This is a genomic window from Marivivens niveibacter, from assembly GCF_002150005.2.
In the GTDB taxonomy this organism is placed as follows: Bacteria; Pseudomonadota; Alphaproteobacteria; order Rhodobacterales; family Rhodobacteraceae; genus Marivivens; species Marivivens niveibacter.
This window is the reverse complement of the sequence record NZ_MSPP01000005.1, coordinates 57,672-171,060: the sequence shown is the minus strand read 5'-3', so window position 1 is coordinate 171,060 and position 113,389 is coordinate 57,672. Positions and strand designations below refer to the sequence as shown.

Sequence of the window (113,389 nt, the reverse complement as noted above, 5' to 3'; positions counted from 1 at the left end):
AATCGAGTGCTGGATACAAACGGGTTTGAACGCATCCGTGAAAACATGCGCCATGTTCAATCGCCGGATAGTGTGGTGCGTTTGTTCGATGTCCCGCTGCGCACCAATAACCAAAAGTTTGATGTGTCGTTCCACCAATCGGGCATGCACCTGATCATCGAATTTGAACCCAAAACAGAGCAGGCTGGTCGGGACGTTTCAGCCGAAGTTTTTGCCCAAATTGCAAAGCTACGTCACCCCAAAAATCTGAATGATCTAACCCAAAGGGCGGCCACTGCGATGGCCGAACTGTGCGGGTTTGATAGCGTTATGGTTTATCAGTTCCAGCCTGACCATTCGGGCGAAGTGTTAGCTGAGGTTCGATCCGATAAGGCTCAGCGTTACAACGGAATGCGCTTTCCAGCCTCTGACATTCCGGTGCAGGCGCGTGCCTTGTATAAACGGTCGTTGCTGCGGTTGATTGCCGACGTAAAAGACGAAGGCAGTCCCATCATACCCCAAACAACTATGTCCGGCGTGCCCATCGACCTTTCACTTTCTGTCACGCGGTCAGTATCGCCTATCCATATTGAATACCTGAAAAACATGGGCGTGCAGGCGTCGATGTCAGTATCTATCATGAAAGATGGCGAACTGTGGGGCTTGTTTGCCTGTCATCACGATAGTCCCCGCTACATTGACTATGAACGTCGTACAGCCATTGAATTATTTGCCCATTTGTTTTCGTACGAAATCAGCAACTTTGAAGATGCCGCTAGAAAATCCGTCGAAGTTGAAAGCAGCAAGGTCCAAAACCTGTTGATGTCCCACATGGCAGCAGGCGAGCCTTTGGCGAATGCGCTGCGGTCTATCCACGAAGATATCAAAAGTGTGATAGATCATGATGGGCTTGTTCTGATCGAGGACGAAGAAATCTACACTGCGGGTGCGACACCCAGCAAAGAACAATTGTCGCGCATCGCCCGTCATCTGAACCGCACAATCAATTCGCGGGTTTTCCATACCGACAAACTGCTTAAGTTCGATGAATTCGGCCACGAATATGAAAAAGTCAGTGTGGGGATGTTGGCAATCCCGATTTCAAAGCGTCCACGCGACTACATGCTGTTATTCCGTAAACCAGTGACCGCGCATGTCAATTGGGCTGGTGACCCCAATAAACCTGTGACAGTTGGGCCAAATGGAGTGCGTTTGACACCAAGGCAAAGCTTTGATGTCTGGCAGCAAACCGTTGAAGGACAATCTGCGCCTTGGACGGATGCCCAATTACACGCGGCAGAACTGCTGCGTGTAACGTTGTTAGAAGTATATTTAAAAATCACTGATGCCGCGAACCTTGAACGCAAGCGCGCTCAGGAAAACCAGCAACTCTTGATTTCCGAGCTGAACCACCGCGTCCGAAATATCTTGAACCTCATGGGTGGTCTGGTCGCGCAGTCCCGCAGCTCCGCACGTACGCTCGAAGAATTTACTCAGAACCTTGACGGCCGCATTCAATCGCTTGCGCGCGCCCACGATCAATTGACCGAAAAACAATGGGAACCAACGTCTCTTAAACAACTGATCAAATGCGAATTTGACGCCTATTCATTGCAGCAAACGGATCGCGTCGAGGTCACTGGCCCAGATGCGATGATAACGCCGAATGCGTTTACGACCATGGCATTGGTCCTGCATGAAATGGCAACCAATTCGGTAAAATACGGTGCATTGTTTGAAAACCGTGGCCAAGTTCAAATCGATCTGTCTGCCGATGCGAACGGCGGGATCGTTTTGAATTGGGTTGAACGCGGTGGTCCCGCAGTTACGCCCCCAAAACGTCGAGGTTTTGGCACGATGATCATCGAAAATTCGGTCCCCCACGAATTAGGTGGGGATGCCGATATCGACTATAAAATGATGGGCGTTGAAGCGCGCTTTCGTCTGCCGTCAACGGCGATTTCGCAGATTGTGCAGTCCGAGCAAACTGAAGCGCCAACCACGGATGTCAGCACATCGACGAACTTTGGCATTTCTGGCACTGCCTTAGTCGTCGAAGATACATTGATTATCGCAATGGATCTTGCCGAAATGCTCAAGGATTTTGGCGCGTCCAAAGTCGAAGTCGCAGCAACCGTATCGGCGGCAATGGAATGGTTGTCGGAAAACCATGTTGATTTTGCATTGCTTGACGTCAATTTAGGGTCAGAACAGTCCTTACCTATCGCAGTCGAACTGGCAAAACGCGATGTGCCATTCATTTTGGCGACTGGCTACGGTGCTTCTGGCGATCTTATAAAAGCCTATCCACCCTGTGAGATCATCCAAAAACCAATTTCCGACAGCAGTTTGCAGGCTGCGTTGGAAAAGCTCGATCAAAATGATTAGCGGATAAGGATCCAACGCATTCTAAAACGCACCTTTTGCGTTTAAGCTAGCCAGCACTGACTGATTAACAGAGCGAATAATGCTGTACACGCTGGACATGTTTGCGACGGTCGTTTTTGCGATCACTGGCGCCTTAACCGCATCGCGCAAGGAAATGGATATCCTCGGGTTCCTATGGTTGGGGGCAGCCGCTGGCGTGGGCGGCGGCACTATTCGTGACCTTATTTTAGATCAGCCCGTATTTTGGACCGTGTCCCCCACACCCTTGATCGTGAGCCTGTGCGCCGCTGCTGCGATGCATTTTATTGCGCCAATTTTTCAATCACGTCTCACAGCGATCACATGGCTAGATGCATTCGGAATGGCTTTTGCTGCGACAGCAGGGACGATCAAATGCATCGGGCTTGAAACTACGGGAATTGTTGCTGTGGTTTTAGGTGTATTTTCTGCATCCGCTGGCGGTATAATCCGCGACCTATTGGGCCAAGAACCCAGTATCGTTTTGCGCAAAGACATCTACGTATCAGCCGCTGCAGCGGGTGCAACAACGCTCGTTTTGTTGAATGCGGCAGGTGTGTCGATTGAAATCGCATCTGTTTGCGGTTTTTGTACCGCATTAGGTTTAAGAGGCGCAGCAATCGCGTTTGGGTGGACGTTGCCTGTCTACAAAAGCCGCCCTGCACGCAACATGAATGAATAGTCAGCTTCTGCATCCAGCGGTCTACAGTATTGACTAAACCTGCTTGCAAATCATCTACGCTGTATGATGCAGGACAATTCAGTATTTATGCCAGCCACCCGCACCGCAGGATTGCAGCGGCTTAGGAATTTCCAGTCAAATATGGGCTTGGCCTATGCCAAAAGGCGCAACCAAGATCGCGGACCGGGGAATCATAGCGCTGTATCTCAGCTGTCACCCTATATCCGCCGCCGGCTAGTAACAGAAACCGAGGTGATTGCCGCGGCACTGGCTGCGCACGGCCCTGAAAATGCGGAAAAATTTGTCCAAGAAGTGTTGTGGCGAGGCTATTTTAAGGGCTGGCTTGAAAGGCGACCACAAGTTTGGGCAAACTATGTGACAGGGCTTAACAGGGACTTGGATACCTTGAAGTCTGATGCCGCCCTTCAATCCAAAATCATTGCCGCAGAAGCGGGTGAAACCGGTATCGATTGTTTCGACGCTTGGGCAAAGGAACTGACCAGCACTGGATATTTGCACAATCACGCGCGGATGTGGTTTGCCTCGATCTGGATATTCACGCTAGGACTTCCGTGGCGACTAGGCAGCGACTTTTTCTTTCGACATCTGCTAGATGGTGATCCTGCATCGAACACGTGCTCGTGGCGTTGGGTGGCAGGGTTGCACACCCGCGGGAAACCGTATGAGGCACGCGCTTGGAATATATCGCGCTTTACGGGCGGTCGTTTTTCGCCGCGCGAAGAGGAGTTTGCCTCTGATATCATCGGATTGATGGACGAAGAGCCTGAAGGGTTGCCAGAAGTGCAACCGCTACGCTCAGTTATCGCGCCTCAGCCTAATGTCCCGACGGCCGTGATCCTGACCGAAGAGGACTGTTCTATTACGACAAGCGACCTTGCGTTACTGGATACCCGTGCAGTTGCGCGATTGCACGCAAGCCATCTTCGTTCGCCTCGCGCAGTTTATGCGGGCGTTATTGATTTTGAAACCGAAGCCCTTGCCGACACTGCTGCCCGCGCGGGTTTAGAGACAGAAACGCTAACCGCCATAGAACCTATAAACCTCGCAAACTGGGCCGAAGCTGCCGGTGCGCGCCAGATTGCCATGCCTTATGTGCCAGTTGGTCCGCTGGCCGATTGGATGGCGCAAGCCCAGCCAATTTTAGAGGAACGCGGGATCACCGTCACTGAATGGCGCCGCGACTGGGACGCGCTTATATGGCCTCATGCCACCGCTGGTTTCTTCAAAGTAAAGAAACAAATGCCAGAAATTTTGAGCGCGGCTGGCTTAACGTAAGCGCCGCTTTGGTTTTGCCTTGCTCCGGACGTGGATTGATAAACGGTTCGGTGTGAGTTGTACCGCGAAGATGAAAGGGAACTTCGTATTGCCATGAAGGCGGCCGCCAAGGAGCGTCGCAAGCTCATCTATGAATTATCATTGGTATCACCTGGTGGCTCTGGTTGGCTGAACCCGGTCCAATTGATGCTGTCGATTATAAGACCCTGTTTGGCGCGATGGAGATGAAGAAAAGAGTGAAGATCGTCATCAGGGCTAGGACTCCGCATACTGTCAGGAGGTGCTTTCGGTCGCGTTTCAGTTTTTCCGCTTCGTGTTTCAACTCGCCGATTTCGTCTTTGTTTGTCTGGATTTTCTCCTTTGCGGCCCTGATGATTTTGTTTTGCTGGACTATTGCCGCCCGCTGATTTTCGGCTTGCTTTAACATCGACTGCCGAAGCTGAATGTCCTGCTGGATCAACTTGCTGAGCCTCGCAATTTGCTGAGACAACGGCCTTTTCTTGGCTGAGAGCGTTTGCCTGCTTAAGTTTTTCAAGTTCTTTATCTTTGTCATATGTAATTCCTTTTTGAATGAAAGATTGCTGAGTAAATGCGTGACCGAGGGAGGATCCGCGAAAGACGTACCCCGCATACCTGAACGAAAAACCGAGGATCTTGCCGGCTTTCCCAAATCGGGTCCGAGTTTTGACCCCCAGTTCAGCCAAAGCTTCGACAACATCTGAAATTGCCATCGGGAGCGAGGTCAGTTCAGTCAGTGCGGTTTGGATGTAGCGCTTTGCGGACAACTGCCCGTCCTCGGCCAGCGCGAGTTCGGCGTGACAGGGCGCTGTGACATGCGACGCTTTTGCACTCGAATCCAAGAGGTGCGAGGACGCGGTTCGTTTGAGGCCGAACCGCTTTTCGAGAGCTCTAATAACGGCCTCGCTGCGGCGATAATCAAATCGATCAGACACTAAGCGGCGCGTGACTAAAACACGGCTGGCAACAATATGGACATGGGTCCCATGGCAGAAAGCAGCAAAGCTTTCGTAGCCCATCTTTTTGCACCACGTGCGAACGATCTTTCTCCAGATCGGATCGGGGATCGCGCGATCATTAGGTGCTGCGGCTAAAACGATATGTGATAGCGGCTTTCGAATGTCAGGCCGCAATTGGGTGAGGGCGCGCAGGTGTCGGGCAATCTGTCGGGGGTCTGTTCCAACGTTGCTCATGACGAGATCAGCTCGTGGACGAGGGCTGCCAGCCTTGTCGGAGTCCGCACTGAGATAGCTTACCAGCCTTTCAGGCGAGGTTGTTTTGTGAAGCGTGCCGATCATGGCGCCGCCTGTTTGATGAGGTCTATCCGAGTCTCTTCAAGCGCTGTCAAAACGCGATTTAAAATTGCTAGGGTAAGGGCCCAACGCGGGTCATTGTGTTTTGTGATCGTACGAATGAGTACCGAGAGGCTTTCGCTCAAGCTCCCCAATTCCTGCCAGCGCTCCTGATTGGCCACGTTATTATTCGGGCGTTGATGCTTCTGTGCTGCAAAAGCGAGCGTCCTCAATGTCGTCGAAACGGGCCTGCCAGCAGCGCTTTGCGCAAGCGCCTCGTATTCACGTTCAGTAAGCCGAACTGCAACCGTGCGGGTTTTGTTGTGTAACTGTCTTGGCCTGCCGCCTTTTGATTTTCTCATACCTTTCATTGCTCCGTTAGGGGGCAAGTTGGTTGCAGAAGTTAAGGAAGTGTTAAGCCTAAACAAAAAATTATCGTCCTGTTTTTGTTGAACAAAAACATTGCTTGCGGGGAGCTAATCTAAACTAAGATTTCAGAGGCAGCGCGAAGGCATGTATCTTCAACAGGCCACCATAAAAGCGCCGATCAGGGACCCGCCAACTTGAACTCGAGCAATCTTTCACAGACGGCATTAACTGTGGGCCAGGATGTTTTGAGATATCCAAATTTACTTAGTTTGATGTGCCTGCGGTGATAAGTGCGCTCCAGCAGACCGTGGAAAGTATAATTCGCTTCGCTACAGCAGCAACGTAGCTATGAATTCAAATCTAATAGCAGCTATGGAGGTCGATAGCACTGTGTAGTAAAGGCGGTTTTCGGACTTCCGCTGCTGGGTGGATGAATGGCACCTGTACCCACGCAGTGCGCGCGAATGATTCATATGTCGCCGCTGCGGGGGGCTCGGTCATCTTTCGCGAAATGCGTCCGAGGCGCGGTTCAGCGGTTTCAGCAAATATTGCAGAACCGTTCTTTCGCCGGTCAGGATTTCGGTCGTTGCGACCATACCGAGAATGATGGGGAGCTGACGGCCATTTCCCGCGTCGAAATAGTTTTGCTCTGACTCGAGCGTCACTGCGAAATAGTATTCGCCATTGCGCAAGAAGCAGGCGAGATCGACTTGGTACGCTCAGGGCTGGAAGAGATCATGACCCGCGCTTTCGCGGATATCATTGGGTATTAGGTGCAAGGCAAACAGGTGTCTCTGCGCACAATAGCTTACGCGGTGACGATCGAACGCATTGCAGGCTATTATCGCGCTATTGGGCTTTGAGATTTGTGGACACCTGCCTTGTTCAGTTGATCAGCCTGTTTTCGAAATCAACGGGCGTCGGTACGCCTTCACGAGTGCGTACTTCATTTGATGAAATACCGCTTCGGCAAAGCCACAGCGCAGTGACCAATTCCGGTTTGAACGGCAACTAGGGGTCTTGCGCGAACGCATAATCTACATCTGAGGTAGTTTGCGATTGTCTCGCGTTGCCTCGACCACTTTCGCGATGCGCGTGGCCCTTGTCTGGGGCGTTTTCGCGATCTTGATCCAGCGTAGCACATTACGTTTATAAGAGGGAGCGAAAGCCTCCCAAAGCTCTTGATCCAACGTCTCTGCAAGATCTTTTGGAACTATGAGCGCGTCAACATCGTCAAAGAAAGACCAAAGTCCAGACTCCTTGCCTTTTGCAACCATTGCCTCGCCAGCTGGATGCATAAGGTTGTCGCTACGTAAGCGCTCTACTCTGTCCTTATATGACTTTGACCAAGCTTGTTGCTTGCGAACGGTGATTAGTTGAGCTGTTCGGTCATCATCCACGACAAACCGCCGCCCATCAATCCAACCATGGGCAATGAGTGCATCTAGCACATCTTCGCGACTAACGTATTTATCGGGATGTGCTGCCTTCCACGTGATCAGCTGAATGCTGTCTTCGAGTGCGTGGTTTTCGGCGAGCCACCCCCAAAGCTGGTCAGTTGATGTAACTTCTAGGTCCTTCATGTTCCTGAAGGTAGATGTGGCTTATCGACAGTCAAACCTGCCCGACGAACAAAGCCTTGGTGCTTGAACTCTTCCTTCGGCAAAGGCCCGCTATGCGCGCTGTGAGCGCAGCAACTAATTGGCGCGATCAAAGGCGGCTCTGGGTCGATAGTGAGTGCCCTAAGATTAGGGCGGAAAGAAATCTTTCGCTGCGCAAGTAACGAGCAGAGGTAAAGCGCAGTAAGCAGCTTCTAATTCTATTCCTGGAAATGCATTGCTTTATGACGCAACAAATGAAGTAGCATCATGAAAGTAATCCACTACCTGTGATAGAATTGTTATAATAGATGGTAGCTAAATGGTGGAGCAAGGCGCCCACCAAGAGTTAATGGCCCTCAACGGGATCCACTGAGATTTGAATAAAAATTAATAGGCATATGCGTTTCAGATTATACACTTTTCTCGTTTTTTCACTTTTGTCTACTAACGTGCTTTTGGCGAAAGAAACGACGCAGACGGGGGTAGTCTCCCAAAATTTGGTGGTCATTTCTCCATTTAGAGAGAGGGAGGCATCTTTGATGATCTCCAAGTCGATTGCCCACGAACTTTCAAAAACAACGGACTATCGCTTTGTTCTTGAAGGTTTCACTTTGGATCAAACCAACGTTGCAATCTATCTTTTGAATAATTGGTCAGAAATAAATCTTGTTCCTCAGGTCACAGATCATCCGGGTTATAATCTGGATCTAAATGCAGATAAACTAAGGTATTTTTATAGCGAGCGTGAAAACGGACAATCGTTGCGTCTGTATTTCTTTATTCTGCAAGGGGCACCGATCCCTACTGTTCAGTGTTTGTCAGAAATTGTTGCCTTCACGATGCAAACGGAATTTGTTGATGGGCCGAACGCCATTCCGAATAATTGCGATTAACTGAGGCACTAAAGTCAGAGCTTTATGAGCCCAAGGTTCCGCCGCGCTGCCACAGGACCGCGTCGAGCCCATCTTGCAGAAGTTCTGCACTGCTGCGAATATCTGTTGTTATAAAAATTGGAAAGCCTGTCGCTGATGAAATGCACCGCGGTTGGAAACGTAAAACCAGTACTCGCTATGAAGTATCTGATGCTCGCGTTCTTGTTGGCTTTCAGCACGCCTGCAAAATCCCAAACCACTTTAGATGGGCTGCAGATTGGTACTGGCTCCGAATTGTCGATTGTTCTGTTGCATGGCGACGAAGGCAATGGCGGTGATCCATTGAGCTATTTCGCTTTTGGTGCCGATATCGCGCGCCGCATTCCTGAAGCAACTGTCCATATGTTACTTCGTCCTGGATACCAAGATCCGTGGGGACGGCAAAGTCCCGGCGAAAATTTCGGACGCAGAGACCAGTACACTATTGAGAACGCGAAAATTATTGCAGAAAATCTCGACCGTATTGGCCAAGATGCGCCTATCGTGGCTGTCGGACATTCGGGAGGCGCGGCGCAGCTAGCGCTCGCGCTTTCTTTCGGAAACGCCGTTGTTGACGAAGTAATTTTGGTGGCTTGCCCTTGTGACCTTGCCATGTGGCGAGAACTGAACCCTCAGTGGCCAGAGGATACGATTGTTCGCTCTGTTTCACCGATGGATTTCAACCCATCTAATGCAACTCATGTCACTATAATTTCTGGCAGCCAAGATTCGACCACGCCATCTGCACTTAGTCAAAACTATGCCAAGCATCTGGACAGTTTGGGTATATCCAACAAACTGATAATTGTGCCAGACGGAGATCATTCCGGTAATCGCGCCCTATCGACAGCATGGCTGACCGCAATTTTCGCAGCCCGCGAAAGGCTCGCAAATTGAGATCGCTGCGTACGAATTCCCACAATAAGCAGACGTTGGAATTAGCACTTAGTCCGCACTGCTGACCTTAGACAATTACCGGTTTCCTGAAGGGATAATCAGTTGCGAAAGAGGAGGCCAAGTTTCAAAGGCTGATATCATTGCGCCCCTAAAACCAGCTAGCCAACATGTAATAGAGTGGCATTCCAAGGGTGAGGTTGAACGGGAAGGTCACGCCAAGCGCTAGGGTCAGATAGATACCTGATTTCGCATCGGGCAGCGCCAAACGCATGGCAGCAGGTACCGCAATGTAGGATGCCGATGCACTTAGAACCATCAATAGGAACGTTCCGCCGGTCGATAGGCCAACCAATTCCGCACAGATCAGTCCGAAAAGGCTCCCTACAATTGGCATCACGCATCCGAAGGCGAGCAGCCCTCCAGAGATATCCTTGCGGTTTTTCATCAGACTACGTCCGGCCGACAATCCCATGTCCAAAAGGAAAACGGCCAACACGCCGGTGAAAGGCACGACGATAAAGGGGTGTAAATCGTTGAGGCCGGATTCGCCTGTGATTGCACCGATTGCAAAGGATCCAACCAACAGCACAATCGAGCCGTTGCCAAGGATGTGCCGATAAAGCGTGGAATCAACCGTCGCCACCCCGCCTTTGCGCGCCGCAATCCACAGGGCGGACATGATGGCGGGCACTTCCATAACAGCCGCTACAGCCACGAGGTAGCCTTCGGACTGAATGCCACGTGCGTCTAGCAGGCTGACCGCTGTGACGAAGGTAACGATAGAAATCGAACCGTAATGTCCAGCAACTGCGGCGGCGTTCAACCCATCCAGCCGTGTCATTAGGCGCAAAAGCCCATAGGCCGCGAAGGGCAGGACAAAGGACAGAACAATCCCGGCCCCCAACGATGCGACAAGCTGGGCATCAACCCCGCTTTTGGCGACGGCCGCGCCACCTTTGAACCCGATGGCGAGCAGTAGATAGATCGACATAACCTTGGCTGCGCCTTCGGGGATGGACAGATCGCTGCGAGCCAACGCAGCGATGAGGCCGAGGACAAAAAAGAGGATCGTTGGCGCGAGCAGATTGCTCGCGAGAGCCGCGATTGAAAGTTCCATGACTGTCCCTTTGTTTTTTGTTTATTCAGCAGCGGTGGAAACGGATGCCGATCTTGGACTCGCGGTACGTAGCACCGCAAAACCCAAGGTACCCGACAGGATAGATCCAGAGATCACACCAAGGCGAACAGCGTTCATCGTTTCATCCGCACCAAAGGCCAGTGACCCGATAAATAGGCTCATGGTGAAACCAACACCGGTCAGACAGGCCACGCCGTAAACATGGCGCCATTCGACCCCCATGGGCAGTTTGGCCAAGCCGCTTTTCACGCCGATCCAAGTAAAGCCCAGAACACCCAATTGTTTACCAATGAAAAGGCCTGCGGCAATTCCCAAAGGCAGCGGTTGCAGAAGGTCCGCGAGGGCGACGTTTTGCAGGCTTACGCCAGCATTGGCGAAGGCGAATATTGGCAAAATCAGAAATGCGACCCAGTAGTGAAGACCTTTTTCCATGCGATGCAGCAGGGTCTTTTCGTGATCGGGCGCCTTCATCGGGATGGTCAGTGCAATCAGCACACCGGCCAGCGTTGCATGAACACCAGATTTCAACACACAGACCCACATAAAGATGCCGATCAGCACATAGGGTGCTGCCTTTCTGACGCCCATACGGTTCAGCGCGGCTGCCAGCGCAAATCCCAGCATCGACAATGTAAGAGCGTTGGTAGATAGCTCTGACGTGTAGAAAACAGCAATGATGATAATTGCACCAAGGTCATCAATGATCGCAATGGCCAGCAGGAAGATTTTCAGCGTCACGGGAACCCTACTACCCAATAGCGCAAGGATACCCAGAGCAAAAGCAATGTCAGTTGCCGTGGGAATAGCCCAGCCGTTCAGGTTCTCTGGTGTGCCCGCGTTGATCGCGAAAAACACCAATCCCGGCACCAGCATACCGCCGATTGCAGCCAGAACCGGCAGCAGTGCCTTGTCAAAGCTGGATAATTCACCGGCAAGCACCTCTCGTTTGATCTCAAGGCCGACGAGGAAGAAGAAGATAGCCATCAACCCGTCATTGATCCACAGCAGTGCCGGTTTTGCGATTTCAAAACTCCCGACACCCACCGTGATGTAAGTGCTTAGGAAACCTTCGTAGATGGGAGAAAGCGCCGTATTGGCGGCGATTACGGCGAAAACGGCAACCCCCATCAGCACAAGGCCTGCGCTGGCCTCCATCTTCATGAATGCTTGAACATGGTTGAGGGTTTTTTTCATTGTGGTCTCCGGGTTTGAGCAGGGTCCGCCATGTTATCGTTTGAATTTAATATTAAGTAAAATATATGCTAACTATCTTTTAAATAGGTAAAAGCTATATGAGACCTACCCTCCGCCAACTCGAATATATCGTTGCCGTGGCCGACACGGGCCAAGTGGGGCTGGCCGCTGCACAATTGAACGTCAGTCAGCCCAGTCTGTCTGCTCAGTTGGCCGATGTCGAAGCCGACCTTGGCATCACCTTGTTTCAACGCGGCCGTGCAGGCGCCAAAATCACCCCAGTCGGAAAAGAGATCGTCCGGCGTGCGCGCCAGATTTTGCACGAGCTCGAGGATCTACGCGCAGCGGCGCAGGGGGGCGGTATCTTCCAAGGACGCCTGCGCCTTGGGGTTCTGCCCTCAATTGGCCCCTACCTGCTACCCGAGGTCGTCCGCCGCCTGCATGCAGAGCACCCAAGTTTTCGCCTGATCGTGCGGGAAGAAAGCACCCGAGACCTAAGCGAAGGGCTACGCAGCGGTCGATTAGACATGATCATCTCGACGCCCGAAGACCACCCGGGCGCGCGCAAAGCACATCTATTCAAAGAACACCTCTGGGCTGCAATGGCACTCGACCACCCTTTGGCGCAAAGCAATTCGGCTTTAAGAATTGGTGACTTGCGAGGGCAGACACTTCTTACGTTGGGTTCAATGCACAGACTCTCTCATATCGTTGCGGGTCTGGCTGCGCGTGCTGGCGGCCGGGTCTCTGATGAATATGAAGGCACCAGCCTCGATGCGATCCGCCTAATGGCTGCTACCGGCGCGGGCATTGCCATACTGCCCAGTATCTATGCCGCGACGGAGGCACGGCGGGGCACCGATGTCAGCCTTTTAGCTATCAGCGACACAGCCGCAAACCGAGACCTCGCGCTGATACAACCCCAGTTGCCCGAACCACGGCCCGGTAGCGAAGTCTTAGCCGACATTCTTCGTCACGAAGCGGAGACGCTAATGAATAGGCCAACGGAATAATTCCACCATTTTCAAGGCCTGCATGTTCAGCACGACCCTACGCGATTACTTTGTCTGTCCTCTGACTTTGTCTATTGCACAATTCGCGTTGCTGCAGCGAATTTGATCCGTCACGATTGATCGGACCCGCCGTCCGTTAATGCTCGGGCTTCTAGGATCAGCTCTTCTGTTTCGCGTACGGCCTTTGCAGATCGGGCTGCTAGGTTCTGCACAGCGGTTGCAACAACGGCAAAACCTTTGCCTGCTTGACCAGCATGGGCCGCTTCGATCGCAGCGTTAATTGCAAGCATATCGGTTTGCATCGAAATGTCGTCCATCACTTTGATGACGCCATCAACGCGGTTAAACAGCTCGCTTGATTGCGCGCGCGCTTCGTACAGTTCTGTCTCATCCTGCCATTCGACAAAAACATGAGCCAGAGCGCCATCAGCGGTGAATTCGGGGGTGGCTCTGAACCGCAGGTGGCAGTCACCAATCGTTAACGCTGCTGTGTGCGGTTCTACCATTTTTGCAATTAGGCGTCGCTGAATGCCCGGGTGCTGGTGGAAACTGTCTATGTTTTTACCAACAACAGAGTCTGCGCTGAACCCTTTGATGTACTGCGAAATTGGTTCTTCGATCCGACGAAACATTTCAATCGCGGATTTGTTGGCGAAAACAATAATCAGGTTCGCATCAGCGACCATTATCGGATTTCCTAAACGATCAAGATCTTCGAAGCGTTTGGTGGAGTGAATGGGGGAAAGATCGTTCATCGTTTGGCCAATCGTTTTTAGTATGGTTAACCTAACGGCACTTTGTGACCTCGTTTTAGTTTTTCCCTTATGGGGCAATAGTTAAGGGGTCATTTCTATTTTTTGAGACAAAATGAATTAAAGTTCCAAAACGATCAAATTTTAGGGAACTGAGGTGGCGGATGGCGGTTGGTTAACTGTCCGCATCACTTTACGGGCTGATTTTTATAACCAACCGAGACCTTATGAGTTTTACAAACGCGCCGCAGGCGACCCCGATTTCGGCCCATGCAAAAGGGACAACACGTCATTTAAAAAACGCGATACCGCCAGCTGCGCGGCACGTCCGAGGTTGGCGGTATTTTGCGGGGCTATTCGGCGGTGAACACATTGCCGCGACCGAATTTGTGATCGGGATTACGTTCGTCACGATGGGTGTTGGCGCGCGCGAACTATTACTGGGTCTGCTGTTGGGTAACCTAATGGCCGTGATCAGTTGGACATTGGTAACAACGCCGATTGCAGTTGAAACGCGCCGGTCATTGTTTGCCTACCTCGAACAGATAACGGGTTCGTATTTCAGTAAAATCTATAACACTGCCATCCTTCTGTTCTACGGCGCCTTGGCGGCAGCAATGATCACTGTATCGGCCTATGCTGTTCGTTTTGCACTTGGATTGCCCGTGCAATTAGCTCCTTATCCGACATCATTCGCGTTCATTCTGGTGACGCTTGCGTTAGGAGCTGTGGTGATTGTGGTCGCGGCTCGTGGGTTTGAAGCGATGGCGAACTTTGCAACGATCTGTGCGCCATGGATGCTGGCCTGTTTCATATGCGGCGGTGCGATTGCGCTGCCGATGCTGGCGTTGCATGTGACGGGTGACACTGGTTTTGACGGTTTGTCCGGTTTTCTTAATATCGCTGATACGTCGATCTGGCAGGGCACAACACCCGAAGGCGAACCAGGTATTACAGTTTGGGAAGTCGCCGCATTTGCGTGGGCGAATGGAGCGATGGTGCACCTAGGCCTGATCGATATGGCAACCTTCCGCTTTGCCCACCGCAAATGGTATGGCGTTTTCTCTGGCGTCGGCATGTTTCTGGGCCACTACATCGGTTGGATCGCAGCTGGACTGATGGGTGCCGGTGCGGCCGTTGCGCTGGCGACCCCGCTGATGGCGCTGGATTCGGCTGATGTTGCCTATTCGGTACTCGGTTTAGTTGGCATACTTGCTGTGATTTGTGCCGGTTGGACCACGGCAAATGCCTGTCTATACCGCGCGGGTTTGGCTGCTGCGACCCTAATGCCATCCTATTCGCGTGGTAAAGTCACTGCGATCGTGGGCGTGTTCATCGTCATTGCAGCGTGTTTCCCCTTTGTTGCGCAGTCGGTGATGCCGTTGACAGTCTACGGTGCAATTCTGCTGTCGCCTGTCGGAGCAATCGTTATTGCCGAACATTACCTGCTGCCGAAGCTCGGCATGACACGCTATTGGTCCCGCTATCTGGGTCAACCTTTGAACCCAGCGGCGCTGCTGACGTGGGGTGTCGCGCTGGCTTTTGCTGTTTTGATGATAACGACTGGCGCCATGAGCTTCTACTTCATCTTCCTTCCTGAATATGTCATCGCCCTGATCCTTTACCCCTTCGCCGCAAGCCTGATGGGCGCGCGTGACACGTGGCCGTCGGACGAGGCACATCAGGCAGAGCGAGAGGCCATCTTGACCCGCTTCGAAGAAAAGCGTTTGGCCGAGCATTCAGAGGATTTGGAAGAAGATCCATCGAATGAGCACACTGCGCGTCTGGCAAAATGGTTGCTAGCCGGAGCAGGCGCGGTTCTAATTTTCATGATCGCGTTTGCCCTGCGCATCGCGTTCACCGCACCAGATCCAATGGTCTTGGGCACAATGCTCGAGGACTTCTTTCTGATCGCCGCGGCATTGACTGCAATTTACTTTCTTTTGGCAATGGCAGCAATGAGCGCAACTGACGGACCGGATGGCGACGCGCAGTGAACCTTGCCAAAACGAGTGGGTAGCCCAACCTGGCTACCCACCTTACTGGCTTTGGTCTACGCACCGAGATGCGGCGAAACAAAGTGCAGCCATTGATATCTAACTCTCGTCCAACAGGTGCTTTTCAGATCAAAATTCATGACTAGCAAATAACGAGATTAGCTCTTGGGCGAGGGTTACCAGTCGGTCGGGCGTTGACGATGTTCTTGAACAGTTAAGGCGAGCGTCCTCAACGTCGTCGAAACTGGCCTGCCGCGTTTTGATCGGTTCACATTTTTTCTTAGTTCCATTGGAGACCAAATTGGTTGCTGAATTTAAGAAAACTTAAAGCCCAAAAACTTATCAACCTGTTTTTGTTGAACAAAAACATTGGTTGCAGGGAGTTGATCTAAGCCAGAATTACAGACAAATCGGGAAGACGTGTATCTTCAATGGGCCTACAAAAAGCACCGATTAATGCCCCATCAAATTGAGTAATTTTTTGGGCACGCTATTAATTTTGGGTCTGCGTTTTTAATACATCGCAATTTGTTTTGTTCAATTTGTCTCCCGTAGCGAGCGGGCGCAAACGCGCCCACGTGAGTATCATGATCATGGAATGAACCACCGCTCCTAGGTAGCAGCACCATCGTTAGTTATTCAAAAAACGTTAGTCTTGGGAGCTAAAAACCTAGTCTGCATTAAAGGGCGTGTGGCTGCCATTTGCTGCGGGCGTAATAATGAATTTGGTTTACGCAAGTAGCAGTCCCTAGGGGCTCGAGGCCCAATGTAAGCAAGTTGGCTAGTATCCGAAAAGATTGACTCGTTCGTGCTGCCATGCGTATCGTGTCCGGCAACTACCAAGTTATGGTGCGAAGCAGTCTTTTAAACTCTTTCGTGTTCCTTTTATGATCAGTAAATCTTTTTCGCTATTTTTTTGAATTCATTTTTAAAAGGAATTCCACGTGGCACGAAAAGCAAAATTCGACAAAGTCTTACCCGGTGGTTCTGCAAATGACATGCTGGATCAACGCGATCCAATAAATAGCGTCAAAATTAACGGTGGCGACGGCAATGATTTTATCTGGTCCGGCCTTGGGGATGATCGCATCAATGGCGGCGACGGCGATGATACGATCGACGCGGGATCTGGCGATGATATTATTTTTGGAAATGACGGCTGGGACACTGTAATTTTTGCGGGGTCGATACTCGATTACACTTGGGCGGACGGCAAGGGTAACCGGCTATTCGTGTCAGGCGAAGATGGGAACGACGAGCTCAAGCATATCGAAGTTCTACAATTTGGTGATTTCACTTACCTGACAAACGGTAACAATGGGCCAGTTTCTGTGTTGCGGACGCAGACCATGTCCACTCTCGAAAATGACGATCTGGTTGTCGACGTTGATCTGTACGATTTTGACGGGGACGTTATCATGCTCGACAGTTTCGATGTCACAGGCGATGGTTTGGTTACCGCTGCTGTAGGCGCGCCGGTGCAAGATGCGCTGATGGGCACCAGCACAGGGGTGTCATTCACGTTCGCGCCCGGTGATCTTTATGACTATCTCGCGGTCGGCGAAAGCACGACCGAAACCATCACACTGACGTATTCGGACAGCAATGGTGCCCAAGAAACCGTATCCCACAGTTTCAATATTGAGGGTGTGAATGACGCTGTTGTTGTCACATCGGCGGCCCAGGCCGGCGTGATCACAGAGGTGTTTGATAACGGCCAAGATGAAAATAACTTGGTACATTTAGCAGGGGACACGATCGTTTTCGCGGACCTGGATTTGTCGGACACACATACGGTGTCATTTGCCCCCGTTGACGACCAAGGAGACTATCGCGGAGATTTCAGCGTTACGCTTGTCGACGACACAAATGGTGGCGGTTTGGGGACTGTTGATTGGGCTTTTGCGATTGACGACAGCGCCCTCGAGGATCTTGCACAAGATCAGATTCTGACTCAGGAATACTCCGTTACAATTGATGATGGAAACGGCGGAGCCACGACCCAGAGTGTCACAGTGACGCTGGTTGGTGAGAATGATGGCCCAACGGCGAATTCAGACACAGCGACGACGCTCGAAGATCAGGCCGTCACCATCGACGTCTTAGCGAATGATACGGATCCTGACACTCTGGATAATTTGCAAATCGTGTCAGCGACCGCTGCTTCTGGGGCACAGGTTACCATTTCCAATGGGCAGCTTGTTTATCAAGGAAACGCGAATTTTAGCGGGACTGACGTTATCACCTATACAATCAGTGATGGCCTTGCCCAATCCACAGCAATTGCGACAGTTAACGTAGAGGCAGTCGCGGATACGCCTGAGCTCACGGTCACAACGCGGTCTGGCACTTCGCCCGCGCAAACCATCATACAAGTGAGCGCAACGGTCGGTGATTTAGACGGTTCAGAGATCCTTGATCGTATCGAATTCTCGGCGACTGATGAAAATGGGCAGCTGGTGGATTTGTCCGCATATGGCATCGAGCCGATGTTTGATCCTGTCATGGACGGCGACACCATCACGCAGGAATTCGTGCTGAGTCTGTCCCCTACGGAATCCCATAATTTCGATTTGCAGGTTACTGCAGTCGCCCGAGAAACCTCGAACGGGGATGAAGCCACAGCAAGTGAAACGCTCGAATTTGAAACGGTTTATTCTTCGGTCAGCGTTAACCCTTATTTCAATTTGACCAATGGGTCGATCTGGTCAACAGGTAACGCCTTTAGCGCGTCGGGAACCTATGATTTATCCGCATCCCTGGATGAGCACGGGCAGGTCGTCGTCCCAGTATTGGGACCTCTGAACTGGACGGTGGCTGGGGTTGGCCTGACGTCGCATTTCTCGGCTGACATTTCCGCCATCACTGAAATCGACGTTGATCTGAGCAACTCTTTTTCGATCTCTGGTGGGGCTGTGGACGCAGGCCTTCAGTACCACGGAAATATCGAAAGCTGGTACAATGCGACCAACGACGTTTTGAGCATTCAAACGTCTGGCGTAGCAGACCCAGCCGCCAGCTATTTCAATGCATCAATCCCATCTTTGGGGTTTGATCAGTCGCTGACGGGATTTGAATTGGACGCCGTAATGCGGTTCGTCTTCTGGGGCTATATCCATTTCCATACAGGGTTCGCCTCCCCGGGCTTGACCATCGACTACGGCAATGTCGGTGCGGGTGTTGATCTGGATTTCAACCTGGATAGTATTTTGGGAGCGGACCCATTTTCGCTGGTAAATTTTGACGGAACGACGTTCTCGTTGCTTGAAGGGCTCTATTCCACGAACTTCTTGTCTTATGCGAACGATTATCTATCCGCATGGGGAACGGCTCCCAATTTTGAAGTGAGAAGTTCGAACTTTTTCGGAGATACACTCACCGGATCCAACTGGCAGACCTTTGCTGGGATCACCTTTGATCTAGACGCAATTGGTGCGTTGATTGCCGGCTATCCAAACGATCCTTTGACGCAAGACTTTTCTATTGGCGTGGCGGGCGTTTCGATTGGCGCGGAAGCGACTGCAATCGACTATTCTCTCGTGAATAACTTGTCATACAGTCAGTCCTTGCAGCTGGATATGGGCGATCTTCTTGGCACTGTTACGATGGAAGACGGCACAGAATTTGATTTTGTATTCGGTGAGGATTTCTTCGTCTTTGACGCATCGCAATATGACGCCAATGGAGACGGCGAGATCAGCTACGACCTTAGCTTGAACAACAACGCTGCACTTTATACCCAAGGGACACTTGGCGTGCACCTTTATGATTTTCTGACGGCGGTCTATGCCAACGTCTATGGCGGTATTAATGCGGGGCCGATCAATGAGAACATCAATATAGAGGCGGGGCCAGCGGTTGAGCTTTCAGGTACGGTCTTGGACGAATGGCTTGCGCACTCAATCTACACTGGGTTTGCTCTGAGTATGGGTCAGGTTGCTGTAGACGACTTCGTATTCGTATAAATCACGTCGCCGCGAAGGTCTGGTTTGAATAAGCTATAATGCGGCGCATGGCGGCATCAGCAATGTCGGCTTTGGGCCTCTCTCAACCTCAGTCCGACTGAATAGCCCCGCGTATTGTGGACGCATTCTTCGCTAACTTTAAGTCAAGGAGGCCATGCTGGACACAGGGAATTTCACATACGATTTCAAGCGCGATGCGGTCGCGCAGTTTGCAGCATCGAGTAAAATGGGCTCGAAGCGGTCCTGCGGCGGCGCGGCGGGACCCGCGCTCTGACGCAACAGAAAGGCGGACGCTGGCGGGCCAAAGCTGACGGTCGGGCGTGCATCCTCGCCGTGGTACGGCTTCCCCGAAGCGGCCGCTTATGGCGTGCTGCAGCGAAATCTTGGGGTAAATATCCTAAGTGCGGACGAGGCTGCCGTCCAGGTCACGGGTCTAATCAATCTTCGTTCAGGACGTCAGAACCTCGGCCATCTTCGCAAACGAAAACAGGATCGCGCTCATCCGTTCGCTGGGTCTCGAGAATAGCTTTCGCTATAGCCGCTTGTCGCTCGAGCATTTCAGCCAAAATATCGACTCTCGGAGCTGTCATACGCTCGTTTATTTCATGGATTGCAACACCGCGAGTACTCGCGCCATTTGATCCATAATTTGATTTCAGTGTTATGGCTTGTTCAATGATTTCCTGCGCAACACTCAATGGGGAACGAACATTTCTACTCATTCAATATGAGGCGATGTGGACCTGAGAAAAGTCGCACGCATCCAGTCCACAACATTCTATCTCACACATTGTGGCGCAGTATTTGGCCAGCGCTTCATGATGTTTCTGCGGGGGTGCCGCGGATAGCACTGGCATACGTTTCATGGCAACTCCAACCTAGCAAAAGTCAAAACCTTTGCATTCAGAATACACGCGGCCTTCGCTTTTGCATTGCAGAAAATCTTTAGCTTTGGGCGGAATGCGGACATTCGCTGCAGTTGCGCAGCCAGTTTCAATTTGCAATTAAAACAGACATGGGTCTGGCGTAAATCTCAGCCCAGTCTACCCGTTCACGCCAGATCACACCCGATGTGAAAATGACGCCGAAGGAATTTATACTTTTTCGTCGCCTCGGCCTAACCACCAATAACGATGATCTATTGTCAGCCGACCTGAATCCCTTGGCTCCACACGCTGCGCGCAACCGGACCTTTGGTTGTGCTTCGCACGCGCAACAAGTCTCCGCGCAAGCCGACCTCCAAACTTCCGCGGTCTGTCAGTCCAGCCGCTTTTGCAGGGTTTTTGGTGACCGTTGCGATGGCGCGCGGGGTGTCGCCCCATAGCTTTGCCAGATGAAATGCGGACAAAAGCAGCCCAGCAGGAACATAGTCCGATGAGACGATATCCAAGAGGTTTGCCTTTGCGAGCTCTTCTGCGGCAACATTACCTGAGTGTGATCCTCCGCGCACAAGGTTGGGGGCGCCCATCATGACAGCGATCCCGTGCGCGCGGCAGGCTTCCGCTGCCTCGACGGTCGTCGGGAACTCTGCAAATCCAACCCCATTGGCGGCAGATGTCGCGACATGATCAGCCGTGGTATCATCATGACTGGCAAGTACCGCACCCAGTCTTTTGGCTTCTTGGACGGCACCGGTTTCATGCGCTTCTCCAAAGCGTTTTTGCAGATCCAACAGGTGCTTCACATGCTCTTCGAAATCTGCATCGGTCATGCCGCGTTTTTTGGAAACATACGTCTTGAGCGCCGTCAGGTCGCGGAATTGTCGCTGTCCGGGGGTGTGATCCATAAGGCTGACGATACCAACGCGGTCATCTGGAACAAAAACAGCGAGTTCTTGGAGCAAGGTTTCCGAACAAATTTCAGCACGCAGGTGTAGGAAATGGCTGATCTTGAACAACCCTTCAGCGCGTGCCGCCAACAGTTCGTTTGCCAGATTGCGGGCATAATCTGCGTAGTTGCCTTTTTTGCCGGAATGGATAGACCCCACGCGCATCGCGTCAAACACCGTGGTAATGCCGGTTGATGCAAGTTCTGCATCATGGGCCAGCAAGGCTGGCAGATGGGGCCAATCTACTTCTGGGCGCGGCTCGATGTGTCGTTCGACATTATCAGTATGTAATTCCACAAGTCCCGGAATGACCAAGTCGCCGCCACAGTCGATCGCATCATTCGGCACAAAGTCACCTTCGGTGATTTCGGTGATCATCCCTTGTTCTACCGTGATTGAGCCAGACAGCACCCGGTCCGGCAAAACAAGCTGAGCATTGGCAAGGATCAAATCGCCTGACATTTTATTGTCATGACATGGTGTTAGGGATGATGCCGAAAAAGGGGAATTCATGTCATACGCTCGCTTTGCAATTTATTACGTTCCGCCCGACGGCCCGCTCGCGGCGTTTGGCGCGGCCTGGCTCGGTTGGGACGTTGTCAGTGGCACAAAAGTGCCGCAATTTGATCTTACGGGTTTGCATGACATTACCATGACACCCCGCAAGTATGGTTTTCACGGTACGCTCAAACCGCCCTTCCGGCTGGCTGAGGGGCAGACGGTTGCTGCGCTGAAAGACGCTGTAGCCGCGCTGGCTGCTGGTCAAAAACCTGCCGTTTGCGATGGTTTGGAACTTTCGAAATTGGGCCGATTTCTTGCGCTGACCCCGCGCGGTGGTGTGGGCGGCCTGCAGCGGGTTGCGGCAGCTTGCGTGCAAGACCTCGACGCGTTTCGCGCCCCTGCGAGCGAGGCGGAGCTGGCGCGCCGTCGTAAGGCCGGTTTGAGCGATCGGCAAGACGCGCTGTTGACGGCTTGGGGCTACCCATATGTCTTGGAAGAGTTCAGGTTTCACCTGACCCTGTCGGGACAGCTGCCCACAGAAGACGTGGCAGGTTGGGCGGACCGCGTCCAAGCGCATCTTCCTGATCTGCCTACCCCTTTTGTTGTCGATCAAATCGCCCTGTGCGGCGAACGCGAAGATGGCCGGTTCGAACTGATTCATCGCTATATGCTCACTGGCTGAATCAGCTTTGCCACGCGCGCGATTGTTTGGTCTAGCGGGCCGTCATTTGAAACCGTTTGGATATTTAGGCCAATCGGTAGTGATTTCTCGGCCTCGGCCAAACGTCGTGCAATGTCGGATGCCGTTTCGCGGCCTCGCGCACCCAAACGCGCAGCCAGCGTTTCGGGCTGAGCGGTCAAGTTCAGAACCATGAAATTCGGGAAGGTATCAGCCCCAGCCCTCAGCGCCTTGCGAGAGAAATTTGCAAGACAAAGCCCACCCTTACCGATTTGATGCCGAACGGTTTGCGGAATGCCGTAATACAATCCATGCGCGCCCCAATGGACGGCAAATTCCCCGTTTTTTGCCATCTTTTGAAACTGGGTTTCTGTTACGGCGTCATAGTCTTCGCCGCCCAGATCGGGCGCGCGTGTGATCACGCGACGCACCAGTAGGACTTCTGGCAACACTTGCGCCACGCCTTGCATGACACTGTCTTTGCCCACACCAGATGGACCAACAACAGCAATAAGGCGCCCCTTGATCATGCGGCGGCTCCGGGTGTGAACGCACTCACGTCAATTTCGCGGTTGCAGACACGGTCGCGAGCAGATTCGTCATGGAATATGCCTATGATCGCACAACCGCGCGCTTTGGCCTCTTCGATCAGGGATAACACAACCTCGCGATTGGTCGCATCAAGGCTCGCTGTGGGTTCGTCCAAAAGCATCGCGGGATAGGCATGGGCGAACCCGCGTGCGATGTTGACCCGTTGCTGTTCGCCCCCAGAAAAGGTTGTCGGTGACAAAGACCAAAGCCGCTGTGGGATGTTAAGCTGCGTCAGCAGGTCCTGCGCCCTTGCTTGGGCGTCGTCGGAAGGAACGCCCAACGCGCGTAACGGGTCCGCCACAACGTCCAGCGTTGGCACACGGGGTACGACCCGGAGGAACTGGCTGACATAGCCCAGCACCTCTCGGCGCAGCGCGATTACCTCGCGCGGTTCAGCTTGGACAACGTTTACATCGCCAATGCAGATCGAACCCGCTTGCGTTAGGTAGTTGCCATAAATCATACGCATCAACGTGGATTTCCCCGCACCGGACGCGCCAGTAAGAGCAACACATTCGCCGGCTGCTACGCTGAAAGAGACATCGTTGATGACTTCGATCACAGCGCTGGATTGATTGTGCAGCGTGAAAGTTTTTGAGACGTTTTTGAGTTCAATCATCGCTCATACCTGCAAAACGGAAGAGACAAGTAGCTGGGAATAGGCGTGCTGCGGGTCGTCCAGTACTTGATCTGTCAGGCCTGCCTCGACCACACGGCCGGATTTCATCACCATCAGGCGGTCAGCAAGCAAACGCACCACGGCAAGGTCATGCGTGACCATGATCGCCGACAGCCCCATGTCGCGCACCAGCCCGCGTATCAGGTCCAGTAGCCGTGCCTGCACCGACACATCAAGCCCGCCAGTTGGTTCGTCCATAAAGACCAGACGCGGTCCGGTCACCAAATTACGGGCAATTTGCAGGCGTTGCTGCATGCCGCCGGAAAAGGTAATGGGACGGTCATCGACCCGCGAGGCATCAATCTCGACACGCTCCAGCCAATCTGTGGCCTTACCACGAATATCGCCATAGTTGCGTTCGCCTACCGCCATAAGTCGCTCTCCGACATTGCCGCCCGCGCTTACGCCCATACGCAGTCCGTCGCGGGCGTGCTGGTGGACAAAAGCCCAATCCGTGCGGCCCAGCATCCGGCGTTCGGGTTCTGACATGGTGACTGTGTCACGCGGCCCATCGGTGCGGGTGTCAAATACAACCTGTCCTTCGTCAGGGGGCAGATGTCCGGCCAAACAATTCAGCAGCGTCGATTTGCCCGAACCGGATTCCCCGACAATCCCCATCACCTCACCAGGGTAGAGGTCGAAAGACACATCTTTGCAGCCGATATGGGCGCCGTAATATTTGGAAATACCCTGAACAGAGAGCAACGGGATCATGCCGCGTCCTTTCCTTTGTGGCCAGCGTTGCGGCGGTTTTCGCAATAGTCTGTGTCGGAGCAGACGAACAGCCGCCCGCCTTGATCGTCGGTGATGACCTCATCCAGATAGCTGTCGATCGCGCCACACAATCCGCAAGGGTGATCTGCCTTGCTGGCCTCAAACGGGTGGTCCTCAAAATCGAGGCTGATGACAGATGTATAGGGTGGCAGCGCATAAATGCGCTGTTCGCGGCCTGCACCAAAAAGCTGAATTGCGGGCATGTTGCCCAGTTTGGGATTGTCGAATTTCGGGATGGGCGATGGGTCCATCACATAACGCTCTTCCACCTTCACCGGATAGGCATAGGAGGTGGCGATATGGCCGTGGCGGCTGATGTCTTCATAGAGTTTCACATGCATGAGCCCGTATTCTTCGAGGCTGTGCATTTTGCGGGTCTCGCTCTCGCGCGGCTCCAAAAATCGCAAAGGTTCTGGGATGGGAACCTGATATACTAGGATCTGATCCTCGGTCAGACGTTCCTCGGGAATCCGGTGGCGGGTTTGAATGACACTTGCATCAGACGTGGCCGTAGTGGTCCTGACCCCAGCTGTACGCTGAAAAAACGACCGGATGGACACTGCATTTGTCGTGTCATCGGCGCCTTGGTCGATCACCTTAAAGGTATCCTGAGGCATAAGCACAGCGGCCGAGACCTGCACGCCGCCTGTCCCCCATCCATAGGGCATCGGCATTTCGCGGCTGGCAAAAGGCACTTGATATCCCGGAACAGCAAGTCCTTTGAGAATGGCTCGGCGGATCATCCGCTTGGTTTGCTCATCAAGATAAGCAAAGTTGTATTCTGTATCGTGAGTCATGACACTGACGCTCTTTCTTGATGAGGATGGTTCGCGGACAAAAGCGCAGGTATGGATCGACGATAGTCGTTGAGCCGCATAAGCGGAGGCCAATCAAAAGCGAGGCTCATAATAGACCTCGCTCTTTCAATGCGCCGCTTAGAGCGTCCGAGCCGGTAAAGTGGATTGCATCCATACCCGCCGCCTTTGCGCCCAGGCAATTGTGTAGACCATCGTCGATGAAGACACAGTGCTCGGGCATGACTTCGGCCAGGTCACACAGAAGTCGATAGATTTCGACGCTGGGTTTGACGACGCCGACCTGACCCGACACAACAGTGGTGCCAAAGACTTCGGCCAATTCGGGATGCACCGAGAGCCCCCGCGGCCACGTCTCGGCCGACCAGTTGGTGATGGCATGCACTGCATATCCGCGCGCCTTGAGGTCGAACAAAATATCCCATGTCCCTGTGATTTTGTTCGCAACGGTGAGGGGATACCGATCCACGTATTGCGCTAGTCGTGCCGCATCTTCGGGATCGGCGATCTGTCGGCTTGCATCGGCAAAACTGGCTCCTGCATCGCAAGCAAAATTAAGTTTCTCAAATCCGATGCGATCCAGAAAGGCGCGTGCACCTTCTAGCCCCAAATCATCGGCCCAAGCCAGCTCGGGACGCCAATCCACCAGAACGGCGCCGATATCAAAAACAACCGTATCAGGTGTCATTCCGCAGCCTCTTGAACTTGGGCAGAAACTGCCTCTCGGCGTAGCTTGCGAACCAGTTCCAGTTCGGATTGGAAATCAACGTAATGGGGCAGTTTTATATGCTCCAAAAAGCCTGTCGCCTGGATATTGTCCGCGTGGTACAGCACGAATTCCGCGTCCTGCGCAGGTGCGTTTTCAAAATCTTCGCCCAGCTCTTTCCAACGCAGGGCACGGTCGACCAGAGCCATAGAAATCGCTTTGCGCTCTGACTGGCCAAAAACCAGCCCATAGCCGCGCGTGAATTGCGGTGGCTCGGTTTTGGAGCCTTTGAATTGGTTGACCGTCTCGCATTCCGTCAGTGTGACCTCGCCGATCTCGACAGCGAAACCTAATTCGGGAATGTCCATTTCGACAGGGACCGCGCCGATGCGAAGCTCGCCCACAAAGGCGTGGTTGCGGCCATAGCCGCGCTGTGTGGAATAGGCGAGGCCAAGTGTGAACCCCTCGTCCGCACGGGCCAGCGCTTGCAGGCGCGACGCGCGGTTTGCGGGCATTTCCAATGGCTCGCGTGTCAGGTCCGGAGGGGCTGTGTCGTCCTGCGGTGACTCTTCTATCAGTCCTTCTTGATTAAGGAATTTGGTCACATGGGGCACGTGGCCCGCGTCCGCTTTGCGCATCGCGGTTTCTGGAACTTCGCCATCGGCGGCCAGTTTAAAATCCAGCAAACGGTGCGTGTAGTCAAAAGTCGGCCCCAAAACTTGCCCACCTGGCAGGTCCTTGAACGTGGCCGAGATGCGTCGGTCGCATGCCATAGCGCCCGTGTCCACTGGTTTCGAACTACCAAACCGAGGCATTGTCGTGCGGTAGGCGCGAATGAGGAAAATCGCCTCAATCAAGTCCCCTCGAGACTGCTTTATCGCAAGCGCTGCAAGATCGGGGTCATAGAGCGAACCTTCCGCCATGACGCGATCAACCGACAGCTTCAGTTGTTCTTTGATTTGCGCAAGGCCAAGTTCTGCGACAGCAGTATCCCCCCGCCGTTCTTCGGCCAGCCACGCGTGGGCGTTTTCAATGGCGCGCTCTCCGCCTTTGACTGCAACGTACATCAGACGACCTCCGTGCTACGTGGCAAGGCCGCCAGCCGATCGCCGCAGGTGAAAATGAAATCAAGTCCCAGTGGGAACATGGCCCGATTGACCTGAAATGCTGCGGTCTCGGGGAGGCTCAGGCTATGTGTGTCCTGAATGCCCGGACCGCGAAGCGTCATGCCGTCGCCTAGTTCGCTGCTCTCGACAATCAGTGTCGCGGAGCGATCAGGATATTCAGAGGAGCCTACTGGATAAGCGTTGAGGGGCATCAAAGCGTCCCAGCTGCCAACCGCAAACATGCAATGGCCTGGGCCAACAAGTGGCGCGCCGGTATGAAAGGCTAGCCAAGCGCGCACCGCGTCGCAATCCACATCGCCCGCAAGGTACAGTGGCGTATCCGTATCGCATAGCGTCAGCAGCAAAGTGCCCGCGGCCTTGGACAAAGGCGCTGGCGGCTCTGCGCTGTCGAGTTGTTCGATTGTGCCCGGGCGCGCCATAGCGTTCATGATGCTGCGAAAGGCATGTGCGGATTGGATCGCAGGCTCGGTAAAGCCGCCAGAAAGCGTTTCGGACTGCATTAATCTTCCCCTCGCGCCATCGTAAAGAATTCAACCTTGGTCGCCGCGGCTTTCGCCGCGCGGGTGGCCTTGGCTTGCTCTAACTCTTTGCGCAGCGGCTCCAGAACGTTGGTACGGAGCATCTCTGCCGCATCCGTCTGCATCAAGGCATCGACCAAAGCTGCGGCCTCTGCATCCGCTTTGCTGCGGCCTTGAATGTAGGCATGACCGACGGCGCCGCTTTCAATGGTCAACGCGCAACGTGTGACAGTGATTTCGCCAAGGTTAAACGGCGCACCCGTTGCACCTGCACGTCCCCGAACCATCGCACTGCCAATCTCTGGCGCTCTGAGCCATGTAAACGCCGGACGTTCGATCGCCCCGTCCAAAAGCGCGCTAACGCGGCCATTGGGAGCTTTGGCCAATAGACTCATCCACGCTTTGCGATCGGCGTGTTCATCGAAAAAGTCTTTCATCTCGACAACTTTTCCATTTGCTATACAACTATACAAATAATATCGGATTCGTACTCTGAAGACAGAAAAGTTTTGTGAATTTTCGATGACAGGTCCCTGATGAAAACGCCCATTTGGAAAGACATCTCTAATGCTCTAAGAGCGGACATCGCCGATGGGCGATATCGCCCCGGAGATAAGCTGCCGACCGAAGCCGCACTTGCGGAACGGTTTGGTGTCAATCGGCACACGGTGCGCCATGGGCTGTCGAGTTTGGTCGAGGAAGGCCTTGTGCGGACTCGGCGCGGCGCGGGGGCATTTGTTGCGGCAACCCCGGCCGATTATCCAATTGGTAAGCGGGTCAGGTTCCATGAAAATCTGGCCGCTGCGGGACGCAGGCCGGAAAAACGAGTCCTCCATGTAACCGAACGTCCTGCAACCGCAGGCGAGGCTGAAGCTCTTGCTCTTTTTGAAGGAGACGGAATTTGCGCCTATCACGGCCTATCGCTCGCAGACGGACAGCCCATCGCTCTTTTCGAAAGTTTGTTCCCTTTGAAACGCTTTCCAAACATGGCCACGGTGGTCGTAGACAAAAGCAGTGTGACAGAGGCCCTGAAAGCTCAGGGGGTCGTTGACTACACCCGCGCATCTACGCGGCTGACCGCCGTTCGAGCCACCGCAACGCAAGCCTTGCATTTGCAAATCTCCGAGGGTGATCCGGTTCTGCGGTCAACGAGCGTTAACGTGGATCTGAACGGCACGCCCATTGAATACGGGCGAACATGGTTTGCGGGTGACAGGGTTACTCTTACTTTTTAACAAAATTTTGTCGTTTAGCAGTGGGGTCTAGAGCAGGTCAGCCTTCATACTTCTCCAAGAACGCCTCAGCCTTAAGCGACCGAAAATCTTGCAATGCCGAACGCAACGCGTCATGCGGCCAATCCCACCAAGCCAATGCGATCAGGCGATCGGCTATGTCACGAGGCTGGCGCAGTCGCAGAACCTTTGCTGGAGTGCCCGCGACAATTGTATAAGGTTCGACGTCTTTTGTGACCACGGCACCAGAGGCAACGACAGCGCCGTGGCCCAAAGTCACTTCTGGCTTGATCATCGCACCAGCCCCGATCCAAGTGTCATGCCCGATGTAGGCGGTGCGGGATCGGCGGTGTTCGAAAAATGCCTTATCAGATCCGGCATCGTCCCAGTAATCGCCTGATCGATACAGGAAGTGGTGGCATGCAGCTGTATGAAGCGGGTGGTCTGTTGCCCCGATCCGGCTAAAGGCCGCGATATTGGCGAATTTGCCGATCTGTGCGTTGGCAATGTCGGCATAGCGGTCACAATAGCTATAGTCACCGAAATGCGAATTGTTCACGCGGCTGCCCTTGCCGATCTCAACAAAGGTTCCGAACGTGCTGTCGGTAATTTCGCAATCAGGATGGAAAAAGGGCGATTTCGCTGTCAGTCGTGCCATAAAAATGCAAATTCCTTGTCGGTGAAGCGAAAGAACATTGAGATGCTTGCAATTGTTTGCGGCGACATAATCGCAAGGATACCGCAGGCCACAACGCTTGGGTTTTGTTCGGCTCTAATCCTTACGATACCCGTGATCAGGGTTGTCGCCATTAGTCTTTGGTTCCGATCAGCTTTGCTCGCAGCCAGCCAGACAGCCAGTCCATAAACATCACCATCAGGATAATCAGAACGATGTAATAGGCCACCTCTTCCCAGTTCTGTTGGGTCTGGATCGCTTGTGTCAGCATCAGGCCGATACCGCCGCCGGTGATCGCACCGATGATGGTGGCGGAACGCGTGTTGGATTCAAGGAAATACAGGACCTGCGAAAGCAAGACCGGAACAACTTGCGGGATCACACCAAAGCGGTAGCGCTGAAGCGGCTTTGCGCCGGTCGAAGACACGCCTTCGATCTGCTTTTGGTCAACATTTTCCAACGCCTCTGAGAAGGTTTTGCCAAACGTGCCGGTGTCCGTGATCAGGATTGCAAGCGCCCCAGTGAGCGGGCCCGGACCAAAAGCACGGGCAAGAACGACCGTCCAGATGAGCGCATCGACCCCGCGCACAAAATCGAACAACCGCCGCGTGGCTCCGCGCAAAAGCATGATCGGTGAAAACCGTTTCGCCGCAAGGAACGCTAAAGGCAGCGCAATCATTGCGGCTCCCATGGTGCCCAAGAAGGCCATCAAGATGGTCTCGCAAATGGCCCAAGCGACATCCTTGTGGCGCCACATTTTATTGTTCCACCAATCAAATACGGCACCCGCGATATTAGAACGCGTTGGGTCAATCTGTTCGCCAAACAGGATCTGGCCAAGGCCGACCCCATGATACGGACTATCAAGGGTAAACCAAAACAGTTCCCACCCAGGGAAGTAGTTGAACACTTCGGTGCGCGCACCGGTCAGGGTGATGCGACCCTCTGGCGTAGTGATACCAATGCGGCGGCTGGAAGCGGAGATCCAGTCCGGCAAATCCGCGGGCAGGTTACTTGTTACAGTGCGGCCCTCGGCCTGCACTTCGATCAGCGGATAGCCAGGAATTTCGACTTCGGTACGGTTCTCGGGTAGGTAGCGGACGATGTGGCCCGCGCCCAGATCAATGGTGATAATCTCTTCGCCGCTTACCCAATCAGGGCGCTCTCCTTGCGGGTATTCGCCTTTGCGTTCCCCTTCGACGGCGTAGCTTATTTCGCCCGAACGATTGTCGCGGGTCACGTGAATTTTATGGGACCAGCTGTCAGAAGCCAGCGTCACCGCATTTTGCCAATTAGCGCGAGCTGCAAGGCCCGAAACATCGAAAGCAAAGAAAATGTAAGTCAGATAGACAAGGATAACGGTCGGAATTGCGAACGCAATCAGTCGCTTGCGCTTGAACAGATCGTCCGCGTACTGTTTGGTCATGTTGATATCGACAGCGCTCATTGGCCTTGTCCTTCAGTCAGACGGTTACGGTAGCGACTAGACACTTGGTCAAAGAAGACGATGGTGCCGAAAAGCAGGATGAAAATCGCAGCGGCTTCGTCGAAACGACCAGGGCCCCAAGCCATGGCATTGCGCAGTTCGTAACCCAGACCACCTGCGCCCACAAAACCAAGGATAGCTGAAGCTCGAATATTGATTTCGAAACGGAGCAGTGTGTAGCTGAGGTAGTTGGGGGCAACCTGCGGGAGCACGCCGAGCAACATCCGTTGCGACCAAGTTGCGCCGGTTGAGGCAAGCCCCTCGACTGATTTCAAATCAGCGTTTTCTGCGACTTCAGAGAACATTTTGGCCAAAGCGCCGGCGGTATGGATGGCAATCGCGATCATCGCGGGCACGGGTCCGCCTCCCAATACAAAGATCAGCACCAAAGCGATCACGATTTCAGGGACGGCGCGCATCACATCAGAGATACGGCGAAACAAAGGGATCAGGCGTGGCCATTTTGCCAGACCACGGGTGCCCAATAGGGATAAGAACAGGCCGCCGACCGCACCGATCAGCGTGGCTACGGCTGCGATATTGATGGTTTCGATCAAGGCGGGGTAATATTTGCCGATCAATCCGGGCAGCTCGGTGCGTTTTTCCCACGCCTCCGACAGGACATCCGCAGGATAATCACCGATCTGGTGCAGACCGTCCCAAAATCCGCCAGCGTTGCGATCATCGGCGATGTGAAAGCCCGACGCCATCAGAACCACGAAAACCAGCAGGGCAAGCCCGCTATATAGCCTGCGGCGCTGAACCTGCGCCAAATAGCTGGACTGAATGGTTTCAACCGACTGTGCAGGTCCGGTCATCGTCGCGTCTGACATGCTGCCCCCAGAAAAATTAAATGCCGGCAGGCCCCAAAAGGCCTACCGGACATGTTATCAAAGACGATTAGTTGCCGATCACGGACTGACGTGCCGCTACGATGCTTTCGTAAGTTGCGTGCGTTACGGGCTGGAAACCCAGTGTATCGCCAGCAGCAACGCCATAGGCGCACTCGGGGTCGTTTTCGTACAGCTCGTCAACCAGCTGGGTCATGGTTGCCTTTACGTCTGCAGGCAGAGCGGAACGCAGAACAACAGGGCCTTCTGGGATCACGTTTGAGATCCAGATCTGCTGCAGTTCGTTCATATCAACTAGGCCCGCATCAACCGCACGACGCAGCGCGCCGGAGTTGTAGCCGTCTTCCCAGTTGCCCTGACCGTCGGCCCAGGTTACGCCGCCGTCGATGTCGCCATTGTACACAGCTACGATGGTCTGCTCGTGACCGCCGGTGAATTTGACTTCGCCAAAGTAGTCGCCGCTGTCCATGGTGATGCCATCTTTGTACTGAGGAATCTCAATGGATGGGATCAGATAGCCCGAGGTGGAGTTTGGATCGCCAAAGCCAAAGACCTTGCCTTCCATGTCGTCTAGGCTTTGGATGCCGCTGTCGACGCGGGCAAAGCCGATCGAGTGGTAGCCGATGGAACCATCTAGGTTTACCTTGACCAACACAGGCTCAACGGCCTCAGGGTCCTGAAGGTAGGTGGCTGCGTAGGAAGATGCACCCAGCCATGCCATGTCGATAGTGCCGCCCAGCAGACCTTGGATCACGCCGTTGTAGTCGGCAGGAGCGAATAGCTTGGTTTCAACACCCAAAGCTTCGGTTGTGTATTTGACCATGCATTCGTAGTTGTTCATGCGGTCTTGCGCGTTTTCACCACCCAGAATGCCGATGCGGAATTCAGTGATTTCTTGGGCGAAAGCGCCAGTGGTCAGTGCAGTTGTGGCGGCTAGCGCCAGTGCGAGGGTCTTTTTCATCGGTCTCTCCGTTAGGTTTGATGAAGGTGGCCCGCGTCTGGCGCGGGTGGAAACTGGCTCAGGCGTAGGCTTTCTCGGCCGCGGATCTGTCCAGTGTTTCGATTTCGGTGGATGTGGCGGCTTCGGAGAAATCCGAGCCTGCACCATAAATGTCGCGAGCAACGCCAGTGGTTAGCTGCTCTGGCGTCCCATCAAAGACGATCCGTCCGTCACGCATCCCGATCACACGGTCACAATAGCGGCGCGCTGTGTCCAGCGTGTGCAGGTTGGCAATGACCATGCGGCCGTCTTGTTCGTGGATGTCGCGCAGGGACTGCATCACGACTTGTGCGTTCATCGGATCAAGCGATGCGATGGGTTCATCCGCCAGAATAATTTTTGGGTCCTGCATCAAAGCACGGGCGATTGCGACCCGTTGTTGCTGCCCGCCTGACAAGGCCTCGGCGCGCTTTGGCGCCTGCTCCGCAATACCCAACCGATCAAGGATTTCGATAGCTTTGTGGATGTCGGCCTGCGGGTACAGGTTGAACAATGTTGCCAGCGTCGAGCGTTTGTTCAAGGTGCCGTGTAGTACGTTCGACACAACGTCCATACGCGGCACAAGGTTAAACTGCTGAAAGATCATCGCGCAGCGAGATTGCCAATCGCGACGCGCAGCACCGCGCAGGCTGGTAATCTCTTCACCTTCAAAGGTGATCGACCCTTCGGTCGCATCACTTAGCCGGTTTACCATGCGCAGCAGAGTAGACTTGCCAGCGCCGGACCGCCCGATAATGCCGATCATCGTGGGCTGGTCGACAGTAATGTTGGCCGCATCGACAGCCGTTTTATCTCCGAACCGTTTGGTCAGCGCGTCAATCTTTAGCATGTCGTCCCCATTGTTTCCCGAGGGGCTTCTAGGTTGCTCGGACGACAATTCCGCGACAGTTTTGATTCAGCTTATTTTCATTTTCGCAAAGTTTCTGTGACACAGATCTCAAGAATTTTTGGGTTTTCTGCTGTTTTGCGACCGCCCCAAGAGGATATATCCACAGGCCGTCATAAATGTGTTACAAAGCCGTTAGGTTTTGTTTAGGCTCGTGACATGTCAAAGCTATCGCTGGTAACACTCGCTACTCTTTTGACTCTGCCATCGCTTGCATTCGCGAATATGAAGGATGTCAGTTGCGACGACAGCGCACGGTTGCGCTCCATGCTTTCCGAAACAATTGGCGCAGAACGGCAGGGCGTGGGCCTACGGGACCCTGAAACAATCCTTGAAATCTGGGTGACCGAAAGAAACGGCGAATGGCTCATCGTCCAAAATTACGCGAACGGCACGTCGTGTATCGTCGCAATGGGGGGATACTGGGAAAACACTCAGGCAGGTCCTGTATAAATAGGTTGTAACAAACAACCCGTCGTCAGTACGTGATCTAAGGACTGCGCCTTGATCTGGAGTTGGAGTGCATCCGACGGCAATATACCGGTTGTCATTTGGCGACCGCCCGATTCCGGCTGGACTTATTTACTCGTCAAAATTCCTCTGATCGGTGGAGTGGACGTGTTGTGGTTTGAAGCCGCCAATTTGATGGCATTTACTGCAATAAAGAAGACTGACTGTAGGCGTGAAGCCAACGAATTCGGCCTGCTACCAGTTGCCGCAATTGACTATTCGCAACCCCTGCGGATAGCCGTTTCGACGTGCCGCGTCATAGCACGTACGTGAGGCGCATGGTTGTCGACAATAGGTCGCAGGGCTATCCTCTATCTGCGAGGCCATGCTGACGGATGCCTTGAATTACTGCTCTGGGGAAGCTGCACTGCGGCGATGACTATCCCAATGAATGGCAGCTATGGGCCGTTCGTGCCGCGTTTACACTCTTGGCTCGGCCCAAGAAATGCGACCGGGCTGCTTAGAGTCCAGAACTACGGGCAGACTTTCGGAAGAGACGGATTGCGTTTTTGGTCCAAAATGTCGAACCGCAATCGCGTCTTCGACCAGTTGTAGATCTCGGAAGTTTCAGCGGTTTGCGCCACGAGAATGGCGTGATAATCCAATAAAACTGTCCCAGTCGGGCCAGTTCTGGAAGCTACAATTTGTGGCAACCGCATTTGCCAAACTGAATCCAGTTCAGTGTCATAACCTTTAGAAGTTGGCACAAGAATACAAGGTGATGTGGCTTCTTCGGACATTCCAAGATGAGCGCGCATCGCGAGTGCCGATGCCCACGACCAGCTTCCAAGAACAAAGACCAGCAAGAGACCTTTACCAGCGAAAAATTTGGCGTTCGTGTTTTCCATCAAAATCTCGGAAAGCATCGACAGATAACCTGCGAAACCCAAGACGAAAAAGAGTACAATGGCGGCTTCTGCTGCGGTCCCAAAGATCCCGGCCACAAGAACTGTGACCAACCCAAGAATGAGGAAGGCGATTGCCAAAACTCTAAACAGCTTTGCAGGCCAACGTCGCCATTTTGTTTTTTCGCGAACCAAAATCGCCAAACCCAACCCTATGACGCAGCCGGTCGCGATTAGAATGGCCCATTTCATAGAGAAAGTTGGAAACCAACTGGTTATCCATAAGGCTAGTGCGAAAAAAGAAAATACCGCCCTCACTTGGCGTTGCTCCCTTGCTTGACCTGGTCACTACTTGGGTGTTCCCGACTTGCTAGCTCAAATGGGGATAATGTCCAAGGTTCGCTTATACCGCACTGTTGGCTTTGGTCTAATTGGCTGTCCGACGCAAAGCCGCCAAGGGCCGGTTTGTGGGAAGCTGCAAGGCGTCATCGCGTGACCTAATGAACGGCAGGGCTGGGCCGCCAGCGTCCGCCTTCCTATTGCGTCAGAGCGCGGATCCCACCGCGCCGCCGCAGGACCGCTTCGAGCCCGAACCGTCACTTTCGGAACGCGCGGCTCGACACCTGGATTGAGTTCTTGGATGGGTCTTTTGCATTGGCAAACTCATACCCGTCAGCCTTGTGGATCTTGCCGAAATCAAGCCCGTCAGCCCTTGTTGCTTCGCAAAAGGCTGACACGTCCTCAACGTCGAACACAAGTTTCACCAAGACTTGCCCTTCCTTCTGCTTTGCCGCTGCCGGATGCAAAAGCAGCGACATGCCGGACGTTTGCGGATGAAGCTCAATGATGCGGTCACCCTCAGCACGCACTACCGAGAAGCCAAAAAACTTGGCGTAAAAGTCTGCCATTTGATCGATCTTGCTTGTGTAAATGACCAGTCGGCCGAGTGATGCTGACATTCTGCTTCTTATGGCTTTGTCTAAATCTGACAACGTTATCACGGAATGGGACGACACGGCAGCTTTGTCCGCATTGCCGACTACGGCTCGTTGGAAGTGCTGCGCCTAGGCTCGAATGGTCGGTTCGGGGAAGCTGCGCTGAGGCGGGGCCCAACTTGACCAGTGCAGATTTGTCGTTAGGGTCCGTTCGCCAGAGTTGTAAGTGTAAATATGATGAAATTTTTTGTTCCCCCAAAGCGCCATATTGCATTTTTGGTGGCGATATTATCTTGGGTCACTGCAGCCTTGGCTGTGTCCGTGACTTTCTTCAGCGCAGACAGTTCACAAGGCCTTCTGCGTGACTTTGACAACCTTTTTGAGCGCTGCCGGTTGTCGATCGAAACGAATGCGGAGTTTGATCACGAAGGTCTGGAAGAAACGGAAGTCGCGGCGCGCGATGAGGAGTGGGGCCGATCTTACAAACAGCGGGCTTGGGTCCCCGCGGGATCTGAACTGTATGCTGTGCTAACGGCGTGGACAACTGCCAACGGCACCACACGGCATGTGTGTCGTGTTAAATTTACGGATGCAAGCCGTGTCCTAGATGAAGTAGAGCAGGCACTTCTGCTGCGCCACTTTTTTATCATACAGACTAAGTTTATCGGACAGGGCACTCATGAGCTTGACGGAAAGCTGTCTCCGACTCCGCCTACGGTGAATGCCGCCTTCCTTCTTTCAGCCAAGAACCCGAATGGTTGTCGGGTGACCAACGTTATCACCTTCAATCCTGATGGGACCTATTTCGGCGCGACAACCGGCGAGCAGACAGTCCATCCGTGTAGACCCGAATAGACGCGGTGATCGTGAAAACGCTCTCGTGGAGGGTTCAATGCAGTCTTTCAGTTTAAGAACCGAATGTCAGCATCGTGTGAGATCAGAGTTTGTGGCTCGACACACCCTGATACAGGGTACGCAGATGTCTGGTTCGGGGCTACTGTGCTGCAGCGTTTAGTCAATTGGAAAATACCAGGTCAGGGCCGTCCATGCCCCGCGGACCCGGCTTACTTGTGCGAGGCGCCTGCCGCGTTGCCACATGGTCGCTCAGAGCCCAACTTGACAGATCCAGCGCACACGGCGAGTGTCCGCTCACAGAATTTTCCAGATCAAGTAGAGTGGTTGACCAATGATTTTTTCCACCATTCCGTTATTAGTCGGCGTCTTCGGTTTCAGCTACCTGATCTTAGCATGGCAAGTCAGTAGCAGTTTTCCGCCCTTCTATAAGAAGGGTAACATCGAGGAAGACATGAAGCTTGTTTTACCTCTCATGTTTGGAGTCCTAGCGCTCTTAGCCACATCCGTAATTTTTCATAATCTATTTATTCTCTTTGGACTCTTGTCGGCATTCACTGGCATTCGAGTGCGGAGAAGAGTTCTGGAGCGGACAAATGGGCCGCTTCCATGGCTTCTTTCTCCACTAACTATTGGCTCATTCAACCGTTGGCCAATGCTTCTTTTTGATGTTTGGACAATCGGATTTTCAGCGCTGATGGTACTTTTGATGTTCGCATGGTAGCCGCTGATTGCTCGACATTTCCCCCTCCAAGCCGGTCTGCCTAGTCGCAGCGAACAGCAGCCTCGTCCCGCACTGCCGCCATTATGGCGACCGAGGGCCTGCCGCAGCTCCCCAAGTCTGCTTCGAGCCCAACTTGCTCATTCAAAATCCCTGCCCTATTGACGATTTAGATACTGATTGGAGCTGATGCATTATGTCCAAAATTTGGGTGGGCTATTCTGAAAGCCTGGGCTTCCGAGATTTGATCATTACGTACATCGATCCGTATTTTGCACCAGTTGAAGGGGATGATGACGAACCCGTCGGTCTGTTGGAGCTTGAGTTTGGGGCCTCACGAAATGGTCCAGGTTCTTTTGAAGTCTATGAAAAGACGCCAGAAAATGAAAACCAGTTTTGTTTTGACCACGTTCTGGATTGGTTCCCATTTGAAGAAGTGCCCCTTGGCTTGCGCACCATCAATTGGAGTAAAACAAAAACTGTCTTCTTCATCATGAACGACAAAGAACCAAAACTAGCAACAGATGGGCGCGTTTGGATCACAGATGTTATGAACGTCAAATTCGAGTGGGAGTAAACGGCAGCTTTGTCCCGCACTGCCGACCTTCATCCTCCGAAAATGGTGTGCGATGGACGAATGACTGGTCTGGTGAAGCTGCACCGCAGCGATCGGCCAAGGACTGAACGGCAGGTTTGGGCCGATCGCATCAATAGGGTGGCGCGGCCCTCGTGATAGGGCCGCCGCATGTCCGCTCCGAGCCCATTTTGCGTGATGCTGCGCTCTGTGCGAACGTCTGCTCTGGATCACAGTGCCACGCACCGGTGGACCCCAATACGGTTCAGAAAAGCCTGATCGTGGCTGACAACGACAATTGCACCGTCATACGCTCTTAGCGCCGTTTCAAGTGTTTCGACGGCTGCAATATCGAGGTGGTTGCTCGGCTCATCTAACAAGAGCAGCTGGCGCGGTTCGCTGTGTCCCAGACTACAGGCCAATCCGGCCCGCATTTTTTGTCCGCCGCTGAGCGAAGCGACCTGTTGGTCCGCATCATTGCCACGAAAAAGGAAACGCGCGAGAGTGGCGCGGCGTTCATTTTCTGTCGCCGTTGGGTCAAGCCGCGCGAAAGCCTCACGGACGGTTTCCTCGGGATCAAGAAAACTCATCTCTTGGTCGATAAGGGTGATTGGAACGTGGACCGCGATTTTCCCGAACTGGGGCTGCAATTTGCCTTCTATGCAGGACAGTAATGTTGATTTACCCGTGCCGTTTGCACCTCCGATTGCCAGACGCTCCGGGCCTTGTATCGCAAAGGACACATTGGTGAAGATCGGTACGCTTGCATCGTGTCCGAACGTAATGCGATCTACGTCCAAAACTTGTCGGGTGCTCGCTAGGCCGGAAGGTGGAATTTCTATATTGAGCGGCTCCAGCACCTCAATCGCCTCCTCCGCCGCGTTCAAATCTGCCGCGGCTTCTTTTGCCCGCCGGTCCCGCAAACGCGCGGCAGACCCGCCTGACACTTCGCTGCGTTCCTTTGCTACATCAAGAAGCAGCTTGGATTGGCTGCCTGATGCTCGAAGCTGTTTGCCCTGACGATCAGTTCGGGCCTTTCGCTCAGCTGCCCGCTGTGCGCGGGCCACAGTTGCAGCCTTGTTGCGCTGCGCTAGTGCCAGGTTGTCCTTGGCTTTTCTTAGTTCTGCTTGTTTCGCCGCGCGGTAGGCGCTGTATGGCCCCCCATAAGTCTTCGCACCGAGGCTGGTTAGTTCAACAATCGCATCCATGCATTCGAGCAGGGTACGGTCGTGACTCGCAACGATGACGCAGCCAGTCCAGCCGCGCAACACGTTCATCATATACTCACGACCCGCACGATCAAGATGGTTCGTTGGCTCATCCAAAAGCAGCACGTCCGGGTCTGCAAACAAAAGGGCCGCAAGGGCGGCGCGGGTTCTTTGGCCACATGACAGAGAGGACATCTTCGTGTTTGGCGATAAGTCCAGGCCAAGGCTGGTCAAAGCCGCCTCAAGACGCGCTTCCAGCGTCCAGTCCGCCACAGCCAGGTCGTCGGCAGTTGCCTCTCCGTGTTCAGCACGGCTGAGTATGCGAAGTTGATCCGTCACGCCAAATAGGTCGGCAACGCTTGTTGCAGACGCTTCATCCGCGCTTTGTCTTAAATGACCGATTGAGCTTGAGCCGGTTATAGACCCGCCAACGGGCGCAAGCTCACCTGCGATGAGGCGCAACAGCGTAGATTTGCCGGTCCCATTGCGCCCGACAAGCCCAGTGCGACCCGGGCCAAATGTCAGGGTAAGATCATCAAAAAAAGTATTGTTTGAAGGGGTCTGCCAAGTCAGGTTGGCGATAGAAACAGACGTCATGGGAGCGCTTGCGGAAAGAGAAACCAGGTTGGTGTTCAGCTTGCGAGTGCGTGATCCATGTTTGTCATCTCCATTCTTGTCACTTCAGCGTAGTATGCGACGGAGGGAATTGCAATGCTGTAGCTTGAGCGGACGTTGGAGCACGCGTAGCGAAAGGATGGTTTGTCCGCGGAGCTGAACTGGGCGAATGTCAGGTAGGGGCCGTTCTCGCCGACAGCGTATCGCGCCTTCGTATCGGGCTGCCGCACCGCCGCATGACCGATTTGAGCCCATGTCGTCCAACTTGCCGTGGTGCCGCGAATGTCGGATACCAGCGACCCACCAGCGACTACAACCACCAAACCCCTACTTGCCGCAAAAGGCTCCGAGAAGCATGCCTTCCCCAACGCCAAATTTCAGGCAAGGGCGGGCCGCCCAAATAACGAGCGTCGGTTGCCAAGTTGCGGTTTCGTCCGAAGACAACGTGCTGTTTCCGTCCTTGTCGTGGACGTTGAAGTCATAAAGGGAAAGCGCCCGAAACTCAGGGAGCGAAATGGCTTTGTCGTTGTCGTGGTCTGCGCTCTGCATCAAGCGCTCCGAGCCTAACTTCAGGAGCGTGCCCAACTGGTCTTCGCCGCTACGGACTTCAACCGTGTTTCGCCAGTTTCTCAATTCGTCGATGTTGATCCTTTTGTCGGCGTCTGCGTCCATCGACGCGAACGCGCTCTTGGCAGCTTCACTCACAATGTTGAAGGAAATAGGCGCGCTTCCCGGATCTAAGAGCGTCAGTCCAATCGGAAGCCGGATGTCTCTGGCGCTCTGCTGCGCCAGAGCGGAGGTAACTGCGAGCTTCAGAATCAGGATCGTTTTCAGTATCAGTGCTCTCAACATGACATTTGTCCCTCTTGCGCAACTTGCCGACGCAGGAGGATGCAACCTATCAGGAAGAATGCTGACCGACCATGGATTGGGCCGCGCTAGCCAAGGAATTGATCACGCTGATCGTCGTCATCGACCCGGTCGGGTCCATTCCTGTATTTCTGTTTGCCGTTCAAGGGGTGCCGCGAACGCTGCACCGACGCTTCGCACTTCGCGCGGTTGTCATCGCAGCGCTCGTTTTGTTGGCGTTCCTTGTTGGAGGGCAGTTGCTTCTTGAATCGCTTGGCCTTCGCTTCGGCTCATTTCAGATCGCTGGCGGTGTTATTCTGTTTCTGTTTGCAATGACCATGGTTTTCGGCGAATCCAAACCCGCGCGCGAGATCGAAGAGGCCGAGCGCGATCACCTCGCCGGGGCGGTGTTCCCGCTCGCGATGCCATCCATTGCCTCACCCGGTGCAATGTTGGCCATCGTGATCCTGACGGACAATCACACAGAGTCGATTGCAGAACAGGCCATCACAGCGGGCCTTCTGTTGATCGTTCTGCTTCTGACTTTGGTCCTCCTGCTTGTGGCTAGCGTCGTCCACAAGGTTATTGGTAACACCGGTGCGAGCGTTATCAGTCGGGTCATGGGGATCGTTCTAGCGACAATCGCTGTGGATTCGATTCTGGGTGGCTTGGATGCACTAGGTGTCTTAGATGTTGCTCCGCCCCCGGTTGAAAGCCCTCTGAATCAAGTGGAAACAGAGTGAATGCGGACATTCGAAGTTGTTTCGCCAAAGGCAGCTCCGTCCCGCGCAGCGAACCTTGGACACGGCTGAAATAGAGCAACCGCAGCGAATGGCCGATCTGGAGAGGCTGCGCTGCGGCGTGCTGGCCTGTACCCAATGCCGGCTCAGGGCCGCGACCAACCACATCCCAAGACAAAATACACTTCAAGCGATGGGAAAGTTCCGAGAGACATATCAATGCTCTCGACAAAGTCCAAAATTGATCGATTTTGATCGGATCTCATCCTCGCGGAATTTATCAGCAAGATGCCCATAGTATTGGAACGTTGTGAGGATGCTGCGATGTCCGAGCTGCTGGGAGATGACCTCCAATGGCACCCGCTGCATAATCATGTGACTGGCATAGGTGTGCCTGAGACCATGAAATGTAAATTCAGGTGGGATTCCCACGTTCGCGCAGGCGATGTTAAAGGGCCGGTTGTGCTGCCTTCGCCACGGCTTTCCCAATGGCGACATGAATAACAGGTCATCTGAATTTCGATTTTCCGAAAGGGTCTCGAAGAACCGCATGCCCTCATCGGAAAGGAAAACAAAGCGGCCTTTGCCATATTTGAAAGGACCGATCTGAACGCCATGTCCACCGGCACCAACGTCAGCAGCTGTAATCTTCGCCAGCTCCCCGACTCGGCAGCCTGTGTAAAGTGCCGCTTTAACAAGATTCCGTAGGCAGCCTTCGCATTGGGAAATCAAAGCGGCGCATTGATCGACGCTAATAAATTTAGGTATCTTGGGCTGACTTAAGCTCAAACGGCGTGCAAGTCGCACCTTACGATCGTTCTCTAGAACTCCATCGTCGTATGCATATTGCAGCGCTTGCTTAATGTAACCAACGAGGACGTTATAGGTACGCTTCCGCTTTCGCAGATCATCGGGGGTGAGATCGGACATGTCTTGAGGCGCTTTGTGTGCTTCGAAGCCTGAACGTGGCTTTGTAGACAATACCAAATTGGCCAGCGTTCTCATGTTTTCATTCGAAAACTCTGAAACTGTTACATTCCCCATTACTGGGATGATGAAGTAGTTGATGCTAACCAGCGCGTTATAAAAACCTTTTGGGGTCGCAGATATCTTTCGCCATTCCATGTAAGTCCTGAGGATTGATCCTATGGTCGGTTCTGAATGATCGATTGGACAATATGCGACCTCAGTGGTCTTGCCACGGACGCGCGCTTTTGAAGCTTGAATATTCACTTGTGGATCAGAGAACCATTTCAGCGCCCGCCTCACGGCTTCATCCAGAGACAACGCTGGTGCGTTGAAAGACAGAGCGGGGCCCAATGCATGCTGTCGATACTTCTTCTCAGGATTCAAATACCGAGCGATCCACGTGCAGGTGACTGCGTCCGGCCGATAGATGCCTATATGAAACCCCTGCATAATCCCGAAAAAATATGGATTTTCTCTATATTTTAGACTGCGGATGTCATTAGGCGTGGCGAACGGGCATTCAGCCAGTCGAGACTTTAACGCGAGCATAAGAGAATGAAGCACAGTATCGTCGCAATTGGGATCTCGCAATCGAACGCCAAGCTTCGGCCCCCGTCGTTTCACGCGCGCTTGATTAGTTGATGAACCCGCTTGGGGCTGCGATGTGTCAATGTTCATGTGGGGTGGTCCAGAGCTTGAAGGACGTCGTTAGAGCTGACTACTAGTAAGTGATACTGAAGTATGCTCGTTAAGAATAAATTAACGGCTTTGGGAAATCATAAACTACATGAACGATAAGAACCGACCTCTCTTCAATTCCGACTGTTCTAAACGCGTACGTGAGTTGGAAAACGCACTCCTTCTAGTTGCCGCTGATGAAGGACTAACTCCCGCTGTCAGAAGCGCGCTTCGCTATCGCTTTGAGCATTGTCGACAGTCAAATTGCTATAGCTGCAATCTCATTTTCGGCCCAATCGACTTTGATCAAGTTGCAGCGGGCGCGTCGACTGCTGCTCGGGCAGAAAGTTCTAGAGCAGCGTCGAAAAAAAGAGCCACTCTTTTAATTTCGCAAGGCTTTTCGATGTATCTGGCCAACCCTGCCAATACCTGAATGCCGACCAGATTATGTGACAACCAAACAAAAACGTTCCGTTGATCGTGCTCCGCACCCTACCAGATACTTACTTTAACTCATTTTTCCGAAGGTCGGCCTTCATGTTCAAAATCTTTCTTACCATCTTTCTACTCGCATCCACTCAAGTCATTGCCCGGGATGTCACTGGAACTGCAAGAGTACGTGACGCTGATACGATCGTCGTCGCTGGCGTACCTGTTAGGCTAAATGGCATTGATGCTCCGGAATTGGGTACGCGATATGGTCGAGATGGAAAGTACTTCATGGAGCGTCTATTAAGAGGTCGCAATGTTACTTGCGAACTCAACGGTGAGCGAACGTACGACCGTTGGGTTGGTACATGTTTTATCGATCTCGACGGGCAATGGACTGACATAGGTGCTGTCGTCATTTCAAATGGCTATGCGCTAGATTGTAGGCGTTATTCCGGTGGCCGGTATAGATCTTTCGAACCTGCTGGGGCTCGGACACGGCTATCTCAAGCGGGCTATTGTTGAGAGCATGTGATGAAAAGTTAGAAGGTAATCAATGACCTGCCGCTGAAAAGTACGGGTAGAGGTCTTTTGTTGTGAAAAGCAGAAAAGGCATCATCGGTCCGGAAGGATACATCTCGCGTGCTTGCCTACTGATCCTGTTGGATGACTTGCATCAGACCGCCTCAAACCAAGGGTAGCGAGCTTCCGGCACCACAAGTTCTATGTCGTCCTCAACGTCCACATAGAGATCGACTGCCCATATGCGATTATGCCCCATAGCCGCACACCACGCCGCCACGATAGCATCCCCCTCATGGTCGGCTCCCGTGGCGGACACTGCGTTTTTATAGATCTCGTAGATCGCATGCTCGCCGGACACGCGGAGCAACAGCTTGGGGTGGCTTTCGTAGACGGGCAATCCGAGCCGCTTTGCCACAATCGCACCATTTGGGGTCATAGAGCTGTATAAGGAGTTCTGAGCAACAACCGAATTGCCGCCATATTTCCGTCGTAGTGCATCATCGCAGGCCCGCCCTCCCTTTGGTGACCAGGCCAATAGGGTATCAATGCCGAGTGCAACTGCTGTTCTTGCATGGTCCTCAAACCAAGACAGTGCCTCGGCAGCATCGCGAACGGTATCTTTGGCTACCACCTCAGGTTCGCCAGAGATTACCTGAATGGCTGCTACACCGTTTTTGCCTTTTCCGCCCGGATCGTAACCAAGAAACAACGTCATAACAAAGCCTTATAATTGAAGCAATTTGATCGTTTGCATAATCTTCTACCTTCCCTTGAGCGAAGTCGATGTGCGAGCGGCTGAACGTCAGGTTTTTGATGCGGTGCCGGAGCTCGATTCCTATCATTGACAGGCTGCTTAGGGCCGTCAGTCACGACGGCCCAACGGGTCAGATTTCTATGGTCTCGGCGAGTGTCAACGCATCTTCGAGCTCGACTCCAAGATATCTCACGGTGCTATCCATCTTGGTGTGGCCGAGCAGGAGCTGGACTGCACGCAGGTTGCCGGTCTTCTTGTAGATCTGCGTCACTTTTGTGCGCCGCATTGAGTGTGTGCCATAAGCGCTAGCTTCCAGTCCAATCGACGTCACCCAGTTGCGGACGATCCGCGCGTATTGGCGGGTCGAGATATGTAGCCGTTCGTGAAAGCGGCCAGGCCACAGGTGCTCGGAGCCAATCATCAGAGGCTCTCGCATCCATCGTTCGAGAGAGCTACGCGTGCCCTCCGACATCTCGAACCGCACCGGCTTCTTCGTCTTGCTTTGAAGCACGGAAGCCCGTTCCTTGATCTGGCCCGCTGTCATGATGTCGATGACCTTCATCTTGACCAGGTCGCAGCCGCGCAACTTACTATCTATCGCTAGATTGAACAGCGCCAGATCCCGATGGTTTTCCGCTAGTTCAAGCCTGACCCGGATCGCCCAAACGTGTTTCGGCTTAAGCGGTCTCTTCTGGCCGACGATGCGGCCCTTATTCCAAGCGGGACGACGTGCGCGAATGGCGGGTAAGTTTGGTATTTCCATGACGGATCCTCCGATCCGCCACGCCCTCCCCATCGACAACACGATGCTGACATCGCATCATACCATAAAATGCCGCGCGGCAGCTGATGGTGGGTTTGAGCCCAAAGTCGCGAATACTGCGCTGTGTTTTAATGTCGTCGATGCGCAGTAAAGCGGACCTTGCCATTGAGAAAAGCGTCTGTCGCTTGCCTTTTCGGGTCAGGGCTTGGAAATCGTGAGCGACAACGGCCCGATCCGCTCCCCGTCAACCAACAGAAATACTCGATAGAGTGGACCTATTTCAGTATGGCCTTTGCAATCGAGGCATCAGCGCGACTTGATTGGGCGATAGTGCTCTCGCGTTATTGGGCTGTGACCGAACATAACCCGCTGTTCTTCTTAAAAATGACACAAAGCCATTGAAGCTGAACCAAATATGCAGCCGATAGCATTGGGGACTTTTGTGCTTTCACTGGCAGTAATTGGATTTCAGGCAATGATCGCCGCATCTCTGGTCGTGGCACGGATTTTTGGGGCCGCGTACAACAAGCCCGATTGGCTTTTCTGGGCCGCATTCGGCTGGACCGCCTTCACCTTTGCCTACGTGTTCGCGTCCCCACTCATCCTCTTGCAACTCGTGGTGATTTGGGGCGTCACCGCATGGATCAGGCCGCAAGACGAAGATGAACCCGGTCCCCCCAGCAAGCTGGAAACGCTGACCGCAAACGACGAGAACTGGCACCGATATTTCCGGCACCATTGCGAATCTCCTGCGGAAGTCGCCTTTCTCGACGCTATGGTCGAAGCCTTCAATCTCACGCCTGAAAAGGGCCTCTTGCGCGGCGGCGGGCTGACCTTGCAGATGCAGGTACCGGCCATGAATTACCGCCCCGACTTCCTGATCGACGATGGCCTGATTGTCGAGGTTGATGGCGCACAATGGCACTCCTCGCCCGAAGCCATCGAGCGCGATGCCGAACGAGACAAAGCGCTTGCGGCGAAAGGATATGAAATCCTGCGCATTCCTGCAAAAGTAACACTCTACAAGCCCGATGATGCCATTAAGTTGGTTCGCCAAACGCGCTCAGGCTGGCTGGCCCGCAAGGCGAAGACGCGCGTCATCCGCGCGCAAAGGGCGGATGGAATGATTGCAAAACATAAGGCACAAACGAATAGGTCAAAATTCAGCATGTCCGGACTCGCGGCCTCCGTGGAAAATGGTCTCAACAGCTTCACCGCTGGCATGGACAACATCAATGCGGAGCTAAGGCAGTTCAATGAGCGCGCGGAAAAATGGATTGAAGAAGATCGCAAGCGCGTCGCTCAGGAAGCTGACGAAAGAATGAATCGCCTTCAAGAAGAATTGGATGCCGACCCCGAATTAGCAAAAATATACGAACAGATTTCGGCAGAGTTTGACGAAAAGCGCTAAAATACGCGAGAAACCCCACAATCGCTAGATACTTGACGTCTCGCTTTTGTGGATTTTCTAGCTCGGGTTGCACATTCGGCGTTGCTGACATCGCCCCCCAAAAAGGCAGAACAAAGCGGGTTGGATGCGGCCACTAGAATTCTCATTTTGAGAGTCCGCTTCGTCCGCACAGCTGACCTTTAGCAAGCAAAAATGCTGTAGAATGTGTCGAAGGTCTGCTTCGGGGAAGCCGCATCGCAGCGCTTGGACATCTGGCCAACGGCGGCTTTGGGCCGTTCGTGTCGGTCGGATTGAGGCCGTTGGGCAGGATTGTGGTGACGCAGCGAAGGTCTGGGTTGAGCCCAGACCTACCAAGATGCCGCACCATGGCGAAGGTCTGCTTTATTGATTGGCCATTTGTCTAAAAGAACCGCCTGACCGTTGCCCTGTAGTCTTCAAACACGGACCCATATTGCGCTTGGAGCCATGGTTCTTCCGCGAACGGCGCAGCGATTAGAACGGCTATTCCGGCAAAACCAATAAGCGCTGCTCCAGTCGACGCACAAAGCACGATCCAGCCGGCAATCAAGGCAATATCGGCGACATATTGTGGATTGCGGGAGAAGCGATACATGCCGCCCGTTCGAAGCGACCCTTTCGTGCCGCCTGTCTGGGCAATCCCGAACTGCGCAACCTCTGACCACACGATGACGTTGCCAACCAGAATCAGAGGAATGCCAGCACCGAACCGTAACCAAGTCGGGATTGGCAGGCTCCCCCAATTCATGATCCCAAGGACGATCAGAATACCGAACAGCGTTAACGTCGGCATCCAGACGAGAACGGGGGTCGCCTTGGTATAGCGCTGCTGCGGCCAAAGACGGCGCTCAGGGTAAGCAATGGACCAAAGTATCGCGGCTAGGGTTCCTGCCGCCATCACGAGGCCGACGACGATCAAGACTGCTTGCATCAAACTTCCACATGCTCATGGTCGGTGATGCCCCGTCGCTCTTCCAAAGCTTGGCGCACAATTTGAAAGGCCGATGACAGAAACAATACAGCCATGATGGTTGCCACGATCAGGTCAGGCCAACCTGTTGACGTGCCCCACACACCAAGGGCCGCAAACATCACGGCCAAGTTCCCAATCGCGTCATTGCGCGAACACAACCAGACCGATCGGACATTGGAATCACCGTCCTTGTAACGGACCAGCAGCAATACGCTTGCCAGATTGGTGAGCAGTGCAAGAAAACCGACGATACCCATGATCTCTGCGGTTGGGACGCCAACATAGAAGACCCGATAGGCCGTTGATCCGAACACCCAAAGACCCATCATGAGAAGGCTGACGCCTTTGAACAATGCCGCATTCGTCCGTGCGCGAAGCGAGGCCCCGATGACCGCAAGCGAAATACCATAGGTCAGCGCATCGCCTGCAAAGTCGAGAGCGTCAGCTTGCAGCGCTTGAGACTTGGCAAGATGACCTGCTGTCATCTCGACAAAAAACATCGTCGCATTGAGCGCTATAACGATCCAAAGCCGTCTTTTATAATCGTCTGAAACGCCGTCAAACTTGGCGTCATGTCCGCAGCAACCAGCCATGGGAATCCTCTTTCATTTTTGGTTACTCATACTGTAATGTCTCTAGTGACTAGAGATTCAAGGGGGTTCTTCATGTATTCTATCGGCGAGCTTTCAAAGCGCACAAAGGTCAAGGTTCCGACTATCCGGTATTACGAGGAAATGGGGTTATTGCCCGAAGCAGAGCGCACGTCCGGCAATCAAAGGCGATACGACAAGGCCGGGTTAGAGCGACTTAGCTTTATTCGCCATGCGCGTGATCTTGGGTTTTCAATTGAAGCCATTTCTTCGCTCATCGACTTGCAGGATCATCCAGACCGGTCGTGCGAGGCTGCGACGGACATCGCAACCTCTCAACTTGAAGAGGTTCGCGCGAAGATCAAACGCCTCCGAGCGCTTGAAAAAGAACTCAGCCGGATATCGAAGGGCTGCAACGGTGAGGGCGTTTCCGGGGACTGCTACGTGTTAGCGTCGCTAGCTGACCACAATTTGTGCGACCGCGAACATTAGCAACCGTGAATGCGGACATTGGACTGTCGAGAACGAACGGCAGGAAAGTCCCGCACTGCTGACCTTGGCGTACCACACCTTGCTGAACGATGCCACTAATGGCCGCTTTGGAGAAGCCGCGCTGTAGCGGAGCGAGCTTGGCGAATGTCAGGTAGGGGCCGGTCGCGCTCTCGACAGGTTATCGTTTTTCAGCGGTCAAACTCTTCGGAAGCCCCTCACTCCACTTCCGCAGCTCATCCAAGAAACCCAAGGCTGTTCGCCCGAAATCAGTGATTTCGTAGACGATGGTGATCGGGGCGGTGTCACACACCTCACGCCTGACCAACCCTTGGTCTTCGAGTTGCCGCAAGCGTTCCGTGATCATCTTCTTCGATGCGCCGCCGATCATTCGGGCGAGGTCGTTGAAGCGCACCGGCCCATCCTTGACGTGCCAGAGGATGGAGCCGGTCCATTTGCCTCCGACGATCCGCATCCCGCGCTCGATTGCGCAGGGTTCGGTGCAAGCATTGGCCGCGCTCCGTCGGCCAGCACCGTCTATTTCGATCTTTGCATCCATCGTTTTACGCTCCGCTGATCCGCGCCGTATTAGGTTACAAAAAGTATACTGGTTGTTTTTACTTCCCACCATGGTCATTTCATCCCAGACCCCGCCGAAGTCAAGCGGGCGCAGCAACGATGAAAGAGACGACATGAGCAAGATCCACATACTAAACGGCGCGCAGCCTTATGAATTTGCCCCCGGTAAACTCAACAAAACGCTCGCGGAGCGCGCCAAAGCTACACTCGAAACCCAGGGGCACGAGGTCCGCCTGACCACTGTCGCAGCCGGTTATGATGTGCAGGCCGAGGTGGACAGCCACCTGTGGGCGGACGTGGTCGTCTTACAGTTCCCGGTGAACTGGATGGGCGTGCCGTGGTCCTTCAAGAAATACATGGATGAGGTCTATACGGTCGGTATGGGCGGTCAGCTCAGCAATGGCGACGGACGCAGCGCCGCCGCACCGAAAGCGAATTACGGCATGGGCGGCAAGCTGGCCGGCACGCGTTACATGATCTCAGCCACGTTGAACGCCCCGTCTGAGGCTTTCGACGACCCGGCAGAGCCGTTCTTCGGGGGCATGTCTCTGGATGACCTCCTGCGGCCGGTCCATCTGAACGCCAGGTTCTTTGGCATGACGCCGCTGCCGACCTTTGGGGCCTTCGACGTGATGAAAAACCCCTACGTGGCCTCCGACCTCGCCCGGTTCGACGCCCATCTTGCCACGACCTTTGGGGGTGCTCGCCAATGACGCGGCCTGATATCGTTCTCTATACCGCCAACACCATGAACGGCTGGAAGCCTCTGATCTTCCTGCACGAAGCGCAGATCGACTACGAACTGGTGCCGATCGACTTCGGCAAGAAGGAGCAGAAAGCGCCCGATTACATGCGCCTGAACCCGAACGGGCGCATCCCAACCATCGTGGATCGCGGAGCTGATGACTTCGCAGTATTCGAGAGCGGCGCGATCCTGTGGTATCTCGCCGAGAAATACGATCGGTTTCTCAGTCACGACCCCAAAGAGCGATCGGAGACGCTGCAATGGCTGATGTTCCAGATGGGTGGCATCGGCCCGATGATGGGCCAGGCGATGTTTTTCCAACGGATCGCCAAGCCGAATGGCGACGAGGTGCCCTATGCCATCGACCGCTACGTGACCGAGAGCCGCCGCCTGCTGGAAGTGCTGGATACGCGGCTTGCCGGGCGCGACTGGCTGGTGGGTGATGCAATGTCCATCGCGGATATCGCGACCTATCCCTGGGCGCGCAGCTACTTCTGGGCCACGGTAAGCGTCGACGGATTGCCGAACCTGCAAGCATGGTTCGACCGCATTGACGCCATGCCACGGGTCCAAGAGGCGCTGCAACTGCCGGAGCCGCGACCGTCTGCTTTCGGTCAGGGCGACACGGATGCCGCGGCTGCAGAGAACGCAGCCAGGTTCCGCTAAACACCTGACGCGCTGTTACTGGGGGTGGTCCGGACAGCGCGTCACTTTTCCGGGAAACTTTAGGCTCGGGGCTATGCCTGCTTTCAGGGGCTGCGATGCGACAGCTGAACTGTGTTTGAAGGTCGGGAATGGGCCGTCAGTGCCAACTTCCGCTACAGCTGGGATTAACGTCCGGTCCTGGCAACAACGGGGGGCGGTGTCTCGGAAAAACAGATATGAAGTATCGACGGTCACGAGGTAGGTATTTGCTTTTGTTTGGGCAAAGTCGACCGGTTCAATATATTCTCCGATCACGCTGAAAGCGCGGTCAAACCCACCTCATGAACATACCTATGGTGGTGCAACTCCTGATTGAGGCCTCAATTGTTTCGCAAATTCAACAAAATCCCAAGCCATTGATCCTGCGATATTAAAGTACAAGTTTGTTCATGGAGAATTCATTTGATCCACCCAGCTGTTGTTTTGGTGCCGACCCCATCGGAGACCTGCACCAAGCACATGTCTCGCTTTGGCGGTCATCCCGATCTTCCTTCTAATATACCCTGGCCAATGGATGCTGCTGGGCGTCCGATGCATCACGTGCTGCAAATCGATTGCGCCGAGGTCCCGCAGATCGATCCTGATTTTCCGGCGGAAGGGATGCTCTGGTTGTTCATCACCGGAAACTATGACCAGCGCGGCGCGCCCTCGCTTGGCGAGGACGACGGCGCGTCCAAGATCATCTACGCGCGAAAGCCTGGGTCGAAACCGGTTGAGCACCCAGCAGAAACGCCGCCCTTGGGCGAATATTCCTATGCCCAGCAATCAGTCAAACTAAAGATCAAACCCAAACCGGAACCGAAGGGCATTTTGGCCCGCTTGCTGAGCAAACAACCCAAAGCTTACTCAGCTACGGCGCAAGCAGGGTATTTCGCGCCGGTTCGATTGACATTTACCTGTATTGACTCGCACCCGGATGCCGACCCAAAGCCGTTGTATGACGCCTTGAATGTTGTGCCATCTGAAACCACTGCAGAGGATGGTATCCGTCCGCTGCAAATGCTTGGTTATGCGCCCAGCAAGCGAGACCTAGAACGGCTGAAACTTCACCGTTTTCGCAAAAATTCGCCTGCACTTGCCCGAAAGGCCTATGATTTTGCACAGGCGCGCGGCGGGGAAAACGACGTGTTGCTGTTTCAACTGGCGCATGGGGCAGGATGCAACCTTGATTTGATTTCGGACAGCCACGTGACGCAATTCGTCGTGTCGCGCCAGGATTTACGCGCCCGCGACTTTGACAAACACCAAGCGCGCTTTGACAAGGTGAACCACGCCGGACGCTGGTTTGCCAAACCGCCTAAGCCTGAGCTGGCCGATCTTATGGCGAACGTGACGCAACGCGCCGGACTGATCCTGAAACCTCTTGTGCCGGGTGAGCCAACGACGGCAAATCAATTCTGCGGTTGGCCACAGCTGCCGACATCGCTGGAATGGCCTTGCAACAGCGAAGGGCAGCCTTTGCATTTCCTGATGCAGTTGGACTGTGCCACTCTGCCCGCTTTGGTCGATGGTCTGGCCCTTCCCGAACTTCCCAAAGAAGGCACGTTTTTCCTGTTCGTAGATGCTCTTACCGATGGCCTCTACGAAGGGGCCGTGCGCTTGATCTACACGCCCGACACCGTATCGCATCTTCCTTTCGTCGAGCCGCCAGCAACACTTGCGCCATTGCGCGACGAGGGATTTCACCGTACTTCGCTGGGCATTTTCCGTCGGGACTATGGCCGTAAACCACCCGAAACGGATGTACCGATTCAAGCCCCCAACTGGGAACCGCGCTTGCCTTTTGAAATGGTTCAATATGTCGGCGTCGAAAGCGCTGAATACAGTAAAGAATTGGAGGAGTTGGAAAGAGCGGCCCTAGAGCGGGCTTTACCAGAGGATCCTTTGGCCGAAAACATGGTCAGCGCGATCATTGACTTCCTGCCTAACTGGACCGCGGCACTTAGCAAGACAATTTCCGACCACAGGTATAAATTGGAAAACGGCGTGCAATTGGTGCCACCAAGCTTTCCGTGGAGATGGAGCGACATTCAAGAATGCATGGTAAGCTACTTTGAGCAATATCGCTTTTTGATATGCCCCGAGGACATCGACGAAAGAGATGAACAGGCAGCTCGGGCCCGCGAGGCGTTGTGGGGCAGTGAACTAGACAGCGATGTGCGCGCTTGGGCAGCGCGGGTCATGCAGGAAAACCCGTTGGGCCGTATCCCCCAAGACGTCGCCGAAGAATACCGCGCTTGGCTGGTTAGGCTAGATGCAGCAGGTGCCACATTGCCGATTGAAACAGACCAAGAAACGCGCGCAGAGAGAGACTGGCGTTTCGTTCTGCATGATGCGTTTTTCACAACGCTTGAACCGCTTGCCACGCCCCCGCTGCGTGCCACGCGCCATTTCACGCTGCATGACGATAACGCAGACGACATCCCTGCCGACATCCGGTCGCTCGCGGCAAACCAGTTGCGGTATGACCGCAGCAGCACCGAGTTCCGGTCTGAACGGCGCAAACCGACCCCGCACGTCCTGTTCGGGCCAAAAGACCCCGGGGACGTTGAGTCCGAAGATATCCTGCTATTGAGCATCGCCACCGACTATGGGCTAACGACGCTTTGGGGCCAAGGCAGCGCGTTGCAGATATGGATTTCGCCTGAGGACCTTGCGGGGTGCCGGTTCGACAGGGTCAGGGCCCAAATTGGATGGTGACGCTATGACAAAGAAACTTGGACGACTGGTGATAGCCGACTATTCCCTACATCTATTGGAGCAAGCATTGATCCGGAGTTTCGAGGCGCGGCGAGGAAGGCTTTTCGACACGCTGCTGGCGCTGAACGCATTGGCAGTCCGCGATCTCGGGATCTCCGGTTTGGGTATGTCATCCCATGGCGCGATCTTTGGCGCATCACGTAAGCACAAATACACGCTAGCAGATGCCGAACAGTTGGTGTTTGAAGCTGTGCAGCGGCAGTTGGAACCGGAACTCGTTCACGCGTTTCGCTACCCTCAATCCTTGCAGAGGGCCAAGCGTCTTGGCGGTGCGCCCGGCATTACCAAGCGCCTCGAAAAGCTGGTGCCGCATATGTTGGCTGAGTTCACCGCCCGTGAGGCGAACGGCGACCTCGCGCCGAAAACTGGGCTCTTGCGGTGGTTAGTGGGAAAGAATGAGTTTGGTGGGATCGAACCATTGCTAGAGTTCACACACCAGAGCCTGTTTTGGACATCCGATCACCTGAACGCAGGCCGCCATGAGGCGGTCGCAAAGCGGTTGGAGGACCTGTGTCACTTGCTGCCAATTTAAACAGTCCGTGGCGGTGTTCCGAGTCCGCCAATTTGTTATCAGGAACACTACGGTGGGGCCCATATTGGATTTGAAGAATAGGCGCCAGTTCATCAGCTAGGCGAGGCACATGATCGTTCGTTCTGTAAATTTGAGTAGAACCAAACATGTGCTCGCAGCGCCGACAGCGGACGCGGGTTTTCTTAGGACGAGAACATCTGCCTCCGCGTTGCAGAAACTCACGTAATAGACCGTGCCGCACAAAATTTTAATGTCTGCGGTGGGAAAGCTGCACCGCAGCGTTGGCCAACGCTAAAACGAGCAGCAATGGGCCGCGTTGATCATAGATGGCTGCTGTGAAGCTTAATGCCCGCTCTTCGATAAAAGTGCTTTACTTGATCTGATATCTATAGCTGTCTCAACAGACACCAATATGTTGGGAGGTGAGATTATGGAACTTCACGTCTGGCTCGCGTTCGCGTCCTCTTCAATCGCTTTGCTGTTGATACCCGGGCCGACCGTACTTTTGATTTTAAGTTATGCCATTAGTCAAGGCCGCCGGGTTGCACTGGCGACCGTTGCAGGGGTCGCGGTAGGAGATCTGCTTGCCATGTCCGCATCTTTGGCAGGACTAGGCGCATTGGTTCTCGCGTCGTCAAAGCTGTTCATTCTTTTGAAATGGGTAGGGGCGATCTATCTTGTTTACCTCGGGTTCAAGCTGTTTCGAAGCGCGCCGAGTGCTTCTTTAGGAATGCTGGACGATGCGCCCGTGACATCCCCCCGCAAGGTCTTTGTTCATTCTGCAGCGGTCACAGCTCTTAATCCAAAGTCCATTTTATTCTTCATTGCTTTCGTCCCGCAGTTCATCAATCCGAACACAGCTTTGGCACCTCAGTTCGGGTTGCTAGTTGTGACCTTTGTTGGCTTCGCAGCGATCAATGCTTTGGTCTATGCGCTGCTTGCAGACAAGTTGCGCCAGAAAATCGTTCATCCATCCGTGCTGCCCTTTTTGTCTAGGATAGGAGGCGGCGCGCTGATGTTAATGGGGGTCGCAACCGCTACGATCCGCCGTTCGTGATTAAAACACTTCGGGCGGCTTTAAACAGCGAGACGTGCTGTCATTTGCCGAAGCTTTTGGAATTTTGACACAGAACTGGAGCCGTCGGTCAGGTCATGAAATGACGGATTGGATTTTACCTCAATAGTGCTCACTCGGGGAAATGTTTCAGCTGAGGCCATGTCCGACACTTTTATTGGCCAGCGTACCAGACAGGAAAAGGCCAAGATGGCAGGTTTGCGCCGTCACTGTCGATTGAAATTAACCGATACGTTCCGAAGGGTCGCGCCCCACGAACCGCGGGTTACATGCTCAATCAAATCGCATTTTGCACATTCGGGATATCGACAGTGCCGAAAACACGCCCCGTCGGTGATCCTGTGGGCGAGCCGCCAATAGGTTCTTCGGACACGCCCAAGGTCAGCGTGCCGCGCACGGCGGCAATTTCTGCCGGCAGAGCAAGACGGACCGTTTCGCCTTCGGGCCATAGTCCGACCGACTGTGCAGGTTCATTTGGTCCATGCGCCCAGACTTGCAGGATCCGTCCTTCAGGCGCGGCGCCGATGGTGCGGGTCAGGATGACCTCTTCTCGGGTTTTATCGACAACGGCCACCACACGGAAATCGCCGATCTCAGAGGCAATTTCAGCGGTATAGAGTGGGCCTGTGCTTTGCGGTTGCTGCATCGGGAACACCATAAGCGCAAACAGTAGCGCGGCAGCTAAGGCCCCGCCTGTTAGGGCCTGCCAAATCCCGATGCGTTGCCAAAGCGGCGGTTTCACGGCGTCCGGGAACAAGTCGGTCATCAGTGCGCGTTTGACCGAAGCGGGGGCATTCACGGGCGGTAAATCCGCCATGTTCGCTAGGTGTGCCTCCCACCCATGCATACGTTTAGTAAATTCTGGGTCGGTTACTGTACGCCTCTGCGCCTCTGTCAGGGCGTCACCTTCGAGCAATCCGAGGGCCAGTTCAGCTGCCAGCATATCGTCTTCATGTACCTTGCTCATTGTTCCATACACTCCCTGAGTGCGCTTAATCCGCGCCGTAGCCACGTGCGCATGGTGTTCAGCGGTACTTTCGCGGCGTCGGCCAGTTCGGCATAGCTGCGCCCGTCAAGATAGGCACCGGTGATCGCCGCACGGCGATTGCTCGGTAGCGTGTCGAGGCATTGCACAATGCGCTTTGCATCTGATGCGACGAGCGTGGACTGTTCCGGCGTTGGGGCAGAAGACCCCAATGTTTCCGAGTAGGCCCCGACATCCGCATGGCTGCGCCGCGCCCTAAGGCGGTCAATCGCTGTATTGCGCGCGATGGTAATGAGCCACGTCATCGGCGAATGGCCCGTCACTTGGTAACGGTCCGCGTTCTTCCAGATTTTGACATATGTGTCGTGCATGGCGTCCTCTGCCGCTTGGCGTTCGCCCAAGACACGCAGCGAGACAGCGAAAAGTTTCGCTTGAGTGAGATCATATAGTTCAGACAGCGCCGACCGATCATCCAATGTGACCCGCGCAATCAGAGCCTCGATCCGTTCCAAGGGCTCCTTGGTCTGCGATTTTGTGGGGTCTTCGGCCATATGTCCTCAAAAAATTTTTGCAGCGCTGAAACTTTTGACGCGATGGTCCCGTGGTTAGGGACGATTGATCCGCAAAAGACGGCTCAACGCGAGCTAATAGATAGGAAAGAACGTATAATGAAAACCTTTAAACTTGCCCTGACAACATCTGTCGCCCTAACCGCCGCCATGCCAGCCCTTGCTATGCAGCACGCAGGCACCTCGGGCTATGCGCTTGCCGAAGACGGCAAGACGCTGGTGACCATGGCCGATATCGCCAACCCAGGCGAAGTAATGACCTATGATCTGGACATGCCTTTGCGCGCTATCGCCTATCGTCCGGTGACAGGTCAGCTGCTGGGTTATGCGGATGGCATGATCTACGAAGTAAACCCGTTGACGGGCGATCTGACCGATCTAGGCGCGATGTTCATGGATGACGCGATGATTGGCGAAGGTGCAGTCGCTTTCGACTTTAACAACCAGATCGACGCCGTGCGGGCCGTGGGTGCGGATGGTGCGAACCTTGTCTATTTCCCAGATGGCTTTGGTGATGGTGATGAGCGGGCAAACTCTGTACGCCGTTTCACTGATACCTTCTATGCCGAAGGTGACATGAGCGAAGGCGCCGATCCGCTGATCTTTGCAAACGCCTACACCAATGCAATCGACGGCATGACGGCGTCTTCGACCGCACAATATGCGATTGATGCGCGTGCAAATGCGCTGGTCACGCTGGCCAACAACGCGGGTGAGCTGGCCTCGGTTGGTTATCTGACCATCGATGGCGAAGCGGTGGATGTGGTTGACTGGGGTGGGTTTGACATTGTTTCCCCAGAAGAGGGCATGGACCACGCATTTGCCATCCTTCAGATGGACGGCGATAGCACTGCAGGTCTGTACTCTGTCGATCTTTCGACAGGTGAACTCATGATGCTTAGCGATCTTGGTATGGGCGGTTTCACAGGGTTTGCAGCGTCGAAAGGCATGTAAAATCTGGCAGTCCACACTGTGAGTTATAAACATATGAATGCGCCCCGATCCAATGGTCGGGGCGTATTTTGTGTCTTTAGGAGACTATCCATCTTTCTTGCGAAGCTCGGCGCACTTAGTGGTCACGATCTAGGTATTTGATCAAAAAATAATCTTGATGGCCTGAAACTTTCCCAATGTCTGTTCCGTGGCTCCTTTAAATCCCGCGATTTGCGCGGAGGAAGCATGAAATCAAGGAGGTGAAACATGCAACGCAGAGCCTTTCTTTTGGCCACAGGTGCCGCTTTGGTGGCCCGCCCATCGTATGCAGAAGAGTGCGGTTTTGAAATCTGTCGAACCGAGGCTGAATGGCGTGAGCTATTGAGTGAGAATGAATATATGGTTCTTCGCGAAGAAGAAACCGAGCGCCCGAATACCAGTCCGTTGAATGAAGAGAAGCGGATGGGGACCTATCACTGTCGCGGCTGTGAACTGCCCGTTTATAGCGCTGATGCGAAATACGACAGCGGTACAGGATGGCCGAGTTTCTACGAAAGCTTGCCCAGCGCGATTGGCACCAAAGAGGATCGAAAATTCGTTTTTCAAGTCCGGACAGAAGTGCACTGCCGTCGTTGCGGTGGTCACTTTGGCCATATTTTCGATGACGGGCCGCAACCAACCGGAGAACGGCATTGCCTGAACGGACTCAGCTTGATTTTCGTACCCGCCGCATGACGCGGTCGTATGAATTTGTCGTTGGGCGGGTCTTACTCTCGCTTTTGTTCGTCGCAGGCGCTGTACAAAAGGCGCTGGATCCTCTGCCTGCACAATCGTTGTTGGCAGGGGCAGGGCTGCCCGAATGGTTGATCTGGCCCGCCCTAATATTTAACGCTCTGGCCGCTGTTCTTTTGATTGCAGGTAAGTTCCTCAAACCAATCGGTCGGGCGCTTGCATTGTATTGTGTCGCAACCAGCGTTTTTCATTTCGTGCCGTCCGACCCATGGCAAATGTCGATCATGATCAAGAACTGGGCGATAGCGGGGGGATGCCTGATCCTCGCCGCATCATCCGATCGTTAGCGATAAAATACTGCAGTTCCAGTTGCCCAGACCCTCCCGAATGTCGACTCTGGGCCGATTTCATTGTCGGGCACACTCCATCACGATTAAGTCGTGATCTGACAGAGGAACGCCTTGGTTTACAGAAGGTATGATGCGTGGCGATGCAATGCTTAGGCCACGGCATGCAAACCAATCGAGTTTCATCGTGCGGTCTGGGTGGCGGGTGATAAGACTGGGGCGGGTGGTCATGCCGTCGGCGGTGCCATCCCAGTGATAGCCATTGGTTTGCGCGTTCTGAAAAAGCGTCTCGGTTTTCCAGTCGAAATCAGGTGGCATGTGGTTACCTGTGTTTAGGTCTCCACCAATTACGACAGGCAGATCGGGGGCAAAGTCGTCGACCGCGTCCATCAGAATGTCAAACTGTGCGGCGCGGTGCGTTTCGTTAGAATTGCTTTCTAGATGGGTGGAGACAACGCAAATGGGCCCCTGTTCTGTATCCACCTCGGCCAGCAGAGCCATTCGCCCGCCTATGCGCGGTTGTTCTAAATCAGCGCCAAATTCAGTTGAAAACCAATGGCCATGATCGCACAGACGGATCATAGCGACACGGTTAAACGGAACGGACGAAAGGATTGCGTTACCGTGCCAGCCTCGCGCGTTTTCCGTATCTTTGCAGAATTCGCGTTCTGTGGGGCTACCTAGGCCAAGTTCAAAGAACTCTACACCATAAATATAGGCCATGCCCAACTGCGCGGCGACCTCGGCTGTGGTGTGGCTTTGACCGGTGCGGGCCATGCCGTGGTCGACTTCTGACAGTAGGACAATGTCGGCTCCTTGGCTGCGCAGTTTGTCGGCTGTTTCCGTGGGGAACAAACACCGTTCGACGTTCCACGCCGAGATCGTCACGGGGCTTGACAGCACCGCAGAATTCGCCGAGCCGCCAGTTTGCACAAAATGCATCGCGTCAGTTTTTTCAAACAGCTCGCGGTGGGCATCCGATGTGCGCGGCGCCGACAGGATTTGCGCCCGTAGGTCCGCCGACACAAGGGGCAGGTCAGTGACAGTTTCGGTGATCATAGGCGTCGGCCCGTTTGCGCGTCAAAAAATGACAAAGCATCAGATTTTATTGCCACGTGCATGGTTCCTGTTTCTGCGGTGACGTCTTTGGCGACGCTGACCATGATCGTTTGGCCTGCCCATGTTGCGTGCAGGATGCGATGCGCGCCCAGTTCTTCGATCAAGGTGACGTTGATTTCAAAATCACCGTTTGGGTCGGGCAGGATGTCTTCGGGGCGGATGCCTAATGTCACGGGGCCGTGACCTGCGAATTGCGCAATTGTTTGACCGCCGATCATAGCCGCGTTTTCCGCCACCAACGCATCTAGCAAATTCATTGGCGGCGCGCCCATAAACGACGCAACAAAGGTAGAGGCGGGGGAATGATACACCTGCGCTGGGGTACCGATCTGTTCGATTTCGCCGCCGTTCATGACAATAATACGGTCGGCCATTGTCATGGCTTCAACCTGATCGTGGGTCACATAAACGGATGTCACGCCCAGCCGACGTTGCAAAGCCTTGATTTCGATCCGCATTTGATTGCGCAGTTTTGCATCTAGGTTCGATAGCGGTTCGTCGAATAAAAACAGCGATGGGTCACGGACGATCGCACGGCCCATTGCGACGCGTTGACGTTGGCCGCCAGATAATTGTGACGGTTTGCGATCCAGATAATCGTTCAAGTTCAGCAGGTTGGCCGCATCGGTGACTTTTTGATCGATCACGTCTTTTGCGATCTTTCGGTTTTTCAATCCGTAGCCGATGTTTTTGCGCACGGTCATATGCGGATACAGCGCGTAGTTCTGGAAAACCATCGCGATATCGCGGTCGGCGGGGTCGACGTCATTGACGATGCGGTCGCCGATTTGCAGGTCGCCTTGGGTTATGTCCTCTAGCCCGGCAATCATGCGCAGCATGGTGGATTTGCCGCAGCCAGACGGGCCGACCAGCACGACAAATTCGCCCTTTTCAATGGTAAAACTGGCGGGTTTTACGGCTTCGAACCCGTTTGGGTAAACCTTGCGAAGAGTGTTCAGAGTAACCTGAGCCATGGTGATTTCCTTACTTATCGGATTCCGTCAGGCCCTTTACGAACCAGCTCTGGAAAAAAATGACGATGAGGACGGGCGGAAGGATCGCGATGATCTGAAGGATGTTAGACTTGCCGTATTCGGGCAGGTTTGTACCTTCGAGTGTTTGCGTGATCTGTTTGATCCCGCGCACGAGGGTGAACATGCCTTCGTCCGTGGTGATCATGGTCGGCCATAGGTATTGGTTCCACCCATAGACGAACATGATGATGAACATCGCGGCGATCATGGTGCGCGATAGGGGCACCAAAATGTCGACAAAGAATTTGATCGGGCCAGCGCCATCGATGCGGGCGGCTTCGATCAACTCTTCTGGAACAGAACGGAAAAATTGGCGGAAAAAGAACGTGGCGGTGGCCGACGCGATCAGCGGAATTATCAGCCCCTGGTACGTGTTCAGCATCCCCAGTTTCTGGACGATTTCATAGGATGGCAAAATGCGCACCTCTAGCGGCAATAACAGCGTCGTAAAGATGATCCAGAACGCCAATGTCGCGAATTTCAGGCGGAAATAAACGATCGCATAGGCGGCCATCATCCCGATGACTATTTTGCCAATCGCGAACCCCAGCCCAAGGATCAACGAATTATACAGCATCCGCAGGCCCGTGTTTTCGCCGCTAAAGCCCGACGCTTCGAACATCGCTTTTTCAAAGTTTGCGGGGATCTGATCGCCGAACACCAGACCGGGGCCGTTGCGCATGGTTTCGATGTCAGGCGTCGACGCCATTTGCAGCAGCATCGCCACTGGAAGGATCATAATCAATGATCCGATAATCAGGACCGAATGGTCCACAATGGTTTCTAGTTTGATACGTTTCATCGTGGTCCTCAGGTGTAATGGATGCGGCGTTCCACCATGCGGAACTGGAAAACGGTCAGTGCAAGGACCAGCACCATCAGCACAACAGACTGCGCCGACGACCCGCCCAGATCATTGCCGCGAAAACCGTCTACGTAGACGCGGTACACCAGCGTCATGGGGTTATTGCTGGGTTCGCCTTTGACCACTGTGTCGATGATGCCAAAGGTATCGAACAGCGCGTAGGTGATGTTGATGATCAGCAGGAAAAACGCGGTCGGAGCGAGCAGGGGAAAGGTCACGTCCCAAAACCGACCTGAGGCAGAGCGGTTGTCGATCAACGCGGCCTCTCGCACCGATTTGGGGATGGATTGCAGGCCTGACAGAAAGAAAATGAAATTCACGGGCAACTGTTTCCAGACCGAAATCACAACCATCGCAAAGGCGGTATCGAAATAGTCCACTCCCAGTCGGAAATCCCATCCGAACAGGCCAAAGAATTCTTTGAGCGGGCCCCAAGATTGGTCAAACAGGACAAGCCCGATGACACCCGCAACAGGCGGCGCCACGGCATAGACCCACATCAAAAATGTGCGGTAGGTTTTTGCGCCCTTGATCACTTTGTCCGCTTTGACCGCCAATAGCAGGGCAAGCGACAGCGAAAGGGCCGTGACCATCAGGGTAAAGATGACAGTGAATTGCGCAGATCGCAGATAGGCAGATGATTTCAACAGCGATGTGTAATTCTTTAGCCCGACGAATGTTTCGCCAAATCCGAATGGGTCCTGAAGGAAAAAGGACGATCGCACCGCATGGGCGGCTGGCCAGTAGAAAAAGATAAGAATGATGGACAGCTGCGGTAGCAGTAAAAGGATCGGCAGCCACCGTATCGAAAATCCTGCGCGTTTCATGAAACCCCCTGAAATATGGACTGGCGGCCGCAAATCTGCAGCCGCCAGAATTGTCTGCGCTAATTGATTAGCCTTGGGTCATCGCAAAGCGGGACAGGAGTTCGTTCGCTTCGGTTTCGATGGTGGCGAATGCGTCGTCTACGGATGTTTCGCCGGTCAGGATGCGGCCGAATTCGCGGTTCATCACGTCACGGATTTGGACGTAGAAACCCATGCGGTAGCCTTTGGTGTTTTCGCCCGATGCCAGTGACAGCTGTTGGATGCCAACCTCTGCTGCTGGGAAGCGATCATAGTGACCGTCTTCTTTGGCCAGTTCATACGCGGCAGTGGTGATCGGCACATAGCCGGTTTCGCTGTGCCACATGTACTGCACCTCGGGCGAGGTGAGGTATTCAAAGAATGCCGCGGTTGCTGCGTTTTCCTCATCCGACTGACCAGCCATCGCAAACAGCGATGCGCCACCGATAAAGGTTTGGGTTGGTTCGGTGGTGATGGATTCCCAATACGGCAGATACGTCGCCGAAAATTCGAATGGCAGGTCTTTTTGCATTAGGCCGCCGAACGATCCCGATGATCCAAGCCAGATAGCAACATTGCCTTCTTCGAACGGAGTCTGATTATCGTCCCACGACGCGCCGTACCAACCAAAGTAACCTTCATCCAGCCACTCTTTGACGTTGGTCCAGTGCATTTTCAGCTCGTCCGAATTGACAAGGATCTGCGTTTCAGCGCTCGTGTAACCATTGTCGTTCGTTGCAAACGGCAGGTTGTGACGCGACATAAAGTTTTCGACGAAGATCCAAGGCGAATGAGATTCTGCCAGCGGGATGTAGCCAGCCGCAACCAGTGCAGGCGCGGTTACGGTTTCGAACTCTTCCCATGTTTTCGGGGCTTCAACACCAGCAGCGGCCAGCGCATCAACGTTGAAATACATGATAGGCGAGGACGAGTTGAACGGCATACCGATCATCTTGCCGTCTGCGTCTGCATAGAAATAACGCACGCCCGAGATGTAGTCGTTAATATCGAAATCAACACCGTTTGCTTCTAGCAGGTCCTGAACCGGAACAGTTGCGCCTTTTGCGCCGATCACGGTCGCAGCGCCTGCGTCAAACACTTGCATAATGTTCGGCTGTTCGTCCGCACGAAACGCAGCGATACCAGCGGTCAGGGTCTCTTCGTAAGAACCTTTGAATACTGGGGTGATGGTGTAATCTTCTTGGCTTGCGTTGAAATCAGCAGCGATCTGGTTGACCGTGTCACCCAGTTTACCGCCCATCGCGTGCCACCAAGTAATTTCAGTTTCAGCGAAAGCAGTGTTGGCAACCAGCGCAAGGGCGGCAGCCGAAACAAAAGACAAATGTTTCATTCTCATTCTCCAATCAAAGCCGTTTGGCCTTGGGTTAGACAACGCCCCTAAATTGGACGCGGTGGCATGATCTGACCGATGTTCGGCCAGCGTTTCGCCAGATGGCTGCGGCGCTTTTGATTCCACTTGCACACCATCTGCACACGTGTTCACATAGCGACGTTGTGTAACGTCAAAATGACATGGGGCGCATTTTTTTATGACTGGTCAAAAACGGAGGGTCACCGCCGCCGATGTTGCAAAACTGGCAAATGTGTCCCGATCAGCAGTGTCGCGGGCGTTCACCGAAGGCGCATATTTGGATGCGGAAAAGAAACGGCGCATCCTGTCGGCGGCAGACCAACTAGGGTATCGTCCCAACGCGCTGGCCGCCAGTTTGCAGGGGGCAGGGTCCAACCTTGTCGCTATCTTTGTCGGTGAAATGCCCAACCATTACGACAAAGAGGTCGCCGCCGCGCTGGTCAATGGCCTGAACGCTGCGGGCAAATGGCCAATTGTAATCGGCGGGGCAGGGGACACGGCAAAATTTGCCATTCAGAACGTTCTGCGCTATCCGCTCGAGGCCATGATTTTACGATCAGGCAGCTTAGACGCCGATGTCGTGTCGTCCTGTTTAAAACTCGGCATTCCCGTCATTTCATCGGGGCGCATCGTCGAAGGCCCGAACGTCGATAACATTTGCGTCCGCAATCATGATGCGATGGAGCAGATGACGCAGCACCTGATCGATCAGGGGCGCAGGAAATTCGCCTATCTGTCTGGCCCAGACGCGTTTTGGTCAACAGGCCAACGGTACGGCGGGTTTCAATCCGCGCTTTCGGCGCAAGGGATCGACCCTGCCCAGCGGCTATACGGGGATTATTCGGTTATGGGCGGGTATGATGCGATGCAGGCGGTCCCGAATTTCGCGGACGTCGATGCGCTGATCTGCGCGAATGATGCCATGGCGATTGGGGCGCTGATGTACCTACAGGAAATCGGCGTTGCGGTGCCTGACGATATCGCCGTGACTGGATTTGACGATATTTCGATGGCCTCTTGGCCCAACCTTGACCTGACGACGATGCGCAATCCGATCGAACCTTTGGTCGCGGGGACGATCGGCCTGCTATTGGCGCGGCAGGCCAATCCAGACCGCCCCAGCGAAACCATTTGGCTGGATGCTGAAATGGTTTTTCGATCCACGCATTAGGGCGGGTCGTCCGTTAGCGCGCCCCCTCCACCGACCATTGTCTTAGTGACACGGCCAAACCCCATCGCTGATAAAGGTGGCGCAAGTGATCAAAGCTTTGGGAGTAGAATATCATGGCTTGGGCAAAACCCGTTCTGAAAGAAATCGAATGCGGTATGGAAATCAACATGTACGGCCCTGACGCGGGCGAAGACGATTTTCCACTGTTCTAAGAACGCAAAGCGCGAGGGAATACTATGACACTTCGCGCGCGGATACTGGGGGCGGCTGCCGGTGGTGGCCTCCCTCAATGGAATTGCGGTTGCGAAAATTGCAACCTTGCGCGGGCTGGGCAGATACCGTCCCAAATGCAAAGCTCTGTCGCGTTCAGCGGAAATGGATCGGATTGGGCGATCCTGAACGCGTCGCCTGACATTCGCGATCAGATGGCGAACTCGCCCGAACTGCACCCCACGGCGCTGCGTGAATTGCCGCTGCGTTCGGTGTTGGTGACGAACGGCGATATCGACCATGTGGCGGGCCTGTTGATCCTGCGGGAACAGCAACCGTTTCAGCTATTTGCCACCGCCGAAATCCACAGTGTTCTGGCACAGAACCCGATTTTTGACGCCCTGCGCGCGAACATCGTGATCCGCAAGGAGATCGCCCTGAACGAACCGTTTGAGCTGGCCCCTGACCTAACCGCGACCCTGTTTGCCGTGCCAGGCAAGGTGCCATTGTATATGGAAGGCGAGGTGATCCAGACCGACCGAGAGGGCGAACAAACCGTTGGCGTTCACCTGCAGGCGGGCGGCAAAGATGCCTACTACATCCCTGGCTGCGCGCTGGTGAAACCTGATTTGGCGGATCGGCTACGCGGCGCGGAGATGGTGATGTTTGACGGCACGCTGTGGCACGATAACGAAATGATCGACATGGGCCTGTCGCAAAAAACGGGACAGCGCATGGGGCATATGTCCATCGCTGGGCCCGAGGGGTCGATGGCTGCGTTCGCGGATCTGGGCATCGCGCGCAAAATCTATGTCCATATGAACAACAGCAATCCCGTTCTGCGCCCCGACAGCGCCGAACGCGCCAAGGCCGAGGCGAACGGTTGGTCCATCGGCCAAGACGGAATGGAGATCACCCTATGACAGCCAGCCGCGAAGAATTCGAAGCCCGCCTTCGCCAGATTGGGGCGGATCGCTACCACGACAAACATCCGTTTCATCACATGCTGCACGGGGGCGAATGTTCGCCTGCTCAGGTGCGGGCGTGGGTGATTAACCGATTTTATTATCAGGCCAGCATCCCGATGAAGGACGCGGCGTTTATGTCGCGCGTTGATGATCCCGCCCTTCGCCGCGCGTGGCGCAGCCGGATCGAGGATCACGACGGTCACGGCGAAAACGAAGGCGGCATTGAACGCTGGCTGCGTCTGGCCGATGCCGTGGGTCTGGACCGCGACTATGTCGCCAGCAAGGCGGGCGTTCTGCCAGCCACGAAATTCGCGGTGGACGCCTATGTGCGGTTCGTTCGGGAAAAACCGTTGTTAGAGGCTGTTGCAGCATCGCTAACGGAACTATTCGCGCCGAAAATCCACGCGGACCGGATCAAGGGGCTGCTGGCGAACTATGACTTTGCCGATGACCGCAGCATGTCCTATTTCAAACGCCGCCGCACATCGAACGGCTTTTCGCGTTCGAGGATTATTTCGTCTGCCTGTGCCGGTCTGATCACCCGTTGCTGCGGCGCGGGCAATCGTTGTCGTTGGACGACCTGCTGGATTTTTCCCACGTCGTCGTCAGCTCGACCGGTGATCCCCGCGCGGCCTTTGACGCGGTTTTGGAACGGCAGGGCAGATCGCGCAACATCGCCGCAACAATCATGAATTTCACCATGGTGCCAGAGCTGCTGTTGCGGTCTGATTTGATTGGCGTTTTCACACACAGAACGTCCACCTATTTGACGGAACGCTATACGCTGTCGATCGCGCCCGTCCCGATCGAGGTTGCTCCAAACGCCAACCATCTGATCTGGCATCGACGGTATTCCAACGATCCGGCGCACAGATGGCTGCGCGATGAACTGCGGCGCGAATGGGAACGTTCGGGGGCAAAGCGCGCTAAGATCACGTTCTGATTCCGTGCATTTGGGGTGCGGCCCAAAATTCAGCGCCCGTTTCCGCCACGTTATCCGCCAGAAAACATTCGTCATTTATCCAGATGGTAGATTTTTCCCAACTGAAGTCTTGACCGATTGGTCACTTTTTTTAGGGTTATTGTATCGATGCGGGCGATAGACCCGCCGACAACCGGGAGAAATTTATGAAAAAGACGATTTTGCTAACAGCCGCGCTGTTGGCGTCTACAGCGCTATCGGCATCGGCCGAAACTTTGCGTTGGGCGCGGGCAGGTGACAGTCTGACCTTGGACCCTCATGCCCAAAACGAAGGTCCGACGCACACTTTGGCGCATCAGATTTACGAACCTTTGATCATCCGCGACATGACGGGCGCGTTTCAGGCCGCGCTAGCGACCGATTGGGCCCCGAAAGAGGGCGATCCGAATGTGTGGGTGTTTAACCTGCGTCAGGGCGTGACCTACCACGACGGCGCCGATTTCACCGCCGAGGATGTGGTGTTTTCGATCAACCGCGCAAAAACCGAAGATTCCGACATGAAGGAACTGCTGACATCGATCGTCGATGTTGTAGCCGTGGATGATTACACTGTCGAAATCGTCACGGACGGCCCGAACCCAATTCTGCCGTCGAACCTGACCAACCTGTTCATGATGGACAAAACCTGGGCCGAGGCGAACAACACGGTCGAGGTGCAGGACGTCGAAGGTGGCGAAATGACCTTTGCCACCACCAACACAAACGGCACTGGCCCGTATAAATTGGTCAGCCGCGAACCTGATGTGCGCACCGTTCTGGCGGCAAATGATGCCTATTGGGGCGTCGGAGAGTTCCCGCTAGAAGTGTCCGAAATCATCTATACCCCGATCCAAAACGCTGCGACCCGCGTAGCGGCATTGCTGTCGGGCGAGGTTGATTTCATTCAGGACGTTCCCGTTCAGGATCTTGGCCGCGTTGCCAATACCGATGGTCTGGTTGTCAAAACCGCCCCGCAAAACCGTGTGATTTTCTTTGGTCTGAACATGGGTTCGGCTGATATCGTGAATGACGACGTCGAAGGCGCGAACCCGCTGGCTGATGTTCGCGTGCGTCAGGCGATGTCGATGGCGATCAACCGCGATGCAATCAAACAGGTTGTTATGCGCGGTCAGAGCCAGCCTGCGGGCATGATTGCTCCGCCTTTCGTGAACGGCTGGACCGCCGAAATGGACGGTTCGACCCAAACCGATATCGATGCGGCAAAGGCGCTGATGGCCGATGCCGGTTATGCAGACGGTTTCTCGATCCAGCTGGATTGCCCGAACGACCGTTACATCAACGACGAAGCTATCTGTCAGGCGACCGTAGGTATGCTGGCGCAGATTGGCATCACTGTTAATCTGGATGCCAAACCCAAAGCGCAGCATTTCCCGCTGATCACCAACGATCAGACCGATTTCTACATGCTGGGCTGGGGCGTTCCGACTTACGATTCTGAATACATCTTTAATTTCCTTGTTCACACCCGCGGCGAAGAGCGCGGTTCGTGGAACGGAACTGGGTATTCGAACGCTGACGTAGACGCGATGATTCAATCGCTGGCGTCGGAAACGGATCTGGACGTGCGTAACGCCACCATTCAATCCATTTGGGACGAAGTGCAGGCCGAAACCATGTACATTCCGATCCACCACCAAGTGCTGAACTGGGGTATGACCGACGCCGTTGGTATCGACGTCAGCCCAGAGGACGATCCAAAGTTCAAATTCTTTAGCATGAACTAATCACACGGGCAGGACTCTGCCCCAGCTATTGCGCCGCGCGGGCCTGACTTGCGCGGCGTTCGCTACAAATAACGGGGCCAAAAATGCTGGCTTATATGATCCGACGGGTTTTTCAGTCGGTTATCGTTTTATTGGTTGTTGGTCTGGTTGCGTTTTCCATGTTCCGATTTGTCGGCGATCCGGTCGATAACATGTTGGGGCAGGAACGCACGCAGGCGGACATCGAACGACTGCGCGAACAACTGGGTTTGGACGAAAACTTTGTCGTGCAGTATTGGCGGTTTCTGGAACAGGCCGTTCAGGGTAATTTCGGGCTTAGCTATCGCCAAGGCCGCCCAGTGGCCGACATTCTGGTCGAACGTCTGCCCGCAACGCTAGAGCTGGCGCTGGTATCAGGCCTGATCGCGTTGATTGGCGGCATCGCTTTGGGCATTTTTACAGCCATTCGCAAACGCGGCATCGCGGCGAACCTGATCATGACGGGGTCTTTGATCGGTGTGTCATTGCCCACGTTTTTGATCGGGATCGTGCTGATCTACGTGTTTTCTGTCGAATTGGGCTGGTTGCCCAGCTTTGGCCGCGGCGAAGTCACCGATCTGGGCTGGTGGACGACTGGGTTTCTAACGGTCAGCGGCCTAAAGGCGCTGATCCTGCCCGCGATCACGCTGGGTTTGTACCAAATGACGTTGATTATGCGCCTTGTCCGAACTGAAATGTTAGAGGTCCTGCGCATGGACTACATCCGTTTCGCCCGCGCCCGCGGCATCCGTCAGCGGTCGATCCATTTTCGGCACGCGCTGAAAAATACTCTGGTGCCCGTGATCACGATCACAGGTTTGCAGCTGGGTTCGATCATCGCCTTTGCCATCATCACGGAAACGGTTTTCCAGTGGCCAGGCGTCGGGCTGTTGTTCATCAACGCGGTGCAATTCGTCGATATTCCCGTCATGGCCGCATATCTGATGATGATTTCGGTGATGTTCGTCGGGATCAATTTGATCGTTGATATGCTGTACTTTGCCATCGATCCGCGTCTGCGCGTCGATCGAAAAGGAGGGCATTAAGATGTCCGATATTTCCACAAAACCGCCATCGCGAATGCGGTCCATCTGGGACAGCGATCTAGCGTATTCGTTCCGCAGGTCGCCTGTGGCGCTGGTCTCGGCTCTGGTTGTTTTGGTGCTGGTGCTATGCGCGGTTTTCGCGGCGTTCCTTGCGCCGCATGACCCATTCAATCCCGCGACCTTGAACCTGATGAATGGGTTCACGCCGCCCAATACGAACAACGCGTTCACGGGCGATTACTTTGTCTTAGGCACCGACGATCAGGGCCGCGATGTTCTGTCGACTATTCTGTACGGCATGCGCATTTCGCTGTTCGTGGGCTTTGCCGCAGTCCTGCTGGCGATGATTTTGGGCGTGTTTCTGGGCCTTTTGGCGGGTTATGCAGGCGGCTGGACGGACACGGTGATCATGCGCGTGGCCGACGTTCAGCTGACGTTTCCCGCGATCCTAGTCGCCATGCTGATTTTCGGGATCGCCAAGGGCATCACCCCGCCCGAATACCGCGATCAGATGGCGATTTGGGTTCTCGTCCTTGCTATTGGCCTGTCCGATTGGGTGCAATTCGCGCGCGTTGTGCGCGGGGCGACGCTGGTCGAAAAGAACAAAGAATACGTTCAAGCCGCCAAACTGATCGGACGTTCGCCGCTGGCGATCATGATCAAACACATCCTGCCGAACGTCCTGAACCCTGTGTTGGTCATCGCGACCATATCGCTGGCGCTAGCCATCATCGCCGAAGCCACGCTGTCGTTCCTAGGCGTCGGCGCGCCCCCGACCAAACCGTCATTGGGCACGCTGATCCGCATCGGCCAAGAGTTCATGTTCTCGGGCGAATGGTGGATTTTGTTTTTCCCTGCCGCGACGCTGCTGGCATTGGCACTGTCGATCAACCTGCTGGGCGACTGGCTGCGTGATGCATTGAACCCGAGGCTGCGATGACAAAGACTCCTGTTTTATCTGTCCGCGATCTGATCGTTGAAATCCCAACGCGGCGCGGTGTTTTGCGGCCCGTGGACCGCGTAAGCTATGACATCCATTCGGGCCAAATTTTGGGCGTCGTGGGTGAATCCGGCGCGGGTAAGTCGATGACGGGCAATGCTGTTATCGGTCTGCTAGACCGGCCTGCGCGGATCACCTCGGGCGAAATTTTGTTGTCGGGCGAACCGATCCACCAGCTGCAGGGCGAACCCCTGCGGCGGCTGCGCGGTAAACGCATGGGCATGATTTTTCAGGACCCGTTGACGTCGTTGAACCCGTTGCTGACCGTCGGCGAACAGTTGACCGAAACGATCCAAGAGCATCTGGGCCTATCCAATGCCGACGCCCGAAACCGCGCGATTGCCGCGCTAGAGGAGGTCGGCATTCCCGCCGCGCGTCAACGCATCGACAGCTATCCTCATGAATTTTCGGGCGGAATGCGCCAGCGGGTCGTGATTGCGCTGGCCCTATGCGCCGAACCTGAATTGATCATCGCCGATGAACCCACGACCGCGTTGGACGTGTCGGTTCAGGCACAGATTATCGCGCTGCTGAAACGACTGTGCCGCGAAAGGGGCGTCGCGGTCATGCTGGTGACCCACGATATGGGCGTCATCGCCGAAGCCGCCGACCGCGTTGCCGTCATGTACGCAGGACGATTGGCCGAATTGGGCGCAGTGCGCGATGTCGTGATGTCGCCCAGCCACCCGTATACGGCTGGATTGATGGCCTCGACCCCGCTGGCCAGTATCGGGCAGAAACGGCTGCGCCAAATCCCGGGATCAATGCCGCGATTGGGGGCGTTGCCCGACGGGTGCGCGTTTCATCCGCGCTGCGAACGGGCCACCGATCAATGCAAAACGGGGGGTAGCCCGACCATAGCCTCTGGCGGCGGGCGCGCCGCGTGTATCCATCCTTTGCCCGCCGCAAAGAGTGAGGTCACCCAATGAACAAAATCATCGATGTATCAAACCTGAACCGTATCTTTGACGTGTCCAAACCGTGGCTGAACCGCGTGATTGAACGCAAAGAAAAGGCATATCTGGCCGCAGTTAGCGACGTCAGTTTCGGGATCGAAGAAAACAGCGTCTATGCTCTAGTCGGCGAAAGCGGATCGGGCAAATCGACCATCGGCAAGATGATCGTTGGTTTGCTGTCGCCCAGCAGCGGTAGCGTGGAAATCAACGGCGTCGATCTGATGCGCGAAATGGACAAGGTCAAGGTCGACACCGTCCGTTCCGACATTCAGATGATTTTTCAGGATCCTTACGCGTCGCTGAACCCGCGATGGAAGGTGCGCAATATCATTGCTGAACCCGTTGCGGCTCGCGGTGGCGATACCAAAGGGCTGGCCGAAAAGCTGCTGGAACAGGTCGGTCTGTCGGCAGGGGACGCGGACAGATTTCCACATGAGTTTTCGGGCGGGCAAAGGCAGCGGATTTGTATCGCGCGAGCTTTGGCCTCGGGTCCGAAAATCATTGTGTGTGATGAACCAACCTCGGCCTTGGACGTGTCTGTTCAGGCGCAGGTTTTGAACCTGATGTCAGATTTGCGCGATGAACTGGGGCTGACGTATTTATTCATCAGCCACGATTTGACTGTCGTTCAACACATGGCCGACAAAATCGGCGTGCTGTATTTGGGCCGTCTGGTCGAAGAAGCGCCGCGCGAAACCCTGTTCGCCAATCCCAAACACCCCTACACGCAAATGTTGTTCGATGCGGCGCCACGGATGGACAGCTTTGGTCGGGAAATTCCGCCGCCTCAGGGCGAAATTCCGGATGCGATCAACCCGCCGTCTGGCTGTGCATTCCACCCGCGTTGCCCGATGGCGACCGAAGTCTGTCGGCGCGAAATTCCAGCGCTGCGCGACATATCAGGGGCGCGTGTTGCCTGTCATTTAGCTGAATGACAGGCAGGATTGTCCTGTTTTTTTGGGCGTTTGCATACATTTAAGCCTATTTATACGATGTTGCGGGGCCGTTGACGCGATATCATTTGACTTTGTCTGCTCTGATTGAAAGATTTTACCATACGGTAAAATAAAGGAGTGCAGCGGTGACATCTCTTGCGACAACTTTCACGGGCCTGAAATTCGTTAATCCATTTGTGCCGGCATCGGCGCCGCCGACGGAAAGCAAACGAAAGATCCTAAAGGCATTTGAATCGGGATGGGGCAGGGTCGTCACCAAAACGATTGGTCTGCATCCGGTTGAAAACGTCGCGGGGCCGCGCACCATTTTCCAACGTGCGAACGAAGAAAAACCATATGTGTCGCGCTCCAAACGGCCCAATTCGGTGTCGCATTCGTCGTGGAACTGGGAACTGATTTCAGATCAGCCGCTGGATCTGTGGATCCCAGACCTAATCGACATCAAAAAGGCCTATCCAGACCGTATGTTGATCGCGTCTATCATGGCGGGCGCGGGCAGCGAACAAGAGATGAAAAACTGGCAAAAACTGGCAACCGCGACGGTCGATGTGGGCTGTGATGCGATTGAACTGAATTTGTCGTGCCCGCACATGGATCGCAAAGATATGGGCGCGCATATCGCGAACGACGAAACCATTATTCGGTCGATTTTACAGGCAGTTACCAGCGTTGTTGATGTGCCGATCTGGGTCAAACTAACGCCGAATACGTCGTCGCTGGTTGATGCGGCGTGGGCGGCCTATGACGCGGGCGCATCGGCGTTGTCGCTGTGTAATTCGTTCCCGTCCATGCCGCTGATGGACCCCGAAACCCTGAAATTCGAGGTCGAGGTAGACGGGCTGGTTTCCTCGGGCGTTTCCTGACCGCGCGATTTCCGGCATCGGCGGGATAAAAGGGTTCCACGGGGCGTTCAACTTTATCGCGCATGGGGCGGGCAATTTGCAGGTCTGCACCGCCGCGATGGAGGAAAAAGGCAGCGGCGGCGTAGGCGTGAAACTAATTCAGGAACTAACCCAAGATTTGCTGGATTTTCTGGAACGCAAAGGGTTCAATTCGATCGAAGAGTTCCGCGGAATTGCCAGTTCGCGCGTGGTCGAACAATCCGCCGTTCGCCGCAAAAGCGAAGAATACAACGGCGGCTACACCACCCCTGAATTGGCGGTCGAAGAATAGTGATAGGTGGCCGCGATTGTGACGGCCACCACCCAAATTCACATCAGTTCCGACATAGCGACGGCGCGGTTTTCGGCAATCGAACGCTGCGCTGCCATCCCCATTAGGACGGCCATTATACCGTCGTGGATCGACACCTCGGGTGCGGATCGTTGTCCGCGTACTAATTCCAGAAACTTTTGATGTTGATAGAATGTCGATCCGTTGTGATCGCCTGCCTCTAACAGGGTCGGGTCCACAGGGATTTCGCGTAGCTCGGGGCCTTTGGGCGCGCGCGGGCTGACGATTAGCTGCGGGATCGGGGCGTCGCCCAGATGGTCGGGCCAGAAACGGCCGGGGCCTGGCACTAACGCTTCGACTTTGCCTTTTGGGCCGACGGCCGAGATTTCCTCTTGGTACCGCGCGCCTTCGGCGAACATGCATAGCTCCAGCATAGCGCGGGTGCCGTTGTCGAAATCCACGATGACATAGCCGTTGTCCAAAATATCGGGCGTTTCGCCGTCATAGGTTTCATCCAAATGGTTGGCGTCCTGACCGCCTGATGCCATTACGCGCAGTGGCTCTGCCCCCAATGTGAGGCGCATGAGGTCAAAGAAATGGCAGCATTTTTCGACAAATGTGCCGCCCGTGTAGCGGTTGAATCTGTTCCAATCACCAACCTTTTTCAAAAACGGAAAACGGTGTTCGCGGATGGTTAGCATTTTAATCCCGCCCGTGGAGTCCTGCGCGCAATCCACCATCGCGGCGACGGGGGGCATGTATCGGTACTCCATCGCGACCCAAACAGGCGCGGGGTAGGTTTCGATGAACGTATTCAGCGCGGGCAGCTGCGCGGGATCGGTGAACAGCGGCTTTTCCACCAATATCGGCACGGGCCGTTTGGCGGCGATTTCTTGCAGTTGTTCGACGTGTCGAAAATTGGGGCTGGCGATTAGGATGCAGTCTAATTCGGGATGATCCAGTAGCGCGCTGATGCTGTCCACGAACGTCGCATCGGGGGCGAAGTTCGCGGCCGTTGCCTGCATATCGGCGTCGGGTTCGAAAATGACTGATACTTGCGTGTCGGGCAACAACGCGATGTTACGCAGGTGTTCCTGCCCCATCATGCCGCAGCCGATGATGCCGTAGTGGGTGATGTTTGACATGTTGCCTCCCTATTTTAGGCGCTGCACGTAGCGCGCCGTTGTGTGGTCAAACCAAGTGCGGGAAAATTCGACCGTTCCGATCTGGTCGGAATGGCTGAACCTTTCGATAAATCCTGTGTGGGTTTCGGCGGGCAGGGGGAAGTCCAGCGGCGCCCAGTCGGGAACGGTGCCGACGCCTACGTAATCTTCGGCGCGGGAAATCCAGAAACCCAGCTGCATTTTGTAATAGCGGTACAGCGAATCGGACAGCTTTGCAGGGTCAATTTTGCCGGCGGAACCGTCTAGCCAGATTTCCTCTAGCGCGATGGGAACACGATTGAGATACCTTATACGCCGCACGCGGGTCGCCGTGTCTGATGTGCCAAAGGGGGGCAGGTCGGCGGTTTTGGTCATGTCATCGACGCTGATGATTTTCGCTGTGGGCAGCCCGCCACCAGAACGCAGTTCTAGACGGAACATCGAATAAATACTGTCAACGGCCGCGCCTGACCGCACATAGTTTCCAGACCCGTGGATGCGTTCGATCAGGCCTTTTTCTTCTAATATATCCAATGCCTTGCGCAAAGTTCGAACGGTGGTGAAATGCTGTTTTGCCAGCTCTCTTTCTGGAGGCAGGCGCGTGCCGTCGATCAGCTGGCCAGACGCGATTTCGCGGATCAGGACTTCGCTGATTTGGACATAAATCGGTAGCGCTGTGGTCGCCGCGCTTTTTTCATAAATGGGCTGTGTCATGCGGGTCCAGAAAAAATTGATACACTATTGATCCAGATCAAAGACACGGGTTACGCTGTCGAAAGTCAAGCGGTTTCTGAGGAGCAGCCGCGACGCACAAACGCCAAAGTAGGAGGAGTTGGTCATGGGTGTCGTTCCCGTCACATCCCACGATCTGGACGCAGTCGAAGTATCGTGGTTCGCCGCGTTGTGTTCAGACGACTACCAATTTCTGGGCGTGCCTGACGGGTCGCTGCGGTCATCGTGGGATCACTGTTCCCAGATCGTCAAAACCGCCGAGGCGCAGGGGTTTCGCAACATTTTGTGTCCGTCGTCCTATCAGGTAGGGCAGGATACGCTTAGCTTTGTTGCGGGCTGTGCGCCGATCACGGATCGGATCAATATGCTGGCCGCGGTGCGCTGCGGTGAAATGCAGCCCATCATGCTGGCCCGCACCATCGCGACGCTGGATCACATGCTGCAAGGACGGCTGACGGTTAACATCATCTCTTCCGATTTTCCGGGCGAAGTCGCCGATAGCAGCTATCGTTACCAACGGTCGCGCGAAGTCGTGGAGATCCTGAAACAGGCCTGGACCAGCGATGAAATCAATCACGCGGGGTCGGTCTATAATTTCAGCGGCCTAACGACGGACCCCGTGCGCCCGTATCAAACGGGTGGTCCGCTGCTGTATTTTGGCGGCTATTCGCCTGATGCGCTGGAACTGTGCGGCCAACATTGCGACGTCTATCTGATGTGGCCCGAAAAGATCGATGAACTGGCTGGCCGTATGAAGGCCGTCAACGCAGTGGCCGAACGATATGGCCGCACGTTGGATTACGGCCTGCGCGTGCATGTCATCGTCCGCGATACCGAAGCCGAGGCCAAAGAATACGCCGAATATATCGTGTCTAAACTGGATGACGGGCAGGGCGACGCGATCCGCAATCGCGCCCAAGACGCCAAATCGCTGGGCGTTAGCCATCAGGCCAAAAACCGCGAAATTGCCGATGATCATGGGTATATTGAACCGAACCTATGGACGGGCGTTGGCCGCGCGCGTTCGGGTTGCGGCGCGGCGATTGTCGGTTCGACGGATCAGGTGTTGTCAAAGCTGGAAGAATACAAAAAAATGGGGATACGGGCCTTTATCCTGTCTGGGTATCCACATCTGGACGAGGCCGAACACTTTGGCAGCCGCGTATTGCCGCAAATGAAAACCTGTTCTTTGCCGCATGCCTATGGCCGCGTGCCACCTTCGACACCGCAAACACCACTAGGAATTGGAGAACGCCGCTAATGATGCCGCGCGTATCTATCGCCCCCGATCTGACCTTTAGCCGCCTGATTTACGGGATGTGGCGGCTGGCCGACGACCAAAATACCAGCCCCGCCCATGTCGAGGCAAAGATTAACGCCTGTTTGGATCAAGGCATCACAACCTTTGACCAAGCCGACATTTATGGCGGCTACACCGCCGAGGATGTGCTGGGGGCCGCCCTATCCGCGAACCCGTCGCTGCGGGATAAGATCGAAATCGTGACCAAATGCGACATCGTCGCGCCCGTTGGGCGGTACGCCGATGCGCCCGTCAAATATTACGACACATCGCGCGACCACATCCTGAAATCCGTCGATCTGTCGCTACAGGCGATGAATATCGATCATATCGACCTGCTGCTGATCCACCGCCCTGATCCGTTGATGGATCACAATGAAACGGGCCAAGCGTTGGACGACATCGTCGCCAGCGGCAAGGTCCGCGCGGTCGGCGTGTCCAATTTCCGCCCTTGGGATTGGAACCTGCTGCAATCGGCTATGAAAACGCCATTGGTCACAAACCAGATCGAGGTTTCATTGTCCGCGATCGCGCCGTTCACTAATGGCGATATCGCGTTCCATCAGCAGCACGGACAGCCGATCATGGCGTGGTCGCCGCTTGGTGGTGGCGCGTTGATGACGGGGCAAGGGCAGTTGGCCGAACGGCTGGACGATATCGCCGCAGAGTTCGGCGTAGACCGCGCTGCCGTTGCGGTTGCGTTTTTGCTGCGCCACCCTGCGAATATCCTGCCTGTGCTGGGCACGAATACTTTGTCGCGGATCGCGACGATTTCGGATGCGCTCAAGGTCGAATTGGATCGGCCAACGTGGTTCGCCTTGTATGAATCCGCCCTAGGCCAAGAGGTGCCATAGGATGTTGCGGTTAGCCGAACCCATGCACAGCTTTGTGCCTGATACGACCAACCACCGCAGCCTGCGCGACGCGTTTGGGCAATTCGCAACTGGCGTCACCATTGTCACGGCTGGGTCGGACGCGGGGCCGGTTGCGATCACGGCGAATAGTTTCAGTTCGGTGTCATTGGACCCGCCGCTGGTATTGTGGTCGCCGCAAAAAACATCGCGCAGGTTTCCCTATTTCGTGGGCGCAGACCATTTCGCCATTCACGTCCTGTCGTCCGATCAAAAGGATCTATGCTGGTCCGTGGCCAAAGAAATGGACGCGCTAAATCGGGTCGATTTCACCGAGAACGAACACGGTGTGCCGCTGCTCGATGGGTGCCTTGCGCGGTTTGAATGTGCGCGCCACGCGGTCCACGATGGGGGCGATCACGACATCATCATTGGCCACGTTTTGCGTGCGTCCGTGCGCGACGACGGCGATCCTTTGGCGTTCTACCAAGGCAAGATGACAAGGATATCGCACTAAAACCCCAGAGGAGGGGGGGACGCGTATCCAATCAAAAATCGGGGCGGGCTGGCGATGGCCCGAACCACCAAAAAACGGGAGGAAACAATGAACAAATTTACGATGACGACCGCCGTTTCGTTGACGTTGGTGGCTGGTGCGGCCAATGCGGATGAAATCGACTTTCTTTGCTATCAGGATGCGACCGAATGCGATGTGCTCGCGGGTTTGCTGCCTGCCTTTACCGCGGAAACGGGCCACACCGTTAATCTAGAGACCGTGGGCTACGACGTGATCCGCGACCAGCTGGAAAACCAACTGCAAACGGATGCGGCGCCTGATGTGGCGCGTGTGACGAACCTTGGCGGTTTGAACCAATATTATCTGGATCTGACGCCTTATGTGGACGTGGCTGCGTGGGAAACGGCATATGGCGCGACCCTGCCGTGGTTCCGTGCCCCGGGCGGCGATGATCAGGGCATTTACGGCTGGATGACGCAGTTGACCGTCACTGGTCCATTCGTGAACGTGTCGCTGTTTGATGATGCGGGCGTTGACATGCCGGGCGAAGGCGCGACGTGGGATGATTGGGCCGCTGCCCTGATGGAGGTCAAAGAAAACACAGGCATCACCGCAGGTCTGGCGATGGACCGAACCGCGCACCGTTGGGCGGGACCTGCGTTTTCCTATGGCGCGAAATTCTTTGACGATGCTGGCAACCCGATCTTGGTTGATGACGGTTTCCGTGAATACGCCAAGGTATTCGTTGGTTGGCACGAAAGCGGCCTAATGCCCGCCGAAGGTTGGCCCGCAGGCGAAGGCACGCAATATCGCAACGCAGCCCCATTGTTCCAGTCGGGCGATGTGGCGATGCACATGTCGGGGTCGTGGATGATCAACAGCTATGCTGACAACATCACCGATTTCGATTGGAAAGCCGTTCCAGCCCCCTGCGGCGACGGCGGTTGCGGCGCAATGCCAGGCGGCGCGGCTGTGGTCGCGTTTGAATCCACCGACGCCCCTGAGGCCTCGGCCATGTTCATCGATTTCCTAGCCCGCCAAGAAAACGCAGCGTCCTTTGCCGCGCAGACCAAAAACATCACCGCGCATCAGGGCCTGCAAGAATCTGGCATTGATTACGCCGATGCGTCCCCTGCGGTTGCGGCTGCGCTGTCGGTCTTTGCGGCGAATGCTGGCGTCGCGGCGAAAACCACGCCGCAGGCCTACACGTTCCAAGGCTATTCGAAAAACTTTGTGATCTATGGTGTGATCCCCGATTACATCACCAAAGCGATCACAGGTGAGATGTCGCTGGACGACGCATTGGCCGCCATCGACGCAGACGTCGCGGCAAAAATCGCAGAATAAGCGTCAGGAGGCATTCGTATGACTGAGGCGCTCCACGCCGCATTTGCGGGTGCCCCTTGGCCGCTATATCTGCTGGTCTATTTGATAACCGGTTGGGCGTTTTTGCGCCCGACTGGCCCCATCTGGGATCGGTTCGTCAGCGTTGTTGGCTGGCCGATCGAACTGACTCAACGTTTGGCTGGCGCGACTGGCCTGCCGTATCTGTTTTTGCTGCCTAACATGTTGATTTTCGGTGCTTTTACCTTTGCGCCGATGTTCATCAACCTTGGGTTTTCGGTGACCGAAGGCCAATCTATCCTGTTTTCCGATCGCGATTGGGCGGGGCTGGATAATTTGCGGCGTCTGCTGGCCGAAACACAGATCGATACTGGCGCACCCAACCTAGAGGACGACAAATTCTTGTCCGCTGTCTACAGCACGGCGACCTTTGTCGTGTTTCAGGTGCCGATCATGATCGTGATCGCGTTGGTGTCTGCGCTGGCGCTAAACCGCAAAATCGTTGCGCGCGGGTTTTGGCGCGCGGTGTTTTTCTATCCCGTGATGCTGTCGCCCGTGGTCGTCGGATTTTTGTGGTCGCTGATCCTGAAACGTCAGGGGGTTTTGTCGCAAACGCTGATCGGGTGGGGCTGGATTGACGAACCCATTCAATGGCTGACCGACCCCAGCTGGACGATGTTCTGGTCTGTGTTTGTCTACACTTGGGCGCATCTGGGGTTTTACATGTTGATCCTGTTGGCGGGCCTACAGGCCATTCCCCGCGACGTGTACGAGGCCGCCGAAATGGACGGCACGCCCGCATGGCGGCAGCTAACGCGGATCACCATCCCGCTGCTGGCCCCCACATTGCTGGTCGTCACGGTGCTTTCGCTGATCAAAGCGTTCCAAGCCTTTGAGGAACTATACGCGATGTCGGTCCGTTGGACATCGCTAGTTGCCTATATTTTCGAAACCTCGGGCCTGCGCGGACAGCCAACGGCAAACGGTTTGGGCATCGCGGCGATGGCGTCTTTGTTGGTCGCGATCGTGCTGATTTTCCTGTCGCTGATGCAGGTTTACCTATCTTCAAGATCGAGCAAACAATGAACGCAGTCACCACTTTTCTAACGCGCAAAGCGGGCGGTCAGCGGGCCAATTGGCTGGATTATCTGACTTATGCCTATCTGCTGTCTGGCGTTTTGCTGATCCTTTTGCCTGTGGCGTGGCTGGCGTTGAATTCGCTGAAATCGTCGTCGCAGTTGGAAAAACAGGACCTGTCGCTGCTGCCGTCGTCATTTGAAAACGTGGCGCGGGCGACTGTGGCGTTTCCTGATGGGAACCAGATTTTCTTTATCCCCGATCTGCCGCAATGGGTGCTGCATTGGAACGACCTGACCGATGATGAAAAGGCGGATCGTGATGTGGGCGCGTTTCTAAACGGCTATTCGGGGCGTGACCTGTATGCGCTGCGGTCGCACCTAAATCAGGTGCCGCAAATGGTGCGCGATTTGATCTCTGAAAAGGGTCTGCCCGACTGGCTGCTGCGCTATCCATCGATGTCTGCGTCGGCCAAATCCGAAGTGGATTTAGACGCTGTTTTGGCTGGCTTAGATACTGAAAACGTCCGATTGCTGTCTGAGTATCTGAACCTTGCGCCCTATGAACCAGCGCGCGTGTCACTGCAAATTTTGGTCACGGCGCCCGATCCTGTGACGGGGGTAGAAACCGAATTCGGCATTTCGAATTTCAAAGCAACCCGCGATTTCACCCCCGCCCGATATGTCGATAACCGCACCGACGAAGTCGTCCGTTTGGACACGGCATCCGTCACAATGCGGCGGATTTTCGATCCTAGCTGGGAAAATTTCACCGACCCGATCACGGGCCAAGCCTTTGGCGTGAATGTGAATTTCGCGACCTGTTTCACCAACTCGGTTCTGGTGACAGTGATCGCGACGGTGCTGACGCTGCTGGTGAATTCGATGGCGGCTTTTGCGTTGGCGAAATACAAATTCCGCGGGCAGGTGACGTTCTTCGTGGTCATTCTGGCGACCCTAATGGTGCCGCCCACGATCACTTTGGTCGGCGTGTTTAAAGCGGTCTATGCAACGGGCCTATCGGGGTCGATCTGGGGCGTGATCATTCCGGGGGCCGCAACGCCAACGGGCGTGTTTTTGCTGCGCCAATACATGCTGTCGATCCCTGATGAATTGATCGAAGCCGCCCGCATGGACGCCGCCAGCGAATGGAAAGTGTACTGGCGAATTGTGCTGCCGCTTGCCCTGCCTGCGATTGCGGCCTTGGCGATCCTGTCGGTGATCTGGCGCTGGAACGATTTGATCCTGCCTCTGGTCGCTATTGCCACCACGAAAGAGGCCTATACGATCCAATTGTGCCTGTTGGAATTCCGCGGCGAACACCTAAGCCAAGAACACTATCGCCTAGCCATGACCATGGTCAGCCTTGTGCCGTCCACTTTGGTTTTTGTGTTCTTACAGAAATATATCACCACCGGCATTGCCAATACGGGGCTGAAATAATGACCAATCTTGTCCTATCGAATGTTGTCAAACACTATGGCTCGGTCGAGGTGATCCACGGCGTCGACATGGAAATCGCATCGGGTGAATTCTGCGTATTCGTCGGCCCATCTGGCTGCGGAAAATCGACCCTACTGCGGATGATTTCGGGTCTGGAATCCATCACCGACGGCGAAGTCCGCATCGATGGCGACGTCGTCAATCACGTCCCCGCCGCGCAGCGCGGGCTGGCCATGGTGTTTCAATCCTACGCCTTGTACCCGCATATGTCGGTCCGCAAAAACCTAAGCTTTGGTTTGGAAAATCTGAACACGCCCAAGGCTGAAATCGCCGCCCGCGTAGCCGAGGCTGCCCGCATGCTGCAAATCGACGATTATCTGGATCGCCGTCCGGGGCAATTGTCGGGCGGGCAACGTCAGCGCGTTGCGATTGGCCGCGCTGTTGTGCGCGAACCAAAGGTGTTTTTGTTCGATGAACCGCTTTCTAATCTGGATGCAGAGCTGCGCGTGAACATGCGCCGCGAAATCGCCAATCTGCACCGCCGTTTGGGCAATACGATGATTTACGTCACCCATGATCAGGTCGAGGCGATGACAATGGCCGACAAAATCGCGGTCCTACGGGCAGGGCGGGTGGAACAATTCGGAACGCCTTTGGATCTGTTTAACCGTCCCGTTAACAGGTTCGTCGCAGGGTTCATCGGATCGCCCGCGATGAATTTTGTCGATGCGCAGATCGCTGATGGCCGTGCGGTTTTGAACGACGGATCGGCGTTGAATATAGGGCCCGCGCGGCAGGGTATTCAAAATAGCGATCAGGTCGAATTGGGCGTCCGCCCCAGTGATTTGGTGATTGATGACACTGGCCCCATGTCCGCCACAGTGACCGAGGTCGAACAGCTGGGATCAGAAAGTTACTTGTTTGGCGAATTGCAGGACGGCAGTGTCGTGACCGTCCATCAGTCGGGGCAAACTAACGTGAAAATAGGCCAGCCAATTCGATTGTCTGCCGACCCCAGAGCCATGTATTTGTTCCGCAAAGACAACGGATTGGCATGTTACGAATGACAGACAAATTGCGCGCAATCGGGCCTGGTTTGTTGATGGCGGGGCTGGTTGCGATGGCGGCGCAGTTTTTGTCAGACCACTACGGCGCGCCTGCGATGCTGATGGCGATTTTGCTGGGCATCCCGTTTCAGTTCCTATCGACCGAACCGCGCACTTCGGCAGGGATCCAGTTCGCATCGCGCATGGTGTTGCGGATCGGGGTCGCTTTATTAGGCGTGCGGGTCAGCATCGACCTGTTTGCCAATATCGGCCCCGCGTTTGCCGCCGTCATCGCCGTGTCGGTGGTTGCCACGATATTTGCGGGGATATTCTCAGCCTCGGTTTTTGGGCGGGACCGCGCGTTCGGTTTTTTGGCTGGCGGCGCGGTCGCGATCTGCGGAGCCTCTGCCGCGTTAGCCATCGCCGCTTTCCTGCCCAAACATGACAAAAGCGAAACCGACCTGACCTTTGTCGTTGTGACCGTGACCGTTGCATCGACGATCGCCATGATCCTGTACCCGATTTTGGCGACGGCAATGGGGATGGACGTCAATCAGGCGGGCATCTTTTTGGGCGGAACGATCCACGACGTGGCCCAGGTTGTGGGCGCGGGGTTTTCCATGTCCGATGAAACGGGCGATGTGGCGACCTTGGTCAAATTGTTTCGGGTCACGATGCTGGCCCCTGTCGTTTTCATCGGCGCTTTGTTCTTTCGCAGTTCGGCCCAACACGGTGTGCGCCCGCCGTTGTTGCCTGGTTTCGTTCTGGGATTTTTCGCCCTCGTCCTGCTGAATTCGCTGCACGACATCCCGCCGATTGTGGGCGATGGTCTGGGCCAGATTTCGCGCGCTTGCCTGTTAACGGCGGTTGCGGCGGTAGGTATGAAAACCTCGGTTCAGGAACTGCGGAAGGTCGGCGGGACGTCGGTCGCGATGATCGGCGCGCTGACCGTGTTTCTGGCGGCTTTGGTCGCGGCAGGCATATTCCTGTTTTCGGCCTAAAGCGTTCCGAAATTCATCATACAAGCAGTCTGAAATCGGCGTTTTTGCAGCGCAGCATGAACGGAATTTTTTTTCCGCCTAAATCCGGCAACCGTAAAAATCCCCCTTTTTACAGCGGGTTAATCTGAATTCACGGGGTTTCGTATTATCACTTGACGATCTGTGTGTTAATTTGTCATACAAATCCCCACTGGCGGACAAAACGCCGAGGGAGGACATGATATGACACAGATTTTTAAACTTAGCGCTCTATCGGCAATTGCGATGGCTTGCGCGACTGTTGCACAGGCTGATGATTGGCGCGGTTGGGCAATCCACCCAGACGATTACCCGAACACCGTCGCGATGCAGGCATTCGCCGACAAAGTTGCCGAAGTCACCGAAGGCCGCATCACCCCAACTGTCTATGCAAACGGCATCTTGGGTTCGCAGCCTGACGCGATTGAACAGGTGCGCGCCGGCGCGTTGGAGTGGGCGAACTTTAACATGGGCCCAATGGGCGAAATCGTTCCTGCGACCAACGTTCTGTCGCTGCCTTTCATCTTTCGCGACATTGACCAGATGCACGCCGCAATGGACGGCGACGTAGGTCAGCAGTTTTCGGACGCGCTAAGCGAAGCAGGCATTGTTGCTCTGTCGTGGTTCGACAGCGGCTCGCGTAGCTTTTACAACACGTCGCGCCCAATCGTGACGCCAGCCGACATGGACGGCCTGAAATTCCGCGTGATGAACAACGATCTGTACGTTCAGATGGTTGAACAGCTGGGCGGCAACGCGACCCCGATGGCATACAGCGAGGTGTATCAATCGCTGCAGACCGGCGTAATCGATGGTGCTGAAAACAACTATCCATCCTTCGAAAGCTCGGGCCACTACGAGGTTGCAGGCTACTATTCGAAATCGAACCACCTGATCATCCCTGAATGCCTGTGCGTCGCCGCATCCGTATGGGAAGGCGTCAGCGATGAAGACAAAGCAGCGATCCAAATCGCAGCCCAAGAAGCCGCAGAAATCCAGCGTGACCTGTGGGCCGAACGCGAAGAGGCCAGCCGCATGAAGGTTGAAGAAGCGGGCGTTCAAATCAACGATGTTGCTGATCCTGCCGCTTTCCAATCCGCGATGGAGCCGATCTATGCGGATTTCATCGCGGCGCATCCTGAACTGGAACAGCTGATCAAAGACATTCAGGCAACTGAATAATGCGATCCGGCGGGCCGTACCATCGGCCCGCCATCCAAAAGGAGACACAGGCTTGACCGCTGATACCGAAACAAAAGGGCCAATCTATCGCGCCCTAAACGCCATTGCCTACGGCAGTTTGGTCATCGCTGGCGTCCAGCTGGTGACGCTGATCGTGATCTTTGGCTGGTTGGTTTATGGTCGGTACGTTCTGAACGATACGCCGACTTGGGTTGAACAATTGGCGCTATTGCTGGTCGTCTGGATCACCTTTTTGGGTGCGGGCGCTGGCGTTTGGTACAAAAGCCACCTGTCCATCGATTTCATCCGCGAAATGTTCCCTGATGTCCTGCGTATTCCAATGCGTTGGCTGGCGGTCATTGGCGTTTTGGTGTTCGGCGGATTTCTGGCGTGGCAGGGGTATACGTTGGCCCTAAAAACTTGGCCCCGTATCGTGCCGATGCTGGGCGTAAACGAAGGCTGGCGCGCGGTCCCAATGGCGATCTGCGGCGTTCAGACTGTGATCTTTTCTATCTACCATCTGGGCGAACTGGCCCGCGGTGAATTCAAACTGGCAGGAGAAGTCTAAGTGGGCCTGTCCATTCTATTCGGTATCTTTTTTCTGGGCCTGCTGGTCGGCATGCCCGTGGCCTTTGCGCTAGGTTTGGCCGCTGTCTGCGGGTTCATCTACGAAGGCCTACCGCTGTTCATTGGGTTCCAGCGCGTTCTGTCGGGCGTGTCGGTGTTTTCGCTGCTGGCGATCCCGTTCTTTATTTTCGCGGGCGAATTGATGATGCAAGGCGGCATCGCGAACCGTCTGGTGCGGCTGGCTGCATCTGCGGTGGGATCGATCCGCGGCGGTTTGGGCGTGGTGAACGTTCTGTCGTCCATGCTGTTTGGCGGTATCTCAGGCTCTGCCGTGGCGGATACATCTGCGCTGGGGTCGATCCTGATCCCCGTGATGAAAGACAAAGGCTATGACCCCGACTACGCCGTGAACGTCACCGTCACCTCGGCCGTTGCGGGCGTCGTGATCCCGCCCAGCCACAACATGATCTTGTTCGCGGTCGCGGCTGGTGGATTGTCTGTATCGCAGTTGTTCATCGCGGGCATCGTACCGGGGATGTTGATGTGTGTTTGTCTGGCAATCGTAGCCTATTGGGTTGCCGTGCGCCGTGGATACCCCGCCGAACAATACCCTGGTTTCAAGGCGCTGTTGATTGCGACCGTTGCGGCTCTGCCTGGTTTGATGACCGCCATCATCATCGTAGGAGGCGTGTTGTCGGGCGTCATGACTGTCACTGAATCGGGTGCTTTTGGTGCAATCTGGGCGTTCCTTGTCACGCTATTTGTCTATCGCGAACTGACGTGGCCTGCGTTCAAACGTGCGGTTTTGACCTCGGTTCGGACGACGGCGTTGGTGATGCTATTGGTCGCGACGGCCTCTGCGTTCAGCTATCTGTTGGCGCTGTACCGCGTGCCCGAATTGCTGGCCGAAACCGTGACCAGCATCAGCGACAACCCGATCATCATCCTGCTGATGATCAACGTGATCCTTCTGGTTTTGGGCATGATCATGGATATGGCTGCGCTGATCCTGATCTGCACCCCGATTTTCCTGCCGATCGTGATCGGTTTGGGCATGGACCCGATCCAGTTTGGCGTGATCTTGATGATGAACCTTGGTCTGGGCCTATGCACCCCACCCGTCGGAGCCTGCTTGTTTGTGGGCTGCGTTGTGGGCAAAGTTCGGATCGAACAGGCCGTCAAAACGATCTGGCCATTCTATATCGCAATTTTGGCAGCGCTGATGCTGGTGACCTATGTGCCCGCGTTTTCCATGTTCCTGCCTAGCCTGATGGAGTAACCGATGAAACGACTATTGATCACAGGTGCTGCGGGCAATGTGGGGAAAATGGCGCGCGAACGTCTGGCCCATTTGGCCGACACGATCCGCCTTAGCGATATCGCGCCAATGGATCCCGCTGGCCCCAACGAAGAGGTCATTCAATGCGATCTGGCCGATTATGATGCGGTTAATCAGTTGGTGCAGGGCTGCGACGGTATTCTGCATCTGGGCGGAGTTTCGGTCGAACGGACTTATGACCTGATCGAATCCGGCAACCTGCGCGGCGTTCATAACCTGTACGAGGCCGCCCGCGCGAACGGAATGCCGCGCATCGTTTTCGCCAGTTCAAACCACACGATTGGATACTACCCCCAAGACCAACGCCTGACCACCGATATGCCCACGCGCCCCGACGGCTGGTATGGTATTTCTAAGGTATTTGGCGAAGCCGTCGCCCAAATGTACCACGCCAAATTCGGCCAAGAAACGGCTCTGGTGCGTATCGGGTCCTGTTTCGAACGTCCCGTTGATCGGCGGATGATGGCGACTTGGTTCAGCTATGATGATTTCTGTTCGCTTATGGAACGCATCTTTGCTGTGCCGAAATTGGGGTGCCCTGTGATTTGGGGCGTGTCTGCCAATACCTGCGGTTGGTGGGATAATTCCCACGTCAATTGGCTGGGATGGTCGCCCAAAGACAACAGCGAAACCTACAGAGAAGAGGTTGAAAAACTGCCACCCCGTCCGGCTGATGCGCCCGACGTTCTGTGGCAGGGCGGCATGTTCACCGCCGATCCGATTTTCAAGGACTGATAGGTCCACACAATTTGAACCCACACAACGGGGCCTTCGGCACCGAACCAAGGCGTCTTGCCTGAAAGGACATATAATGACCTTCACACCACATGGAAAACACCTGATTGCTGGGGAATGGGTATCGACGGACGCGGTGTTTGCGTCCGAACCGGCGCACGGCCCTGCGCATGATTTTAGCGTGGGCAATGTTGATCTGGTGGAACGCGCCTGCACAGCGGCCGAGGATGCCTTTTGGTCGTTCGGCTATTCCATCCGCGCCGACCGCTCCGCGTTTTTGAATGCGATTGCGGACGAAATCGATGCGCGCGGCGATGCGATCACTCAGATCGGAAGCCAAGAAACCGGCCTGCCAGAGGCACGCCTGATCGGCGAACGTGGCCGCACCACGGGCCAGCTGCGCCTGTTCGCGTCGCACATCTCGGCGGGTGATTATCTGGACCGCCGCTTTGATGCGGCCCTACCAGATCGTGCGCCTTTGCCGCGCCCAGATCTGCGGATGATACAGCGCCCAATTGGCCCTGTGGCTGTCTTTGGCGCGTCGAATTTCCCTTTGGCGTTTTCGACGGCGGGCGGCGACACGGCTGCGGCGCTGGCGGCGGGTTGCCCTGTCGTCGTCAAAGGCCACAGCGCCCACCCCGGCACCGGCGAAATCGTGGCCGAGGCGATCCACGCAGCGATCCAGAAATGCGGCCTGCACGGGGGCGTCTTTAGCCTGATTCAGGGGGGCAAACGCGATGTCGGCACCGCCTTGGTCCAGCATCCGTTGATCAAGGCCGTCGGCTTTACCGGATCGCTGGCGGGCGGTCGTGCGCTGTTTGATCTATGCGCACAGCGCCCCGAGCCGATCCCGTTCTTTGGCGAATTGGGCAGCGTTAACCCCATGTTCATCCTGCCAAACGCAGGATCCAATCGCGGCACCGATATCGCCGCTGGCTGGGCCGCATCGCTGACGATGGGCGCGGGGCAATTCTGCACGAACCCTGGTATCGCCGTGGTTCTGGCCGATCAGGCCGATGAATTTGCTGCCGCCGCAGCGCAGGCGTTGGAGCCAACTGGCGCGCAGACCATGCTGACCGACGGCATCGCCGCCGCCTACCGCGATGGCCGCGACCGCGTGGCGGCTGGCGCTGGCGTGCGCGATGTGCTGACGACCACCTGCGATCTGCGCAACGCGACCCCGTATCTGTTCCGCGTGTCGGGTGCCGACTGGATCGATAACCACGTTCTGGCCGAGGAAGTCTTTGGCCCGTTGGGCCTGATCGTGACCGTGGACAGCGTCGACGAAATGGACGCCATCGCCCGCAGTTTGGTGGGTCAGCTGACCTGCACGATCCACATGGACGACGCCGACGCAACTGATGCACGCCGCCTGCTGCCCGTGCTGGAACGCAAAGCCGGCCGCGTGCTGGCCAACGGGTTCCCAACCGGTGTCGAAGTGTCCGACACCATGGTCCACGGCGGCCCATACCCCGCATCCACCAACTTTGGCGCAACATCCGTCGGAACCCTATCCATCCGCCGGTTCCTGCGCCCCGTTTGCTATCAAAACATCCCAGCAGACGTCCTGCCGGATGATCTGGTCTGATTAATAGGAGTACCCACGATGATGACCCCATTAGAGATGAAAACCGCGCTGGGTTCCGGCCTGTTGTCTTTCCCTGTGACCCATTTCGATGCGGACGGGAAATTTCAGTCTGGCAGCTATCAAAAGCACATCGATTGGCTGGCGGGCTATGATGCGCCCGTGTTGTTCGCGGCAGGCGGGACGGGGGAGTTTTTCTCTCTGACGCCATCGGAAATTCCCGCGATCGTGCAATCGGCCAAAGAATCCGCTGGTAAAACCGCCATCGTTTCGGGCTGTGGTTACGGCACCGACATGGCCGTGGAAATCGCGCAATCGGTTCAAAAGGTCGGCGCGGACGGTATTTTGTTGCTGCCCCATTACCTGATCGATGCGCCGCAAGAGGGCCTGTACAACCACGTCAAAACCGTCTGCCAATCGGTCGATTTCGGCGTGATGGTTTATAACCGCGACAACGCCGTGTTGCAGGCTGATACGCTGGCCCGCCTGTGTGACGAATGCCCGAACCTGGTCGGTTTCAAAGACGGCACCGGCGACATCGGACTGGTCCGTCAGATCACCGCGAAAATGGGCGACCGCCTGACGTATCTGGGCGGCATGCCAACCGCCGAACTTTTCGCCGAGGCGTATTTGGGCGCTGGTTTCACCACCTATTCGTCGGCCGTTTTCAACTTTGTGCCTGCGCTGGCGAACAAATTCTACAACGCGCTGCGGGCCGGCGACCGCACCACTTGCGAAGACATCTTGAAAGGTTTCTTTTATCCCTTCATGGATCTACGGTCCCGCCGCAAAGGGTACGCCGTGTCCGCGATCAAAGCGGGCGTTCGTTTGGCCGGATTTGATGCGGGTGCCGTGCGTGCGCCTCTGGACGATTTGACCAAAGAAGAAGAGGCTATCTTGCAACAAATCATCGACGCAAACCCCGCCTGAGGCCGCCAATGAAAATCACCGAGGTAAAAACCCACCTTTTAGAGCACAGGCTAAAAGTCCCGTTTGAAAGCGCGTCAATGCGGTTCGACCGTCGCCAGCATGTTCTGGTCGAGGTGATCTGCGATGATGGCACGATCGGCTGGGGCGAATGCCTAGGGCCTGCGCGGGCGAATGCCTCGGTGGTGGCGACGTATCGAAATTGGTTGATCGGGCAAAACCCGCTAGAGACCGAAAAGATATGGGCGACATGTTATAACGCGCTGCGCGATCAGGGGCAGCGCGGGCTAACGGTCACGGCGCTGTCGGGTATCGATATCGCGCTGTGGGATATCAAAGGCAAAGTGCTGGGCCAATCGGTTGCGACGCTGTTGGGCGGGCGGTTCCGCGAAACGGTGCGCGCCTATGCGACGGGCAGTTTCAAACACGACGGTGTTGACCGCGTGGCCGATAATGCCACCGAAATGGAGGGCCACAAGGCCGCAGGTTTCCACGCTGCCAAGATCAAAATCGGTTTCGACGTAGACGAAGATTTGCGCGTCATCCGCGCTGTTCGTGACGTGATGGGCGATGATATGCGCCTGATGATTGATGCAAACCACGGTTACGATGTGGTCGATGCCGTGCGTCTGGGAAACAAAGCCGCCGACTACGATATCGATTGGTTCGAAGAGCCCGTCGTGCCCGAACAACTGTCGGCCTATGCCGATGTGCGCGCGCGACAGCCGATCCCCGTTGCGGGCGGCGAAACGTGGCACACCCGCTGGGGCTTTGCCGAGCCATTGGCGCGGCGCGTGATCGACATTGCGCAGCCTGATATCTGCGGCGTGGGCGGTTTCACCGAAGGCAAAAGGGTGGCCGATCTGGCTTCGGTCCACGGGGTGCGCGTTGTGCCGCATGTTTGGGGAACGGGCGTGCAGATCGCGGCTGCGTTGCAGTTTATGTCGGCGATGGTGCCTTCGCCCGTACGGCCCAATCCGGTTGATCCGATCATGGAATTCGACCGCACGCATAACCCGTTCCGTCAGGCCGTTTTGGAAACGCCAATTGAACATGAAAACGGTGTGGTGGCCGTACCAACGGGCGCGGGGCTGGGGATCGAAATTAACCGCGACGCGCTGCGCGAATTCGCGATGGGGGACGACTGATGATCGACAGAAAACTATCGGGCGAAACGCCGCGCATCGTTTTGCCAGCGGGCGCGATTGATACCCAAACCCATGTTTACGTCGATGGGTTCCCTGCCGTTGATGGCGGACCTGGATTGCCCCCCGCGCCTTTGCCAACGGCAGATATGTATCGTCAGGTGATGGAGTGGCTGGGCATTGATCGCGTCGTCGTGACCCAGGGCAACGCGCATCAGGCGGATAACGCGTGCTTATTGGCGGCCTTGGCCGAGCTGGGCGATATCGCGCGCGGTGTGGCCGTTATTCGTGGTGATGAAACGGACGCTGAAATGCAGCGCCTAGCCGACGGCGGAATTGTCGGCGCGCGGATCATGGATTTGCCGGGCGGCGCTGTCGGGCTGGAATCATTGGCCCGCGTCGATGATCGCGCGAATGCGGCAGGCTGGGCCATGGCCGTGCAGTTCGATGGCACGCATTTGCCTGAATTAGAGCCGCAATTGATGGGCATCAAATCCCGTTGGGTGCTGGACCACCACGCCAAAATTTTCGGCGGCGCAACGCAGCAACATATCGACGTGATCAAACGGCTGATCGACACAGGAAACGTGTGGTTCAAGTTCGCGGGTTGTTATGAAAGTTCGAACTCTGGGGGGCCTGAATTTGTGGACGTTGGGGACGTGGCGCGGCAGATCGTTAGCCATGCGTCTGAACGGGTGCTATGGGGCACGAATTGGCCGCATAATCTGGCAAAAACGACGGCCGAATATCCAGACGATGGGGCGTTGTTAGACACTGTTTTGGGCTGGGTTCCTACGGACTCTTTGGAACAGGTTTTGGTGTCTAATCCCCAAGATTTTTTTGGCTTTGATCGGTGGGCCTGATGCGGATCGTATCCATCGGCGAATGTATGGTGGAATTGTCCGGCGCGGGCGCCGATTTGTGGCGCAGTTCATTCGCGGGGGATACGTTCAACACCGCGTGGTACGCGCGGGCGAAATTGCCGTCGGCTATGGTCGATTATGTGACCTGCGTGGGGTCGGATCCGATATCGGATCGCATGGTCCAGTTCATGTCGAGCGCAGGCATCGGAACAGAGCATATCAATCGCCACCCGACCCGCAGCGTTGGCCTGTATATGATCGAGCTGCAAAACGGAGAGCGCAGTTTTTCCTATTGGCGCGATCAGTCCGCCGCGCGTTGTTTGGCGGATGATCTTGACGCGATTGAGCGGGCCATTCAGGGCGCTGATTATGTGTATCTCTCGGGTATTACTCTGGCAATTTTGCCGCGTGAAAAACTAGGTGATTTGCTATCGGTGTTGAGTGGGTCGAACATGGTGTTCGATCCCAACCTGCGGCCTCGGCTGTGGGAAAACGGCGATGTCATGCGGGCGGATGTCATGCGGGCCGCGGCCCAAGCTACGGTCGTTTTGCCAAGCTTTGAGGATGAGCAGACCCATTTCAATGATCAGACTCCTTTTGACACCGCGCAGCGCTATGCTGATGCTGGCGCAACAGAGATCATGGTGAAAAACGGCGGCGGTGATATGGTTGTTTGTGTGAATGGGGCCTGTGAGACGATTGCGGTCGGGGCGCCGATAGAGCCTGTCGACACAACCGGCGCGGGGGACAGTTTTAACGGTGCCTACTTGGCGGCGCGTCTGGCCGGACAAGAGCCGCACTCTGCCGCCCGCGCCGCGCATGAAACTGCAGCGCGGGTTATCCAACATCGCGGCGCTTTGATGGACATGGGTAATTTGAATTGAAACGGATTTTGGCCTTTGGCGATAGTTTGACGTGGGGCCATGATCCGGTTGACGGCACGCGGTTGGACGCCCGTTTTTTGTGGCCGAACGTTTTGGCAAAGGCTCTGCGCGCTGAGGTGATCAGCGAAGGATTAGGTGGCCGCACCACGATCTATGACGATGAAAACGGGCCGTGTGACCGTAATGGTGCGCGGGTTCTGCCCGTTTTGTTGCAGTCTCATAGCCCGCTGGATCTGGTCATCGTGATGTTGGGCACAAATGATCTAAAGCCTGATATCTGCGGCACGGCCGAGGGCGCGCGGGACGGTATTCGGCGGATTGTCGAAATCATTCGGCGTCATGATTATGGCGTTGTGGGGCTGGTGCCGCAGGTGTTGATCGTGTCGCCTCCGCCCTGTGTTATTGGGCCTGATGGCGTCACTGGCGGCGGGCGCGATATTGGGGAAACGCGGCGTTTGGCCCCGCTGTATTCTGCCTTATGTGACGAACTGGGCCTTTCGTTTTTCGATGCGGGGACTGTTAGTGTCGCGTCTAGCATCGATGGGGTTCATCTGGACGGGGCCAACACGGCTGCGATTGGTGCCGCGTTGGCCGAGTTTATTCACACTTCGCAAAAGGCATAGGCCAGGGGCGCAACGCCTTTGATATCGTCGGGCGTGATCGTTTCGCTGATGTAGTATTCGGGCGTGCCATCGCGATAGACGCCATCAAATCCGCCCAAGCCTGCGACGCAGCAGATATCGATGAACTGAGTGCGCCCTTCAACGGGCTGCAATTTGGTTTCGGTTAATGCGCCGAATGCGCGTAGGCCTGCCTCGCGCGTGATTGTCAGGCCCAGCCGGTCGGATTTCATCAAAGCATAGGCAAACATGGCAGAGGCCGACGATTCATCGTAGTTGCCAGCCAGATCGGGCATTTGCATGACCTGTTGCCACAGGCCGCTTTCGCGCTGGTTGGATAGCACGGCGTTCATCAGCGCGATTGTTTGCCGTTTGGGCGCGCGGGGATCGTCGCCCATCAGTTCCACCAGATCGACCAATGCCATCGCCAGCCAGCCCACCGCGCGAGCCCAGACGGCGGGGGATTGGCCGTTTTCAGCGCTCGCCCATGATTGGTTGTGGCTGTGGTCGTAGCCATGAATAAACAAACCGCCTGTGGTTTTGGTCAGCGCCAATGCGGTGTGTAGCTGGTCAATGGCGTCGTCAATCAGGCCTTGGTCATTCGTGCGCTGGCCGTATTCGACCTGAAACGGTAGGGCCATAAACAAGCCGTCCAGCCAGACTTGGTGTGGGTAACGTTGTTTGTGCCAGTAGTTTCCGGTGGAAATGCGCGGATGGGATTGCAATTGTTGGATCAACTGATCGACTGCGGTTTTGAAACGGCCCGAGTCCGCATGATCATCCAGATGAAACAGACAGCGGCCAGACAGGATGTTGTCGATGTTGAATTCATCGATCGAATAGCCCTGAATTGTGCCCGTTTCCGTGATTTGTTTGTAAATCAAACGGTTCAGGTGATCCAGCCATTTTTGATTGCCGGTTTTGGAATGCAGCCGCGCGAGCGAAAGATACAAAAGCCCGTCTTCGTAACACCAGCGGCCACCCTTGTACGGTGCATAGTCAGCGGCGTAGGCGTCAAAATAGTCCTGCAAATTCATTGTGTTGTCCTTTCGGGCGTCATGGATAGCCCGTGATCTTCAATCTTGATTTCCTGCGCGGCAGAGATGTTGGCAAATTCATACGCAATGCCCGCGTGGCGCATCGGGCGGATGTGATCGGCCATGATCGGCGGCGTTGGCACAGCGTCGGGGGCATAGCTGTCAATTGTGACGCGCTGAACGGAGATGGGGCCTATCGGGGATTCTGGCAGGCCGATGAACGCGCCGACAGCATGGGATAGCTGGCGGATTTCGACGTCTTGGATCGTGATTGTGCATATTTTTGGCGTGCGGTCCGAAATCGGCGCAAAGTCCCGCGATTGAACCCAATCATCATGGCCATCTGCGTCGCAGTGGTAGAACGCATTGGCGCTGAATGCGGTTTCGACGCTGTCCAAAATGACATCTTGGAACGTTATTCTATCAATGCGCCCACCGCGCCCTCGGCGCGTTTTTAGGCGCAGGCCGCGATCCGTGCCCTTCATTTCGCAGTGGGACACGGTAACGTCGGTGATGTCGCCGCTCATTTCCGATCCCAGAACGACGCCGCCGTGGCCGCGCTCCATCAGGCAGTGGGTGATGCTGACGTTTTTGGTAGGCGCTAAATGATCGGATTCACCCAAAGGTCCGCGCTTGCCCGATTTGATGGCGATGCAATCGTCGCCGACGGAAAATCGAACGCCTTGGAAGGTGACGTTTTCGCACATTTCGGGGTTGCAGCCGTCAGTATTGGGGCTGTCGTGTGGTGCGCTGATGTGCAGGCCGGCAATGGTTAGATTGCGGCAGCCTTGGGGGTGGATGGTCCAACTGGGGGCGTTGTCTATAGCAAATCCGATCAGCTGGACGTCGGAGCAATCGATCAGATGAATGCCGCGCGGCCTGCGGGCGTCTTCGCGTGTCTCTTTGGGCCATGTCCACCAATCGCCGCGGCTGCCACCTCCGTCAATTTGGCCTGGGCCCGCGATTGTAATGTTGCGTTGCCCCACGGCGTGAATGGGCGCGGCAAAACATGTTTCGGGGAGGCCTTCCCAACTACCCAACATGCGGCCTGTGTGGCTACGCGCGGGTAGTTTCGGCCAACCCGCGCGGTCCGAAGGCGCGATTAGATTACCGCGTATCAGCACCGTCAGGTCAGACCGCAATGCAACGGGTCCGCATATCCAGTCGCCAATCGGGATCTCAACAGTTCCACCGGGCGGCGTTGCGGCAATCGCGCGGGTAAAGGCGCGGGCGTTCGCGGCGGCGCGGTCTGCAGTGTCGTGTCCGCCCGCGCTTGCACCGTGGTCGTCTATACGCACCAGTCCAGAACAGGCGGGCGTTTTGAATTCTAATACGTCACCGCCAATGGACAGCTGGTATTCGGTGTCAGGTTCCAGCCCGTCGACCGTGGTGACGACCGTGTCTGTTTGCCCGTGCAAATCATTCAGCTGCCACGCCATAGGTGCGGGCAGGTGGTATTTCGCGCCTTTCAGCGGCAAACAAAACGCAAGCGTTCGCGCGGATAGCGCGGTAAGGCGAAGCTGGGTCATTTTGAACCTGTGTCGTCATAAATGGCCCACGGCGCGGGGCGCCGCAGGCCGAGTGGTTTTAGCTGTCGAATGCGCCTAGAACGTCATTCGCGCCTTCGATGATAATCTCGGCGGCATCTTCTGCCGAAATCAGGCCGTAGGCATATTCTTCTAGGGTATCGATGAATGTGCCGCGCACCTCTGGGTGTTCGTTGAATGGCGAAATCGTTGGGCCGGTGGCGGACATAACGATTGCGTTCGCCGCAACCACGTTCGGGTCAATCGCGCCGCTTTCGGTCAGGCGCGCCGCTGCCACTGCAGAGGCAGGCAGGCCGCGTGTGTCACCCAATGCGTCGATGCCTTCGGCTTCGGTCAGTAGACAGTTCAGGATTTCCGCCGCTGCCTGCGGGTGTTCCGAATTGGCCGAGATGGCAAAGAACATCGATGGTTTTGCATAGATGCCGTCAACCACAGCATCATCAAAACGAACTGGGTTCACCGCCTGCAATACCTGACCTTCGTTCAACGGGCCCGCGTATTTGTTGTAGGTGGAATCCCATTCGTAGGACCCTGCGATCATGCCTTGGGCCCATTCGGGTTTTTCGAACAGGTTCACGTTGCCGGCCGCTGCGTCCTCTTGCATGGAGCGGATCGCTTTGATTTCGACCAGATGACCGTAGAATTCGATGCCTTCGGCCAATTCTTCGACGGTCCATGCAACGCGGTTGGTTTCTGGATCAACCAGATCTTTGCCGGTTTTCTGCACGACCGATAGGGTCACCAATAGCTGAGCCGTTTCTTTCACAGCGTTAAACAGTGTATAGTCATCGCCATTTACGCTGCGCAGGGTTTCGGCGGCGGCATAGAATTCGTCCCAAGTTGTTGGAACGTCGATGCCAGCCTCGGCCAATGTGGTCATGTTAAAGAAAAACACGCGGCCCGAGGTCGATAGGGGCAGGCCGTTCAGCTGTCCGTTTAAGGTCACTGCGGCCAGTTGTTCAGGCGTCCACTGCGACAGGTCAACGGTGTCTGCAACAGTGTTTAGGTCCAGAAAACCGTCACCGTTACGCGAAAATAGCGGCAGCCACGGCCAGTTGACCTGAACCAGATCAGCTTCGGTTCCGCCAGCCATTTGGGTGGTCAGTTTTTCCAGATACCCGTCAAAGCCTGTGAATTCGGGCGATACGGTGTGGCCGTGTTTTTCGCTGCAGATTTCCAGAGCGGCTTGGGTTGCGGCGTGACGGCTGTCGCCGCCCCACCAGGACATACGCAGGTCTTCGGCCATTGCGCCAGACGCGCATAGGGCCAATGCGGCTGTGGTCATTAGGGTCTTCATCTCGGAACTCCTCCTCTATTTTCCGAAAATTCAGGACTGATCGGGCAGGGACACGTTCGTGCCGCTGTCTTGATCAAAGATATGAATGCGGGTTGGGTCAGGCAGGACGCGTATCGTATCGGCGTTTGCGTCCATCGCGTCATATTCGGCGGTGGTCACAACGCAGACGATTTCGGCGCCATCCAGATCGGCATACAGGTATACCTCGTGGCCCATAAATTCGACGTTCTTTAGCCGCGCTGACAGGCCCGTTTGGGATAGTTTCAGGTGCTGCGGGCGAATGCCTAGAACGGCGTTTTCAGGTTTTGCAGATAGGCGCGCCAGCACGTGGTCGGGTAGGGTGATGGCCTGTCCTGCGGTGTGGAACGACGTGCCTTCGATGCGGCCGTTGACCAGATTCATTTCGGGCATCCCGATGAACCCCGCCACGAACAAATTCGCGGGCGCATCGTACAGTTCTTTGGGCGTTGCGACCTGCATGATGTTGCCCGACTGCATGACGCAAATCCGGTCGCCCATTGTCATCGCTTCGGTCTGGTCGTGGGTGACGTAGACGACGGTCGATGATTTGCCTTCGGCCTTTAGCCTGCGGTGCAGGTCGGTGATCCGCACCCTCATCGATGCACGCAATTTCGCGTCCAAATTCGACAAAGGTTCGTCGAACAGGAACACCTCTGGCTTTTTGATCAGGGCACGGCCCAATGCGACGCGCTGTGCCTGACCGCCCGATAGCTGTTTTGGTAGACGATCCAGCAGCGGTTCGATTTCCAGAATGCGGGCGACTTCCTCGACCGCTTTTTCGCGTTCTGCCTTGGGCACGCCCGCCAGACGCAGGCCGAACGATAGGTTCGAACGGACCTTCATATGCGGGTACAAGGCGTAGTTTTGGAACACCATCGCGATGTGGCGTTTGCCCGGTTGCAGGTCGTTGACGATGCGGTCGCCGATGCGAACCTCGCCGCCTGTGATATCCTCTAGCCCCGCAATCATGCGCAGCGTTGTGGATTTCGCGCAGCCCGACGGGCCGACGAAGACCATGAATTCGCCTTCTTGGATGTCTAGGTTAATTCCGTGAACGGCGCGGAACCCGTTGCCGTAGGTTTTTTCAAGGTTGTGCAGTTGTAGACGTGCCATTTTATCCTTTGATCCCCCCGGCGGAGATCCCTTCGATGAAGTATTTCTGAGCGGCAAAGAAAACGGCCAGCGCAGGTGTGATGGTCAGGACCGACATTGCTAGAATGCGGTTCCATGCGAATGCTTCGGTCGTGTCGATGGACAGTTTCAGGGCGAGGCTGACGGGATATTTATCAACCGAACTGATGTAGATCAGAGGCCCAAGGAAATCGTTCATCGTCCACATGAATTGGAACAGCGCGACCGAAATCAGGGCGGGGGCCAGCATCGGGACTACGATGAACAATAGGGTCTGCCAGCTGTTTGCGCCGTCGACGCGGGCGGCTTCCTCCATATCTCCGGGAATGGCGCGCAGGAATTGAACCAGCATAAAGACAAAGAACGCGTCCCCAGCCAGTGCCGATGGCACCCATAGCGGCAGAAAACTGTCCAGCCATCCCAGATCACGGAACAGGATGTACTGCGGGATGCGCGTGACAACATTGGGCAGCAGCAAGATCGCGATGACCGAACCGAACAGGATCTTTTTGAACGGAAAATCAAAGCGGGCAAAGCCGTAGGCCACGAACGTGCAGCTAATGACGGTTCCGATCACCTTTGGCAGGATGATTTTGAAACTGTTCAGGAAAAACGTGCCAAACGTATACGGCGTCGATGTTTTCCAGCCTTCGATATAGCCGTCCAGCGTTGGGTTTTGCGGCATAAAGCCGGGGTTGGCAAAGATTTCATTGTTGGTTTTGAACGATGCCCCGACCAGCCAGATCAGCGGGTACAGCATCACCAAACCCACGGCCAGCAGCACGACATAGCGGACAAAGGCGCTGATGCGGGCGTTGCGGATGCGTTTTCGGGCCTGAAGACGGGCGGTGTCGATTGTTGTGTCAGTCATTTGTTAGCTCCGCTTGTCGCCAGCGTAGAACACCCACTTTTTCGACGACCAGAATGCGATCAGGGTCAGCACCATGATGATCACGAACAGCACCCAAGCGATGGCCGATGCGTAACCCATGTCGAACCGTTTGAAGGCTTCGTCGTAGATATAAAGGGGCAGCAAATAGGTGGATTTCAGTGGGCCACCCTGCGTGATGATGTAGGGGCCGTTAAATTCCTGAAATGCCTGAACCATCTGCATGATAAGGTTAAAGAAAATCACAGGCGTCAGCAGCGGGATCGTGATGAACACAAAGCTGGTGAATTTCGTCGCGCCGTCGATGGATGCGGCCTCGTACAGGGATTTGTCGATGGACTGTAGCGCGGCCAGAAAAATCACCATCGCCGATCCGAATTGCCAGCAACGTAGCAAAGTGATCGTAAACAGCGCGTTGGTGGGATCGCCGAACCAGTTGACGGGTTCAAACCCCAGTCCGACCAGCCCCATATTCACCAGACCATTGGTCGCAAAGATATAGCGCCACAGCACCGCGATCGCGATGGAACCGCCCAAAATAGACGGCACATAAAACGCCGTTCTAAAGAAATTGATGCCCCGCAGGCGATAGTTCAGGATGTATGCGATGAACAACGCAAAGGCCAATTTCAGCGGCACGGTCGTGAACACATAGATCAGCGTCACAGTCAGCGAACGGCGGAACGTGCGGTCGTTGGTGAACAGGTCGATGTAGTTTTCCAAACCCGTCCACGTCGGCGCGGACATCAGGTTATAATCGGTAAAGCTAAGGTACAGCGACGCCAAAAACGGCACCAAGGTGAATACCAGCAACCCGATGATATAGGGTGCCAGATACCCGAGCCCTAAAAAACGGCGGCTGGTCATCTGCGACCACCCATTCCGTTGGCTAAGATTATATCCATGTCTTTCCTCCTCTTACTCTGCCCAAGGTGTAAATAACGCCTACACCTTATCCCCATGGCAGTCGGTCAAAGCACGCTGACGTTGCGATTCCCAATGTTGTATGACAATTTATCCGAAGTGATGTGTTGAATTGGATACACAAAGGGGGCGAAAAAGATGGACGAAATCGAAGGTGGCGTTCTGGACCGTGTTCCGGTCGGCGCGTTGGCCCTAACGTTGACGCGTTCGACCATCCGCATGGATCATGAACCCACGTGGCGCGTCGATAAATCGAACCCAGTTTACGATCTGATTGTCTGCCTGTCGGGGCAGGGGGAATATCTGCTGGACGGCGAACGGCTACGGTTGAAACCCGGTCACGCCATGCTGATCCCGCCGCACACGCGTTTTGTGGGTTGGATGGAACATTGCGACCGCTACACCGGCCTTGCCCAACATTTCGACCTGACCGTTTTTGGTGAACATAACCTGCTAGAGCTGATGGAGCTGCGCCCGATTGCGGAAATTTCGCCTTGGCCCGTGTACGAACCGTTGGTCCATCATTTTCGGCAAACTGCGCCTGCGGGATCGGTGACTTTGCCGCAGCATCATCAGTTTTTGGTTCTGCTAAACGCGTGGATCAATGACGCGTTCATTCGGTGGAAACCAGACGCGGCGCAGCGCATTGGCGGAACGGCGGCTATTGATCTGGCGGTGATGCAGGCAGCGTCGGACATCGCGGCGCATCCGCTGGCCGAAAATGTCGTGGAACAAACGTTGGATCGCGCGCCCTATAACCGCGATTATTTCCAGCGTGAGTTTCAAAAACGCACGGGTCGCACTCCGCGAAAATATCAAGAGTTCTGTAGGATGGAACGCGCGATGCATTTTCTGGAAAGCGGCCATTCTGTCGGCGAAACGGCGGCGCGGGTCGGGTATAGCGACCCCTATTATTTTTCGCGGATGTTCAAAAAAACCATGGGCCTTAGCCCGCGTGCGCATATCGAAAAAATCAGGCTCAGCCGTTCGGGCCAGTTGTTCCAATATGATGAGGGCGAGCAGGCAGAGCGGCTCGCCCAATCGACTTAGCGTGCCAGCCACCCGCCATCGACGTTCAGCACCGCGCCGTGAATGTAATTCGCGGCCTGCGACGACAGGAAAACAGCCGTTTCGCCAATGTCTGACGGCTGTCCCCAGCGGCCTGCGGGGATGCGTTCCAAAATGGCAGAGTTGCGATCGGGATCGTTTCGCAATGCCTCGGTATTGTTGGTTTCAATGTACCCTGGGGCGATGGCGTTTACGTTGATACCCTTGCCCGCCCATTCATTGGCCAGCAGTTTGGTCAGCCCCGCAACGCCATGTTTCGACGCGGTATAGGATGGCACCCGAATGCCGCCCTGAAACGACAAAAGCGAAGCAATATTAACGATTTTGCCCGTTGCGCCCCGTCCAATCGCCGCGCGGCCAAAGGCCTGACACGTGAAAAACAGCGCCTTTAGGTTCACATCCATCACGTCGTCCCAATCGGATTCCGTGAAATCTACGGCGTCGTTGCGGCGAATGATGCCAGCGTTGTTCACTAGGATATCGATGGGCCGTTCAAACACGTCGCGGGCGGCCATCGGATCGGCGAAATCCAAAACCGTTTCTTCGGCTGCGCCCATAGCCTCGACCGTTTCGGCGCAACTACGGCGCCCCGCCGCAATCACATGCGCGCCCGCGTTGGACAAAGACACCGCAATCGCCTGACCGATGCCCGTATTCGCCCCCGTCACTAGCGCGGTTTTTCCAGTCAACGAAAACGGCGTCATTTCAGATCCTTTGGTTGGATGAAATCCATGTCGGTGTAATCAACGTTGTCGCCCGCCATCGCCCAGATGAACGTATAGGCCCCAATGCCCGCGCCCGAATGGATCGACCACGACGGAGAAATCGCGCCCTGTTCGTTGCCGATAAACAGGTGGCGGGTTTCTTGCGGGTCGCCCATCAGGTGCAAAACGCGGCTTTCGGCGTCCATGCCGAAATACAAATATGCCTCCATCCGGCGGTCGTGGATGTGGGCGGGCATTGTGTTCCAAACGGACCCATCCAATAGCGACGTGTACCCTAGGATCAACTGACAGCTATCCATGACCAAGGGGTGGATGAACTGGCGAATGACGCGTTTGTTCGATGTCTCCGCCGCGCCCATTTCGACCTCTTTACACTCGGCCAATTTCACTAAGCGGTTCGGGCATTTGCGGTGGGCAGGCGCGGACGTGATGTAATAGCGGCCAGCGCCCGAAAACGTTACAGCGCCAGTTCCCATGCCTAGGTACAGCACCTCGCCATGGGCAATTTCATAGATCTGGCCATCTGCGGAAACGGTGCCTGTTTCGCCGATATTCACTATGCCCATTTCGCGGCGTTCTAGAAAAGTCGCGGTTTTAGTTTCGGCAACAACGTCCAGCGTCAGATCGCCCCCAGCAGGCACCGCGCCGCCCATGACAAAGCGGTCATAGTGGGTGTAAATCAGGCGAATTTGCCCGTCTTGAAACATGTCCTGCGCCAGAAAATTGGACCGAAGGGCGTCGGTATCCATGCCTTTGGCGTGGTCTGGGTGGATGGCGTGTCGGGTTTCTACGTGTAGCATGGATCCTCCGCTAATGTGGCTGCGGAATTGTATGAAATTCCACAAAGAGGACAGATCAGGTCGAGTCATCCGACTGATCATGTCAGATAACTTGAATTAGTTGTATGATAAATTATGCCATGTCAACAGCGCTTTGATGCGCGCTGTTGGGCCTGATTATTTACGCAAAAGGTTCCGATACCGTTCTTGGCTGCCTTTTAGGTGCATCCGCATGGCATCGCGGGCGGCGTTATCGTCGCGGCCCAAAATGGCGTTCACGATCTGATCGTGTTCGGCATTGATACGGTCGATGTAGGATTGCGGCACCTCTTGGGGGGCGGACTGATCCAGCGCCCGCCGAGGGATCGAATTCGGGCCAATCATCTGAATAAATTCAGGAAAACGCGGGTTATTGGTGGCCTCTGCAATCGCGAGGTGCAGGGCAAAGTCCGCCTCGGTCGATGGTCTGCGATCGGAATTTGCTTCGTTCACTGCGCGCAAGCACAGGATGATTTTTTCCTCTTGGGACGGGCTGCAACGTTGTGACGCCAAACCGGCGGCTTCAACTTCGACCGCGGTGCGCAGCTCCAACAATTCAATCACCGAAGACAGTCGCGTTGAATCAATGTTGGTGAATGGCGCGGGGATTTCGGCCTGCGGCTCTAACACATAAACGCCAGACCCTTGGCGCGGTTCGACCAACCCGTCGGCGCGCAATGCTGCGATGGCTTCGCGTACCACGGTGCGGCTAACCAGATGTTCGCGCGTCAATTCCGCCTCGCTAGGCAGCCGCGTTCCAATCGCGAATTTCCCAGATTTGATCTGTTCGCGAAGGTTATCCCGCAATGTCGCAACGAGCGTTTTTCGAGCCGTGGTCGTGATGGCGCTTCTCCTTATTTCTGATATTGTTTTACCTATCAGATAAATAAGGTCAATCTGTCTGATTGGTCGCGCCAGAAACTTTGCGCCCCTATTTCATCAAATGTTTGACCTCTGGCGCGGCGATGAACCTCCATTTTCGCAGGGGTCCTGCCATGACGTTTAGGTAGTACATTTCGAACCCGTAGGGGGGGGCGCCGCAGGGGTGGTGGCCTCGGGGGACGCAGACGACGTCTCCGTCGTGGACGGTCATGGTTTCATTCAGGGTCAGATCGTCGGTGTAGACGCGTTGGATGCCCCAGCCTCCGGCGGCGTTAATACGGTGGTAATAGGTTTCTTCTAGGTAGGTGATGTTAGGGTAATCGTCTTCGTCGTGGCGGTGGCTGGGGTAGGAGGACCAGTGGCCGGCGGGGGTGAACACCTCGGTCACGAGTAGGCTATCGCAGTAGTCTTCGTTCTCCATCGCGATGTTGTTGATGTAGCGCGTGTTCACGCCGTCGCCGCGCTGGGTCAGGGTGATGCCATCGGGGCCGATCTTGCGAGCCTTGTGTCCGGATTTACCGGGGGCTTTACACACCGCGATCGTCGCATTGGTCGTGGTTTCCAGCGACCAGTCGCTGTCGTTCGGGACGTATAAACAATGCGGAGGAGATTTTTCAAAGACGTTCATCCGGTCGCCCAATTCGCCCCAGTCTCTGCGGTGTCGCGGGCGTTCACCGAAGGCGCCTATTTGGATGCTGAAAAGAAAAGGCGCATCCTGACGGCGGCGGATCAGTTGGGGTATCGTCCCAACGCGCTGGCCGCCAGTTTGCAGGGGGCAGGGTCCAACCTTGTCGCTATCTTTGTCGGTGAAATGCCCAACCATTACGACAAAGAGGTCGCCGCCGCGTTGGTTAATGGCCTGAATGCTGCGGGCAAATGGCCCATTGTAATCGGCGGGGCAGGGGACACGGCAAAATCTGCCATTCAGAACGTTCTGCGCTATCCGCTCGAGGCCATGATTTTACGATCAGGCAGCTTAGACGCCGATGTCGTGTCGTCCTGTTTAAAACTCGGCATTCCCGTCATTTCATCTGGTCGCATCGTCGAAGGCCCGGCCGTAGATAACATCTGTGTAAGAAATCGCGAAGCAATGGCGATGATGACAGAGCATCTGATCAATCAAGGCCGTCGAAAATTTGCTTATCTATCGGGTCCAGATACCTTTTGGTCTACGCATGAACGCTATCTTGGGTTTGAAGAGACAGTTAAAGAGCATCGCTTGGAACCTTGCTCAAAGCTTTATGGAGATTACTCCGTTATGGGTAGGTTCAACGCTATTCAGTTGCATCCTGATTTAGCCAACATGGATGCCTTGGTGTGCGCTAATGATGCGATGGCGCTTGGCGCGCTTATGTATCTCAAGAGCAAATCTATTTCAGTGCCAGGCGAAATCGCCGTGACAGGCTTCGATGACATTTCTATGGCTGAGTGGCCAAACGTAGAGCTAACCACCCTGCGCAATCCGATAGAGGCGTTGGTCAAAGGGACAATTGATCTCCTCATGGCCCGCGCAGCCGATCCTTAGCGTGATGGCGTAACCAGATGGTTGGATGCTTCATTGATCCTGCGCGCAACGCACTAAATGGTCGAAGCCCTAGTGATCCTTAAGGCACTCGATGTTGATGCGGATACTTTTGTGAAGCACATTCAAGAAAGTTTGCTGAGGTGCCCCTAATTTCCTAGACACCTGCCTTTTTCAGTTTGAGCTGTCTGTTTTCAAAGTCAACGGGCGACTGCATGCCGTTGTTCGTGTGTTTGCGGCTCGGGTTGTAGAACATCTCGATGTATTCGAAGATATCCTACCTTGCGACGTTGCGTGTTGGATGGGTGCGTCGCTTTATCCGCTCCTGCTTCAAGAGCTGAAAGAAACTCTCTGCTACGGCATTATCGTGACAGTTCCCCCTTCGACTCATGCTTGCTTCAAGGTTGTGCTGGTTTAGAAACGCTTGCCACTCGCGGCTGGTAAATTGCGATCCCTGATCAGAATGGATCATTACCTTGGCCTTGGGCTTTCGACGCCAAACGGCCGTCAAAAGCGCCTACAACGCCAGTTCGGACGTCATTCGAGGTTGCGCCGACCATCCAACCACGCGCCGCGAAAACAGATCAATCACGACCGATAAATACAGCCACCCCTCATGGGTCTTGATGTAGGTGATATCGGTGACCCAGACTCGGTCAGGCATGTCGACACTGAATTGCCGATCCAAAGCATTTGTGGCGACCACAGATGGCGTGGCTCCGTATCGACCAGGGCGCCGCCGGTATCCAATCTGCGCTGAAATGCCAGCCAAACTGGCCAGCCGGGCGACCCGGTTCTCGGAAACCTGTTCCCCTTGATCTCGCAGATCATCGGTCAGTTTGCGATAGCCATAAACCTTGCCGCTGTCGGTCCACGCCTGACGGAACAGTTCTGTTTGCCGCGCATCATTCAATGCACGTTTACTTAGCGGATTTTTGAGCCAGGCATAAAATCCACTGACATGGACCATCAGCACTCGACACATCGAGCGGACCGAAAACTCGGACCGGTGAGCCCGAATGGAACCATACTTCACCGGGACTCTCGCGCGAAGTATGCTGCGGCCTTTTTTAGAATATCACGCTCCTCGGCGACACGGGCCAGCTCCTTCTTGATCCGGCGCAGTTCCAGAGCCAGATCAGCTTCCGCCTCTCGTGCCATAGCCGGCTGAGAAAACCGTGCCTTCCAAGTGTAGAGAGACTTGGTGCTCACACCTAAACGCTCAGCGACCTCACTGACCGAATAACCACGCTCAACGACCTGAGCCACGGCATCCCTTCTGAACTCGTCTGTAAACCTATTTTGCGATGACATTCACGCTTCTCCTTGGTTCCAAATTTACCAAGCAAAGCTTCTACAAATCTAGGAGCACCTCAATGACCGCAGAGGCTGTTCTGCAAAAGAGTCGCGATTTAGTGGTTCAGGCGCTCTTGGTTGATCCGATTGTAACGGTCGCAAAACCAATTCCCTCGGCTGGATTATTTAAAGTGAGTTAATTGTTTTCACCAATACATGTTGGCACGAAATTGGAATGGGTGCGGTCTAACTGCTACCTGTAGAGCAGTCTCAGATCAAAGACATGGTGCCATCGAAAAAATGACGAAACCCAATGCAGTTAGAATTTGCTATGATCCAGATAGGTTTCTCTGGATTATACAAGCTCGTGACTTGAACGGAGACCATGTAGATCTGAATGCTGAAAGTGATTTTATGTGCTTTGCTTACAGGGCAGATGCCATAGAGTTTGCTGAGAGCTTAGGTGCCGAAAGGATTGATGTTTGTAATAAGTCAGGAGCAGTAAGGTACGCGATACATGGAGTTCCAGACTAAAAACAAACTGCATGCTGGAAGAGACACGTCAAAAGTAGCGCATGTATGTTGGTATGAGCATTCAAAATGATTTGCTAAGTAAATAGCCCCGAGGTTTGCATGCGCCTTTTACCCTCATTTTTGAGAATAGAAGGTCAAGATTGATAAAGGCGTGTTCAGCGATGAGGTTACGCATGACGCGGTCGCACCGAGCACCTAGCGGGGCGCCTTGGTTGGGCTGTTTGCGCAACAGTTCTGTGTAAGCGCACAGTCTTTCGATACGTCGAAACGAAAGTTCGCGAACGCGTAGTCTGGTCGGATGAAAAAGGTCGCTCGGATTCGGCGCCTCAAGAGGTCGCTGACTTGGCTGACCTCTACTGGGTAACTATTTGCCAATCGCCGTGCCAGGCCATGTGTCGAACACCTTGCCGTGGCGTTCCGCTTGCCGAACTGGGCATCGGCGGATTGAGTAGTGGTAGGGAGGATAAGTGATGATCGAAACTCTACGTGTACTTGCTGCGATGGGAACACTGCAAAGGCTTGCACCTCTATGGTTAGCTGGCCTGATCGTACTGGTGTTCGCATTTACACCATGGATGCTCTTGGCGCTCGCCTATGGCGTAATTTTGCAGTTCTTTGTCGAATATATGATGCATCGTTTCCTGCTGCATCGTGAGCCTCCGGAAGATCAGAAGACTTTCAACGCGCTGTATCGGTCACATATTGGCCACCACGAATTTCCGACGGACCCCGAGTTCTTCACAGGTGATGACCATTGGTATCCCGTGCGCTTTGGTTTGGCTTCGGTCGCCATTCATTCCTTGGTGCTTTGGCCGTTCGTTGGGCTGCTGCCTGCGACGGCGTGGTCTACGGTTGCTCTATTCGTTGGGTCGGTTTCGGCTTATACCTTTTACGAATACTGCCACACTCTTGCTCATCTAAAGATTGGCAAGGGCTGGTTTGGCCGACGTGTCACGCAGACGCACTTGATGCACCACTATCAAGATCACGAAGCCACCTATCACGTGAGCTTTGGCATGGGATGGATTGATCGATTGATGGGCACCCAGCACGACCCCGAAATTGCGCGTTCGCGGTACAACCGCGAAACGATCCTGAGCATTGGCATGGACCCAGAAGATTTGCGCCTTGTGACAGCAAGGAAAGCGTTTGGTCGGCCTGCACGACCGGGCGGTCGGTCGGCATAACCCTTTCTCGCGTTGCGAGGACGTTTAGTTGACAAAGGAGACAGCAGCGGACTGGGTTAGTTCGCTGTTTTGCTATGGGCCCGGTTGGCAACGGCTGCGATCCAATCTGCCACTAGTTGCGGCGAAGAGAAGGGGATCATGTGACCGCCTTCGATTTCGGCATAAGTCGCATTTGCCAACTGGCTCTTGAGCCAAATACCGTTCCAGTTCTTATCGACCACTTGGTCATCTGACCCGAATAAGACACCCACTGGCATCTCAAGCTGCCCATATCGTGTCGGCAAATCGGCAAGCGCATCGCGAAGGCTTTTTATATCGTTGCTCCCCGCGATGTAGTTTTCAGGGCGGAGCGAGAGGAGGCCGCCTCCGGCCGTTGCAAAGTCCGCCGGCAATGGTTCAGGAGCAAACAGCGCTGCTGCAGAACGTTCGAAAATCGCTAGCCCGAAAGGCGTGCCAAAGGTGAGCGAAATCGCGCGCCGAAGTGGGGCAGGTTCGATTGCAAGCGGGCCGAATGTCGAATTCGCCTCGGATCGGGGGCGAGTAGCAGGCGCTATCAACGCGAGTGATCCAACGGAATTCGGGTGGTCAAGCGCGAGGGAAATTGCCACCGCACCCCCGAGGGAATGCCCGACGACTGTAGGTTTTTCGAGTTCCATTTGTTCGATAAGAGACGCGATCAAGTCGGCTTGTGAGGCGATACCGTTTGCGCCTGCGGGCAGTGGGTCGGAATAGCCCGAACCTGGTCTGTCGACGAGTATGACGCGGTGATCCTTCGACAACGCATCAATCAGTTCGGGTGCAAAGTTTCGCATTTGTCCCATCAATCCGTGGATGAGGACAATAATGGGGCCCTCTCCACGGTCGAGGACATGCAGGCGGGTGCCTCCAACGTCGATGCGCGTTCCGTCTTGGGGAACACGCGCTTCGATCCAGATACGGGCCGCTTGGGTTGTTGCGGCGCTTAATATCAAAAGGAAAACAACGCCCAAACCTAGAAACTTGAGGGTCTTCACCGGTGACTGCCTTTGGTGTCTTGCGAAGTTTGTATGCGACCCTGAAAATTATCCATGCTGCTCGCAACGCCAAAGATGCGGTTTAGGACAAAGTCCAATGCTCGCGTGGGTAGAAGACCACGCAAGAGAGGCAAAAAACGCACGATCGTGGGCATGTGGAGGAACACTGCATCCTTTTCCACTGCGCGTAGAATACGACTCGCGACGTTCTTTGGTTGTAGGATTGGGATGATACGAGAGCGAACACCGTCGAACATTCCGGTGTGGATATAATAGGGCAGAACCGTTGTCACGCGTACGCCCGTTTCTGTCCGCTCTAATTCTTGGCGCAAGGAATCGGACCAGCCGGTTACGGCCCACTTACTCGCGGCATAGACACTCATATTTGGATTTGACACCAGCGCCGCCGCTGAAGCGATATTAACAACATGCCCACGTCCACGGGCAGTCATTTCAGGTAGCAGAGCGCGCGTCAGGTGCATCAGCGCCCCTGTGTTGATTGTCAGCGTTCGGTCAATATCAGCGTGTGTGTGTTCGAGGAAAGGTTTGCCAACCACGATGCCCGCATTGTTGATCAGCAGGTCTATCGCGACCCCGTCCGCTTTTAGCCGCGATAGAGCGGAAATGACAGCCTCTGTGTCGGCAACATCGATACGGTCAAAGTCGACTCGCCCAAATGGGGCGAGTGATGTTCTAGCGGTTTCAATATTTTCTGGATTGGCATCCCAAACGATCAGACGTTTTGCGCCACGTTCCAATAGCATCTGCCCCATCAATAGGCCGATGCCAGAAGCCCCGCCCGTAATCAACGCTGTGCAGTCTTTAATCTGCGTCATGGTGTCTCCTCCCTGAATGTCGCGTTATCGAAGCATGAATTTGAGTAGCTGGTTTGCGATCTTGCCAAAGGGCGCCATGGCCATATCGGCAAGGTTCCATCGGCCTTGAGAATATATGCCTTTGGCATGGCTAAACCTGCGAAAGCCTTCGATTCCGTGGTATGCGCCGATCCCGCTTTCCCCGACACCGCCAAAGGGTAAATCATCCTGTGCAACATGGAGGATCGTGCTGTTTATACCGACATTTCCTGATGTTGTTTCGGCTAGGACGCGATCTCGGGCCTTGCCTGCAGGGCCAAACCAATACAGCGCAAGAGGCCTTGGCCGAGCGTTGATGAAGGCAATGGCCTCATCTATAGTTTGGTACGTTATGACAGGCAGGATCGGGCCAAAGATTTCCTCTTGCATCACGTCCATATCAACGCTCGGGTTCAAGATCAGTGTAGGCGCGATGGTTCGTTTACGCTGAGCCGCGTCTGCGGGGGCATGACCAACGGTTACGACACGGGCCCCCTTTGTCTTTGCATCCTCGACCAAACCATTGAGGCGGTTGAAGTGCGCATCGCTTATGATGGTGCTGTAGTCGTCGCTGTTTGGTCCAGCGGGATAAATCCGTGATGTGGCGGTCTCAAACGCAGTTGCAAAATCCTCAACATCGTCTTGATGAACCAGCACATAATCTGGCGCGACACAGGTTTGGCCTGCATTAGCTAACTTGCCGTAGGCGATGCGCCGCGCGGTTATTGCGTCGACTGCACCGCGGCTGATGACTGCTGGTGATTTGCCCCCAAGCTCGAGCGTTACGGGAGTCAGATTGGCACTCGCGGCACGCATCACCGTGCGGCCGACCTTGGTGCTGCCGGTGAACATCAGATGATCAAACGGCAGCGCGCTAAACGCTTTTGCCACTTCCGCATCACCGTTCACGACGGCGACCTGTTCGGGTTCGAATGCGCGAGCAAGGAGCTGTTCTATTAATGCACTTGTTTTTGGTGTGAGTTCTGATGGTTTCAACATCACTCTGTTGCCAGCAGCCAATGCGGTGGCAAGAGGCATCAACGCAAGATTAACCGGATAATTCCATGGCGAGATGACACCTACAACGCCAAGTGGCTGATAAACGACGTTGGCGTGCGCCATTCGCAATAGGGCCGATACCTGCCGCCGTTCCGGTGACATAAATCGGTGCAGGTTCTTAGACAGGTAATCGATGCCATTGATGGTCGGCACGAGCTCCATGAGCGCGGTTTCATGGTGCGAACGGTGACCAAAATCTTCGGCGACAGCCTTTTCGATTGAACGTCGGTTTTCAACAAGAAGGGCACGCAGACGTGCAAGGTCAGCACGCCGAGATGCTAAGTTTGGCACACCATCGCGTAAATACGCCGTTCGCTGCAGGTCGAGCATTTTGGCAACATCAGCCTCTGGGTTGATGTCGTTGCCGACTTCGCATGTGTCCTTCATTTCCGCTCCCTCCATGTAGACAGTGTCAACTTGTGCGTAGCTAGGGCTTCATGTAGACGATGTCAACATGAACGCTGATGGCGATTGGGATAGACATGACCGCACAGGAAAAGAAACGATATCATCACGGTGATCTTCGGCGGGTGATCCTG

At 54.9% G+C, this 113,389-nt stretch carries 111 protein-coding genes and 3 pseudogenes (2 of these 114 only partly in view); 60 read left to right on the top strand and 54 right to left on the bottom strand.

Features of this window, described 5'->3' with window-relative positions; all coding sequences use genetic code 11:
* The 3 genes from BVC71_RS13530 to BVC71_RS13520 all read left to right on the top strand — a co-directional run.
* Positions 1–2,367 carry the 3' portion of an HWE histidine kinase domain-containing protein gene (locus tag BVC71_RS13530; protein ID WP_086452218.1) on the top strand. The gene continues 195 nt to the left of window position 1, outside the view, so 2,367 of the gene's 2,562 nt are visible here — the last part of the coding sequence; the start codon falls outside the window, past its left edge; it ends in the stop codon at positions 2,365–2,367.
* Between the two features lie 79 nt (positions 2,368–2,446).
* A complete protein-coding gene (locus tag BVC71_RS13525) occupies positions 2,447–3,067 on the top strand; it encodes a trimeric intracellular cation channel family protein (RefSeq protein WP_086452217.1) in 621 nt (206 codons plus the stop codon).
* Positions 3,068–3,130: 63 nt separating this feature from the next.
* Positions 3,131–4,363 (top strand): FAD-binding domain-containing protein, encoded by a 1,233-nt coding sequence (locus tag BVC71_RS13520; RefSeq protein ID WP_338036489.1) that lies wholly within the window; start codon positions 3,131–3,133, stop codon positions 4,361–4,363.
* Positions 4,364–4,491: 128 nt separating this feature from the next.
* Here the strand turns inward: BVC71_RS13520 and BVC71_RS15385 are convergent, their stop codons facing one another.
* From BVC71_RS15385 to BVC71_RS13505, 3 genes are all read right to left on the bottom strand, one after another.
* Positions 4,492–5,679, bottom strand: a complete 1,188-nt coding sequence (locus BVC71_RS15385) for a relaxase/mobilization nuclease domain-containing protein (protein ID WP_133064546.1) — start codon at positions 5,677–5,679, stop codon at positions 4,492–4,494.
* Entirely contained in the window at positions 5,676–6,044 is a 369-nt protein-coding gene (locus BVC71_RS13510; RefSeq protein WP_086452215.1) for a hypothetical protein, read from the bottom strand. The genes BVC71_RS15385 and BVC71_RS13510 overlap by 4 nt, the downstream gene beginning before the upstream one ends.
* 1,035 nt (positions 6,045–7,079) lie before the next feature.
* On the bottom strand, positions 7,080–7,625 hold the full coding sequence (locus BVC71_RS13505; RefSeq protein ID WP_086452214.1) for a YdeI/OmpD-associated family protein: 546 nt from the start codon (positions 7,623–7,625) through the stop codon (positions 7,080–7,082).
* Positions 7,626–8,179: 554 nt separating this feature from the next.
* Here BVC71_RS13505 and BVC71_RS13500 point away from each other — a divergent pair.
* Together BVC71_RS13500 and BVC71_RS13495 are read left to right on the top strand one after the other, a co-directional pair.
* Positions 8,180–8,536: a hypothetical protein gene (locus tag BVC71_RS13500; protein ID WP_165767777.1), complete on the top strand. Its 357-nt coding sequence runs from the start codon at positions 8,180–8,182 to the stop codon at positions 8,534–8,536.
* A 177-nt stretch (positions 8,537–8,713) separates the two neighbouring features.
* Positions 8,714–9,451: an alpha/beta hydrolase family protein gene (locus tag BVC71_RS13495; RefSeq protein WP_165767776.1), complete on the top strand. Its 738-nt coding sequence runs from the start codon at positions 8,714–8,716 to the stop codon at positions 9,449–9,451.
* A gap of 148 nt (positions 9,452–9,599) precedes the next feature.
* Here BVC71_RS13495 and BVC71_RS13490 read toward each other — a convergent pair whose 3' ends face one another.
* Both BVC71_RS13490 and nhaA read right to left on the bottom strand, forming a co-directional pair.
* Positions 9,600–10,568: a sodium-dependent bicarbonate transport family permease gene (locus BVC71_RS13490; protein ID WP_086452211.1), complete on the bottom strand. Its 969-nt coding sequence runs from the start codon at positions 10,566–10,568 to the stop codon at positions 9,600–9,602.
* Between the two features lie 21 nt (positions 10,569–10,589).
* The gene (gene nhaA / locus BVC71_RS13485; protein ID WP_086452210.1) at positions 10,590–11,783 is read right to left on the bottom strand and encodes a Na+/H+ antiporter NhaA; all 1,194 of its coding nucleotides are present in this window, start codon (positions 11,781–11,783) and stop codon (positions 10,590–10,592) included.
* A gap of 98 nt (positions 11,784–11,881) precedes the next feature.
* Here nhaA and BVC71_RS13480 point away from each other — a divergent pair, with 98 nt between their 5' ends.
* On the top strand, positions 11,882–12,796 hold the full coding sequence (locus BVC71_RS13480; RefSeq protein ID WP_086452209.1) for a hydrogen peroxide-inducible genes activator: 915 nt from the start codon (positions 11,882–11,884) through the stop codon (positions 12,794–12,796).
* A 110-nt stretch (positions 12,797–12,906) separates the two neighbouring features.
* Here the strand turns inward: BVC71_RS13480 and BVC71_RS15610 are convergent, their stop codons facing one another.
* Complete coding sequence (locus BVC71_RS15610; RefSeq protein ID WP_086452208.1) at positions 12,907–13,551, bottom strand: methyl-accepting chemotaxis protein; 645 nt, start codon at positions 13,549–13,551, stop codon at positions 12,907–12,909.
* Between the two features lie 224 nt (positions 13,552–13,775).
* Here BVC71_RS15610 and BVC71_RS13470 point away from each other — a divergent pair, with 224 nt between their 5' ends.
* Both BVC71_RS13470 and BVC71_RS13465 read left to right on the top strand, forming a co-directional pair.
* Positions 13,776–15,545: a purine-cytosine permease family protein gene (locus BVC71_RS13470; protein ID WP_086452207.1), complete on the top strand. Its 1,770-nt coding sequence runs from the start codon at positions 13,776–13,778 to the stop codon at positions 15,543–15,545.
* A 944-nt stretch (positions 15,546–16,489) separates the two neighbouring features.
* Positions 16,490–19,510, top strand: a complete 3,021-nt coding sequence (locus BVC71_RS13465; RefSeq protein WP_086452206.1) for an Ig-like domain-containing protein — start codon at positions 16,490–16,492, stop codon at positions 19,508–19,510.
* A gap of 722 nt (positions 19,511–20,232) precedes the next feature.
* On the opposite strand, the gene BVC71_RS15665 is transcribed toward BVC71_RS13465, so the two are convergent.
* Both BVC71_RS15665 and BVC71_RS13455 read right to left on the bottom strand, forming a co-directional pair.
* Entirely contained in the window at positions 20,233–20,367 is a 135-nt protein-coding gene (locus BVC71_RS15665) for a DUF6331 family protein (protein ID WP_420845607.1), read from the bottom strand.
* Positions 20,368–20,654: 287 nt separating this feature from the next.
* Positions 20,655–21,800, bottom strand: coding sequence for an alpha-D-ribose 1-methylphosphonate 5-triphosphate diphosphatase (locus BVC71_RS13455; RefSeq protein ID WP_086452204.1), 1,146 nt, complete (start codon positions 21,798–21,800; stop codon positions 20,655–20,657).
* Positions 21,801–21,849: 49 nt separating this feature from the next.
* Here BVC71_RS13455 and BVC71_RS13450 point away from each other — a divergent pair, with 49 nt between their 5' ends.
* Entirely contained in the window at positions 21,850–22,521 is a 672-nt protein-coding gene (locus tag BVC71_RS13450) for a DUF1045 domain-containing protein (RefSeq protein ID WP_086452203.1), read from the top strand.
* On the opposite strand, the gene phnN is transcribed toward BVC71_RS13450, so the two are convergent.
* The 8 genes from phnN to phnG all read right to left on the bottom strand — a co-directional run bounded on the left by phnN (position 22,503) and on the right by phnG (position 28,165).
* Entirely contained in the window at positions 22,503–23,048 is a 546-nt protein-coding gene (gene phnN, locus BVC71_RS13445; RefSeq protein ID WP_086452202.1) for a phosphonate metabolism protein/1,5-bisphosphokinase (PRPP-forming) PhnN, read from the bottom strand. The genes BVC71_RS13450 and phnN overlap by 19 nt on opposite strands.
* Positions 23,045–23,728 carry a phosphonate C-P lyase system protein PhnL gene (gene phnL, locus BVC71_RS13440; RefSeq protein ID WP_086452201.1) on the bottom strand — a complete coding sequence of 228 codons (684 nt, stop codon included), beginning with the start codon at positions 23,726–23,728 and terminating at the stop codon, positions 23,045–23,047. Before phnL ends, phnN begins: the two co-directional genes overlap by 4 nt.
* A gap of 3 nt (positions 23,729–23,731) precedes the next feature.
* On the bottom strand, positions 23,732–24,502 hold the full coding sequence (gene phnK / locus BVC71_RS13435) for a phosphonate C-P lyase system protein PhnK (RefSeq protein ID WP_086452200.1): 771 nt from the start codon (positions 24,500–24,502) through the stop codon (positions 23,732–23,734).
* Positions 24,499–25,359 carry an alpha-D-ribose 1-methylphosphonate 5-phosphate C-P-lyase PhnJ gene (locus BVC71_RS13430; RefSeq protein ID WP_086452199.1) on the bottom strand — a complete coding sequence of 287 codons (861 nt, stop codon included), beginning with the start codon at positions 25,357–25,359 and terminating at the stop codon, positions 24,499–24,501. The genes phnK and BVC71_RS13430 overlap by 4 nt, the downstream gene beginning before the upstream one ends.
* A 106-nt stretch (positions 25,360–25,465) precedes the next feature.
* Positions 25,466–26,065: an HAD-IA family hydrolase gene (locus BVC71_RS13425; protein ID WP_086452198.1), complete on the bottom strand. Its 600-nt coding sequence runs from the start codon at positions 26,063–26,065 to the stop codon at positions 25,466–25,468.
* Complete coding sequence (locus BVC71_RS13420; protein ID WP_086452197.1) at positions 26,062–27,150, bottom strand: carbon-phosphorus lyase complex subunit; 1,089 nt, start codon at positions 27,148–27,150, stop codon at positions 26,062–26,064. Before BVC71_RS13420 ends, BVC71_RS13425 begins: the two co-directional genes overlap by 4 nt.
* A complete protein-coding gene (gene phnH, locus BVC71_RS13415) occupies positions 27,150–27,710 on the bottom strand; it encodes a phosphonate C-P lyase system protein PhnH (protein WP_086452196.1) in 561 nt (186 codons plus the stop codon). Before phnH ends, BVC71_RS13420 begins: the two co-directional genes overlap by 1 nt.
* On the bottom strand, positions 27,710–28,165 hold the full coding sequence (gene phnG / locus BVC71_RS13410) for a phosphonate C-P lyase system protein PhnG (protein ID WP_086452195.1): 456 nt from the start codon (positions 28,163–28,165) through the stop codon (positions 27,710–27,712). Before phnG ends, phnH begins: the two co-directional genes overlap by 1 nt.
* Before the next feature lie 99 nt (positions 28,166–28,264).
* Here phnG and phnF point away from each other — a divergent pair, with 99 nt between their 5' ends.
* On the top strand, positions 28,265–28,963 hold the full coding sequence (gene phnF / locus BVC71_RS13405) for a phosphonate metabolism transcriptional regulator PhnF (RefSeq protein WP_086452194.1): 699 nt from the start codon (positions 28,265–28,267) through the stop codon (positions 28,961–28,963).
* Positions 28,964–29,000: 37 nt separating this feature from the next.
* On the opposite strand, the gene BVC71_RS13400 is transcribed toward phnF, so the two are convergent.
* From BVC71_RS13400 to phnC, 5 genes are all read right to left on the bottom strand, one after another.
* Entirely contained in the window at positions 29,001–29,618 is a 618-nt protein-coding gene (locus BVC71_RS13400) for an LbetaH domain-containing protein (protein WP_086452193.1), read from the bottom strand.
* Positions 29,619–29,769: 151 nt separating this feature from the next.
* Positions 29,770–31,083: a phosphonate ABC transporter, permease protein PhnE gene (phnE, locus tag BVC71_RS13395; protein WP_086452192.1), complete on the bottom strand. Its 1,314-nt coding sequence runs from the start codon at positions 31,081–31,083 to the stop codon at positions 29,770–29,772.
* On the bottom strand, positions 31,080–31,955 hold the full coding sequence (gene phnE, locus BVC71_RS13390; RefSeq protein WP_086452191.1) for a phosphonate ABC transporter, permease protein PhnE: 876 nt from the start codon (positions 31,953–31,955) through the stop codon (positions 31,080–31,082). Before phnE (BVC71_RS13390) ends, phnE (BVC71_RS13395) begins: the two co-directional genes overlap by 4 nt.
* A gap of 67 nt (positions 31,956–32,022) precedes the next feature.
* A complete protein-coding gene (gene phnD / locus BVC71_RS13385) occupies positions 32,023–32,934 on the bottom strand; it encodes a phosphonate ABC transporter substrate-binding protein (RefSeq protein WP_086452190.1) in 912 nt (303 codons plus the stop codon).
* A 58-nt stretch (positions 32,935–32,992) separates the two neighbouring features.
* On the bottom strand, positions 32,993–33,802 hold the full coding sequence (gene phnC, locus BVC71_RS13380; protein ID WP_086452189.1) for a phosphonate ABC transporter ATP-binding protein: 810 nt from the start codon (positions 33,800–33,802) through the stop codon (positions 32,993–32,995).
* Positions 33,803–34,018: 216 nt separating this feature from the next.
* Between phnC and BVC71_RS13375 the strand changes: the two genes are divergently transcribed.
* Positions 34,019–34,312, top strand: a complete 294-nt coding sequence (locus BVC71_RS13375; RefSeq protein ID WP_133064544.1) for a hypothetical protein — start codon at positions 34,019–34,021, stop codon at positions 34,310–34,312.
* 530 nt (positions 34,313–34,842) lie between these two features.
* On the opposite strand, the gene BVC71_RS13370 is transcribed toward BVC71_RS13375, so the two are convergent.
* Both BVC71_RS13370 and BVC71_RS13365 read right to left on the bottom strand, forming a co-directional pair.
* Positions 34,843–35,418, bottom strand: coding sequence for a hypothetical protein (locus BVC71_RS13370; RefSeq protein WP_165767775.1), 576 nt, complete (start codon positions 35,416–35,418; stop codon positions 34,843–34,845).
* 392 nt (positions 35,419–35,810) lie between these two features.
* Positions 35,811–36,173: a VOC family protein gene (locus BVC71_RS13365; RefSeq protein ID WP_086452186.1), complete on the bottom strand. Its 363-nt coding sequence runs from the start codon at positions 36,171–36,173 to the stop codon at positions 35,811–35,813.
* Between the two features lie 210 nt (positions 36,174–36,383).
* Here BVC71_RS13365 and BVC71_RS13360 point away from each other — a divergent pair, with 210 nt between their 5' ends.
* Together BVC71_RS13360 and BVC71_RS13350 are read left to right on the top strand one after the other, a co-directional pair.
* Positions 36,384–37,004, top strand: coding sequence for a hypothetical protein (locus BVC71_RS13360; RefSeq protein ID WP_086452185.1), 621 nt, complete (start codon positions 36,384–36,386; stop codon positions 37,002–37,004).
* 914 nt (positions 37,005–37,918) lie between these two features.
* The gene (locus BVC71_RS13350) at positions 37,919–38,299 is read left to right on the top strand and encodes a hypothetical protein (protein ID WP_086452183.1); all 381 of its coding nucleotides are present in this window, start codon (positions 37,919–37,921) and stop codon (positions 38,297–38,299) included.
* Positions 38,300–38,526: 227 nt separating this feature from the next.
* On the opposite strand, the gene BVC71_RS13345 is transcribed toward BVC71_RS13350, so the two are convergent.
* Entirely contained in the window at positions 38,527–40,101 is a 1,575-nt protein-coding gene (locus BVC71_RS13345) for an ABC-F family ATP-binding cassette domain-containing protein (protein WP_086452182.1), read from the bottom strand.
* A 345-nt stretch (positions 40,102–40,446) separates the two neighbouring features.
* A complete protein-coding gene (locus BVC71_RS13335) occupies positions 40,447–40,971 on the bottom strand; it encodes an EF-hand domain-containing protein (RefSeq protein WP_086452180.1) in 525 nt (174 codons plus the stop codon).
* 71 nt (positions 40,972–41,042) lie between these two features.
* Between BVC71_RS13335 and BVC71_RS13330 the strand changes: the two genes are divergently transcribed.
* Positions 41,043–41,711 carry a MarC family protein gene (locus BVC71_RS13330; RefSeq protein WP_086452179.1) on the top strand — a complete coding sequence of 223 codons (669 nt, stop codon included), beginning with the start codon at positions 41,043–41,045 and terminating at the stop codon, positions 41,709–41,711.
* 213 nt (positions 41,712–41,924) lie between these two features.
* On the opposite strand, the gene BVC71_RS13325 is transcribed toward BVC71_RS13330, so the two are convergent.
* Entirely contained in the window at positions 41,925–43,355 is a 1,431-nt protein-coding gene (locus tag BVC71_RS13325) for a tyrosine-type recombinase/integrase (RefSeq protein WP_086452178.1), read from the bottom strand.
* Positions 43,356–43,892: 537 nt separating this feature from the next.
* On the opposite strand from BVC71_RS13325, the gene BVC71_RS13320 reads away from it, so the two are divergent.
* The gene (locus BVC71_RS13320; RefSeq protein ID WP_086452177.1) at positions 43,893–44,309 is read left to right on the top strand and encodes a thermonuclease family protein; all 417 of its coding nucleotides are present in this window, start codon (positions 43,893–43,895) and stop codon (positions 44,307–44,309) included.
* Positions 44,310–44,460: 151 nt separating this feature from the next.
* Here the strand turns inward: BVC71_RS13320 and BVC71_RS13315 are convergent, their stop codons facing one another.
* Together BVC71_RS13315 and BVC71_RS13310 are read right to left on the bottom strand one after the other, a co-directional pair.
* Positions 44,461–45,024, bottom strand: coding sequence for a DUF429 domain-containing protein (locus BVC71_RS13315; RefSeq protein ID WP_086452176.1), 564 nt, complete (start codon positions 45,022–45,024; stop codon positions 44,461–44,463).
* 169 nt (positions 45,025–45,193) lie between these two features.
* Positions 45,194–45,826, bottom strand: coding sequence for a tyrosine-type recombinase/integrase (locus tag BVC71_RS13310; protein WP_086452175.1), 633 nt, complete (start codon positions 45,824–45,826; stop codon positions 45,194–45,196).
* Between BVC71_RS13310 and BVC71_RS15475 the strand changes: the two genes are divergently transcribed.
* Both BVC71_RS15475 and BVC71_RS13305 read left to right on the top strand, forming a co-directional pair.
* Positions 45,825–45,977: a hypothetical protein gene (locus BVC71_RS15475; protein ID WP_165767774.1), complete on the top strand. Its 153-nt coding sequence runs from the start codon at positions 45,825–45,827 to the stop codon at positions 45,975–45,977. The two genes, BVC71_RS13310 and BVC71_RS15475, sit on opposite strands and share 2 nt — an antisense overlap.
* Positions 45,978–46,301: 324 nt before the next feature.
* Complete coding sequence (locus BVC71_RS13305; protein WP_205905980.1) at positions 46,302–47,237, top strand: endonuclease domain-containing protein; 936 nt, start codon at positions 46,302–46,304, stop codon at positions 47,235–47,237.
* A 400-nt stretch (positions 47,238–47,637) separates the two neighbouring features.
* Here BVC71_RS13305 and BVC71_RS13300 read toward each other — a convergent pair whose 3' ends face one another.
* Together BVC71_RS13300 and BVC71_RS13295 are read right to left on the bottom strand one after the other, a co-directional pair.
* Positions 47,638–48,186: a methyltransferase family protein gene (locus tag BVC71_RS13300; protein WP_086452174.1), complete on the bottom strand. Its 549-nt coding sequence runs from the start codon at positions 48,184–48,186 to the stop codon at positions 47,638–47,640.
* A complete protein-coding gene (locus tag BVC71_RS13295) occupies positions 48,186–48,821 on the bottom strand; it encodes a cation efflux transmembrane domain-containing protein (protein ID WP_086452173.1) in 636 nt (211 codons plus the stop codon). Before BVC71_RS13295 ends, BVC71_RS13300 begins: the two co-directional genes overlap by 1 nt.
* 72 nt (positions 48,822–48,893) lie before the next feature.
* On the opposite strand from BVC71_RS13295, the gene BVC71_RS13290 reads away from it, so the two are divergent.
* Positions 48,894–49,310 carry a MerR family transcriptional regulator gene (locus BVC71_RS13290; protein ID WP_086452280.1) on the top strand — a complete coding sequence of 139 codons (417 nt, stop codon included), beginning with the start codon at positions 48,894–48,896 and terminating at the stop codon, positions 49,308–49,310.
* 178 nt (positions 49,311–49,488) lie between these two features.
* On the opposite strand, the gene BVC71_RS13285 is transcribed toward BVC71_RS13290, so the two are convergent.
* The gene (locus BVC71_RS13285) at positions 49,489–50,001 is read right to left on the bottom strand and encodes a winged helix-turn-helix transcriptional regulator (RefSeq protein ID WP_240516861.1); all 513 of its coding nucleotides are present in this window, start codon (positions 49,999–50,001) and stop codon (positions 49,489–49,491) included.
* Here BVC71_RS13285 and BVC71_RS13280 point away from each other — a divergent pair.
* The 5 genes from BVC71_RS13280 to BVC71_RS13260 all read left to right on the top strand — a co-directional run bounded on the left by BVC71_RS13280 (position 50,000) and on the right by BVC71_RS13260 (position 55,685).
* On the top strand, positions 50,000–50,599 hold the full coding sequence (locus BVC71_RS13280; protein ID WP_086452278.1) for an NAD(P)H-dependent oxidoreductase: 600 nt from the start codon (positions 50,000–50,002) through the stop codon (positions 50,597–50,599). The genes BVC71_RS13285 and BVC71_RS13280 overlap by 2 nt on opposite strands.
* Entirely contained in the window at positions 50,596–51,297 is a 702-nt protein-coding gene (locus BVC71_RS13275) for a glutathione S-transferase family protein (RefSeq protein ID WP_086452172.1), read from the top strand. Before BVC71_RS13280 ends, BVC71_RS13275 begins: the two co-directional genes overlap by 4 nt.
* Before the next feature lie 498 nt (positions 51,298–51,795).
* Positions 51,796–54,036, top strand: coding sequence for a DUF1963 domain-containing protein (locus BVC71_RS13270; protein WP_086452171.1), 2,241 nt, complete (start codon positions 51,796–51,798; stop codon positions 54,034–54,036).
* 4 nt (positions 54,037–54,040) lie between these two features.
* Positions 54,041–54,628, top strand: a complete 588-nt coding sequence (locus tag BVC71_RS13265; RefSeq protein ID WP_086452170.1) for a hypothetical protein — start codon at positions 54,041–54,043, stop codon at positions 54,626–54,628.
* Positions 54,629–55,058: 430 nt separating this feature from the next.
* Positions 55,059–55,685 (top strand): LysE family translocator, encoded by a 627-nt coding sequence (locus BVC71_RS13260; protein ID WP_086452277.1) that lies wholly within the window; start codon positions 55,059–55,061, stop codon positions 55,683–55,685.
* 295 nt (positions 55,686–55,980) lie between these two features.
* On the opposite strand, the gene BVC71_RS13255 is transcribed toward BVC71_RS13260, so the two are convergent.
* On the bottom strand, positions 55,981–56,670 hold the full coding sequence (locus tag BVC71_RS13255) for an anti-sigma factor (protein ID WP_086452169.1): 690 nt from the start codon (positions 56,668–56,670) through the stop codon (positions 55,981–55,983).
* Positions 56,667–57,239, bottom strand: coding sequence for a sigma-70 family RNA polymerase sigma factor (locus BVC71_RS13250; RefSeq protein WP_086452168.1), 573 nt, complete (start codon positions 57,237–57,239; stop codon positions 56,667–56,669). Before BVC71_RS13250 ends, BVC71_RS13255 begins: the two co-directional genes overlap by 4 nt.
* Positions 57,240–57,356: 117 nt before the next feature.
* Between BVC71_RS13250 and BVC71_RS13245 the strand changes: the two genes are divergently transcribed.
* The 3 genes from BVC71_RS13245 (at position 57,357) to BVC71_RS13235 (ending at position 59,269) form a co-directional block, all read left to right on the top strand.
* On the top strand, positions 57,357–58,211 hold the full coding sequence (locus tag BVC71_RS13245; protein ID WP_086452276.1) for a DUF4394 domain-containing protein: 855 nt from the start codon (positions 57,357–57,359) through the stop codon (positions 58,209–58,211).
* Positions 58,212–58,457: 246 nt separating this feature from the next.
* Entirely contained in the window at positions 58,458–58,925 is a 468-nt protein-coding gene (gene msrB, locus BVC71_RS13240; protein ID WP_086452167.1) for a peptide-methionine (R)-S-oxide reductase MsrB, read from the top strand.
* Complete coding sequence (locus tag BVC71_RS13235) at positions 58,922–59,269, top strand: DoxX family protein (RefSeq protein WP_086452166.1); 348 nt, start codon at positions 58,922–58,924, stop codon at positions 59,267–59,269. Before msrB ends, BVC71_RS13235 begins: the two co-directional genes overlap by 4 nt.
* A 60-nt stretch (positions 59,270–59,329) precedes the next feature.
* Here the strand turns inward: BVC71_RS13235 and BVC71_RS13230 are convergent, their stop codons facing one another.
* From BVC71_RS13230 to BVC71_RS13210, 5 genes are all read right to left on the bottom strand, one after another.
* Positions 59,330–60,328 (bottom strand): endonuclease/exonuclease/phosphatase family protein, encoded by a 999-nt coding sequence (locus BVC71_RS13230; protein ID WP_086452165.1) that lies wholly within the window; start codon positions 60,326–60,328, stop codon positions 59,330–59,332.
* Complete coding sequence (locus tag BVC71_RS13225) at positions 60,325–61,362, bottom strand: ABC transporter ATP-binding protein (protein WP_086452164.1); 1,038 nt, start codon at positions 61,360–61,362, stop codon at positions 60,325–60,327. The genes BVC71_RS13230 and BVC71_RS13225 overlap by 4 nt, the downstream gene beginning before the upstream one ends.
* Before the next feature lie 10 nt (positions 61,363–61,372).
* Complete coding sequence (locus tag BVC71_RS13220; protein ID WP_086452163.1) at positions 61,373–62,224, bottom strand: ABC transporter permease subunit; 852 nt, start codon at positions 62,222–62,224, stop codon at positions 61,373–61,375.
* 8 nt (positions 62,225–62,232) lie between these two features.
* A complete protein-coding gene (locus tag BVC71_RS13215; RefSeq protein WP_086452162.1) occupies positions 62,233–63,114 on the bottom strand; it encodes an ABC transporter permease subunit in 882 nt (293 codons plus the stop codon).
* A gap of 67 nt (positions 63,115–63,181) precedes the next feature.
* Positions 63,182–64,483, bottom strand: coding sequence for an extracellular solute-binding protein (locus tag BVC71_RS13210; protein WP_086452161.1), 1,302 nt, complete (start codon positions 64,481–64,483; stop codon positions 63,182–63,184).
* 199 nt (positions 64,484–64,682) lie between these two features.
* Here BVC71_RS13210 and BVC71_RS13205 point away from each other — a divergent pair, with 199 nt between their 5' ends.
* The 12 genes and pseudogenes from BVC71_RS13205 (at position 64,683) to BVC71_RS13150 (ending at position 74,708) form a co-directional block, all read left to right on the top strand.
* Positions 64,683–65,675 carry a LacI family DNA-binding transcriptional regulator gene (locus BVC71_RS13205; RefSeq protein WP_086452160.1) on the top strand — a complete coding sequence of 331 codons (993 nt, stop codon included), beginning with the start codon at positions 64,683–64,685 and terminating at the stop codon, positions 65,673–65,675.
* A 113-nt stretch (positions 65,676–65,788) separates the two neighbouring features.
* Complete coding sequence (gene pqqA, locus BVC71_RS13200) at positions 65,789–65,887, top strand: pyrroloquinoline quinone precursor peptide PqqA (RefSeq protein WP_086452159.1); 99 nt, start codon at positions 65,789–65,791, stop codon at positions 65,885–65,887.
* A gap of 24 nt (positions 65,888–65,911) precedes the next feature.
* On the top strand, positions 65,912–66,808 hold the full coding sequence (gene pqqB, locus BVC71_RS13195) for a pyrroloquinoline quinone biosynthesis protein PqqB (protein WP_086452158.1): 897 nt from the start codon (positions 65,912–65,914) through the stop codon (positions 66,806–66,808).
* Positions 66,805–67,332: pseudogene (gene pqqC / locus BVC71_RS13190) on the top strand (pyrroloquinoline-quinone synthase PqqC); the annotation flags it as partial. The gene pqqB and the pseudogene pqqC, both read left to right, overlap by 4 nt.
* Before the next feature lie 5 nt (positions 67,333–67,337).
* Entirely contained in the window at positions 67,338–67,796 is a 459-nt protein-coding gene (locus BVC71_RS13185; RefSeq protein ID WP_086452157.1) for a LysR substrate-binding domain-containing protein, read from the top strand.
* Between the two features lie 185 nt (positions 67,797–67,981).
* Entirely contained in the window at positions 67,982–69,559 is a 1,578-nt protein-coding gene (locus BVC71_RS13180) for an ABC transporter substrate-binding protein (protein WP_086452156.1), read from the top strand.
* A gap of 83 nt (positions 69,560–69,642) precedes the next feature.
* A complete protein-coding gene (locus BVC71_RS13175; protein ID WP_086452155.1) occupies positions 69,643–70,623 on the top strand; it encodes an ABC transporter permease in 981 nt (326 codons plus the stop codon).
* Between the two features lies 1 nt (position 70,624).
* Complete coding sequence (locus BVC71_RS13170; RefSeq protein WP_086452275.1) at positions 70,625–71,563, top strand: ABC transporter permease; 939 nt, start codon at positions 70,625–70,627, stop codon at positions 71,561–71,563.
* Positions 71,560–72,552, top strand: coding sequence for an ABC transporter ATP-binding protein (locus tag BVC71_RS13165; protein ID WP_086452154.1), 993 nt, complete (start codon positions 71,560–71,562; stop codon positions 72,550–72,552). Before BVC71_RS13170 ends, BVC71_RS13165 begins: the two co-directional genes overlap by 4 nt.
* Positions 72,549–73,514 carry an ABC transporter ATP-binding protein gene (locus BVC71_RS13160; protein ID WP_086452153.1) on the top strand — a complete coding sequence of 322 codons (966 nt, stop codon included), beginning with the start codon at positions 72,549–72,551 and terminating at the stop codon, positions 73,512–73,514. The genes BVC71_RS13165 and BVC71_RS13160 overlap by 4 nt, the downstream gene beginning before the upstream one ends.
* Before the next feature lie 146 nt (positions 73,515–73,660).
* Complete coding sequence (locus tag BVC71_RS13155) at positions 73,661–74,398, top strand: tRNA-dihydrouridine synthase (protein WP_086452152.1); 738 nt, start codon at positions 73,661–73,663, stop codon at positions 74,396–74,398.
* A 76-nt stretch (positions 74,399–74,474) separates the two neighbouring features.
* Entirely contained in the window at positions 74,475–74,708 is a 234-nt protein-coding gene (locus tag BVC71_RS13150) for a hypothetical protein (RefSeq protein ID WP_165767773.1), read from the top strand.
* Between the two features lie 38 nt (positions 74,709–74,746).
* Here BVC71_RS13150 and BVC71_RS13145 read toward each other — a convergent pair whose 3' ends face one another.
* Entirely contained in the window at positions 74,747–75,853 is a 1,107-nt protein-coding gene (locus tag BVC71_RS13145; protein ID WP_086452150.1) for a Gfo/Idh/MocA family protein, read from the bottom strand.
* Positions 75,854–75,862: 9 nt separating this feature from the next.
* On the bottom strand, positions 75,863–76,585 hold the full coding sequence (locus BVC71_RS13140; RefSeq protein ID WP_086452149.1) for a GntR family transcriptional regulator: 723 nt from the start codon (positions 76,583–76,585) through the stop codon (positions 75,863–75,865).
* A gap of 124 nt (positions 76,586–76,709) precedes the next feature.
* Between BVC71_RS13140 and BVC71_RS13135 the strand changes: the two genes are divergently transcribed.
* From BVC71_RS13135 to BVC71_RS13050, 18 genes are all read left to right on the top strand, one after another.
* Positions 76,710–77,864 carry an LLM class flavin-dependent oxidoreductase gene (locus tag BVC71_RS13135; RefSeq protein WP_086452148.1) on the top strand — a complete coding sequence of 385 codons (1,155 nt, stop codon included), beginning with the start codon at positions 76,710–76,712 and terminating at the stop codon, positions 77,862–77,864.
* A 2-nt stretch (positions 77,865–77,866) separates the two neighbouring features.
* A complete protein-coding gene (locus BVC71_RS13130) occupies positions 77,867–78,757 on the top strand; it encodes an aldo/keto reductase (protein WP_086452274.1) in 891 nt (296 codons plus the stop codon).
* Position 78,758: 1 nt separating this feature from the next.
* Complete coding sequence (locus BVC71_RS13125; RefSeq protein WP_240516860.1) at positions 78,759–79,271, top strand: flavin reductase family protein; 513 nt, start codon at positions 78,759–78,761, stop codon at positions 79,269–79,271.
* A gap of 87 nt (positions 79,272–79,358) precedes the next feature.
* Positions 79,359–80,618, top strand: a complete 1,260-nt coding sequence (locus tag BVC71_RS13120) for an ABC transporter substrate-binding protein (protein ID WP_205905979.1) — start codon at positions 79,359–79,361, stop codon at positions 80,616–80,618.
* Between the two features lie 18 nt (positions 80,619–80,636).
* The gene (locus tag BVC71_RS13115; RefSeq protein WP_086452147.1) at positions 80,637–81,701 is read left to right on the top strand and encodes a carbohydrate ABC transporter permease; all 1,065 of its coding nucleotides are present in this window, start codon (positions 80,637–80,639) and stop codon (positions 81,699–81,701) included.
* The gene (locus BVC71_RS13110) at positions 81,698–83,134 is read left to right on the top strand and encodes a carbohydrate ABC transporter permease (protein ID WP_086452146.1); all 1,437 of its coding nucleotides are present in this window, start codon (positions 81,698–81,700) and stop codon (positions 83,132–83,134) included. Before BVC71_RS13115 ends, BVC71_RS13110 begins: the two co-directional genes overlap by 4 nt.
* Positions 83,134–84,201, top strand: coding sequence for an ABC transporter ATP-binding protein (locus BVC71_RS13105; protein WP_086452145.1), 1,068 nt, complete (start codon positions 83,134–83,136; stop codon positions 84,199–84,201). The genes BVC71_RS13110 and BVC71_RS13105 overlap by 1 nt, the downstream gene beginning before the upstream one ends.
* Entirely contained in the window at positions 84,198–85,181 is a 984-nt protein-coding gene (locus tag BVC71_RS13100) for a YeiH family protein (RefSeq protein WP_338036488.1), read from the top strand. Before BVC71_RS13105 ends, BVC71_RS13100 begins: the two co-directional genes overlap by 4 nt.
* 222 nt (positions 85,182–85,403) lie before the next feature.
* Positions 85,404–86,381: a TRAP transporter substrate-binding protein gene (locus tag BVC71_RS13095; protein WP_086452143.1), complete on the top strand. Its 978-nt coding sequence runs from the start codon at positions 85,404–85,406 to the stop codon at positions 86,379–86,381.
* Positions 86,382–86,433: 52 nt separating this feature from the next.
* Positions 86,434–86,949, top strand: coding sequence for a TRAP transporter small permease (locus BVC71_RS13090; RefSeq protein ID WP_086452142.1), 516 nt, complete (start codon positions 86,434–86,436; stop codon positions 86,947–86,949).
* The gene (locus BVC71_RS13085; RefSeq protein ID WP_086452141.1) at positions 86,950–88,227 is read left to right on the top strand and encodes a TRAP transporter large permease; all 1,278 of its coding nucleotides are present in this window, start codon (positions 86,950–86,952) and stop codon (positions 88,225–88,227) included.
* A 3-nt stretch (positions 88,228–88,230) separates the two neighbouring features.
* On the top strand, positions 88,231–89,022 hold the full coding sequence (locus tag BVC71_RS13080; protein ID WP_086452140.1) for an NAD-dependent epimerase/dehydratase family protein: 792 nt from the start codon (positions 88,231–88,233) through the stop codon (positions 89,020–89,022).
* 76 nt (positions 89,023–89,098) lie between these two features.
* The gene (locus BVC71_RS13075) at positions 89,099–90,610 is read left to right on the top strand and encodes an aldehyde dehydrogenase (NADP(+)) (protein WP_086452139.1); all 1,512 of its coding nucleotides are present in this window, start codon (positions 89,099–89,101) and stop codon (positions 90,608–90,610) included.
* Between the two features lie 21 nt (positions 90,611–90,631).
* Positions 90,632–91,537, top strand: a complete 906-nt coding sequence (gene kdgD / locus BVC71_RS13070) for a 5-dehydro-4-deoxyglucarate dehydratase (protein WP_086452271.1) — start codon at positions 90,632–90,634, stop codon at positions 91,535–91,537.
* A gap of 8 nt (positions 91,538–91,545) precedes the next feature.
* The gene (locus BVC71_RS13065; RefSeq protein WP_086452138.1) at positions 91,546–92,682 is read left to right on the top strand and encodes a mandelate racemase/muconate lactonizing enzyme family protein; all 1,137 of its coding nucleotides are present in this window, start codon (positions 91,546–91,548) and stop codon (positions 92,680–92,682) included.
* Positions 92,682–93,542, top strand: coding sequence for an amidohydrolase family protein (locus tag BVC71_RS13060; RefSeq protein ID WP_086452137.1), 861 nt, complete (start codon positions 92,682–92,684; stop codon positions 93,540–93,542). The genes BVC71_RS13065 and BVC71_RS13060 overlap by 1 nt, the downstream gene beginning before the upstream one ends.
* Positions 93,542–94,426 carry a sugar kinase gene (locus BVC71_RS13055; RefSeq protein WP_086452136.1) on the top strand — a complete coding sequence of 295 codons (885 nt, stop codon included), beginning with the start codon at positions 93,542–93,544 and terminating at the stop codon, positions 94,424–94,426. The genes BVC71_RS13060 and BVC71_RS13055 overlap by 1 nt, the downstream gene beginning before the upstream one ends.
* Positions 94,423–95,049 carry an SGNH/GDSL hydrolase family protein gene (locus BVC71_RS13050; RefSeq protein WP_086452135.1) on the top strand — a complete coding sequence of 209 codons (627 nt, stop codon included), beginning with the start codon at positions 94,423–94,425 and terminating at the stop codon, positions 95,047–95,049. Before BVC71_RS13055 ends, BVC71_RS13050 begins: the two co-directional genes overlap by 4 nt.
* Here BVC71_RS13050 and BVC71_RS13045 read toward each other — a convergent pair.
* Genes BVC71_RS13045 through BVC71_RS13020 form a run of 6 tightly spaced genes read right to left on the bottom strand, consistent with a single transcriptional unit; the run spans position 95,028 to position 101,835 of the window.
* Positions 95,028–96,083 carry a glycoside hydrolase family 88/105 protein gene (locus tag BVC71_RS13045; RefSeq protein WP_086452134.1) on the bottom strand — a complete coding sequence of 352 codons (1,056 nt, stop codon included), beginning with the start codon at positions 96,081–96,083 and terminating at the stop codon, positions 95,028–95,030. The genes BVC71_RS13050 and BVC71_RS13045 overlap by 22 nt on opposite strands.
* Entirely contained in the window at positions 96,080–97,612 is a 1,533-nt protein-coding gene (gene pglA, locus BVC71_RS13040) for a polygalacturonase PglA (RefSeq protein WP_086452133.1), read from the bottom strand. The genes BVC71_RS13045 and pglA overlap by 4 nt, the downstream gene beginning before the upstream one ends.
* A gap of 58 nt (positions 97,613–97,670) precedes the next feature.
* A complete protein-coding gene (locus tag BVC71_RS13035; protein ID WP_086452132.1) occupies positions 97,671–98,927 on the bottom strand; it encodes an ABC transporter substrate-binding protein in 1,257 nt (418 codons plus the stop codon).
* Between the two features lie 30 nt (positions 98,928–98,957).
* Positions 98,958–100,061 carry an ABC transporter ATP-binding protein gene (locus BVC71_RS13030; protein WP_086452131.1) on the bottom strand — a complete coding sequence of 368 codons (1,104 nt, stop codon included), beginning with the start codon at positions 100,059–100,061 and terminating at the stop codon, positions 98,958–98,960.
* 1 nt (position 100,062) lies between these two features.
* Positions 100,063–100,950, bottom strand: a complete 888-nt coding sequence (locus BVC71_RS13025) for a carbohydrate ABC transporter permease (protein WP_086452130.1) — start codon at positions 100,948–100,950, stop codon at positions 100,063–100,065.
* Between the two features lie 3 nt (positions 100,951–100,953).
* Positions 100,954–101,835, bottom strand: coding sequence for a carbohydrate ABC transporter permease (locus BVC71_RS13020; RefSeq protein ID WP_086452129.1), 882 nt, complete (start codon positions 101,833–101,835; stop codon positions 100,954–100,956).
* Between the two features lie 195 nt (positions 101,836–102,030).
* On the opposite strand from BVC71_RS13020, the gene BVC71_RS13015 reads away from it, so the two are divergent.
* On the top strand, positions 102,031–102,942 hold the full coding sequence (locus BVC71_RS13015; protein WP_086452128.1) for an AraC family transcriptional regulator: 912 nt from the start codon (positions 102,031–102,033) through the stop codon (positions 102,940–102,942).
* Here BVC71_RS13015 and kduD read toward each other — a convergent pair.
* The 4 genes and pseudogenes from kduD to iolB all read right to left on the bottom strand — a co-directional run.
* Positions 102,939–103,664 carry a 2-dehydro-3-deoxy-D-gluconate 5-dehydrogenase KduD gene (gene kduD / locus BVC71_RS13010; RefSeq protein WP_086452127.1) on the bottom strand — a complete coding sequence of 242 codons (726 nt, stop codon included), beginning with the start codon at positions 103,662–103,664 and terminating at the stop codon, positions 102,939–102,941. The genes BVC71_RS13015 and kduD overlap by 4 nt on opposite strands.
* Entirely contained in the window at positions 103,661–104,485 is an 825-nt protein-coding gene (kduI, locus tag BVC71_RS13005; protein WP_086452126.1) for a 5-dehydro-4-deoxy-D-glucuronate isomerase, read from the bottom strand. Before kduI ends, kduD begins: the two co-directional genes overlap by 4 nt.
* A gap of 156 nt (positions 104,486–104,641) precedes the next feature.
* A complete protein-coding gene (locus BVC71_RS13000; RefSeq protein WP_240516859.1) occupies positions 104,642–105,310 on the bottom strand; it encodes a FadR/GntR family transcriptional regulator in 669 nt (222 codons plus the stop codon).
* 124 nt (positions 105,311–105,434) lie between these two features.
* A pseudogene (gene iolB, locus BVC71_RS12995) lies at positions 105,435–106,040 on the bottom strand (5-deoxy-glucuronate isomerase); the annotation flags it as partial.
* A gap of 33 nt (positions 106,041–106,073) precedes the next feature.
* Here iolB and BVC71_RS12990 point away from each other — a divergent pair.
* The gene (locus BVC71_RS12990) at positions 106,074–106,910 is read left to right on the top strand and encodes a LacI family DNA-binding transcriptional regulator (RefSeq protein WP_240516858.1); all 837 of its coding nucleotides are present in this window, start codon (positions 106,074–106,076) and stop codon (positions 106,908–106,910) included.
* A 154-nt stretch (positions 106,911–107,064) separates the two neighbouring features.
* Here the strand turns inward: BVC71_RS12990 and BVC71_RS12985 are convergent.
* Positions 107,065–108,221, bottom strand: a pseudogene (locus tag BVC71_RS12985) (IS3 family transposase).
* A gap of 986 nt (positions 108,222–109,207) precedes the next feature.
* Between BVC71_RS12985 and BVC71_RS12980 the strand changes: the two are divergent.
* Positions 109,208–109,924 carry a sterol desaturase family protein gene (locus BVC71_RS12980; RefSeq protein ID WP_086452122.1) on the top strand — a complete coding sequence of 239 codons (717 nt, stop codon included), beginning with the start codon at positions 109,208–109,210 and terminating at the stop codon, positions 109,922–109,924.
* A 56-nt stretch (positions 109,925–109,980) separates the two neighbouring features.
* Here BVC71_RS12980 and BVC71_RS12975 read toward each other — a convergent pair whose 3' ends face one another.
* From BVC71_RS12975 to BVC71_RS12965, 3 genes are read right to left on the bottom strand one after another with little or no spacing between them, the layout of a single operon-like run.
* Positions 109,981–110,937, bottom strand: a complete 957-nt coding sequence (locus BVC71_RS12975) for an alpha/beta fold hydrolase (protein WP_086452121.1) — start codon at positions 110,935–110,937, stop codon at positions 109,981–109,983.
* A complete protein-coding gene (locus BVC71_RS12970; RefSeq protein WP_086452120.1) occupies positions 110,934–111,773 on the bottom strand; it encodes an SDR family oxidoreductase in 840 nt (279 codons plus the stop codon). The genes BVC71_RS12975 and BVC71_RS12970 overlap by 4 nt, the downstream gene beginning before the upstream one ends.
* A gap of 24 nt (positions 111,774–111,797) precedes the next feature.
* Positions 111,798–113,237, bottom strand: coding sequence for a coniferyl aldehyde dehydrogenase (locus BVC71_RS12965; protein ID WP_086452119.1), 1,440 nt, complete (start codon positions 113,235–113,237; stop codon positions 111,798–111,800).
* Between the two features lie 95 nt (positions 113,238–113,332).
* Between BVC71_RS12965 and BVC71_RS12960 the strand changes: the two genes are divergently transcribed.
* Positions 113,333–113,389, top strand: partial view of a TetR/AcrR family transcriptional regulator gene (locus BVC71_RS12960; RefSeq protein WP_086452270.1) — the beginning only. It continues 543 nt past the right edge of the window; 57 of the gene's 600 nt are visible here — the first part of the coding sequence; it begins with the start codon at positions 113,333–113,335; its stop codon lies beyond the right edge, outside the window.

Excerpts from the sequence above, each read along its gene's own strand:
- BVC71_RS13330 (WP_086452179.1), top strand. The coding sequence starts at position 41,043 with ATGGATTGGGCCGCGCTAGCCAAGGAATTGATCACGCTGATCGTCGTC.
- BVC71_RS13255 (WP_086452169.1), bottom strand. The coding sequence starts at position 56,670 with ATGAGCAAGGTACATGAAGACGATATGCTGGCAGCTGAACTGGCCCTC.
- BVC71_RS13210 (WP_086452161.1), bottom strand. The coding sequence starts at position 64,483 with ATGAAACATTTGTCTTTTGTTTCGGCTGCCGCCCTTGCGCTGGTTGCC.
- BVC71_RS13215 (WP_086452162.1), bottom strand. The coding sequence starts at position 63,114 with ATGAAACGCGCAGGATTTTCGATACGGTGGCTGCCGATCCTTTTACTG.
- BVC71_RS13295 (WP_086452173.1), bottom strand. The coding sequence starts at position 48,821 with ATGGCTGGTTGCTGCGGACATGACGCCAAGTTTGACGGCGTTTCAGAC.
- phnK (WP_086452200.1), bottom strand. The coding sequence starts at position 24,502 with ATGATCCCGTTGCTCTCTGTTCAGGGTATTTCCAAATATTACGGCGCC.
- BVC71_RS13140 (WP_086452149.1), bottom strand. The coding sequence starts at position 76,585 with ATGACACAGCCCATTTATGAAAAAAGCGCGGCGACCACAGCGCTACCG.
- BVC71_RS13265 (WP_086452170.1), top strand. The coding sequence starts at position 54,041 with ATGACAAAGAAACTTGGACGACTGGTGATAGCCGACTATTCCCTACAT.
- BVC71_RS13135 (WP_086452148.1), top strand. The coding sequence starts at position 76,710 with ATGGGTGTCGTTCCCGTCACATCCCACGATCTGGACGCAGTCGAAGTA.
- nhaA (WP_086452210.1), bottom strand. The coding sequence starts at position 11,783 with ATGAAAAAAACCCTCAACCATGTTCAAGCATTCATGAAGATGGAGGCC.
- phnG (WP_086452195.1), bottom strand. The coding sequence starts at position 28,165 with ATGAAAGACTTTTTCGATGAACACGCCGATCGCAAAGCGTGGATGAGT.
- BVC71_RS13350 (WP_086452183.1), top strand. The coding sequence starts at position 37,919 with ATGTCCAAAATTTGGGTGGGCTATTCTGAAAGCCTGGGCTTCCGAGAT.
- kdgD (WP_086452271.1), top strand. The coding sequence starts at position 90,632 with ATGACCCCATTAGAGATGAAAACCGCGCTGGGTTCCGGCCTGTTGTCT.
- phnD (WP_086452190.1), bottom strand. The coding sequence starts at position 32,934 with ATGAAAAAGACCCTCGCACTGGCGCTAGCCGCCACAACTGCACTGACC.
- BVC71_RS13360 (WP_086452185.1), top strand. The coding sequence starts at position 36,384 with ATGATGAAATTTTTTGTTCCCCCAAAGCGCCATATTGCATTTTTGGTG.
- BVC71_RS13125 (WP_240516860.1), top strand. The coding sequence starts at position 78,759 with ATGTTGCGGTTAGCCGAACCCATGCACAGCTTTGTGCCTGATACGACC.
- BVC71_RS13025 (WP_086452130.1), bottom strand. The coding sequence starts at position 100,950 with ATGACTGACACAACAATCGACACCGCCCGTCTTCAGGCCCGAAAACGC.
- BVC71_RS13030 (WP_086452131.1), bottom strand. The coding sequence starts at position 100,061 with ATGGCACGTCTACAACTGCACAACCTTGAAAAAACCTACGGCAACGGG.
- BVC71_RS13270 (WP_086452171.1), top strand. The coding sequence starts at position 51,796 with ATGTCTCGCTTTGGCGGTCATCCCGATCTTCCTTCTAATATACCCTGG.
- BVC71_RS13110 (WP_086452146.1), top strand. The coding sequence starts at position 81,698 with ATGAACGCAGTCACCACTTTTCTAACGCGCAAAGCGGGCGGTCAGCGG.
- BVC71_RS13235 (WP_086452166.1), top strand. The coding sequence starts at position 58,922 with ATGACGCGGTCGTATGAATTTGTCGTTGGGCGGGTCTTACTCTCGCTT.
- BVC71_RS13320 (WP_086452177.1), top strand. The coding sequence starts at position 43,893 with ATGTTCAAAATCTTTCTTACCATCTTTCTACTCGCATCCACTCAAGTC.
- BVC71_RS13260 (WP_086452277.1), top strand. The coding sequence starts at position 55,059 with ATGGAACTTCACGTCTGGCTCGCGTTCGCGTCCTCTTCAATCGCTTTG.
- BVC71_RS13450 (WP_086452203.1), top strand. The coding sequence starts at position 21,850 with ATGTCATACGCTCGCTTTGCAATTTATTACGTTCCGCCCGACGGCCCG.
- pglA (WP_086452133.1), bottom strand. The coding sequence starts at position 97,612 with ATGACCCAGCTTCGCCTTACCGCGCTATCCGCGCGAACGCTTGCGTTT.
- BVC71_RS13305 (WP_205905980.1), top strand. The coding sequence starts at position 46,302 with ATGATCGCCGCATCTCTGGTCGTGGCACGGATTTTTGGGGCCGCGTAC.
- phnE (WP_086452191.1), bottom strand. The coding sequence starts at position 31,955 with ATGTCAGACGCGACGATGACCGGACCTGCACAGTCGGTTGAAACCATT.
- BVC71_RS13055 (WP_086452136.1), top strand. The coding sequence starts at position 93,542 with ATGCGGATCGTATCCATCGGCGAATGTATGGTGGAATTGTCCGGCGCG.
- BVC71_RS13275 (WP_086452172.1), top strand. The coding sequence starts at position 50,596 with ATGACGCGGCCTGATATCGTTCTCTATACCGCCAACACCATGAACGGC.
- BVC71_RS13160 (WP_086452153.1), top strand. The coding sequence starts at position 72,549 with ATGAACAAAATCATCGATGTATCAAACCTGAACCGTATCTTTGACGTG.
- BVC71_RS13075 (WP_086452139.1), top strand. The coding sequence starts at position 89,099 with ATGACCTTCACACCACATGGAAAACACCTGATTGCTGGGGAATGGGTA.
- BVC71_RS13290 (WP_086452280.1), top strand. The coding sequence starts at position 48,894 with ATGTATTCTATCGGCGAGCTTTCAAAGCGCACAAAGGTCAAGGTTCCG.
- BVC71_RS13430 (WP_086452199.1), bottom strand. The coding sequence starts at position 25,359 with ATGACTCACGATACAGAATACAACTTTGCTTATCTTGATGAGCAAACC.
- BVC71_RS13115 (WP_086452147.1), top strand. The coding sequence starts at position 80,637 with ATGACTGAGGCGCTCCACGCCGCATTTGCGGGTGCCCCTTGGCCGCTA.
- BVC71_RS13015 (WP_086452128.1), top strand. The coding sequence starts at position 102,031 with ATGGACGAAATCGAAGGTGGCGTTCTGGACCGTGTTCCGGTCGGCGCG.
- BVC71_RS15385 (WP_133064546.1), bottom strand. The coding sequence starts at position 5,679 with ATGATCGGCACGCTTCACAAAACAACCTCGCCTGAAAGGCTGGTAAGC.
- BVC71_RS13225 (WP_086452164.1), bottom strand. The coding sequence starts at position 61,362 with ATGGCTCAGGTTACTCTGAACACTCTTCGCAAGGTTTACCCAAACGGG.
- BVC71_RS13035 (WP_086452132.1), bottom strand. The coding sequence starts at position 98,927 with ATGAAGACCCTAATGACCACAGCCGCATTGGCCCTATGCGCGTCTGGC.
- BVC71_RS13120 (WP_205905979.1), top strand. The coding sequence starts at position 79,359 with ATGAACAAATTTACGATGACGACCGCCGTTTCGTTGACGTTGGTGGCT.
- BVC71_RS13230 (WP_086452165.1), bottom strand. The coding sequence starts at position 60,328 with ATGATCACCGAAACTGTCACTGACCTGCCCCTTGTGTCGGCGGACCTA.
- BVC71_RS13245 (WP_086452276.1), top strand. The coding sequence starts at position 57,357 with ATGAAAACCTTTAAACTTGCCCTGACAACATCTGTCGCCCTAACCGCC.
- BVC71_RS13525 (WP_086452217.1), top strand. The coding sequence starts at position 2,447 with ATGCTGTACACGCTGGACATGTTTGCGACGGTCGTTTTTGCGATCACT.
- BVC71_RS13180 (WP_086452156.1), top strand. The coding sequence starts at position 67,982 with ATGAAAAAGACGATTTTGCTAACAGCCGCGCTGTTGGCGTCTACAGCG.
- BVC71_RS13310 (WP_086452175.1), bottom strand. The coding sequence starts at position 45,826 with ATGGAAATACCAAACTTACCCGCCATTCGCGCACGTCGTCCCGCTTGG.
- BVC71_RS13145 (WP_086452150.1), bottom strand. The coding sequence starts at position 75,853 with ATGTCAAACATCACCCACTACGGCATCATCGGCTGCGGCATGATGGGG.
- BVC71_RS13170 (WP_086452275.1), top strand. The coding sequence starts at position 70,625 with ATGTCCGATATTTCCACAAAACCGCCATCGCGAATGCGGTCCATCTGG.
- BVC71_RS12970 (WP_086452120.1), bottom strand. The coding sequence starts at position 111,773 with ATGACGCAGATTAAAGACTGCACAGCGTTGATTACGGGCGGGGCTTCT.
- phnF (WP_086452194.1), top strand. The coding sequence starts at position 28,265 with ATGAAAACGCCCATTTGGAAAGACATCTCTAATGCTCTAAGAGCGGAC.
- phnL (WP_086452201.1), bottom strand. The coding sequence starts at position 23,728 with ATGATTGAACTCAAAAACGTCTCAAAAACTTTCACGCTGCACAATCAA.
- BVC71_RS13365 (WP_086452186.1), bottom strand. The coding sequence starts at position 36,173 with ATGTCAGCATCACTCGGCCGACTGGTCATTTACACAAGCAAGATCGAT.
- phnN (WP_086452202.1), bottom strand. The coding sequence starts at position 23,048 with ATGATCAAGGGGCGCCTTATTGCTGTTGTTGGTCCATCTGGTGTGGGC.
- phnE (WP_086452192.1), bottom strand. The coding sequence starts at position 31,083 with ATGAGCGCTGTCGATATCAACATGACCAAACAGTACGCGGACGATCTG.
- BVC71_RS13165 (WP_086452154.1), top strand. The coding sequence starts at position 71,560 with ATGACAAAGACTCCTGTTTTATCTGTCCGCGATCTGATCGTTGAAATC.
- BVC71_RS13510 (WP_086452215.1), bottom strand. The coding sequence starts at position 6,044 with ATGAAAGGTATGAGAAAATCAAAAGGCGGCAGGCCAAGACAGTTACAC.
- BVC71_RS13130 (WP_086452274.1), top strand. The coding sequence starts at position 77,867 with ATGCCGCGCGTATCTATCGCCCCCGATCTGACCTTTAGCCGCCTGATT.
- BVC71_RS13375 (WP_133064544.1), top strand. The coding sequence starts at position 34,019 with ATGTCAAAGCTATCGCTGGTAACACTCGCTACTCTTTTGACTCTGCCA.
- BVC71_RS13480 (WP_086452209.1), top strand. The coding sequence starts at position 11,882 with ATGAGACCTACCCTCCGCCAACTCGAATATATCGTTGCCGTGGCCGAC.
- BVC71_RS13505 (WP_086452214.1), bottom strand. The coding sequence starts at position 7,625 with ATGAAGGACCTAGAAGTTACATCAACTGACCAGCTTTGGGGGTGGCTC.
- BVC71_RS13280 (WP_086452278.1), top strand. The coding sequence starts at position 50,000 with ATGAGCAAGATCCACATACTAAACGGCGCGCAGCCTTATGAATTTGCC.
- pqqB (WP_086452158.1), top strand. The coding sequence starts at position 65,912 with ATGACACTTCGCGCGCGGATACTGGGGGCGGCTGCCGGTGGTGGCCTC.
- BVC71_RS13425 (WP_086452198.1), bottom strand. The coding sequence starts at position 26,065 with ATGACACCTGATACGGTTGTTTTTGATATCGGCGCCGTTCTGGTGGAT.
- BVC71_RS13080 (WP_086452140.1), top strand. The coding sequence starts at position 88,231 with ATGAAACGACTATTGATCACAGGTGCTGCGGGCAATGTGGGGAAAATG.
- kduI (WP_086452126.1), bottom strand. The coding sequence starts at position 104,485 with ATGCTACACGTAGAAACCCGACACGCCATCCACCCAGACCACGCCAAA.
- BVC71_RS13020 (WP_086452129.1), bottom strand. The coding sequence starts at position 101,835 with ATGACCAGCCGCCGTTTTTTAGGGCTCGGGTATCTGGCACCCTATATC.
- BVC71_RS13420 (WP_086452197.1), bottom strand. The coding sequence starts at position 27,150 with ATGTACGTTGCAGTCAAAGGCGGAGAGCGCGCCATTGAAAACGCCCAC.
- BVC71_RS12980 (WP_086452122.1), top strand. The coding sequence starts at position 109,208 with ATGATCGAAACTCTACGTGTACTTGCTGCGATGGGAACACTGCAAAGG.
- BVC71_RS13045 (WP_086452134.1), bottom strand. The coding sequence starts at position 96,083 with ATGAATTTGCAGGACTATTTTGACGCCTACGCCGCTGACTATGCACCG.
- phnC (WP_086452189.1), bottom strand. The coding sequence starts at position 33,802 with ATGCTAAAGATTGACGCGCTGACCAAACGGTTCGGAGATAAAACGGCT.
- BVC71_RS13065 (WP_086452138.1), top strand. The coding sequence starts at position 91,546 with ATGAAAATCACCGAGGTAAAAACCCACCTTTTAGAGCACAGGCTAAAA.
- phnH (WP_086452196.1), bottom strand. The coding sequence starts at position 27,710 with ATGCAGTCCGAAACGCTTTCTGGCGGCTTTACCGAGCCTGCGATCCAA.
- BVC71_RS13455 (WP_086452204.1), bottom strand. The coding sequence starts at position 21,800 with ATGTCAGGCGATTTGATCCTTGCCAATGCTCAGCTTGTTTTGCCGGAC.
- BVC71_RS13060 (WP_086452137.1), top strand. The coding sequence starts at position 92,682 with ATGATCGACAGAAAACTATCGGGCGAAACGCCGCGCATCGTTTTGCCA.
- BVC71_RS13095 (WP_086452143.1), top strand. The coding sequence starts at position 85,404 with ATGACACAGATTTTTAAACTTAGCGCTCTATCGGCAATTGCGATGGCT.
- BVC71_RS13220 (WP_086452163.1), bottom strand. The coding sequence starts at position 62,224 with ATGAAACGTATCAAACTAGAAACCATTGTGGACCATTCGGTCCTGATT.
- BVC71_RS13345 (WP_086452182.1), bottom strand. The coding sequence starts at position 40,101 with ATGACGTCTGTTTCTATCGCCAACCTGACTTGGCAGACCCCTTCAAAC.
- BVC71_RS13100 (WP_338036488.1), top strand. The coding sequence starts at position 84,198 with ATGACAGACAAATTGCGCGCAATCGGGCCTGGTTTGTTGATGGCGGGG.
- BVC71_RS13335 (WP_086452180.1), bottom strand. The coding sequence starts at position 40,971 with ATGTTGAGAGCACTGATACTGAAAACGATCCTGATTCTGAAGCTCGCA.
- BVC71_RS13175 (WP_086452155.1), top strand. The coding sequence starts at position 69,643 with ATGCTGGCTTATATGATCCGACGGGTTTTTCAGTCGGTTATCGTTTTA.
- BVC71_RS13495 (WP_165767776.1), top strand. The coding sequence starts at position 8,714 with ATGAAGTATCTGATGCTCGCGTTCTTGTTGGCTTTCAGCACGCCTGCA.
- BVC71_RS13315 (WP_086452176.1), bottom strand. The coding sequence starts at position 45,024 with ATGACGTTGTTTCTTGGTTACGATCCGGGCGGAAAAGGCAAAAACGGT.
- BVC71_RS15610 (WP_086452208.1), bottom strand. The coding sequence starts at position 13,551 with ATGAACGATCTTTCCCCCATTCACTCCACCAAACGCTTCGAAGATCTT.
- BVC71_RS13285 (WP_240516861.1), bottom strand. The coding sequence starts at position 50,001 with ATGTCGTCTCTTTCATCGTTGCTGCGCCCGCTTGACTTCGGCGGGGTC.
- BVC71_RS13400 (WP_086452193.1), bottom strand. The coding sequence starts at position 29,618 with ATGGCACGACTGACAGCGAAATCGCCCTTTTTCCATCCTGATTGCGAA.
- BVC71_RS13520 (WP_338036489.1), top strand. The coding sequence starts at position 3,131 with ATGATGCAGGACAATTCAGTATTTATGCCAGCCACCCGCACCGCAGGA.
- BVC71_RS12965 (WP_086452119.1), bottom strand. The coding sequence starts at position 113,237 with ATGAAGGACACATGCGAAGTCGGCAACGACATCAACCCAGAGGCTGAT.
- BVC71_RS13490 (WP_086452211.1), bottom strand. The coding sequence starts at position 10,568 with ATGGAACTTTCAATCGCGGCTCTCGCGAGCAATCTGCTCGCGCCAACG.
- BVC71_RS15665 (WP_420845607.1), bottom strand. The coding sequence starts at position 20,367 with ATGCCAGTGCTATCCGCGGCACCCCCGCAGAAACATCATGAAGCGCTG.
- BVC71_RS13250 (WP_086452168.1), bottom strand. The coding sequence starts at position 57,239 with ATGGCCGAAGACCCCACAAAATCGCAGACCAAGGAGCCCTTGGAACGG.
- BVC71_RS13470 (WP_086452207.1), top strand. The coding sequence starts at position 13,776 with ATGAGTTTTACAAACGCGCCGCAGGCGACCCCGATTTCGGCCCATGCA.
- kduD (WP_086452127.1), bottom strand. The coding sequence starts at position 103,664 with ATGACGCCGTTTTCGTTGACTGGAAAAACCGCGCTAGTGACGGGGGCG.
- msrB (WP_086452167.1), top strand. The coding sequence starts at position 58,458 with ATGCAACGCAGAGCCTTTCTTTTGGCCACAGGTGCCGCTTTGGTGGCC.
- BVC71_RS13205 (WP_086452160.1), top strand. The coding sequence starts at position 64,683 with ATGACTGGTCAAAAACGGAGGGTCACCGCCGCCGATGTTGCAAAACTG.
- BVC71_RS13300 (WP_086452174.1), bottom strand. The coding sequence starts at position 48,186 with ATGCAAGCAGTCTTGATCGTCGTCGGCCTCGTGATGGCGGCAGGAACC.
- BVC71_RS15475 (WP_165767774.1), top strand. The coding sequence starts at position 45,825 with ATGACGGATCCTCCGATCCGCCACGCCCTCCCCATCGACAACACGATG.
- BVC71_RS13325 (WP_086452178.1), bottom strand. The coding sequence starts at position 43,355 with ATGAACATTGACACATCGCAGCCCCAAGCGGGTTCATCAACTAATCAA.
- BVC71_RS13105 (WP_086452145.1), top strand. The coding sequence starts at position 83,134 with ATGACCAATCTTGTCCTATCGAATGTTGTCAAACACTATGGCTCGGTC.
- pqqA (WP_086452159.1), top strand. The coding sequence starts at position 65,789 with ATGGCTTGGGCAAAACCCGTTCTGAAAGAAATCGAATGCGGTATGGAA.